Here is an 84,773-nt window from a genome sequence, read left to right on the forward strand (position 1 = left end):
AAAAATATCTGTATAATCTAATTCGTTAAGACGCAATAAATTGCGTCTCTACGGAAGACTATGCTAATCAGAATTTATCTTAGCTAGAACCTATATAGAGACGCAATTTATATTTCAACTCTTTAGCTAGGTAAAAAGTATTCACTTTACTTTTTACCTTTTACTTTTTTCTTTAATTAAACGTATATCTCACGGTAATTCCCGTACGTATGGTTGTCATAGGGAAAGAGGTAGAGATCGCGTACTTAGAGAAGGAATAATCAAAATAGAAGATTCCCGATAGGTTCTTGGAGAACGAGTAATCTGCCGTGAAACGACCGAGCCAAGAGGTCTGTCCATTGGTTACTTGGTTGTCATTGAGCTCCATATTTCGGATTACGGTAAAGTCGCTACGTAGGGCTATATCTGCCTTAAGGTTTAGGTCGCTCTTGATGATCACATCACGCCCATTGAAGCGGGAAGCGAAACTGATATCCTTGATACGATAACCCAAGCCTAATCGATATTCACGGCGCATAAGCTCAGTCAAATAATTATTGTCCAAACTGATAGAAATTGTCCTATCGCGGCGTATTTCCCCCATCACACTCAGAGAGTTCTGCAACTCTGCATCTATACGAATTAGCGGAGAGAACTGCTCTACAAGGTTCACATTGGTGAAGAGCTTTTCGTTGCGGAAATTACCCCCTTGGTCTAACTGATCTGGGTTTTTGCTATATTCCAAATTGGTACGGAAATCACTCAGCGCATAGCTAGCACGGTAACCATGAGTAAGGGAGAAGCGGCGGAAAGCATTCTTGAAGCTATCTAGGCGCATCAGTCCCGAATAACGCACTGTCCAAGCAGGGATAGGAATAGTACGGAAAGCCCCTAAGGATACGCCTTCGGCATCACGACCTGTATAAGCCGCATAGAAAGCTGGCATCATCACCGCTTGGTTGTTCTTACCATACCCTTTAGGGAAGCCATCAGCATCAAGGTTGTTAGGGTCAGAGAGGTTAATACCTCTCTGTGCCGCCAAACGTCTTGCGATGGTAAGCCTATTGTCCTTGAATTTCTGGAATGCCTTAGAACTATACTCATCCGATGCCATGAAAGAGGTCAATATCATATTATCAGAAATCATAAAGTTCCCTGTGGTATTGCCTATCAGCGGATTATAATATCCTGCTATGGCATTGAAGGTCTCTTCAAAGTTATCTATATACTCCCGATCGGCCTTGAGGTCTATCTGGAGATCGTTGGCAGGCTGTAAGCTAGCCGTTAGGTTAAGCGTCTTGTTAGTTGAGCGTATAAACTGCTCATTGAAATCTGCAAAATCTGTAAGCCAACCACGTCGGCCTGCTTCATAGCGAATATCATCTTGCCAACCGAAAACAAACGGCAACGATGGCTTGGAGGTACCAAAGAAACCTATCTGAGGCAAGTAACCAGGAAGCATAGAGCCGTTGGTCTCCGTATAGCTCACTCCAATACGCTTGATCATAGTAGCAAAGCGCAATAGGTGATCCTTAGCTGTCGATTTTTGACCTAGACCTTTGTTCTTCACTCCCAAAGAGGAGTAGAAACGGTCAAAAGTCATATTGGCAGTGAAATTGTGAGTATTGGCATTCTGTACTTTATTGATTTGCTGATTCGCCACTTGGGTAAGTGCTTCGGAACCACGTTGCCAATCAAAATCACCTGTATAAGAATAAGAAGCCTTAACAAAGGACAAGAAAGGCAATTTGTCCAAAGGCAACTCATAATTGAGCTTGAAGGCCGACATGAAGTGATTAGGAGTTCCTTGATTCCAGAAATCATGCCATAGGGTAAGCTCCTTATTCAGCTCTCGCTCACCTATATTATTATAACGGTAATAGTTACGTATAATATTGCTATTGGTCACATCATAGCTTACCTTAAGTGATTTGGTCAATGAATAGTTGATACCATATTGCCAATCAAAGAGGTAGTTACGTTGTTGTAACTCAGGAAGTGGCACTTGGGAACTAGGATTTACTCCAAGCGGATACACCTCACGGAAGCGTTGGCGTGCAAAGGCGCGCGTAATGGTAGGCCCTATATAGATGTTATTTGGCAAGATATTGAAATTCACCTCCGAAAGCCACTTGAGGTACTTACTAGCGCTCACCTGCTGGTTATTCTTGAACGGAGTCCATTTCTTTTGTTCAAAGGCATGCGCATAGAGTGCCCCTGTACGTACATTCTGTTCCCTCTGGCTTTCTATTTCAAAATCATGGTGATCCATCTGGTTGTAGGCATAGTTCAGCGTAAAGTTCTCTATGGAATAAACTTTGGCTTTCTCGCCCTCACCAAGATTCTTCTTCACCCCAATAAGGCTGATACCTCGTCTAAGGGTATAGTCTTCTGCTTGTTCCTTGATAAGGTCTTTCTGTGCCTGTGTCTGTGCCGCAGCGATACGATCCTTCAGCTTGATATCCTCATACTGAGGGTCATACTCAGGAGTTGCTACCGTAGAAGAACGATTCAGACCTATAGGCATTTGTACATTCCACTTCTTAGGGAAGAGCTTACCTGCGTTGATATTCATCATGGCATCGAGCTGTTTTACTTCCTCTCGGCTACGCTCATTGGGTTTCTGCTCTACCGTACCGAAGCCTACTGTACTGATTTTTCCTGTAACAGACATATCCATGAAGTCTGCCGCATTGAGATCCACAGCCGCAATACCTGCCCAGCCTCCTTTGTTTTCCAATTCGGCCATACGTAATTCATTGAACCATACTTCCCCACAGAGGTGATTGCTTGTTACGTTCTTAACCCCTACCATAATAATTTGTATATCGGCAAGTGATGGATTTCCCTTAATTGCATAGCGGTTTTGCCCTACTACATGTGGAGTAGTAGCAGGTGAGGCTATATGGTTCAGCGCGGCATCATAATAGGTAAGGTTTGCCAAGTTGCCACTATTGATACCCTTGGCTTTGATTTGGGTAAGGGCTTCCATAGGGATATCAAAACTATTTTGTGAAGGCCAAATACCTTCAGCCAAGTAGGCTCCTGCTGGAGTTACTCGCAAAGGCAATTCTACCTGATAGAAGTTTTCCGATAGGTCAGACCCTAAGCGAATGAAAGCTACCAACTCACCATCGGAAAGGGATTGGTTCTTATGCCGCTCTGCATGGACAAACATCTTGATACGCTTGTATTGACGCAAGTCTGCATTGAGATTCTTATATACCCCACGAGCATCACGTGGTGCCAAGTCGCATACAGTATAGGAAAGGGATTGTTCGTTTTGGCTGACGATAGTATTATTTTGGTTGATTTGCTCACGATATACCCCAGGAGGCATACGATAAGGAATAGGCTGGCGGGTACCATTCTCTATAAGGTTCACTGAACCTATCTCGGTACTAGTTCCTGCATCAGGAGCAGAAAGGTCATCCTTGAGGGATTTGGTATAGTGTCGCCAATCACCACGCACCAAGTCCAAGGTACCAAAGCGAAGTACCACCTCAGAAGCAAAACCTGTGAGGTACATACGTATATGAGTTACAGAGCGAAGGTCGCCCCCTCCTCCATACTCGCGCCTATTGGCATCTTTGATAGGGATTTTATACTGTATCCAGCGGGCAAAAACAGGCTGACCATCAGGGGTTTCGGAATATACTTCCTTGATATCGCTCACATAGCGGTCAGTGCGCTGTACATTACCATGAATAGGTACACGGTACTCATAGTAGCTATTAACGGTACTCATGGTATTATCCCTATTCACATCCTCCGTATCAGGGTTAAGCGTGGAGGCTTGGTTACTACCTGACACAGGTGAGTTGCCCTGAGTACCATTATAATTATAGTATCGGCTGAGTATACCTCCTGAACGGGAAAGGTAATACTCATAGTTATCCATAGCAGGGTCATTAGGTGAATCCACAAGGTTGTTGGCATAGATAGCGCGCTCCTGCTCATCGGTGAGCCCGTCCAAACCTATATCCTGCAAGGCTCGATTCTCTGTATTGGCATCGAAGGCATAGAGCAATGACTGAGATACAGGTGTTTTACCCCAAGCAGTAGTATGCGTAGGCGACTGTATGGACAAACCTGGCAAGCCGTTTTCATACTGCTTACGGCCGTCTTTGAGAATATCCTCAGAGATATTACCCAAGTCAAACACCAATTCTCCTGTTGCTGAAGGATTAAATTCACCTGAGGTATAAGGATCTAATACCCAGAATTGTATGTATTCTATATTGTTTTCTTCAAAGTTGGTAGCCGAGATACCACGCATGATACCTCCCCACTTATCAGTAGCTGAGAGGCTAGACATCGCCTGTGGGTTGTTGTTATAGGAACCTTTCACATTAGGATAATAAGCCAAATCCAAGGTGTTCTGTACCAACAAATCTCCTTGAGCCAATTCTCTTTCTGGGAAAATCTCTTTTACATAGATACGGCGAGTACTATTCTTGGAAATCTCCGAAGCACTTACATCACCAGGCTTGTTATTACCATAGAAGACAGGGTCAATGCTATACCAAGCCAACTTAGCACGTCCATAGCCATTCTTAAGGTTGTCCGCATCTTCAGGGGCATTTCCATAGAGGGTCTGGTTGGGGTAGCTTCCTTGACCGAACCTTAGTGGCGTACTAGCCAATGACCACGAACGCATACCACGAATATCCACAGTAGTTTGAGCAGCCTCAAAGTCATCTAAGTAAGCCGTTGCCTCTCCATCAAAATCGGAACTGCTAGGACTACTAGGACGCAAGAAAGCCATCTCTCCACGTACCGATAGGTTGGAAGCCACATCACTCTGCAAGGATGGCACCTTATTGAGCAAGCGAGTAAGGAAAGGAAGCTCCGTAGAGTAGCTACCTCCAAAACCGAAGATGGTATTATTCACAGGCTCTTGTCCATAATTAGCTTTCTGTGTATAAGGACGCTCACGCATGTTGATCAGCGAGGTACCCACTACAAACTTGTCACTGAACTTATGTTCTACATTCACTCCTATGAAGCGACGACTCTGTCCTCCGAAAATAAGGTTATTCTCCACAGATACCTGTATAGGCAAGTTGGAGTTTTCTATGGTTGGGTCTATGATCTGTACGGTACCTTGTTGGTAATTAACGGTATAGTCTATTCCTTCTTGTAGGATACGTCCGCCCACTGTTACACGTACGGAACCACGGGGCACATTGTAGGCTCCCAAGGAAATGCCTCGTCCTCCCTTGGACTTATAACGCCCTTTGAGGGTGAATTTGTTCCTTTCGGCATCTTCCAACGCCTTGGCTTTAATATCAGTATAGAGCGATCGGAATACATATTTTTTCTGGTTGGCATTCCAAGCGGTAGAACTAGGCTGGTAGGCGTTAGGGTCATTGTATTGGCTACCTCCTCCAAGCTTGTCATAGAGGTACTTCCCAAAAGGCTCTACCTTGGTGAAAATAATCTTCCCATATTCAGGGTCTATGGTGATACCATCGACAAAGTCAAAGAAACCATCCCCTCCGTTTTCAGGATCATTGTAAGCGTTGAGCCTATCAAAATTAAACAACTGAAGAAGTATCTTGCGCGTAAGTTCTCTATTCCATGTAGCCTCATCCACAGGCACTATGTAATTCACTGGAGAAGGATCATTATAGAAGATATTCATGCGGAAGTTTTCAGGATTGATCTGTACCGCATTAAGGGAATATACGTTTTTCATCATCAGGTTCCAGATAGGATCCCCTGTAACCAAACGATTACTCTTAAGCATCTTCAGCACCAAACAGTTGTTGGTGATCTTGTTCTGCCCTGCTATATAGGTATTGGTAGTGGCTGAGATACCATCGTTGGCAAACTCCCCTACCTGATATACATTCCCTTCGTAGGTATATTGGTAGGCAACGGCCAATATTTCATCATTATTAAGTCGCTGACTGAGAGAGATATAACCTAACTGTTTATTCACCTTAAAGTCACGACCCTCTTCCAACTTTTGTGCGTTCTCTAGTACTGCATAGTCAAAGCCTTCATTGACCAATGACGACATAGAGCCAAAGCCTGAACGAACAGTAGCCACATCACGGATTTCCTTGGTAAGCACTGATTGGGAGGAACCTATATGGGTAGGGTCATACTTATTGGCCTCATTGGTAGGCCTATCCCCTATGGAACCACGGAAGAAACCTGCAGGAGCATTACCCGCTATACGAGTATTCTGTGACTTGGCTTCTCCTAAGTCCTGCAAGGCTACAATGTTACGAATATTGGAAGTACGATTGGAACGATTAGTCGCCCATACTTCTACACGTACAATTTGTACTTTGCTACGTATATAAGGATAGTTCTCCAAAGCCCGATCATATTGGTCTCTGAAGAACTGAGATAGAAAATAGTTACGGTTTTCATCATAGTCAAGCGCACGGATTTCGAAATCCTGCATAGTACCTCCCCCTTGAGCGGTAACTGTTTGGGACTGCGAACGCTGTTCAGAAAAAACTCCTGTTATGGTAGTGCGACCAAATTGGAGTTCTGTCTTAAGTCCGAAAAGGCTCTGAGCACCTGTGATAAGGGAGCTATTCAGTGGCAAGCTCACATTACCCAACTCTACCTTGCGTACTATATCGTCCTCATTGGGCGAATATTCGAGCTTGAATACATTCTGAAAGTCAAAAGTCGCTTGGGTATCATACATTGCATTGATAGAGAGACGAGTACCTACTTTTCCTTGTATCCCCAAGCTGATACGTTGGTCAAAGTCAATCCCATAGGAACTGCGGTATTCGGGACTTATAGAAGGGTTGTCATTCTTAGTATAACGCATACCCAAGTCAAAGGCAACATTCCCTTGAGGAATAATATCTATATTATTCCCTCCAAAGATAGACTCGAAAAGCTCCGATTTTACATAGAACTCTGGGAGCAAATCCCTTTGAGCATTGTTGGGTGTTTGTCCTTGAGCTGTCGGCTGCATAGCCTTGGATTTCTCTCTGAAATACAAGCCCATACGCTCACGAATAACAAGGTTCTCGTACTCTTGGGGAGTAAGGAAAATAGGGGTAGAGATATCGTACTCTCCTACCTTTTCGCTATACACATATTTGTCCAAGGTCGCATTATACTTGTATTTGCGTGAGATTCTGTCAGAATCTTTCAATAACAAACGGCGCAAGGAACGACTGGTCTTAATCGTATCCTTCGCCTTTTCTTGTGCGGTATCCTTTTCTTGTGCAAAGCCCTCAAAAGCATGAAGTATGAAGAAAAAGAAAAATAACTTTATAAATAATTTCCCGTTCATCTTGATTACAATTGTTTTAAGGCTTGTTTGATAAGCTGTTCTACGGAAAGTTCTTCTGTGGATTTTGAGAGGATTTTTCCTACTACTCCCTCAGCAGTTTTTCTAGGATAACCCAGTACTTCCAAGGCAGCCAAGGCCTCTTCCTTATAGGGTTGTCCTTGTGGCAGTGTAGGTAAGGTAGGATCTTCAGAGAGTTTGAGTACCTTCTCCCTAAGATCTAGTATAATACGTTGTGCTGTCTTAGCTCCTATTCCCTTAGCTGACTGTATAGTACGTACTTCATTGTTGATAATAGCACTACGTAGTTGCGCAGGAGAAAGAGAGGAGAGCATCACTCGTGCTGTACTTGCACCCACCCCCGATACGGAGATAAGCAGCGTAAAAAGTTCCCTTTCCTGCTTGTCAAAGAAGCCAAAAAGAGTATGCGCATCTTCCTTCACTTGCAAATAGGTATACACTTTTATTTGTTCATTATCAGGAAGTTGCGAAAATGTATTCAAAGAAATATTCACCCAGTAGCCTACGCCATTACAGTCTATAACTAAGTAAGTAGGCGTTTTCTCCACCAAGCGACCTTGCAGGTGTGTTATCATAGTTTTTTGCGTTGTTTATTCTTCTGCGTTTAGCAAGCAATATTCGTAATTTTTCTTGAGACTAGAAACACCTTTAGGAAAAAAATAACAGACCAAAAATAGTTAATAGCGAATAGTGAATAACTAATAAAGCGAATCGATAGTTAAAATATCATTCAATAACTGTCTAAGATGCAATAAATTGCATCTCTACTCATACGCTGGCTAAGACAAATACTGATAAGCACAGTCTTCCGTAGAGACGCAATTTATTGCGTCTTAACGAATTGGACTATACAATTGTTTTTCTATCCCTTCACTGGCGCGAGCTTGCAGCTCGTGCCTTAATCACCAAAGCTACTTTTCATTCTTCACCCACATACCCAGCTCCAAGTATTCGCTGGCTTTGCTTCTCACTCTTGATGTAGGAATGCTTTCTTCTGCAAGAGTTCTTCTTCGGTTTCTTTATGGTTTTCATCAGGAATACAGCAATCTACAGGGCATACAGCTGCGCACTGTGGTTCCTCGTGAAAGCCCAAGCATTCAGTACATTTGTCAGGTACTATATAATAATAGTCATCACTAATAGGTTTCTGCACCTCATCGGCATTGACATGTTTTCCATTAGGTAGGACAACATTTCCTCTAAGTTTTGTCCCATCACTGTAACGCCAATCATCAGCGCCCTCATATATTGCATTGTTAGGGCATTCAGGTTCGCAAGCCCCACAATTGATACAATCATCTGTAATAATAATAGCCATTTTTTTATTTTTTAGTAATAAATTAATGTTCAATTCTCCGTAGGGGTAGTAGGGGCAAACTGCCATTTGTCCTTCTCAAAAGGTACTCCCCTTCATTTGCCCTTACCTTAATTCTGGGGCAAAGATACGACTTTTCTATGAGTTTTCATTTGAGATATGAAGAATTAATAGGAATATAGAATTTCAGACAGATCAGCCACTAGTCATTGGCAAATCGGCAAATCAACAAATTGACAAATCAACAAATCGGCAAATCGGCAAATCGACAAATCGACAAATTGGCAAATTGACAAATTGACAAATCGACAAATTGTCTCATTAAAAAAGGGTTACAAGATTCAGATAAACCCTATAACCCTCTATTTGTATAAATTTCTATTTCTATAAATCAATCATCTTAATAGCGGTAATAGCAGCTTCTATACCTTTATTACCATGTTTGCCCCCACTCCTATCTATAGACTGTTGCAAAGTATTATCCGTAAGCAAACAGAAAATCACAGGAATGGACTGGGTAGCATTCAAGTAGGCAATCCCTTGGGTAACTCCTTGACAGACAAAGTCAAAGTGCTTTGTTTCCCCTTGTATTACACAACCTATTACAATAATAGCATCTACCTTGCGCTCAAGCATACGCTTAGCACCATTGACAAGCTCAAAGGCACCTGGCACACTCCACTGAAGGATATTCTCTGGGAGTACCCCACAATCCAAGAGTGTTTCCACCGCTCCTTTGCGCATATTTTCGGTAATCATTCCATTCCATTGGGAGGTGATAATACCGACAGACTTACCCTTCACCTGAGGAAGAGTTGCCTTATCATAGGTAGAGAGGTTCTTATTCTCGGTAGCCATATTATAAGTTCATAAGTGCTTGTACTTGACTGATCTGTACATCCACAGAAGCTGCCTCTTCGGATTTAGGATAATCGGATTTGATGCGTTCCAAATAAGTCAAGGCTTCCTTGTAGTTCTTTTGATCTTGAGCTACTTGTGCCGCTTTATTTAGGTAAATAGGAGCAGTGAGTGCGTTATCACTCTTATCTATTGCCTTTTTGTAGTAATCCAGCGCATCATTAGGCTGGTTAAGGGCTACGAAAGCATCTCCTATATTCCCCAAAGCCAAAGCGCTAAGAATAGGATCTGAAGAGGAGAACTTATCCAAATGAGTTACCGCTTCCTTGTATTTGTTCAGTTGCAAATAAGCCATACCGGCAGAGTAGTAAGCTACATTCCCTGCTTTGCTAGAGCCATAATCCTTGATAATCTTCAAAAAGCCAGCATGGGTCTTATCCCCATTAAGGGAAAGAGTGAAGAGGGAGTCTCTAGCAGCAGTTGTATTAGCATCAAGAGCTTCATTGAATACATTTTGAGCAAAGGAAAGATGCTCTGAGATTTCCTTCTCACGAGGTTCGCTTACAAACTGCTTGTAAAACATATAACCTAACCCCACTACCACTACTGCAACAATCGCAAGGAGAATAGTACGCTGATGTTTTATTACCCATTCCTCGGTCTTATTTGCCTTTTCATCTAAGGTTTGGAAAACCTCTGCGGTAGTACTTTCATGTGACAATTGCTCGCTACTAACCTCATTAGTAGCTTCTTCTTGTTGTCTTTCTTTCTTTGTCTGTCGGCTTGGACGATAGTTATTCTTCTTGTAAACTGACATAAATTTTTTGCTTTAAAAAGATTTTGCAAAAATAAAATTTTTATTTGTAATAGAGGGTGTTTTTCTCAAGAATTTTTAATAATTTGCACGAGTTTTTGTAAGCCCCTTTTTTGATGTACCTAAAACAACTTTATATACTGAATTTCAAAAACTTAGAAAATAAAGAATTCTCTTTTTCCCCTCAACTGAATTGCTTTGTTGGCGACAATGGGATAGGAAAGACCAATTCCTTGGACGCTATTTACCACTTAGGAATGACCAAAAGCTACTTTTCCTCGAGTGCTTTGCACAATATTCGCCTAGGAGAAGACTTCTATTTGATAGAGGGTACTTTCCTCAAGGATAGCCGAGAGGAGCAAGTGGTCTGTAGTGTAAAAAAGGGACAAAAAAAGGTCATCAAGCGTAATGGCAAGCTCTATGACAAACTCTCCGAACATATCGGTGCCTTCCCCATTGTGATTGTCTCCCCTGCCGACCGAGACCTCATCCATGAGGGAAGCGAGGCACGCCGTAAGTTCTTGGACGGCATGCTCTCACAAGTGCGACCTCACTATTTGCAGGCACTGCTCAGGTACAACCAAGCACTCACCCAACGCAATAGCTTGCTCAAGCTCATGCATGAACGAGCCTATTTTGACCCTGATACCATTGCCATCTATGATGAGCAACTTGCCCTATATGGCAAGCAATTGTTTGAAGAGCGCAAGACCTTTTTGGAGGAATTCCTCCCTATCTTCCAAAAACAATACGAGGTTATCTCTCAAGGAAAAGAACAGGTAAGCATACGCTATCTTAGCTCTCTTGAAGGACAGAATTTCAAGCAGTTACTCGCCCAGAGCCTCCCTCAGGACAGAGTAGCTCAATACACTACCATAGGAATACACAAGGATGATTTGGCCTTTACCATAAGTGAACAACCCGTCAAGAAGTTTGCTAGCCAAGGTCAGCAAAAATCCTTCCTTATTGCCTTGAAGTTAGCCCAATTTTACAGCATCTATGCGCATGCCAAAGTAGCTCCCATACTCCTATTGGACGACATCTTTGACAAGCTCGATAGCAAGCGTGTGGGACAGCTCCTCCAGATCGTTACTCAGCCCCCCTTCTCACAGGTATTCCTAAGTGATACCGACAAGGAACGCACCGAACAGATTGTCAAGGAGATTACCCCCGAATATCAGATTTTTACACTCTAAAAATTTATTCCTCAAATATTTTTGTGTAATTAAAAAAATTCCTATATTTGCACCCTCAAACTGCATATAAGAATGAAAGAAAAAAAACGCGACTTAAAAGCGTATGATATTCACTTTGCAGGACTAAAAGATGGAGAACATCTCTTTGAATATCAGATAAATAACCACTTTTTTGAGTTGTTTGATTATCATGAATTCAATGAGGTTTCCCAGCGGGTAAGTGTCCGCTTACAGAAGAAAAGTACCCTCATGGAACTACACTTCCTAAGCCAAGGCACTGTCAATGTCAATTGTGATATTACTGATGAGCCTTTTGACCTCCCCACTGAATCCTCCTTAAACTTAGTGGTGAAATTCGGGGAGACCTATAATGATGATAACGACGAGTTGCTTATCCTCCCTCAAGGTGAACACACCCTTTCAGTAGCACAGTACATTTATGAAATGATTGTACTCTCTGTACCTGCCAAACGTATCAATACGCAGGCTACAAACCTTTCTGAGGTGTTAGACACTATTGATTCTTTTAGCCCCAAAGAGCTTGAAGTTGCAGCTGATGATTCCCAGACAGATCCGCGCTGGGACGAATTAAGAAAATTGTTGAACAAATAAAAAAATAGAAAAATGGCACATCCCAAACGAAGACAATCCTCTACCAGAAGAGACAAAAGAAGAACTCATGACACTGCTGTAGTTCCTCAAATAGCTAAAGACCCAACTACTGGAGAACTACACCTTTACCACAGAGCACACTGGTTCGAAGGCAAACTATACTATCGTGGCCAAGTCCTCATTGATGCTACTGCTGGCAATGAAACCGCTGCAAGCTAAAAAGAACAATACATTATATAAATAAAAGGTAAAAAGTAAAGCAATACTTTTTACCTTTTTTATTTTTTAAAATGAGTGGATACTACCAATACCACAATATATCTCCCCACATTAAGAAAATGACACTTCTCTACATTAATACGTAATACATCTACCTACATTAAGACGCAATAAATTGCGTCTCTACACAAGCGCCAGCCAATACAAATCCTTGTTTAGCATAGTCTTCCGTAGAGACGCAATTTATTGCATCTTATCATTTGTCACTAGTCACTATTTATAAAGTACCTTCTTCACTGCTTTGATTACATCTTGAGCGTTAGGCAACCATTCTTGCAAAAGAGCAGGTGAATAAGGCGCAGGAGTATCTGCTGTAGTGATACGTTGGATAGGAGCATCCAAGTAATCAAAAATATGTTCTTGTACTTGGTAAGTAATTTCAGAAGATACACTACCAAATGGCCATGCTTCTTCAAGAATTACCAAGCGGTTAGTTTTCTTCACAGAAGTAAAGATAGCTTCCCAGTCCATAGGACGAATGGTACGGATATCTATAACCTCACACTCGATACCTTCTTTGGCAAGGGTTTCAGCAGCTGCAAGAGCTTCTTTGATAATCTTTCCAAAAGAAACGATAGTTACATCCTTTCCTGCACGCTTGATATCGGCCACTCCTAGTGGAATAGTGTATTCTTCTTCTGGTACTTCTCCCTTGTCTCCGTACATTTGTTCAGATTCCATGAAGATAACAGGATCATTATCACGAATAGCGGATTTGAGCAATCCCTTAGCATCGTAAGGAGTAGAAGGTACTACCACCTTAAGACCTGGGCAGTTAGCAAACCAATTCTCAAAAGCCTGTGAGTGCGTAGCTCCTAATTGTCCAGCAGAGGCAGTAGGCCCACGGAATACAATAGGAATATTGATCTGTCCACCTGACATTTGGCGCATCTTAGCCGCATTGGAGATGATTTGGTCCATGGCTACCAAAGAGAAGTTAAAGGTCATAAACTCAATGATGGGGCGGCAACCATTCATAGCTGAACCTACACCAATACCTGAAAATCCACTCTCTGCAATAGGAGTATCTATAATACGCTTAGGGCCAAATTCGTCCAACATTCCTTTGGAAGCTTTGTAGGCACCGTTATACTCAGCTACCTCTTCTCCCATCAAATAAATAGAAGGATCACGACGCATCTCTTCACTCATTGCCTCGCAAATAGCTTCTCTGAATTGTATTGTTCTCATTATTTTTATTTTTAGTTTTTTACTATCAGTGATTAGTGATTAGCAGTTAGTCTCTATTCACTTTTCATTATTGATTTTTTTCTTGTTAGGTGCAAAATTACATATTTTTTTACTTTATACAAAATCAACAATCAATTTTGTGATAAAATTTATTTGCTCCTCATCCAATTCCGTGTGCATAGGCAGCGAAAGCACTTCCTGTACCAGCTGATTGGTAACAGGAAAGTCAGCTTCTTTATATCTAATGTCTGTATATGCTTTTTGCTGATGCAATGGTATAGGGTAGTAAATTCCGAAAGGCACTCCCTGTGCTGAGAGATGTTCCGCCAAGGCATCACGCTTACCATTGGTGATACGTATGGTGTATTGGTGAAACACATGAGCTGTATCTCCTTCAGGAATCTCAGGAGTAATGATATTCGGGTTGGCTTGCAACCTTTCTGAATACATACGGGCAAAGCTACGACGCTTCTTGTTATAGGTATCCAAGTGAGGTAGTTTTGCACGCAATACACATGCTTGTAAGGAATCCAAACGTGAATTGACTCCTACCACATCATGGTGATAACGTACATACATACCATGATTTACAATACCACGTAGTGTATGTGCCAGCGCATCATCGTTAGTGAAAATAGCTCCTCCATCTCCATAACAACCTAAGTTCTTGGAGGGGAAGAAACTCGTCGCCCCTACCTGTCCTATGGTGCCAAGTTTCTGCTTGTGACCATCACTCCAAGTATAGTCAGCCCCTATTGCCTGTGCATTATCCTCTATCACAAAAAGGTTGTGCTCTTTGGCTATCTGCATAATTGCTTCCATATTGGCAGGACGACCATATAGGTGAACAGGAACGATTGCTTTAGTCTTAGGCGTAATCGCTTTCTTAATCACCTCTACATCTATATTGAAGGTATTAGGCTCCACATCTACCAGTACAGGGGTAAGCCCCAAGAGAGCTATTACCTCCACAGTAGCAGCAAAGGTAAAATCGGCGGTGATTACCTCATCACCCGCCTTTAGGCCTAAGCCCATCATGGCTATCTGGAGCGCATCGGTACCATTGGCACAAGGAATCACATGTTTTACCTGTAAGTATTGTTCCAATTCCTTTTGTAGTGCGTGTACTTGTGGACCATTGATAAAGGCTGCACTGGACAATACCTCCTCAAAAGATTGCTCTATTTGTGCTTTCAAGGGCGCATATTGCCCTTGCAAATCCACCATTTGAATTTTCTTCATGGTATTGGTTATTTATCGCCTGCAAAGGTACAAAATAATGATTAATGATTAATGATTAATGATTATTTTTTTTGTATTAAGGGTTATAGGGATTTGGTACAATTTTCGTGCTCAAGTATGAAGAATAATTTGTACCTTTGTACTCAAAATAAGAATCTTATGGCTTACATAATCACAATAGACAGTAACAGCAACATCGCGAAAAATCTTATACAGTATATAAAAACATTTGATTTTGTTACTGTTACAGACGAATCTACTAAGAAAGCCCCTACCAAAACAAAAGCTAAAACAGGACTTAAAAAAACTACTTTTTCCCAAGAGGTTTTGGAAGCTGCTGAAAAACTCAAAATGACCCCAGCTGAAATTGCAGAAGCTGCTAAAAAATATCGTATGACTCCTGATGATTATGCACTTAGCATGGTACTTTCTGATGAAATCAATGGTAATATATCACAGCGTTTGAGAGAAAAATTTAACCTTTAATTCTCCATTCAGAAGAAGAAATGATTGCCAATACCTACAAGAAAAAACCTAAGAAATAACATACTCCCTCATTTAGAGAGATAAGAATTATAGAGTTTTAGCTGAATTTCTTTATTGCTTTAACTCTTTATTTCTTAAACTCTACAATCTTTCGTTCTTACAATCCTAAACTATTGTTAATCATTGATTATTAAGGAATTATATTTTATACTTTTGCGCCATATATGAATTTGTAATACTTAATGATCATGAAAAAATTTATCTTTTCAACGCTCATTACCTCTGTTTTACTCTTCTGTGCTTGCTCCAAAGACGAGGACAAAAGTAGTGGAGGTACAGGTTCTCTAGGCGTTACAGGAAGTACGCTTTACTTTGCTTTTGGCGGTGAGTATAATGCCTATAACCTTCAGCAGTCCCGCTATATAGAGCGTTTTGGTACTACTGACGCTTTAGGAAAAATAGACATCTCATGGGATAACAAACGTATCTTAGCTGGCTACGAACGCCTTTCCTTCAGTGATTATGGAGGACATTGGCTCACTTTTTCTTACCGCCCGCTCCCTTCTTTGAGCAAAGAGGTACTCGCTACCCGCGAAGAAGTTACTCAACAGAATATCTCCACTTGCCACTATAACTATACTGAAATTGCACAAGGAAGAAGAGCTGGATGCTTCCTCTCTCCTAATGAAAAATACATTGCGATTGACTCCAAATCAGTAACAGGTGCCACTGACCACCCTGTAACGATCATCAACCGTGAGACAGGAGCGGAAGTGGATAGCTTTGCTATTGAAAACTACCGCCCTAGTGAGGTCTTTATCATCGGGTGGACTGCCGATAATTCCTTAGTGATGGGCGTAGAAAACATCATCTTTAAAGTTAGTGAGGCAAAGAATTGGGCTATTGAGGAGCTAACACGCCTTCCTTTTAATTTTTTCCATATAACCATAAATCCCCAAGGAACACAACTGGCTTTTCGTCGTGAAGACAAACATATTTGGGTATATGACCTCGTCCAAAAGAAAGCATCCCAAGTAACCACCAGCGATGTAGAGATGACCACCGCCCCCAGTGCCCTCTATTCGGGAGGAGAATCTAACCCTACCTTTTCGCCTGACGGCAAGTATATAGCCCTTTTAGGACAAGCACGCGCTTCATTCACACCCAACTGGATGCGACTTGGTGGTACTCTTAGCCTATCCGATATACTGATTCTTGTTAGCAACGATGGTACCCTCCACAACTTAGACAAGGAAAACGATGGCAAGACTTTTTATCCTAAGGACGGAGATACGCCTATCTTCTCCAGTGGAAGTGTCATTTGGAGATAACTTTGTTAAACCTTAATTCCTTTTTATCATGAAGAAACTTATTTTTTCGGCTCTTGTAGCCACTGTAGTATGTATTTCCTCTTGCTCCAAAGAAGGTGATGGAGGAGGTAGTAGCAATGGACTCCCTGGTACACTCTATGTGGATTTCGCTACTGATGGTATTCAGTCCTATAACTTCTCTAATGGAAAGCTCAGCAAGGTTATCAAGACCATGAATGGAGCAGGTATCACAGGGTGCGATATCACCTATGGAAGTAGCGAAATAGCGATTTCAGTAGGTATTGTTCCTTTGTCGGTAGGAGTAGTACAAGATACACAGACCTTCCTACTCCGGCCTTGGGACGGCAAAAATGCACAATTTTCCTATAAAGAAGTGCCACAAACGGGCAATATCTTTTCTTTCACTTGGACTCACCCTACCAAAGAGTTCTACAGAGAATGTATTATCCGACTTTCTCCTAACAAAAAATATATAGCTGTGGACAGCAACTATTGGGAAGAACGCGGTGTGCTTTTGTTTAATACCCAAACTGGTAAGCTCATAGCCGACTTCACCAAGGGGCTTACCCGCGACGATTTGAGCTACCAAAGCACCCCTGTATGGACAGAAAACAACGAGATGTACAGCGCTATCAAGGGTGTCCTCTATCGCTGGAAGGAGGCATACGGAGACCGTGTAGAAGAAGTACTTACGCTCAACGAAGGCAAAGGTGCCAGCTATGTAACCGTAAATCCACAGGGTACTCGTGTGGCTTTTCGTTATAAAAAACATCTTTGGGTACAGAATATAGACGGCAGCGACCTACACCAAGTAACGACTTCTGAAATAAAAGATTTTAAATACGAAGGTGAATACCACCCTGTATTCTCCCCCGATGGCAAGTATATTGCCCTGGTAGGATCGGCCAGAATTGGAGGTAGCTGGACTGACTATGACCCTCTACAACCCCGATTTGGAGGTACTGTGGTAGTAGGCAATGGCTACGGCTATGTATTTGTAATTCGTGATGACGGCAAACTCTATGATCTTGAAAACGACAAAAGTGGCTTTATCGTACTACGTAAGGAGGGAGAAAAAAGTGGCGTTCCCTCTTACTTCAGCGGTATGATGTGGCGGTAATGGTCAATGATTAATGTTTAATGACTAATTCTATGAAAAAACTGATTCTTTCGGCTTTTATAGCCACAGCATTATTCATTTCCTCTTGTTCCAAAGATGGAGATGGTGGAGGCGGCAATAACAGTGGACTCCCTGGTACGCTCTATGTAGATTTTGCCACTGATGGTATCCAATCTTACAACTTCTCTAATGGCAAGCTCAGCAAGGTTACCAAAACAATGAATGGCCCTGGTATTACAGGTTGCGATATTACCTATGGTAGCAAGGAAATAGCACTGGCTATCAGTACCGACCCCTCACGAGGCATTCAAGATACCCAAACTTTCTTGTTGCGACCTTTGGATGGTGACTATGTATGGTTTGCCTATGATAAACTGCCAAAAACAGGCAATACCTTCTCATTTAGCTTTACCTATGAGCCTCAGGAATTCTACAAGAGATGTATCATTCGCCTCTCTCCTAATAAGAAATTCATTGCGGTTGATTCCTATCACTGGGACGAGCGTGGGGTGCTCTTACTCAATACTGAGACAGGTAAGCTCATAGCTGACTTTACTGAGGGGCTCACCCGCGATGATTTGAGCTACCAAAGCACCCCTGTATGGACACTGAATAATGAGATGTATAGTGCCATCAAGGGGGTATTATACCGCTGGAAGGAGGCATACGGAAACCGTGTAGAAAAAGTACTTACACTCAACGAAGGCAAAGGCGCCAGCTATGTAACTGTAAATCCACAAGGTACTCGTGTAGCTTTTCGCTATAACAAACATCTTTGGGTACAGAACATAGATGGTAGCAACTTGCACCAAATAACCACTTCTCAGCTCACAGGGTCTGATAAGGCGGATGGTGAATATCACCCTGTATTCTCCCCCGATGGAAAGTATATTGCTTTTGTAGGGGCTCCAAGCGTTGGTCGTGGTTGGACAGACTATGATCCCTTGCAACCCAGCTACGGAGGGGTGCATGTAACAGGTGGTTCCTATGGCTATGTGTTTGTCATTCGTGATGATGGCAAACTCTATGACCTCGAAAACGACAAAAGTGGCTTTATCGTCCTACGCCAAGGAGGAGGCATACATGGGGTACCCTCTTACTTCAGCGGGATGATGTGGAGGTAATTATAAAGAAATTAAGGTAATAAGGTAAAAAGTAAAGACCTAATAGGTGCTTTTACTTTTTACCTTTTACTTTTTATTTTAGGTAAAGGAATCCTTTCTTTAGTTGTTTTTCTCCATGTTGGGTATAGTTCATTATATAGAAATAAGTTCCTGAAGGAAGACGTTGACCTCTTCCCACTACACCACTTACATTAGCATAGCCTAGGAATAGCTCTCCATTGTTCTGATAATGAGCACTCTCATAGACTACTAAGCCCATTTCGTTAAAGATAAGCAACTCTATAGGAGTATTAGGATCCGTATTTTCTACTTTAAAATAGTTTTCACCTCCCCCCTCTACAGAAACACCATTATATACCACTACCTCTAATTGTGGCACAGCATCTGGGGTAGGCTCGGGTGTTGGCACTGGCTTTGGCTCAGGTGTGGGCGCTGGCTTGGGTTCCGGTGTAGGCGCTGGCTTTGGCTCCGGAGTAGGCGTTGGCTTGGGTTCCGGTGTAGGCGCTGGCTTTGGCTCGGGTGTGGGTGCTGGCTTGGGTTCCGGTATGGGCGCTGGCTTGGGCTCAGGTGTGGGCGCTGGCTTGGGTTCCGGAGTCGGCGCTGGCTTAGGTTCCGGTGTGGGTGCTGGCTTTGGTTCCGGTGTAGGCGCTGGCTTTGGTTCCGGAGTAGGTGCTGGCTTTGGTTCCGGAGTAGGCGCTGGCTTGGGTTCCGGAGTCGGCATTGGCTTGGGTTCCGGAGTAGGCGCTGGCTTGGGTTCCGGAGTAGGCGCTGGCTTAGGCTCGGGTGTGGGTGCTGGCTTGGGTTCCGGAGTAGGCGTTGGCTTGGGTTCCGGAGTAGGCGCTGGCTTGGGTTCCGGTGTGGGCGCTGGCTTGGGTTCCGGTGTGGGTGCTGGCTTAGGTTCCGGTGTAGGCACTGGCTTAGGTTCCGGTGTAGGCACTGGCTTTGGCTCTGGAGTAGGCTCGGGTGTTGGCGCTGGCTTGGGTTCCGGAGTAGGTGCTGGCTTAGGTTCCGGAGTAGGCGCTGGCTTGGGTTCCGGTGTTGGCACTGGCTTTGGCTCCGGTGTGGGTGCTGGCTTAGGTTCCGGTGTAGGCACTGGCTTTGGCTCGGGTGTTGGCGTTGGTTTCTCGTCTGCTTTGGGGTCAATGGTAATAATCTGTTCATAACGATTTTCATTATGAGCAGCATCTTCAGCAAACCATACATTGCGTTCTCCTATCTTTTTACCTTGTTTGTCATAGATAGGTTCAGAACTTGAGGAAACATCTACTCGAGAATCACAATTATCTGTAGCTGTAAGGGTAGGTTTGAAAGGTATTTCACTCTCATCCTTTACGGTTAGGTTGGGGGGATAGGATGAAAATTCGGGACGCTGGGTGTCTTTCAAGAAAATTTGCTGAACATGACGGATAGCGGGGGCATCAGTCGCATAAGCCGTCCATACTCGGGTGAGCTTGTAGGCTTCTTTATCGCCTTCGGTCATTTCTTCCTCGTATTCTATCTCAACTGAATCACTGCCTTCTGCTTGCAACGTAGCTTTAGGAGGAATCTCCCCTCGGCATTGTACATGTATATCTTGGGGAAGATCTCCTACAAAATGTAGGGTCTTGGTAGGTATTTCCTTTTCAAAATAGATATATTGGACAAAAGTAGCTTTGTTTTTACATTTATCGGTAGCTACCCAACGGCGCAGTATATAGTCGGGATGTGTTTCTTCTGAAAAAGAAACCTCTGCTTTTTTGTTCCTACATTCACCATGATCAGATTTGGCTGTTACCTCTGCTCTTTCAGGTATTTCCGTCCTTTTTACGGTAATGATAGGTTTAGGCAAATTATAGAAGATGATACTCGAACTCAACATATCCAGCGTATAGGGCTTATCTGGATAGACTGCATAAGCTATATGATCCAGTACTTCTATCTTGAAGGTACCTCCCACAAAACCAGCATACTTGCCCTTTGCTTTTGCTTGAGGGAAAATCACGGTTGCCTGGCCACTATTGGGGACTCCTTCTGCTAAGACATAGTCATAGGTCTTTCCCTCGTTATCTGAGAAAAGAATACGTACCTTACTATCGGGAGCAAATAGCTTCTTATCTACATTCCAGTGCAGGGTAACATTCTCTCCTCGCTTATATCTAACTGATCTGCTTTCTCCTATAATACTTGTAATCCTAAAAGGCGTTCCTTCTGTTATTTGTACTTTGGTCTGATACACATCATAGAGAGGCGTATGAGGCTTGCCCGCTTTATAAGCTCCTATGGAACCATCACATACCCCTAACCAAAAAGTAAAGTCCCCTGTTTCGTATTCATTAGTGAATTTGTAAGGAACTTCTTTCCATTCATTTGTACTTTTATCCTTAGTATATGGACGATAGAAAGCAATTTTATTATTCGTAGTAGGACGGTCAGAAGGGAAACGTGCCTTACCAAACACTTTAAAATCAGCCTGATGCGCCATATAAAATAAGGGGTCTCCATCGGGATCACTCGCTTCTATGGTAAATTGGAAATAAGTATTAGGAGGCAAGGTATAGCTTTTTTTGAGTTTGCTACGGTCAATCATCGGTGCCTTGTTATCAGAGGGTTCCCCATAAGGGATATTGGGCTGAGGAAGACCCACGAGCTGGGTACGTGCCTTATCGGCATAATAGGCATCATGCAGATTGGTACGATTATGAATGGTATAGATAGAAGGCAAGGAAAAATAAGTGCCATAAGGGTCATTGATATAACTCATAATAGAGTTACCCCTATCGGGTTCGGTAAAGGAAGAGGCAGTAGCTCCTCCTATGGTAAAGGTATGTGCGGAACCCAATAGGTGTCCAAGTTCATGGAGAATGATATAAAACTCCTCATTGGCCACACAACCTCCCTTGAGCTTACCTGTAATCTCTCCCAGATGTGCCAATCCTCGATTGTCCTTATATACAGAAAAGACAATACCTGCATCGTAATTCTCCTCTCCTATAAGTTTATTAAACGCATCTGTAGCCGTATTTACAACGGTACGTACCAGCGGCTTATCGGGATAGACTTCTTTTTCCTTAGTATCTCGGATGAGGCGTGCATCATCTACTAATTCAAATTGGTAACCCAACTCCCGTCCACATACCTCATTAAGTTTAGTTTGTACATCGGTCATAAAGGCCTTGACCAGTTCCATACGTCCCCGACAGTGCCCTTTGTAAAAGCTATAATCTATCAGCATGGCCAAACGGAAAGTCCTCAGTACATGCACATTATACAGTACTCGTTTGTCCTCAGAAGGAAGCGATTCTTCCGCCAAGATAGTACCAGGAGCCAGACGCATAGGCAGCATTGCCCGCTGAGAGGTTGCTCCATTGGCACAAGCCTCACAGGAGGTATGCAACTCTTGTGGGCTTACCTTAAGCTGCCCCTTGTCATCTGAGAGGGAATAAGTATGTCCGTTCTGCCATACCTCTCCCGATAAAGTAGTGTCATTCATAGAGATACTACCAGAAAACACCCCTTCATGATAGGCTACAAAACTGCGATACCCCTCAGAGGAAAGTGTATTGTGTCGTTCCACCCACTCCAAAGGAAGACTTCCCTGAGGGGTGGGTACTGCCCACTGCAAATGAGTGGCTTTGGAGAAATGTGCTATGACAGCACTCGTTTTCTCTTGACCATAGAGCGCTGAAAAACAATACCCTATAAGCAACCAAAAACTAAAACTATGAACTGTTTTCACAACAAATATTTTTGTTAATAATGAATTATCAATGTAAATCAATAGTTAAAACATTATTAGCTAACTATCTAAGAAGCAATTTATTGCGTCTTGATGAATTGGACTATACAAATTGTTTTTCTACTATTGATTTGCGTTATCAATAATGAATGTTCAGAGATATAAATCACTTTACTTTTTACCCATATACTCAAGCTCTAAGTATTCGCTTGGCTTTACTTTTTACCTTTTACTCACATACCCAAGCCCCATGTATTCGTTTTGCTTTACTTTTTACCTTTTATCTTTTATTTTAGGTAAAGGTATCCCTTTCTTGTCTCCTGTTTTCCGTTATGAGTATAGGAAAGTATATAGAAATAAGTACCTGAGGGGAGGCTCTGACCGCTGGTGATAACACCTTTTACATTGGCATAGCCTCGGAATATGTCTCCATTTTGTTGATAATCCGCATTTTCATAAACTATCAAGCCCATTTCGTTAAAAATAATCACCTTTATAGGTGTATTGGGATCGGTATTTTCTACTTTAAAATAGTTTTCACCTCCACTTTCTATAGAAACCGCATTATATATTATAATTTCTTGAGAATCAGGTGTCGGCGCAGGTTTAGGTGATGGCTCGGGAGTCGGTGCAGGGTTGGGTGCTGGCTCGGGAGTCGGTACAGGTTTAGGCGTTGGCTCGGGTGTCGGTGCTGGCTTGGGTGCTGGCTTGGGAGTCGGTACGGGGTTAGGCGTTGGCTCAGGAGTCGGTGCGGGGTTAGGCGTTGGCTCGGGAGTCGGTGCGGGGTTAGGCGTTGGCTCGGGAGTCGGTGCAGGTTTAGGAGTTGGTGCGGGCTTGGGCGTTGGCTCAGGGGTTGGTGCGGGCTTGGGCGTTGGCTCAGGGGTTGGTGCTGGCTTGGGCGTTGGCTCTGGAGTCGGTGCAGGTTTGGGCGATGGCTCGGGTGTCGGCGCAGGTTTGGGTGCTGGCTCGGGTGTCGGTGCGGGTTTAGGAGTCGGTACAGGTTTAGGTGCTGGCTCGGGAGTCGGCGCAGGTTTGGGTGCTGGCTCGGGAACTGGCGCAGGGTTAGGCGTTGGCTCGGGAGTCGGTGCAGGTTTAGGTGATGGCTCGGGTGTTGGTGCGGGTTCTTGTTTTTTAGGATTGATAGTAATCACTTGAGTATGGATAGCCTGATTGCCACAAGAGTCAGTAGCAAGCCATTGATAAGTGATTTTTGTGAGTTTGCCCTCATTTCTTTCCTCCGTTACTGAAGGGGTTACTGTAGGAATACTACAAGGACCTACCGCTCTAAGTGTAGCTTGAGTAGGAAGGGGCTGCCCCTCCTCTATGGTTATATCCTGAGGTAAAGGAGTCACAAAGGCAAGTGGCAAGTCGTCCTCTTTTTCGAGGATAAATCCACCTCCTACTTTAGGGTTCTCATCGGTAACGGCAAAGGCTATATGGTCTATCACCTCTATCTTAATCACTCCTGCACCTACCTCAAGCCCTGAAGTACCATAGGACTTCTTTCCTATAGGAATATTAGGCAGGGTAACCTCATAACTACCTGTATTCTCCACTTCATCAGCTAGAAGATAAGGATAGGTCTGTCCATGGTCATCGGAGAGCAAGATACGCACCTTAGTCCCTTCAAAAATAGGTTTGTCCACCGACCAAGTAAGGGTAAGTTTGCTACCTCCCCTATAAGTCTTATTAGCAGTAGAGGTTGTCATTTTAAAAGGTGTTCCTTCTGTGACAGCTACTTGGGTTTCTGCCAAATCGTATTGGGTAATATAATCCGTGCCACTATGCGGCTGGGCATCACTTACGCCTAACCAAAAGGTAAAAGTACTCGTTTGCTGCTGATGAATCCAACTATTGGCTACCTCACTACCTGTGTGCTTATGGTACTGTCGCTTAAAGGCTACCGAAGGTATGGTAGTAGGTTGGGGAATGGTATATTGTGCTACGGAAGTCTCCTCGCCTAAGCGTACATCATGTTGCTCTGCCATATAATAAAGTTGCTGGCTATCGGGGTCAGTAGCAGGTATGGCAAAAGAGAAATAGGTGTCCTTCGGAAGGGTATAGCGCGGTTTTATTTGAGCCTTATCTATACGAGGCGGGGCGGAAGCAAAGGAAATATCTTTGGTACGATGTCCCGCCTGCTCACTGAGGTATCGACGAATCAACTCAATACTGGAGAGAGAAAAGAAATCCCTTGGGTTACCCGAACTCATGACTGATTGGCCTTTGTCGTATTCCGTTTTTTCACTCGCATAGTCAAAATTCATTCCACTAAAAGTATGACGTGCTCCAAATAGGTGCCCTATTTCATGAGCAATCACCTCTTTGGTAGGTACTGCTACTGCGGCCCCCTTATGCTCATTGTGATATACACCTCCAATATGGGAAAGTCCTCGCAGTACCATGCTTTTCCTATTATTTGTAAAATAGGTTACACAGATACCTATATCATAGTTCTCACTACCTATAAGGTTATTGATCGCCTCTGTAGCCAGTCCTATAATATAGCTGGCATTGTGTTGGCGCCTAAAGACTTCTTTCTCAGGATCAGTTATAATGAGTCGTTCATCCTTTACCAACTCAAAACGTACCCCAATATCTCGCATATACATTTGGTTAAGAAAGTGTTCTGTTTCTTGCCAAAACTGTTTTACCTTCTCGGTATCCTTTTCAAAAAGCCAACTGCTATACGTATTATAGGGTATATTGATTGCTAAGCGATAAACTCTTAGGGTTTGCGTATTGGCAATAGTTGGTTGTGCACTTAGCCGAGCAATCCCTAATAATAAAACACAAATAAAAAATCTCATTTTTTAGTTATTATTCAAAAACTACTTAGGTTTGTTCATACTTATCATTCCAAAGCCTAACATAGGAATATCTTTTAAGATAAAGAAATCGGTAACAGGAACTCCTTCTATATAGTAATAGGTTTTAGCAGAAGTAAAAAGAAAACTCAAAGTAATAAGAAAAGTAATCATACAACCTACAAAGGCTAATTTACGTACTATCGGAGAGAATATCCCTATTATCAGTGCTACTGCTATGGCTATCTCTATTACGCCTATGAAGTTGGAAACTCCTTGCAAACTTAAAATTTTATAAAGCCATGAGAGCAGGAAGCTATGTTCTACCAAAGGCTTAATTCCCTCTGTTTCAGTGTGTGTAAACTTGAATACACCTATCCAAAGTAGAATAGTTGCCACTCCAAAAAGACTGATGTAATACCCTATTTTGTAACATAGGGCGGTACTGCTATTTTTCATTTCTTGCGATTTATTACATATTGCAAAGTTACGATTTTTTAAGTAAAAAATAAATAGTAAATAGTGAAAAAAATTATTAACCCAAAATTCAAAACTTAAAATCCAAAACTATTCCTGCCATTTTGTCAGCCTCATGAGTACGGCATTATCTTTGCTAAGAAGGAAAGAAAAAAAACGAACATCTATGAAAGGACAAATAAATGTTTCTGTGGAAAATATCTTTCCACTTATCAAAAAATTTCTATATAGTGACCATGAGATTTTCCTCCGTGAGCTGATCTCCAACGCCACCGATGCCACTCTTAAGCTCAAACACCTCTGCCAAATTGGTGAAGCTAAAGTACCTTATGGCAATCCCCTTATTGAGGTAAAGGTGGATAAGGAAGGGAAAAAGATACATATCATAGACCAAGGTATTGGAATGACCGAGGAAGAGGTCGAAAAATATATCAACCAAATCGCTTTCTCTGGAGCAGAAGAGTTCCTTAACAAATACAAAGACTCTGCCAAAGATACAGGGATCATTGGGCATTTTGGTTTAGGTTTCTATTCGGCTTTTATGGTAGCTGATAAGGTAGAAATCTTGACCCGCTCTTACCAAGAAGGAGCGCAAGCCGTACGTTGGGAGTGCGATGGTTCTCCAGCTTACAGTATAGAACCTATCCAGAAAGAAGGACATGGTACCGAAATCATCCTGCATATAGCTGAAGACTCCACTGAGTTCTTGGAAGAGAGCAAAATACGCCAACTTCTTATAAAATATAACAAGTTCATGCCTATTCCTATCAAGCTAGGCATGCGCAAGGAAGCCCTCCCCCGCCCTGAAAACGCTCCTGAGGACTACAAAACAGAATATAAGGAGGTAGATAATATCATCAACAACCCTAATCCCGCTTGGACTAAACAGCCTTCAGAGCTTACCGATGAGGATTACAAGGCCTTCTACCATGAACTCTACCCTACGCAGTACGAAGATCCTATGTTCAGCATCCATCTGAATGTAGATTATCCTTTCCACCTTACAGGGATACTCTATTTCCCTAAGCTAAGCAATGACATGCAGTTGCAAAAGGATAGAATCCAACTTTATCAAAACCAAGTCTTTGTAACTGACAATGTGGAAGGTATTGTCCCTGAGTTCTTGACCCTCTTACGTGGGGTGATAGACTCCCCTGATATTCCACTAAATGTATCTCGTTCCTACCTCCAATCCGATGGAAATGTAAAGAAAATCTCTAGCTATGTAACTCGTAAGGTAGCCGATAAACTGCAATCTCTTTTCAAGGAAAATCGCGAAGATTTCGAAAAGAAATGGAACGATATCAAAATCGTGATAGAATATGGTATGCTCTCCGAAGAAAAATTCTTTGAGAAGGCTCAGAAATTTGCGCTATACCCTACTGTAAATGACAAATACTATACCTTCGAAGAGCTTTTAGAAAAGATAAAACCATTACAAACCAATAAGGACGAGCAAACTATCATCCTCTATGCCAACAACAAGGAAGCCCAACACAGCTACATCGCGGAAGCAGAGGCTAAAGGTTATGAGGTACTCCTCTTGGACTCTCCACTGGTATCTCACCTAATTCAGAAATTGGAGACTACTCAAGAGAAAATCTCCTTCGCCCGTGTAGATGCAGATTCCATAGAGAACCTCATCAAGAAAGAGGATACACAAATCTCCAAACTTTCTGAGGAGGAAACCGAAAAGCTCAAGGACTTTGTAACCACTGCTATAGAGAATACCGCCTATACGGTACAACCAGAAGCCTTGGATAGCGAAGCAACTCCTTTCCGTATCACCCAACCCGAATTCATACGTCGTATGAAAGAGATGCAAGTCGTAGGCGGGGGTATGGGCTTCGGAGGCTTCCCAGAGATGTACAATTTGGTAGTGAATACCAATAGCCCCTTAGCCAGTCAAATCCTCTCCACTACTGATGAGGCTGCTCGTAAGGCACTTATCAGTCAATCCTTTGACTTAGCGCGCCTATCTCAAGGTTTGCTCAAGGGAGAAGCACTAACCGCCTTTGTTAAGCGTAGCTTTAACTTAATGACAAGTGACAAATAATAAAGATCAATAACAAGTGATTAATGACCAATGACGAATAAACTATTTGTCATTGGTCATTATCTTTAGGTGCTTACGCAACTGTCCATCCTATGGTTAGTTTTACTTTTTACCTTTTCTCCTTTACCTTAAATAGAGGAATCCTTTTTTTGTTTCCTGCCTTCCACTATGGGTATAGGAAAGTATATAGAAATAAGTACCTGAAGAAAGACGCTGTCCGCTAGCAACGACCCCTTTTACATTAGCATAACCTGTAAATAGATCTCCTTGGTCTTGGTAATGAGTACTTTTATATACAATAAGTCCCATTTCATTGAAGATCACCACCTCAATAGGCGTATTAGGGTCTGTATTCTCTACTCTAAAGTAGTTTTCAGTAGATACACCATTATATACCTCTATCTGTTTGATTTCTTCTACTCTATCAGGAATAGGTTGTGGATCAAGGCTAGGCACTGGCTTAGGTTTGGGTTCCGGAGTCGGTGCTGGCTCAGGTTTGGGTTCCGGAGTAGGCACTGGCTCAGGTTTGGGTTCCGGAGTTGGTGCTGGTTTAGGATCAGGTTCCGGAGTTGGCGCTGGATCGGGTTTGGGTTTAGGGACTAGAGTGATGGTCTGGGTATGGGTTGTCTTGTTACCACAGGCATCAGTGGCTATCCATTGGTATAACACTTTGGTAGGAGTGCCTGCTACTTCTGTTTTTTGGAACACAACGGTTGCCTCGCCACAATCATCGGTTGCGGTAAGGGTTTGCTCATCAGGCAGAGGGCTGCCTTCCTCTATACTCCTATCTTGTGGAAGCGTACCTACAAAGACAGGAGGAGTATTATCCACCACCTTTATCAATTGCGTATAGTGTATGGCTACACCACAACGATCTGTTGCCGTATATATACGCATAATAGCATAGGAGTGAGGGCAAGAACCAGGTTGTTTTATATCCTCATAAGTGAGGGTTATAGGAGGGCATCCCCCTTCAGTAGGCAATATTATTGCTTCGGGAAGTGTCTCCGTACAAGATAATTCTATATCCTTGGGAAGGTTTGCTGTCAAAAAACTAAGAGGTGCTCTGGGGGTAATGGTAATAACCTGTGTATGAGTGGTTCTATTATTACAATTATCCTCAGCCACCCATTGGTAAATCACCTTAGCGAGCCTTCCTCCTTTAAGTTGTTGTTGCTGATAAGTAGTTACTCTTACCCCTTGACAATTATCGGTAGCCGTAAGGTTCGCCTGTAGTGGTATAGGTGTTCCCTCCTCTATGGTTAAGTCTTTAGGCAAAGGTTCCACAAAGACTGGAGGCTGTTCGTCCTTAATCATAATTATCTGTTCAAAAGTAAGATCGGCCTGGCACTCATCTGTAAAGATATAAGTTCGCTTGATAGCATAACAAGCCTCAGTTGTTGCTACTGGCTGCTGTTGCATAGTTTCAGTAATGACTCCACACCCCCCTTGTAGGGCTAGAGTGGCAGGAGCAGGAACAGCCTCCCTACAAGAAACCGTAAGCTGCTGTGAAGGGAGTGAACCACTCACAAAGGCCAAAGGTTCTGTCTTAGGCTTGGGTTGGGGCTTGGGCGCAGGTGTTTCTCCCCCTTCAGGCTTAGAAGTAGGGAAACTTATCTTGTTCTCCCCAATGAGTATCAATTGGGTATGAGTGATATAGTTACCACAACTATCCTCCGCCCTGAAAGTACGTTCTATCGCTGTATTGGGCGCATAGCCAGTCGTATTGCGGTGATCTTGGTAGCTTACCACAGGGGTTGTACAGCCGCCTGTGGCAGTAGGTAACTGCACCGCAGGAACATCTGTCTCTGTTCCTACTGAAACATCCTTAGGCAAGGAAGCTGCGACAAATTGTAGGGGGGCTGGCGACTGATTGTCTTTCTCTAGGATAAACCCTCCGTCCTTATAAGGAGATTTTGTAGAAAGGGCATAAGCTAAACCATCGATTACTTCTACCTTGATGACTCCCTGCCCTTTGGGATTACCAAAATACCCATGAGTGGTACCAATGGATACATTGGGAAGCGTTATCTCACAACTACCATTATTGGGGGCTTCCCCTACAAGGACATACTTATAGGTCTTCCCTGAATCATCAGAGAGGAGAATACGCACTTTGCTCTCTGGAAAAAAAATATCTGTATCCACCTGCCAATGAAGCGTAAGGCGATCGCCTGCATGATACACCTTATTGGGCTTGTACTTGGCTCCATTATCAAACCCTTGTATCTCAAAGGGTTTCCCTTTTACTATCTTGACTTTGGTTTCCACTACATCATATTGGGGAACATGATGAGGATTGTCCTTATTATGGTCAGCCACACCCAACCAAAAAGTAAATGTACCAGGATGATAGGAGACTGTACCCTTGGCCACGGCAAAGGTATTACGTTCCACCTCCAACCATTCCTCTTGGAAACGGATATGATTGTTTGCTGAGCCTTTATAAGTGAGAAACTGCGCATTGGATCGGGAAGAATGAAAGCGCCTATCAGCAGGATGTGCCATATAGGTAAGCGCATCCCCTTCGGGATCAGTAGCTGTGAGGTAGAACTGGAAGTAGGTGTCTTGAGGTATTACATATTCCTGCTTAAGGCGTGCCCGCTCCAAGGAAGGTGGCCTATTTTGTGTCTTAACCCCGTATACTAGGTTACTTCCGGTACCCTCTACCCTCTTTCCCTTTTCTTGGGTATAGGCTTTATCGGCATAGTACGCCATGGAATTGCCTAAGAAAGCACGAATAATCTGAACACTAATGAGAGAGAAGAAATCGCGGGGGTACTCATGGCCATAGCTCATGATAGACTGTCCACTATCGGTTTCTGTCTTTTCAGAATATTGTCCTCCGTTGGAGAAAGTATGGTCGGCACCAAACATGTGTCCTATCTCATGTGCTATGGTAGAGGGGCCAACGGGACGAGCGGCAGCGCACGCTTTCTGGTGCTCCTGATAGGCTGCATATACCGCTGCTAAACCATTGTAACGCTCCCTAAAGTTGGTTAGAATAACCGCCAAATCATATTTCTTAGGGTCGTATTTTTTGTTAAAGACAATAGTACCATTATTAACCACTTCATTTCCTCCCTGTATATTAGGGAAAAGTGCTTCTTCTGGGGAAGTAAAGATCAGTTGATCATCATCTATCAGTTCAAAATGAACCCCTATATCGTTGCCATAGAGTTCATTAAGAAAAGTCTCAGTAGCATACCAAAAAGCCCTTATCTTAGCCTTATCCCTATTGAAAGGTTTCTTCATAACGTAATAGCTATAATCCACAGGCATAGCCAAACGATACTCACGCCATACTCCATCGGTATGAATTAAGCTATTGGGGTAAAGCAAGTTATATGGCTTGGGCTGGGTGATAGGAGGGTCATTTTTGTCCTCATCACTTTCGGGAAACATATTACGAAAACCCACGCCACGGTTGGCTTTAGGAGCATTTTTCTTCTGAATAGTTGTTGCCCCACAACGTGTTTTCCGCTCTTGGGTGAGTTCTAGAACTCCTTTATCAGAAACGGTCAATACATAGTCCTTCCCTCCGTAGAGGATTTCCCCAAAGAGCGTTTGCTCACTAAGGGAAAGGGTACCTACAAAGGTCTCCTAATAGTAGCCTACAAAGGAACGATACCCTTTGTTGTTGAATTTCCCTTGGCGTTCTTGCCAATGGATAGGAAGCGCCTCCTTTGTATGAGGAAGTGTAAGAGACCATACTACGGAAGAGGGGGCAAAGTGTGCATATATCGCTTGCAGATTGTCCTGTGCCTGAGCTATTTGTATTCCTATCAGTAGAAATAAACAGCGTAAGATTGCTTTCATCTCAAAAGAAGATTATCAAGACGCTAATTTACGATTTTTCCCTAAACAAACCTAATAACTTCTAATTTTTTATTTTTAATTTACATCAAAAGCAAAAACTCAAAGCATTTTATTAACGTAAGTTCGAGATAACAAAAAACTATCCTCAGATTTTTACAGTTTTTTATAAGACATAGACACGAACTACCAAACAAACACCAGCAAATAGAAATTAGTCACTTGTCATTAGTCACTAAATTATGGTTTATATACCAAAGGAATGGTAAGTACACTTTCGTTGCCCACTTTGTCGGAAACGGTAAGTTCAAAGGTATAGTCCTCGTCGGAGGTGAAATAGCGGTCGGCTAGGGTGAATGTGAGTGTCTTATCCTTATGCTCGTACTCCATAAGTACCCATTTGCCATTGATTGTAGCGGAGAATTTGCCTATACCACTGAAATCATCAGTAACGTTCACCTTGAGTTTGTCGAGCTTAGCAATATTATTCTTTACCTTAGAAAAGTTTAGTGGCTTTATCACAGGTGCTTTTGTATCAGTTGCCAACACAAAACGCCCTAAAGTCTTCACCTTTGCCGAAACAATATTGTCCTTATGATAGGTGTATTGGTAATATTTCTTAGAATTTTTACCCTTTACAGAGGCAACACACACATAAGGGAGTTGTGCTTCGGTATATTTGGAAGCGTCAAATACGACATTGTATTGATTTTTGAGAGGTTGGGTAGGAGCCACAACCGAAAGAGTATCCCCTTTTTGTTTTACCTCAATAAAAGTATCTTGGAAAAAGGTATCTTCGGGGATATATACGGTCATATTTTCCGTTTTATACATATTATCACGCTTGGCAACAAGAGGTGTACCTTTGCTTTCAGGTCTTAATCCTGTGATAGGTTCTTTTTTACCGTCTATGGTAAGGTTGAGAGTGGTGATATTCTTATTGAAGTCCTCTATCTTAACCTCTACAAGGTAAGTCATACCGTCCTCCACTTGGATAATTCCATCACTTTCCTGTGGAGTTGTGTAGATAGAGAGCTTATTTTGAGGTTCTCTATATAAGCGCTGTACCCTCGTTCCTGTTTTCACATAAAGAGGGAAGTCAATAAGCGTATTCAGATAAGGATCTTCACCCTTAACAAGTTCATCAAAGGTATAAGAGAGTTTCTCACTGCCATTGACCCATAGGGAGATCTTATACACCCCATAGGAGTTGCGCGTGCCCGTCATCTTGTCCAAGGTATATACGCCCAAGCCTATACGCCCTTGGGCAGTAATCTTGGAAGTGAGGTATTCATCCGTATTCTTATCCTTGCCCAAGAGTACATTGCGCTCCTCCTGTATACCCTCAATAGCGGACTCCTCCCCTATGGGGTAGGCCACGAGCTTATATACCAAGGGAGCTATATCGTCCTCGGAGGGATAACCAAAGAGCAAAGGGTTATAGGCATTGGTGGTTTGTGTATCACGTATTTCATAGTGCAGGTGAGGGCCTGCGCTGCCGCCAGTATTCCCACTAAGGGCTACCCAATCCCCTTTTTTGACAGGAAAATCAGTAGGCTTGAACTCTATTTCCACATCGTATTTTTCCAACAGATATTGGCGTTCCTTGACAAATTTCTCTATCTCAGGGGCAAACTTCTGCAAGTGTGCATATACAGTGGTATAGCCATTGGGGTGGTCTATATACATCACCTTGCCATAGCCATAGGTACTCACCTTAATACAAGAAACAAAGCCCTCTGCAGCAGCATATACCTTGAGCCCTTCCTTACCATCGGTTTTGATATCTAAGCCTCCATGAAAGTGGTTGGGGCGCAATTCGCAGAAATTCCCTGCATAAGAAAGCGGAATATCCAAGGGTGAACCAAAATAATCCTTGGGGAATTCCCTTTGTGGGGCTGCCTTCTGCTGGGCATACAATAGAGAAAAAGAAAAAAATGCAATAAGAAAACGCAACATAGTCGTTAGTTGTTAGTTGTCAATTGTTTAAGAGAGTCTATATATTTTTCAAGAGTTTTACTATTATAGAAGTCTATACACTTCATGATAATAAGATAGGTTTTTGCTGTATCTCCTTCTAAGGGTTTAGCTTTATATGGTTTTTGATGCCACTTCTCTACAAGCCCAGTCAGTGCTGGAATTTCTTTTGTAAGACTACTATCCAAAGCACTACTATAAGCGGCTATGCTATTATCAAAAGCCAAATGATATTGGTCAGGTGCTTGCTGGCTGATTTGTTCTGCTTCATACTCCATGCAATCACAAAAGGCTATATTTTTAAGCAGCAACCATTTGTCTTCTACTGTTTTATGTTTTTTCTGTAAGAGAGGTTTCTTGTAATAAGGAGCAGGCGCTGTTTTTGTATCAGGAGCTATATACTGCTGATTGTCTGCATATCGCTCTTTTAGCTCTTTGCTGGCCGAATCCAAATACTCCTTTAGTCCCTCACTATTGTAGAAATCCAAGCACTTCATATAAGTAGGATATGCTTTTTGTGGCGCATTTCTTTGATACATATTGTAATAAGGCTTGTCTAACCATTGGCTTACGAGCCTATCGAGGGTAGGATTTGCAACAATCCACTCCAAATCTAAATTACTACACTGTACATATCCTCCTAAAGTGCCATCTGGTATCCATGTATAGGCATGAGGGTTTTGCTTTCCTATACGTGTGTGTTCTTGTCCTAAGCACTTGCAGAAAGCCACATTTTTAAGCATCAGGATATCATCCTCTAAGGTTTTGTAAGGTTTCATAGTAAGCACCTCCTGTTGTTCATCTGTATTTTTAGGCTGAGTAAAACTCTCTTGAGGAGGCGTTTTTTGAATCCTCTGCTCATTATTCTTTCTATTAGAACAACTCAACAAGCCTATAAAGAATAATATAAACAAACTGTGTTTCATACATTGTAACTCATAGTTCAAATTTTTGGGCAAAGGTACTAAATATTTCTCAGAACCGATAAAATCACTATCAAAAAAATCTATATAATTATGAGCTACAATTCCTTTTTTTGTAGTAAATTTGCTCACAAAAAAAGACACCTATGAAATTTACTTGGGGTACAGGCATTCTTCTTGCTATCTTGGCCTTTGCAGGCTTTATTACATACTTCTTTGTCATTACTTTAGTGGATAAAAAGTATGATCATGAGCTAGTTACCGAGAACTATTACGCTCAAGAGTTAGATTTTCAAAAAAATATAGATGCCGAAAAACAGACCTTAGAGGCGCATATGCAAGTGGATATGGCTTATACGCCAGGCGCCAAAGAGGGTATTCGCCTTGATTTCCCTACTGCCGTAATAGGTAAAGAGGTGATTGGTGTGATCTTCTGCTATCGCCCATCGGATAGCAAATTGGACTTCACCCTACCTATCACCGCCCTTGATGGTTGTTCGCTAATGATTCCCGACAACCTACTCAAGGAAGGACGTTGGAATATTCGTGTGGAATACGGCTTTGAGGGAAAGAATTACTTAAGCTTGTTTGACAAAGTCAATTATTAGATGTTCATCCTTGCTTTCTCTTTGGGACTCATTGGCAGTCTGCACTGTGTAGGCATGTGTGGTCCTATTGCCCTTTTACTGCCCTTACAAAGACAGCGAAAGGTCTTCCGCTGGATACAGTTAGGGGCTTATTTCTTGGGAAAAACCCTCGCCTATACCCTTATAGGACTGCTCTTTGGCATAGTGGGAGAAGGGCTTTTTATAGCTGAATACCAACAAGAATTTTCTATCTTGGCAGGTCTTGTCATGATAGGTATGGGACTTTTTTCGCTCTTACATATTTCACTAAAGGGCATACAGAATCCCTTACTCAAAGGCTTTGCCTTGCTGAAAAATGCCTTAGGGCGACAACTAACAAAAAAGACCCTATCAAGTTCGCTCTTCATAGGTTTTCTCAATGGGTTTCTACCTTGTGGATTGGTATATACGGCACTATTTGGCGCCTTGGCTATGGGAAACTTGAGGGATAGTATGGGCTATATGACTGCCTTTGGGCTAGGTACCATTCCGCTGATGTTACTGCTAGTCGTCTTAGGAGATTTCCTGCCTGTGGGCTTGCGTCGCCAGCTGAACCAGTGGCTCCCCATGGTAGTCATTGTCGTTGGAATACTCTTTGTACTACGTGGCTTGGGGCTAGGAATTCCTTACCTCTCCCCTGCCGATACCCACTTATTACTGCACCCCAAGGGGGATTGTTAAGCTCAAAACACTATGAAACCTCATTACCTCCTACTCCTACTGCTGAGCTCATGCGGACTACTTCACAAAAGCATCACTCCTCCCGATGTTTCCTCCTATCCCGCACAAATACCCGTGGTAGAGAACATTAAGGATTCTTTATACTACTTTGAGGATAACTACCTTATTAGAAACCAACAAGGTATATGGGAACTATACCTTTCGGGCAACCCTCTGCAACTGGGGCTCAACTCAGGGGCACTCACCCAAAGACTTTATTACAGACAAGACAGCTTGTTATTCAGCAAACTAAAAGATTTTGTCCCCTCCGAGCGGAAACAACACTTTCTCTACAAATTTCTCAAATGGTTCAATCGGGATATTGATAAGTATATACTCCCTAGCTATAGAGCAGAACTTTACGGACAATCCCGCTATTCGGATAGCCTTTTTGATTACATTGCCCCCAAGTACGAACGCAGTCTGTACCTGCATTCGGCACACGATATAGGTCATGCCCTACAAGACTTGATGTTGGTAGGCTGTTCCTCCTTGGCCGCTTGGGGCTCACACACTCAAGGGGAGCAACTCCTTATCGGACGTAATTTTGACTTTTACCTCTCCGACGATTTCGCTACTGAAAAGCTCGTCCGTTTTGTTCGGCCTACCGAGGGTTATCCTTTTATGTCCTATGCGTGGGGAGGTATGATCGGAGTCATGTCGGGTATGAATACCGAAGGACTTACAGTAACGATCAATGCAGGTAAGTCGAATATACCACTGAAGGCACGTACACCTATTTCGCTCCTATGTAGAGAAATATTACAATTCGCCTCCACCACAAAGAAAGCTATTACTATTGCCAAAAAACGAAAAGTATTTGTCTCCGAGGCGATTATGGTAGGTAGTGCCAAAGAAAGAAAAGCGGTTATTATAGAAGTCTCTCCCAAGAAATTCGGCGTATATGAAGTAACTAATGGGCTGCTACTCTGTACCAATCACTTCCAAAGTACCCCCTATGCCAAGGACAAAAAGAACCGCAAACAAATCCAACAAACCCATACCGCCTATCGCTATAAAAAGCTCCAAGAACTTACCCAAGGTAAGAGACTTACCCCTACCCATATAGCCGCAATCTTGCGTAATACTGACGGACTAAAGGGCAAAGCTATTGGCTATGGGAATGAAAAGGCACTCAATCAACTCTTGGCCTATCATAGTGTGATCTTCTCACCCGAGGAGCGTATCGCTTGGGTATCCACCGCTCCCTATCAGCTGGGGGAATACATAGCCTATGACCTCAAGGAGATTTTCAAAGGAGAAACATTTGCTCCTCATACAGTATATCCACAGACCCAGCGGAATATCCCTGCTGATCCTTTTGTGCAAACCCAAGCCTATAAGAATTATGAGCAATACCGACAGCTAGAACAGCAACTCACTGAACAACTGCGAGAGAAAGCACCTGTACAACCCACTGATTATCTTTTTCTTACGAGCCTAAACCCTGATTATTGGAAAGCTTATTACCTATTGGGGGAAGCCTATTGGGCAAATGGGCAGTACAAAGAGGCTAAAGAACAATATAAAATAGCACTCACCAAGGAGATTCCTTATACTGTAGAGCGGGAACAAATAGAAAAAAAGCTTAAGGATTAGTCTTAAATATATAGTTAATTAAATTATAAAATTTATTCTTGTATTGAAAAAAAATATAATTTTGCTCCCAAATAAATTCTACTCTTATGAAAAAACAAAAGTAAATTTTTGGATTATAGTTGCTCTATTATCCATTATAGCTTGTAACAAGCATGAAAATTTAGATGAGGAAAATACATCTAATCAATCTGAAACTATCCTTTCCATGTATGAAGAAAGAGGTGAAGAGTTAATCTTAGGAGCCAAATTAAAAAATCCATATTCTTTTGAGAATATGAAAAGAACACTAAGTATTATAGCTCAATCTAAGAACAAAACTACCCTTTCAAAAATACGAACTCTTGATGGAAAGAGTATCTTAGAAAATATAGATAATCTTACTCCCACTCATTATTATGTGGTGTTTTTGCCGGAGAATGATGATCATTTAGATATTTTAAATGAAATCATCTCCAGTAGGAAATTTGTATGTCGTGAGTTCCCTATGGACTATGAAATAAAACAATATGGAAATATCTATATAGATAAAAGGACAAAAAATCCTGACTACCCTGTTCTTTATGCGTCTATTCCTGCATCAGAGCCTATGCCTAATGTTCCTTATGAGAAGTTAGAAGATCTTTTTCTCATAGAAGAGGATGATCTTGATGAAACCATAGAAATAGTATCTAATTATCTTGTTACTGATGAAGGAATAGAGAAGTTCCCAATGATAGACATAAGACATATTCAGGCTTCAGATAAACATAGTATACAAGCAGAAAGTATAAGTTTTTCAACAAAAGAACTCTCTACTGATGATGTTTTAAAAAATAGTCAATCTCTATTTGGTATTTTCAATAAACGTTATTACCCTGAAGGTAATGTAAGAGTGCAAAATGCGGAAACAGGAATCTACGAACCTTTACGTAATGCTGAAATAGAGATCTATAATTGGTTTTTTAATGCTTATTGTTATACTGATAATAATGGTTATTTCCGCTGTAGAGAACGTTTCAGACGAGAAATGGGAGTTTATATCACCTTTAGGGGTGCTAATGCTACTATTAGAAGTAGTTGGAATGAACTCTTAGGCATCAGAGTAAGTGATAAAATAGGAAATATTAGAAGGAGTAACAATGGAAGAACCTTTAATATAGATTATAGTGATAAACATATATGGCGTAAGGCTATTGCTCATAATTCCTTACAATACTTTAATGAATATATGGTTGCTCAAGGAATAGGACAAAGAGCTAACAGACTCAATATTTGGGTGTTTGGAGGTGATAAGAACAATGGAATGACTCCTATGCTACAAGTAAATGGATACTCTCCCTATATCTATAGAAATCTTTTCTCAGGTTGGTTTCGTTTTTTAACTCCTCTAACTATTCCTATTGCAAAAACTCTTGCTATTCGTAAAAGTTTACTTCCTGATGTTATCTTTACTTTCAATAATGATGGACAGAAGAAACTAGAAAAACTTGTCTTCCATGAACTAGCTCATTCCATTCATGCTCGACAAACAGGTAGTTATTTTTGGAATTATTTTACCCATAAAACAACTGAGAATATTGTAGATTCAGGTTTTAAAGATCCCTATAGGAATGGTACCTACCCTTACCCTAAAGATGCAATGCTTATTGCCTTATGTGAAGGATGGGGTAATTTTATAGAAAATAAATCCATCTATGATAGATATTCAGACGCTAATTACTCTTGTGAAAATTTTGAGATGTACACTACTCCTACAGAGGAAAAAAACACAAGATTGAAAGGTTGGTTTTTACATGGATTAATGTGGGATTTGACAGACGGGGTAACAGATAGTGTTTTCTTAAAAAAAGGTACTGACCCTAATTTCTTAATCTCTAGAGGGACTGATAATGTACAAATTAGTATAAAAGACCTATTTAATGCTTTGCAGAAAGATGTTTATACAGGTTATGATCTTAAACACTTACTAAAACGAAATCATCCTTCTCAAAGTCAAGATATAGAATTATTGTTTAACGCTTATGGATATTAATTATGAAATTTTTTATTATACCTGTTTTTAGTATATTTTTGACTGGGCTTTGTGGAAATAATCATGATCATAATCATTATGAATCAAAAGACTTTAGATTTATTCCTCAAAAAGAAACCTATCATGTAGGAGACACTATTCAAATTGATTTTTCCCTTCCTGTTAAAACTTTTGATAACATTTTCTTAGTAAATGAATTAGGACATATACCCCCACTATTAAAAACATATATATACGTAAATAGCCCTTGTAAAGAAAGTACCACTCTTTTAGAAAATGACAGAAAAAAAGATGCTATTGAAGTCATTCTTGAATATAATGAAATAAGAAAAATTTATTTGCTTAAAAATAAAATTTCGTTCATCGTAAATCAACCTAATGATAAATATTTTTTTAAATATTGTGCTCCTATGAATCGTTTCATTGAATTAAATTCATCTAATTATATGGTAATTAATGTTCCTAATACTACCTTTAAAGTAATTGAAAGGTAATAGTTTTGCAAACTATGTAACTTGATATTCAATAACTTTTCAAAAATAGAGTTGTTACAAGGTTCTATAATACAAATCAATAGTTAAAATACTATTTGCTAACTTTTTAAGAAACAATAAATTGCGTCTCTATCCCAAGACTATTCCTTGTTTAGTATAGTCTTCCATAAAGACGCAATTTATTGATTTTCAAATTCAGTCACTAAAGAAAGTCTCCTAGAGATTTTTTTCTAAAAATCCCCAGAATTCTTCAAAAGGAACTTCACCAAAGTCTTTGGTAGAGAGTTGAAGTTCTTTTTTCCCATCTTGGTAAGTGATCATTCCTAAACGATGCAGTAAGACCTTGTCTCCCTCTACCTGAAAGGTAATATAATAGTCTTTGTTATTATCACTGTCCTCTTCTGAATACTTGACGTGTTGTTCTATGGTGAAGTATTTCCCTTTGGTTACTAGATTAAACTGGCTGTTATACATAAGTGTATAGGGGTAATAACAGTGCTCATAAAGCAACTGGTAGCTATCCTTCCCATCACTTAGAAGCAGAGCGAACAATGTAGTACTTACTTCGCTGTCTTTGGGGGTGAAGATATACACATAATCCTGCCTACCATCCCCATTAAGGTCTGCGTCAGCTGATCTGCCCTTGGTTAAGAGATAATGTACCGACTCCATACGCTTAACAAAAAGGGAAGTAACTGTAATTGGCAGTCTATCTTTATAGGGGCTGATAAGCTGTTCCGTCTCTTGATTTATCTTGTCTTGGTACTTTCCCCATGTGTCATTGGAGATTTCTAAGGGTGCCCCCTTAGTCCATTTGCTATCCTTAAGGCTATAGGTAATGATCTCTGCAGGGTCTGTTGTCTCAGCCGTAGCGGACGATTTTAGGTATTTCTTATCTATAACCACAAGGAGGGCATTGAAGTTTTGGGCAATTTGCACAGGCGACATATCCTTGATAGGATTAAAGACCACATCGACCCATTCCTGTTCATAATCACCATACATAGCCGCCTGCACCACCTTGAGATCAAACTGTTCATTCTTAGGATAAAGATACAAATCCACCTTTCCGAAAGGATTCTCCTCTATAGGGCAAGCGTTATGAGTGTAGTAATAGCCACACTTAACAAATTTTGCTCGCTCATCTAAGTTAAAACGTGCACAACTAATGATCTTATAGAGCGCTTGCTCTACTTGATCCGTTAGCGGTACCTCATTAATAGTGGGTGTGTGCTTAGGGCAACCCCACAAAAGAAGTGCTAAAAAAACAAGGAGGATTCTATACATATTATAATTTTATTTTATAAGGTACAACAAATAGAGATATCATAAATATCTACAAATAAAGACGCAATAAACTCACGTCTCTACCTTGTTTACGCAATTTTGCCCCTACACCTGCTCATATCATTTTTTCACAACCCGCTTCCAATTGTCTATAACTTTTCACCCACATACCCAGCTCCAAGTATTCGCTGGCTTTACTTTTCACTCTTCATTTTTCACTTTTCACTGAAAAGTATTCTATCTGTCGTTCAATAATAGTCATAGGTTTACCGTCTTGATATTCAAAGCGTCCAATCCAGTTCCCTTTTTTATCATATTTGTACTCAAAACTCTTCTTCTGAGCAAAATTCTTATTCAACAGCGAGATAATCCTATCACAATCCCCATGGCTATTGTAGCGATATTTAGCCTTATTGAGAATATTCTCCCCCTTATCCACTATATGTTGTTCCTGTTCTAAGAGGCGCCCCTTATGGTCATAGGTAGAATTGAACTTGGCAGAGAAATCATCGCGTAGGAAGTTACTTTCGGTTTCTCTTCCTGCCTGATCATAGACGAAAAAGGCGGAATACTGTAACGTCCCCTCTTGGTCATAAGTCTCCTCTTTAGTTACATTGCCCCTTCCATCACAATTGAACACGGTAATACCTACTTTTTCCCTTTTAGGATCCAAGTGTATTTTGTATTTTTTTACTTTCTGCTTGCTATAAGTGTATTCATAGCGTAGTGTTTCGGCATTGCGCTCATCGAAGAATATTTCCTTGACAAGATTACCCTGTGCATCAAAGGTCTTTTCTATGTTCATCTCGGCGATAAGCGGCCCCTTTTGAGCTACTGTGCCATTTTCCTTGACATGGTAACCCCTGATACGAAGTGTTTTCACGCCCTTGTGCAGATATTCACGCTCCCAATCTGTCCTTTCTTGAGCATAGGAGAGACAGACGAAGGCGAAGAGGTTAAGTATATGTAACCAATTGCGTGTATTCATCTCATTTACAAATCGTTTTGAGTATTTAACTTGCGCTGATGTGCCGCTTTTATACGCTTAAGGCGAATCATCACCTCGTCTCGGTGCAAGGCATCTTTGGCAACCTTACCCACGGTAAGTCCCTGTACTAAAATGGAGAAAAGCACCACGATATAAGTAATTTGTAAGAGGGTTTCCTTCATTGTCCCTTGATCTTGAGGAATAGAAAGTACCAAGGCGATAGAAACGCCTCCTCGTACCCCTCCCCATACCATGGTAATAAGGGAACCTCGTGAATAAGAACTCACCTTGCGCAGAATCGTCTGGGCTGGAATATAGATAGCCAAGGCACGCCCCAAAAGACATACCGCAATGGCAATACCCCCCAAGAGGAACTGCTTGTCTAAATTATCTATCAAAAGCATCTCAAACCCGATAAAAAGGAAGAGAATAGCATTCATGATTTCATCGACAATCGCCCAAAACTTACTCAGGTAATCCCTGTTCTCCTCACTGCTGGCCTTCTTACCTACATTCCCTACAAAAAGTCCCGCAATCACCATAGCCAAAGGTGATGATACATGGGAAGCCTTAGCTATCAAGAAACCGCCCATTACCACCGCAAGGGTTACCAATACGCTCACGTGGTAGTCATCCGCCTTCTTCATCATCTCGGAGGCGATCCAACCCAAGATAGCCCCTAAGAATATCCCTCCCCCTGCTTCCAAGAGAAAGAGCTTAGTGATAGTATTGAACGAAGGTTCGAAAGTAGCATCGGTAGCCAGCTTAAGTACTACGGCAAACATCACTACCGCTACCCCATCATTGAAAAGGGATTCACCTGTGATCTTTGTCTCAATACGCTTAGGCACATTGGCCTGCTTGAGTACGCCCAAAACCACAATGGGATCAGTGGGTGAGATGAGTGTTCCAAAAAGCAAGCAATATACATAAGGAATATCAATGCCAACCCAATGGGCAATATAGTAAAGCAATCCTGAGATGATAAAAGCTGAGAGCACTACACTTACCGTTGCGTAAGTAAGGATCGGAAGTTTGTATTCTTTTAGGTCGGAGACATTGATATGCAAAGCCGCTGCAAAAAGTAAGAAGTTAAGCATGGCACTCATTAGGATTTCTGTGAAGTTAAACCCTTGTAAGAAAGCCTCTAACTTATGCGCGAGATCCGAGAAGACAGCACCCCCGAAAAGGCGTATCCCTACCGACACCATCATGGCAATAACCATAATTCCGATAGTCATAGGGAGCTTTACATATCTAACATTTACATAAGAAAACAAAGCGGCCAATACAATAATCACCGAAAAAGCGTAATATAATTCCATATTATTTTTTATTTGCGCAAAAATACAAAAATAATGATAAATGACAAACGACTAAAGACAATTTTATTCCCTATAATATTCTATTTCGTATCTAGATAATTCTACGGGGGAATCACTTATAATAAGCCTTTCTACAAGATTGTGATATGTATCCTCTTGATAATAGTGTTGCTTTCTATAAGTTTCTCCTTCTTGACTAACATAAACCTCTTCTACAAGATGCTGACACGCATCATAACATTCACGCCAACGAAGTTTCCCATCTCCAAAATTAGACTTACATAATAGATTACCTTCTAAATCATACGCATAATAAGTATGTCCATGAGTGGCACCTTGAGCTAGTATACTATCACTAAGATATTGATCCATTATCTCAAAGAGTTTACCATTGGTATTATATTTATAATATCTTATAGCATTATTATATATAAGTGTTCCTTCTTTATATTGCGTTGCGCTCAATTCATAAATATATTCTTCAATAATTCTCCCTAAATTATCATATTTCTATGTATTCTTTTTTATTTCATCTTTATATCCATTAGTTACATATATTTTTTTATAACTTATTTGTCTACTTTCATTATCATAATTATATATTTCTTTATAGAAATAGTTATTTTTATCAGTAAATAAAATTTTTTATATAATATTACCATATTCGTCATAAGTATATATAGCTTTTTCTCCTTTGAGTAAATCCGAATCACATTTTTCTTCCTCCATTAACCTATTTTTATCATCGTAAATATAATTCGTATAATATATATACTTATATTGGTTATTATATGTTTGAAGAAAATCTCCTTCTTTGAATATTTTTTGCATCAATTTTCCTTTCTCATTATACAAATATTTACTCTCGGATATATAATACAAAGAATCCGTTTGCTCTTTCACTTGCTGATATTCCTTTACTATATTTCCTTTAGAATCAAAGAAGTATTCTATCTCAAAGTAAGGTGTCTCACTCCATCGGGAAAAAATAGAATCCTTTTGAGATAGTTTTTGGAAGATGGGGGTATAACTCCGCTCCTTATAACGCTTTACCTGCCCTTTGAGTGAGGGCTCATTAGGAATTTTTGTGATGACCTCTTCTTGGTGCGATAAGACCTCTTTTTTGTGGGAAGTCGCTATCTGTCGGGAAGCACAACCCAAAAGGGAAAGATAAATCACTATAAAGGCAGCTTTTTTCATAATTGCTTTTTTGGGCAAAGATAATAAAAAAACAAGCTCTAGTTTCAGAAATTATCCAACTTATATAACCTCCTATACAGAAGAGGCAGGTGACGCACTTCTAGACTTAGTCATCTTGCCTAATTTGGCTTGTATCTTTTTCGTTTTTTCTTCAAGTAGCAGTCTTTCAAGCAATTCCTTTTGAGCAAGCCACTCCTCATAAGTTCCTTTGCGATAAGTTCTAGGCTTGGTTTCGTCTTGGGGAGTATCCATATTTCCAGAAGTATCCACTGCTTTAGTAGGAATTATTGCTGGCTTTTGAGGAGTATCCGCTATCTTTTTAGAAGTATCTACTGGTTTTTGAGAGGTCTCCACTGTTTTAGAAGAAGTAATTGTCTCATTCTGAGGTGTAACTATTTCCTCTTGAGGTATTTCTACAAACTCAACTGTAGGTGTCTCTGTCATGGGAGCGGCTTCCATAGGAGGCATTTCCTCCCAATCATCTAAGGAGATAAGCATCTTGATAGCGTTGAGTTGTTCTCGGATAGCAGGATAGACTGTTTTCTCTCCCTGCACTTGAGGGTTGCCATTGGCGATAGCCCAAAGGGCTTGAATGATTTGCTTTTTCATTTGTTTAGAATTATAGTTTAAGAAAGGAAGTAGTAACATTAGAAGGATTCAGCGCTATAACTGGGTTTTTCTATATCCTAAATCCTTAAATCTTTCATATCCCTACCCCCTATTTTTCAAACGCAAAATTACAACATTTTAGTTATAAAATCAACAATTAAAACTAATAAAAAGAAGTTAATTAACATTATATAGTAGTTAACTATTAGTGGTTAGTTGTTAGGGTGCAAATTAACTGCTAATAGCTAAAACTAACCCCTGAAGTATTTGTCTTATATGATTATATTTCGTATTTTTGCCCTCTGAAAATATTCAGAAAATGCTTAAAAAACTCACGCAATTCCTTATTTCTACACGCCTAATGGCAGTGCTTTTCTTAGCCTATGGGGCTGCTCTTGCCTTAGGTACTTTTGTGGAAACCTGGTATAACACCGATACAGCCAAAATCTGGATCTACAATGCTTGGTGGTTTGAACTCATCATGGCGCTTTTTGTCATCAACTTTATTGGAAATATTGGCCGCTATCGCCTCTTGAAGCGCGAGAATTGGGCTGTTTTTGTCCTACATGCCTCATGGATATTTATCATCGTAGGGGCGGGCGTAACCCGCTACATCAGCGATGAGGGCAAGCTTGCCCTCCGTGAGGGGGAAGAAGCGGACTTCTATACCTCCGAGCTAACCTATATCACCGCTCAAGTAGATGGCACCTATGAGGGACAACCCTTGCGCAAAGCCAAACAAACGGAAGTACTCTTCTCCGAATTCACCTCCAATTCCTATAAGTGGGCTTCGGATTTCAAGGGAAAAGACTTCCGTATAGAATTGAAACAATTCATTGCCAATGCTGAAGAATCCTTTGTGGAGGATGCCAATGGCGAAGACTATCTTAAGATAGTAGAAAGTTCAGGCGGAGAAGGGCATGAACACTACCTCAAGGCAGGGAGTATCGAGAATTTCCATGGACTACCTATTACTCTAAACAATCCTACGAAAGGGGCTATCAATCTTCAGATTACCCCTGAGGGAAGCTATATCACCAGCCCCTATATGGGAAGTTATATGACCATGGGGGATCAAAAAATATTTGATGTAGTCAAAGACAGCATACAACCCCTCCAATACCGCTGCCTTTACAATATAGGAGGTATGCGATTCGTATTGCCTGAACCTCTAAAGAAAGGAAAGATGATCATGGCTCCTATCCCCAAAAACAAGCGAACTGCCTCCGACCAAAGTGCTCTTATTATGACCATTACCGCAGCAGGAGAAACCAAAGAGGTAGAGGTACCTGGCAGACGCGATGTTATCAACCCTCCCACTTCCGTGGAAGTAGGCGGACTTACCTTCCATCTCAATTATGGTTCGGTGCGTATGCCCCTACCTTTCAAAGTAAAATTGGACGATTTTATTGCCGACAAATACCCTGGTACGGAGCGTAGCTACTCCTCTTTTAAGAGTAAAGTTACTGTAACCTCCCCAGAGGAGACCTTCAAATACGACATCTACATGAACAACATCCTCAACTATAAGGGATACCGCTTCTTCCAAGCTAACTTCTTCCCCGATGAAAAAGGTAGTATCCTCTCCGTTAATCACGATTTTTGGGGCACCTTGCTCACTTATATTGGCTATACCCTACTCTATATAGGTCTTATTGCTAGCATGTTTTTCGGAAAGACACGCTTTGTCCAACTTAGCCAAAGACTCAAAAAGTTGTATAACAAGCGCCGAGGCGTCCTCACCCTCTTGGTACTGTTTTTCTCAGTAGGTGCTTATGCCCAACACGAGTCTTTTGAACTAACTCCCTCACAGATAGACTCCCTTATCAAAGCTACTACGGTGAAAAAGGAACATGCCGACCGCTTTGCCCACTTGGTGATCCAAGACGAAGACGGTCGTATGAAGCCTATCAATACCTTCGCCTCAGAACTACTAAGAAAAGTAAGCAAGGCGGATACTTTCCGTGGTCTTGATGCCAATCAGGTATTCCTCTCCATGCTGCTCAATCGCCAACTATGGTACAATGTGGATTTTTTCTATATCAAAAAAGACAACGACAGTCTGCATAAGATCTTAGGCGTAGAAAAAGGCCTTAAGCGCGTACGTGCTTTGGACTTCTTGGATAAGGAATATAACAACAAACTCAATCCCTACCTAGTAGAGGCTTATTCTACCTCCAACCCCAACCAATTCCAAAAGGAGTTCAAGGAAGTAGATACTAAGATGCACCTTTTGGAACGTGCCCTTTCAGGGAGTATTTTACGCATTTTCCCACTAAAGGATAATCCTAATAACAAATGGATTTCTCCAATGGATATGTATGAAAATCCTAGCTATACTCAGGATACCTTGGAGGCTGGCTTTATCAAGCACTCCTTCCGCTGGTACCTCTCCTCGGTAAAGAGAGCCACAGAAACAGGTGATTACAGCGAAGCAGAAAAAATCCTAAGCCTACTTAAAGATAACCAACGGGCAGTAGGTAAGGCGGTAATTCCTTCAGAAAGACAAATCAATGCAGAGATACTTTACAACAAGTATGATGTTTTCAAGAGTCTCTTTAGCTGGTATTTATACGTAGGAACACTCATGTTTATCGTGCTTATTGCTCGTATTTTCAAAGAGCGAAAGGCACTGCGTATCATCACTCAAGTATGTACAGGACTACTCTTTTTACTCTTTGCGCTACATACCGCAGGGCTTGCTTTCCGTTGGTATATCTCGGGTCATGCTCCGTGGAGTGATGCTTATGAGAGTATGATCTATGTGGCATGGGCTACTATGGGTATTGGGCTTTGCTTTGCACGTCGCTCCCCACTGAGCCTAGCCTCTACTGCCTTTGTGACCTCCATGATCCTGATGATTGCCCACTGGAACTGGCTTGACCCTTCCATAGGCAACTTACAACCTGTACTGAATAGCTACTGGCTGATGCTCCACGTAGCGGTAATTGTAGGTAGTTACGGACCTTTTGCTTTGGGTATGATTCTGGGAGTAATCAATCTATTCCTCATTATTATAGCCAATAAAAAGAACCTAGAAAAGGTAAAGAGCGTAATGGAAGAACTTACCATTGTCAATGAGTTAGCACTTACCGTAGGACTTATCATGCTTACCATAGGAAACTTCTTAGGCGCCCAATGGGCTAATGAAAGCTGGGGTCGCTATTGGGGCTGGGATCCTAAGGAAACATGGGCTTTGGTGAGTATCATGGTATATGCCTTTGTGATCCATATGCGCATTGTTCCTCCTTTGCGTGGTATATGGGGGTTCAACTTTGCTAGCGTAGTGGCTTTTGCTAGCATCCTAATGACCTATTTTGGGGTTAATTTCTACCTCTCTGGCCTGCATAGTTACGCCAGCGGAGAAAAAGTGATTACTCCTAACTTTGTCTATTATGCAGCCATCTTTGTCATTGTTTTAGGTGTAGTGTCCTTCATAAGAAGAAAAAATCTAAAAGAGTAGTTGCTCCATGAAACCTATTCTCCTATTACCATTCTGCTTACTGCTCTTTGCCCACTGCGAGAAAACGAATTCTGAAGCAACAACTTCTGCTGCTACAGATTATAGTCAAATGCAGATGAAACAGTATACCGAAAGCCAAGCAGCTATCCTTAATCCTGAACGAGGGTTCTATACGCATCGCGGCTTTTCGGCAAATAAGAACGAAACACTCTCGGCTGGTGATATCCAGAAATATCGTGAGGAAGGTATCTCACTTGTGTTCACTATATACTATCTGAAGGAGTTCCGTAACAAACCTATATCTGAGGCTTTTCTTGAGCGAATCCGACACAATATGCAGGTGCTACGTGAAGGAGGGAATAAGGCTATTGTGCGCTTTGCTTATACTTCTTCCAGAGAAGAAAGACCTTGGGATGCCCCTTGGGAGATTACCCAAAGACATATAGCTCAACTCAAACCCATCCTCCAAGAATATGCAGACGTAATTTGCCTGATGGAGGCAGGTTTTGTAGGGGTATGGGGAGAATGGTACTATACGGATAATTATGTATACAAACCTAAAGAGGGAGCGTATGCTCCCAGAGCTCGTGTTCTTGTAGCTCTTTTGGATGCGCTCCCCTCTGATAGAATGATTGCTGTACGCACCCCTCAGGCCAAACTCCTTACCCAAGGTATCACGCCAAAGGATACTCTCAGCCTTTCGACAGCCTTCAAGGGGACACCTCTGGCTCGTATTGCCGCCCATAATGACTGTTTTTTAGCTGACGAAGATGATAGAGGTACCTTTGCTAATAACCTTGCTTATAGAAAGTATTGGGAGGCAGAAAGCAAATATACTGCGATGGGAGGAGAGACTTGTGCGCTTTCTTCCTTAGTGGCATGTAACCATGCTTTAGCTCAATTCTCTCAATATCATTGGTCTTACCTCAATCGGGACTATCACGAAGATGTTTTCAGACAATGGAAAGGAGAAAAATGCCTTAATGAAATTCAGAAACGATTGGGTTATCGTTTTTCCCTAGTCAAGGGTTACTTCTCCAAAACTCCCAAAATAGGAAGTCCCTATCAGATAGAATTACAACTAAAAAATACAGGGTGGGCATCTCCTTTCAACCCTCGTAGCGTGGAGTTATTGTTCATATCTCAAGAGAATCCTGATGAAAAATACAAAATCACCTTAGCCGATGACCCTTGTTACTGGTTTGCAGGAAAAACAAGTATACTAAAGACTACTTTCTTGCTACCACATGGTATGAGCAAAGGGAAATATACGATCTACCTAAACCTACCCGATCCGCGAGAGCCCCTTTCCAAAAGAAAAGAATATAGTATACAATTAGCAAATAAAGATATTTGGAACTCTCAAAAGGGATATAACAAGATACAAGAGGTAACACTCTCTGAAATAGGAGAAAATGACCTAAGAGGTATCCCCTCTTTAGAAAAATTCACAGAGTAAAAACAATGCTATTTTATTTGGAATAAGGCGTTACTTACTGAAAAACACAGTCTTACAAGTCCTAGCCAATTTAGGAAATCTCTTCCCCTTAAAAGCAAGATTGGCTATCAAAATTTCATTAAAAAACCATTATTTCTCCAATAAAAATTGTATTTTTGCACCAATAACACAAGTGTGATTATTCTAATGAAATATACACAAAAAAAACCAGCAATTGTCCTCTTGGAGGACGGCACTGTTTTCTATGGGAAAGCTGTAGGAAAAGAAGGAAGTGCCTTTGGAGAAATCTGTTTTAATACAGGAATGACTGGCTATCAAGAAATCTTTACCGACCCTTCCTACTTTGGGCAAATCATGGTAGCCGCTACCGTTCATATAGGTAATTACGGAGCTTTCTCCGAGGAAAACGAATCCGATGGGGTGAAGATTGCAGGTCTGGTATGTCGCAACTTTAGTGAGTTCGGCTCCCGTCCTATCAGTGAGGAATCCTTGGGAGCTTTCCTTGAAAAATATGGTCTTTTTGTAGTAAGTGAAGTAGATACCCGTGCCTTAGTATCTTACATACGTGATCATGGGAGTATGAATGCGGTACTCTCCACTGAAGTGGATAACATAGAAGGACTCAAAGCACAACTCAAGGCACAACCTTCCATGAAGGGCTTGGCGTTGGCTCCTGAGGTATCCACCAAGGAGGCTTATTTCGTAGGAGATGAAAACGCCCCTTATCGTGTGGCTGCCTTGGATTTGGGTATCAAACGCAATATATTGCGCAACTTAGCCGCTCGCGGTGCCTATATCAAGGTATTCCCGCATACAGCTACCTTTGAAGAGCTCAATGCTTTTGCCCCTGATGGCTTCTTCCTCTCCAATGGCCCTGGAGACCCTGAACCACTAACCGAGGCTATTACGCTTACTCAACAGATTATTGAGAGTGGCAAACCTATATTTGGTATTTGCTTAGGTCACCAGCTTATCGCTCTCTCCCAAGGAGTGCCTACCTATAAGATGCGCAATGGTCACAGAGGCATCAACCACCCTGTAAAGAACCTCCTTACTGGCAAGAGTGAGATTACCTCTCAGAATCATGGTTTTGCAGTAAATAAGGAATTAGCAGAAAAGAACCCGAATATAGAAATCACCCACTTACATCTCAATGACGGCACCGTAGCGGGTATTCGCCTCAAGAATCGCCCCGTATTCAGCGTACAATACCACCCTGAAGCCGCCCCAGGCCCTCATGATGCGAGCTATCTCTTTGATCAATTCATTGAGCTTATGAAAAATAACAAGTAACACAATAACTAATAAAACAACACGCCTTGTATAATCTACAAGGCGTGTTGCTATTTTATACTTGTAACACCTGTCCATAAAACAGAGTTGATGAAAGGGTTTTCTTTGTCAACTTTTGATACTGATAGACAAATTCTTCAAAGGTAATCTCCTCTCCTGCTTTCAAGATATAGAGTATTTCCTTATCTGTATGGTCAAAAACAATCCTCAATTCCTTGTCCTCTAAAAGAAAGATATCCTCTTCATATCCTACTTTTTCATAGAAAACCAATCTGCTGATTATTTGATTTTTAAGCACATATACCTTTTTTGTAAATTCTCTTGCTTAACTACACTACCCATTTCTGTAAAAATCTCTGTATCAGCAGTTATCTCTACCAAAGGAAGTCCTAACGCTTCCCTGTAACTGTTTTTTAAGACTGAAGTAAGGGAAACTGCTGTTCCTTTCTTACTTGGTGTAAGTTTCCCTTTAAGAAAATTCTTTCTTTTCCTCCACCAATATATAAGTCCCAATAAAGGAAGAATAAGCCAAATATAGGCATATACAAACTGTAATACAACCGATATCCAAAAATCCTTCGTGAATCCCTCCATACCTCTATTATTTCTCCAAGAGTTGTCTTTGCATATCCATCGTAAGGCGATAGCTTTCCTCGATAGGAACTACCTTTCGACTGACAGCCTCTATCTGTTGTCCTTCTTTTGTCCAGAGGAAAGGAAAGAATGAAAACACTTGATTTCCATTGAGCTTAGCGACTTCTTCCTGCCAGCCTTCCCAATAGTAAGGTTCATAGAACAGATCTATATCCCCCTCCAGTGTCCAGCAGACAAATTCAGAATAGCCACAGTTCATAGGTTCCCAAGAAAGTGTATCAGGGGCTAAGTAGTATATCTGTCCTAGGTCATCTTGTCCGAAAGCACCTCCATTGATGGCGAAAAATCCTCCCAAGATATCATCCGCTACCAAGAGGAATGCAGGGGGCTGACCATAATCCTCAAAAGTTTTCCCCTTATTCCACTGGAACATTCCTCTGTCCAATCTTTCACTGCCCGAACCTAAGAGACGTATCCAACCGCCATTTATAAGGATACCTCCTGTCTCATAGAGGATAGCTCCCATGGGCGAACGGGTAGTTATCTGTGCATTCAGCAGTTCTGTTTCTGCTCGCTTGGCATCACGGGGTAGTACTTCATAAGTATTGATAGCCTCTTGTAACCATTCCTGTATCAAGTCCCATGCGGGCTCTTCCTTATTAATCAGTTCTTCTAATGTTCTCATATTTCTCTTTATTTAAAAAATATTGCCCCACACAAGTGTAGGGCAGTATTATCAATAATATTAAATTAAAAACTATTTCACGATATATTTTTTCGCTATCTCTTTGGCTACGCTTTCCAAAACAGAAGTAATCTCATCATTGATCTTTCCTGCTTTAATTTCCAAAAGAGTATCCTCATGAGAAGCACGTAGGTTTTCCAAGTATTCTTTTTCAAACTCACGTACACTTTCCACTGGGATTTGGCGCAATAGGTTCTTAGAACCTACATAGATAATCGCTACTTGATCTTCTACCTTATAAGGGGTATTGGATGGTTGTTTAAGGATTTCCACATTGCGCTTTCCTTTCTCAATCACGTTGCTGGTAGCTGCATCAAGGTCTGAACCGAACTTAGCAAAAGCTGCCAACTCACGGAACTGTGCTTGGTCAAGCTTGAGGGTACCTGCTACCTTCTTCATAGACTTGATCTGAGCGGAACCTCCTACACGAGATACAGAGATACCCACGTTGATCGCTGGACGTACCCCAGAGTTGAATAGGTCAGACTCAAGGAATATCTGTCCGTCGGTGATAGAAATCACGTTGGTTGGGATATAAGCGGAAACGTCCCCTGCTTGAGTTTCTATCACTGGAAGTGCGGTAAGAGAACCTCCACCCTTTACAAGGTGTTTGATAGAATCAGGAAGGTCATTCATATTGCGGGCTACATTGTCATCCTTAATCACCTTAGCGGCACGTTCCAAAAGGCGAGAGTGCAAGTAGAACACGTCCCCAGGGTATGCCTCACGTCCAGGTGGGCGACGAAGCAAGAGAGATACCTCACGGTAAGCCATCGCTTGCTTAGAAAGGTCATCATAGATAATGAGTGCCGGGCGACCTGTATCACGGAAGTATTCCCCAATCGCTACCCCTGCAAAAGGTGCATATACCTGCATAGGTGCTGGATCAGAAGCATTGGCTGCTACGATAGTGGTATAGGCGAGTGCTCCTGCATCTTCCAAGGTTTTGGCAATTCCTGCTACAGTAGAGGCTTTTTGACCAATGGCTACATAGATACAATATACAGGATTACCTGCATCGTAGAACTCTTTTTGGTTAAGGATGGTATCAATACATACCGTAGTTTTACCTGTTTGTCTGTCCCCGATCACAAGCTCACGCTGACCGCGTCCGATAGGAATCATAGCGTCAATAGCCTTGATTCCTGTTTGCAAAGGTTCATTTACGGGTTGGCGATAGATTACCCCTGGCGCCTTACGCTCGAAAGGCATTTCGTAAAGCTCACCTAAGATAGGGCCTTTACCGTCAATAGGTTCACCTAAGGTATTGATTACACGTCCTACGATTCCCTCCCCTACTTTGATAGAGGCAATGGTTTTAGTACGTTTTACTGTATCCCCTTCTTTTATTTGGGTAGAAGACCCAAGGAGTACCACCCCCACATGATCTTCTTCAAGGTTAAGCACCATTCCTTCTTGTCCTGATTCGAAACGGACAAGCTCTCCATTTTCCACTTTGGAGAGACCGAAAATGCGAGCAATCCCATCTCCTACTTCTAATACCGTCCCTACCTCTTCTAAGGATACAGACGCATCGAAGTTTGCTAATTGTTTCTTAAGAATCGCTGAAACTTCAGCCGCCTTTATTTGTGCCATTATTTTTATGTATGAATATATTCCTTTTTATCTTTTTATAAAAGCTACCTATTTGGTACTTCTATAAATTTTCGTGCAAAGATACAAAAAAAATTCAAATCTACTAGCACGTAAATATCTTTTTTTAATGACCAAGAACTAGTAACTAATGACTAGTGACTTGTCACTTATCATTTGTCATTATTTCCTATTTTCTTATCGTACTTCACATAGAGGAAGGAAGCGATCATAAGCAATACTCCAAGTACGACCAATACCACCACCCTAGAAATAGTACTTAGGTGAGCGATGTCGTAGAAAAAGAGCTTGACAAGAGTAAAGAGAATCAAAGAGATACTAGCTATTCGCATATAGCTTTTGCCCTGATGTATTCCCTTCACAAGCATGAATACGCCATAAGACACCCATAAGATGCTCAGACCCAATTTGTAATTGGAAGTAGCTCCTAAAAGCTCTGTCCAGTGTAGCCACTCGCTACTTACGACCCATAGGACAACTCCATAAAGCACCAAATCACGTACCTTTTTGTTTTTAAAGTTGATAGCTTCTGCATCGAGCAACTTGTACGTTTGCCATAACAACAGAGCAAAAGCGGATAGTGCTATATAACGAATGGCAATATACATCATATTAGGCATATAGGTTAGGTATAAGCCCCTGAGTTCACTGAGCAAATACAACCCTTGGGTCAACATGATAATTGCTATAACAAGATTGAATGCTAAGTTATTGAACAAGATTTTTTCCTTGCGAATATAGGGTGTATCTATCCATGTAAAGAGGGCAAAGTAAGTTACCGTATAGACAATGAGCCACATTTGCTTAAAGTAATGCAAACTATCATAGAGTTTCATTTCTGTATCCGCTTCTACTGCATATTGGTTTATCCTTATTACCCAATAATTATATATCTCTATATAAAAAGTGGCATATAACACTATAAACAGGAGGACATTGATCACATAATCAAACGTTTCAGAGGCTTTTTCCCTATAACGGCTATTGACATAGGAGATACCCGCTACTATACCTACATAAAGCAATGAGTTAAGGAAGGTGGTATTGAGAAAAGCTGTTACTTTCTCAGGAGTTGAGGCAACGAGTTCCTGCACTTCTAACCAATTGCTCCAAAGGCTAGAAGTTGCTAAAGGGAGGAGTATATAGGAAATCACCTCGTACATACGGATTTTTTGGCTACGTCCTACCCAGAAAAGACCACCTGCCTCCATTGTCCAGAAGAGAGTAATCCAAACCCCTTTAAAATAGATAGGTATGGCAATGGTTATAAAAGATATAGCCAAGATGAGACTTAGGTACTTCAACTCCTTGGAAGCCCCCCTACTACGGGTATAGAAATACACCAAGAAGTGGAAGAGCGCATTGGCCAAGGTGAATACGGTCAGATAATCACGTGTCTGAGCAAATACATTTTCAAAGGTAAAGGTTAGCCCAAATGAATAGAATAACAAGGTGTTAGAGAGCAAAATAAGTATATCCCCTATTGTAAAAGTATCCTTAGCCCATAACTTGCGTACAATGAATGCAAAATGGAAGATAAGGTAATAAATCAACAAGAAAGAGAAATAAAGTCCTTGGTTATCCTCGTATTTGAACACATGGAGGGTTAGGTAGAGTGCCCAAGTAAAGACAAAGGCAGAATGATAAAGCCAGCGCCATTGCTTATAAAAGGAAATGACCAATATACCCACATTGATAAAAGCTACATAGGAGAGGAGTACCCATACATGTCCGCCACCATTACTAAGCAAGAAAGGCACCGCATAGCCCCCTACCATACCAATGAGCGCAATAATTTGCTGGTTGTAGTTTAGGGCAAACCAAATAGTAGCGACTGTAACAAAGAACATCAGCGCGAAAGCCACCCCTATAGGGTACATTTGGTAAAAGTCATAAGCCACATAGGTTAGGAAATAGAATATCGCCATCGCTCCACTGACAAGTACCGCACTGAATTTTTCATATTTAGGCTTGAGATAATAGCCTACCCCAAAGAGAGCTGCCCCCACGAGATAACCCAAGATGACACGCATAGTAGGGCTAATAAGATCGTGTTCAATAGAGTACTTCACTCCAATAAACACCCCTATGAGGATAATGGCAATCCCTATCTTGTTAAAGAGATTTCCTCCAATAAAGCGTTCCCAATCCTCTTTTTTAATCAGTTTAGGCCACTCTATCACAGGTTCGTTTTTGTCCTTGGAAGCAGAAGCTTCCACCTTAGAAGGGGTAATAGGTGTCTCGATAGCTACCTTTTGAATAGGTTTTTCTTCGTGGGCAACCTTTTCTGCTGCTACTTTTTCTTCTACTGGAGCAACTTTCTCTACAGAGATAGGTTTTTCCTCTACCTCCTTTTGGGGTGTCTCCTGCTCCACTTTTGGCACTTCGATTTTTTCTTCTTTGAGTATTTCCACCTTTTCTTCCTTTGGAATTTCTGTATTCTTATTTACAGGGGGGATTACTTCTTCCTCTGTCACAGGTTGAAATACCTCTTTAGGTTTGGGCGCACTGCCCTTAGCTGGAGTAGGAGTTGTGAGCTGCTCCAACTGTCTCTGTATTAGTAAGACTTTTTGGGTGATATAAGATTGGTTGCGGAGAATACCGTCCAATTTCCCATCCAACAAAGCCCATTTATCCTCTGAACTCATAATAATATGATTTTGCTAGGGACAAATGTACAAAAAAAATTTCAATTTGACAATTGGTCAATTTGCTAATCGTCTCATTGTCTAATTAGCTAATTGTCTAATCGGCTAATTATACTGTTTGTATCCTGCTTTAAGGCGTGCTTTAACCTGCTGGGCTAAGGAGGCGGGAGCGAGTACCTTTAGCGAATCACTAAAGGAGCAGAGCCGCATTACCAAGTCGTAAGGAGCCTCCCCTTGGGGAAAAGCAAGGGTCAGTTGTACACGTATCTCTTTATCATCCTCAAAAACAATCTCTTGTGTGGGATGCAACTTGAGTGTTTTCACATATTGTCCTTGCTCATAGTTAAAAGAAAGGAGTATTTGTTGACGAGGGTCATTCTCAGCCATAGAGATCCCATAGAAATAGTTAAAGAATGTCTCCATATCCAGTTTTGGGCGTTCCACCTCTACTTCTAATACCTTTAGGTTACTCATCCTATCGAAAGCAAAAGCCTTGAGTTTGAAAGACTGTTTGTCGTCCGTAGCGATAAGGTACCAACGTCCCTGGTATTCCTTTACTGCATAGGCTAGTGCCTCTCTTTCGGTGGTCTCCTCCGAGTAAAAAGCTTTGTAGTGGAAAGAGATCAAGAGGTCTTGGGTAATAGCTGTAAGAATAGGGTTGAGCATCTCCAAGCCCCTTTCGGGTTGGGGTTCCACAAGGAGGACATGCTGATCTTTTGCCCTTCGGTAGGCTTCCATAAGCAGAAGGTGGTCTAAGAGGAGCTGTTGATCTGAAAGCGTTTCAGGGTCTATTCTCCATATTTTTTCCTTATTATCAAAGATAATCTCTATACCAAAAGCATTTTCTATATCATTGAAGTCTCTTCTTATGGTTCTATCACTGTAGATTATACCCGCTTCCTTCAACTTCTCACTGATTTTTTGTGCTGACAAGCCCTTTTTATTGGCTGTAAGCAAACTTACTATACGTACTAAACGTTCTATTTGGATTGTTTTTGCCATGTTTTTAGGGATTAGGAGTTATTTTCACCATTTACTTCTATATACCGTCCCCACTCAAATCCTTCATTTTCTTCACGCATCACATAACCGAGTTGGTTGGTGGTCAGTATAGTCTTTCCAATCCTAAAATCAGGTTGGTTGAAGTGGTGATGCCCATAGATCCAATAGTCAATGGCACTCTTTTCAATAAAATCGGTAAGGCCAAGGACAAAGGCATCGTTCAGTACACTGCCCAAGTACGTTTGTGGGTAGTACTTAAGGGTGGGGACATAGTGGGTAGCCACTACAATATGCTCTATTTCACCTGCTTTTTTGGCTTGGGTGGCCTTTTTGACGGCTGTTTTGAGAAACTTAACTGCTGTTTTGTTGAAAGCGTTGAAGTCTGTCACTTGTAGGGAGTCTATTTCCTCTCCTTTTTCAGGGTTTTGCACGGTGATATAGTGGAAGTCACTCATACCATATTTGATTTTAGCGGCATTCTTCTTGCCGATATGGCTCCACATGGTACAGAGAATCAACTGGGTACGACCAATACGCTCGGTATAGTTGTCCACCAAAAAGAGATTACGGATTTCCTTCATTGGCTGCTCATAGCGGGTAGCGGCGTAGTGGTGAGTAAAGACATAGTACTCATGATTGCCTGGGATCCAGAACACTTTTTTGTAGCCCTTGCATAGGTCGGCTATCTCACTCTTATACATCACACGAGAGAGATTAACGAAAGGACACAAGTCACCTGCAATAATAAGGATATCGCCTACACGCTCTATGGCGTTGTTGTCAATCCAGCTGAGATTGTCTTGAAACTCAAGATGTAAATCGGAAAAATATTGTATTTTCATCAATAATGGTTAATAGTTAATGATGTTGAGCAACAATTAGAAAGCATTTTAACCTTATAAGACGCAATAAATTGCGTCTCTACATAGGTGGTGGCTAAGACAATTTCTAATAAAAGAAAGAAGTGATCTTATAAATTATTCTTCTTGTTTATAAAAATCTAAAAGAGCTTCCATTTCTTTTTGATGTTGTTTAATTTCTTGTGTATTCCATTCATTTCCTAAAAATGTCTCAAACATCATAAGCCTCTTAAGACTTGTATTATTATAAAATGATTCCTTTTTGTACTCAGGGTGCTCCTTGCCCGCTGAGGAATTCTCAGAGCTACTGATTAAACAAAGATTACCAAAGCAATGGAGTATTTTCTTTCGTTCTTCTTGTTGCTTTTCAGGAGTTAGACTTTGATCTACTATGATAGTAGAAATTTTATTCTGTGGCAATAAGTGCTCTTTAGAAGACAATTGTCTAAAATAAAAACGACTAAAAGAGTCTTTTTTATCATTTTTCATTTTATTTATAAGTAAGCTTATTGTTTTTGGGCTAATTACTTTATCTACTCCCATCACATAGTCATAATAGACCTCCCAAAGCATATATTCAAAATAATAAAATATCTTAGTTGAAGCTAAATCAAAACACATCTTATCCAATGAAATACCTTTAATTTCCTTCTTTAATTCCTTCTTCAAAACACTATATAAGTCTTTCTTTTTTACATTTCCTTCTAATAATCTTAAGAGCCATTCCTTTTTGTCGTTAGAAACAGTCGCATAATAGAACATCGTTTGTAACATTTCTATTTTTCTCTCTTCATCAGCAATTTCATTTGTTTCTATTTCTTCTTTATCAAATTCATATCCGCTTATCCTCCAATTGCTTTCCTTTTCATTTAATAATGGACTATTTTTAATAACATACTTGTCAAAATAGATTCTATATTTGAGTAAGGCAACAATAAAAGTTTTTGCATTTTTATAGTCTTTAAATGTCTCTAAAAGTTTTTTATCATCAAATGAAATCTCTTTATCAGGATTTATAAGATGATATATATAAAGTAAAAAAGTAGGAAACTCTAATACAGAACGATAATCATACGTTTTGCTTTCTTCTCCCTGCTTAAATCCTTTAGGAAGTGTTTCTACACCCTTTTCTAAAAGTGCTGCTATTGTTTGAGACTGATTATTTTCATTACTCTCATCTTTTCCAAGTGAAGAAACAATATCATCAAAGGAGAGCTCCTCTTTCTCTAATAATTCTTTAGGAATCCCTTTATTCCAAATATAGTCTCCCATAAAAGAACAAGCCTCCCACACTTGAGCAAAAACTTCTTTATGAGAATCATCTATTTGATTCATCAGTTGTGCTTTGAGTATCTCGTGTTTCTCCAACTGCTCGCCACGATTGTTCATTATTTCAAAATAATGATTTAGCTCAGTCTCTTTGGGTAACTCTGTCCTAAAAATATAAGTTCGTTCAAAAAACTTCTTCCTAAATATTTCTTTATCCTTGTCAGTAGATAAAATGTCATTAAGAACACTTTCAATAATCTCAATACCTTGTTTTAAGTTTTGTGTTTTAGGAATTTGAGGTAAGCCTTTTGTAGCCTCAGAAAGCTCCCTAAAAAACTGGTCACACTCAGATCGTGCTTGAAATTTGAGATTAAAGGAAGTTTTTTTATCTAAAACAGCTTTGATAAGATTTAAGGTAGTATGGCGTTGTTGCCCATCTACAAGTTCATAGCTACCATCATTCCTCTTGAAAGTAACTAAAGTACCCAAATAATACCGTTCGTTCTCTCCTATACTATTAATATCCCTAATAAGACGCTCTATTTGAGGTTGTTCCCATTCGTAATTTCGTTGATAAATAGGGATAATGTAAGTATCATTACTTAAAACTTCTTTTATTGTTATAGCTTCTTTTATTTCTTTATTATTCTTCATCGTTTTATAAATTAAAATAAATCAAAACACCTTCTTCTACTCCCTTTGCATAGCCTCTTTCATGAGGAATGTAGTTACAAAATAAATCTATTTTTAGTTCCTCAGGTGAATAACTATTAGGAATAGACCTAAAGAAGCGAAGGGCTTGATCGTGCTTTAATATACTGTTTTCCGAGATTGCCTTTTTCTCCAATCTCAATAGATACACATTTTTATAAAATCCATCATAATAAGCTTCTTCTAAAAAAGAAAGCCCAAATCTGTCTACAAAAAGTAAACAAATATTCTCAAAAAGGTTTCTTACCTTTATATCACCTACTCTTTCTGCCCCCCTATAGTTAAGACATCTTTTTTTATAGAATGCTATAAATTTATCATTTCTTTCAAACAGTTGTTTATTTAGTTCAATATAATAGAATACATAGTCAAAGAAATTTCTCCCATTGATAATACTCATTCCTATCTGAAATGGATAACTTTGGGCAATACCAAAGTTACGAAATAAAATTTCTTTTTGGGTATTCTCTATGATACCCTCTAAAATCCTTAGAGAGAGTTCATAATTATATTCTACTCCCTTATAAAGACTTATACCCTTAAATTCATTTAGATCTGTTTTTGTAAATGAATATTTATCCTCTCCTTTTATCCATTTCCGAATTCTATAGAGATGATTATTGAGAATATCAGGCAAAGGATTATCTTTATCAAGGAGATAATCTTCCCATTTGATGACATATTGTTCTATTTCTTTATCTGTATACCCATCTTTATCCATTTCTCTTAGATGAAATGCTTTTAATAGATCATGTGGAGATAGTTCTTTCCCTCTTGAGTTTTGGGTGTCAAATAACTGAAAAGCTTCATCCTGACGATATACTGTGATCACTACAAATTCGCACTTATTTTCTAATTCATTTAAAAACTTTTCTTTATCTTTTTCTAATTTCTTTGCTCTAAACCATTGTTTGATTTGGTTATAATTATAGATGAGATTATTTTTAGAAATCTCATTGGTATATTCTTGATTTTGAAGTAGCTTATCTTTTTTACCCAAATAATATAAGATAAGTGAAAGGGTCGTTAGGCGTTGTTGTCCATCTACAATATTATGAATACCTTCTTTATCTTGATGGACAATAAGAGTTCCTACTCGGTAGGTTCTTTTGCCAATATAAATATTTTCATACAAGTCATCAAGTAGCTGAATAACATGAGATTTATGCCACTTATAGGGACGTTGATAAGGAGGAATAACAAAAGTATTATAAAGCTCCTTTAGTATTTTTTCTTCTAACTGAGGTTGTTCCATCTGCTTTTTGGTTTAAAATTCATGACAAATATACGATTTTTAATCATAGATTAACTAGTATAAACGTTATTTTTTAACTCAAAATTTCTAAAGTTATCCAATAATCGTTCTATATTTTCCTTACCTACAGGGTTTTGGCTATGTACTTGATAGTTGGGCAGGGGAAGCTGGTGCGCTAAGCAGTATTCCACTAAGTATTTAGCACAATCATAGCCCGATAGATCTTCCCCTAAGTCATGGTCAAAGGAAATAAAATCAGGTAGTCCCTTTCTCTCAAGATAGTCCACAAACTCCCTATAACTATATACACGATCAAAACCCTCAGGAGTAGGGCGCAAGTCATCTAAATACAATAGCATAATTATTAATGGTTAATTCTTCCTTCCACGCCGCAAAGATAGACTTGCTGCTGGACAAACTGTGTTAGGGTAATTGTTAATTATTTATAATTAGTGGTTAGTGGTTAGCAGTTAGACCTATGAACAACTGATATTCAAGTTGTTGAAAAAAAGTAATTAAAAATCAGTGGTTTTACTTTTTTTCTTGCTAAAAATTAGTTATATTTGCAGAGTGTTAGAACCATAATCAATGAAAGAAGAAATAACAATGGATCCGAATTACTTATTTGAAATTAGCTGGGAAGTATGCAACAAGATTGGGGGCATACATACCGTATTGGCGACACGAGCTAACCTGCTCCGAGACAAGTTTGCCGACAAGTATATCACCATAGGTCCTGACCTATGGCAACACAAGGAAAACCCCGAATTTGTACAAGATGACACACTTTTTCCTTCATGGCTTGCCCGTACTAAGGAGGAAGGCCTACGAGTGAGAACAGGGTATTGGAATATAAAAGGAAAACCTATTGCTATTTTAGTGGATTTTTCCCATTATATCAGTGAGAAAAACGAAATTCTCACCTATTATTGGAACACTCAACAGCTTGATTCACTCAATGCTTCTTGGGATTTTACCGAGTCAGTTCTCTTTGGCTATGCAGTAGGAAAGGTCTTGGATAGTTTTATTCACTTCCAAGTAGGGGTACGTGAGCGTGCCATTGCCCATTTCCATGAGTGGATGAGTGGTACTGCGCTCCTATATGTGAAGAAAGAGCTTCCCCAAGTAGGAACCATTTTCACTACTCATGCTACTGTCTTAGGTCGTAGCATAGCCGGTAATGGGTGGGCACTCTACAACTATTTGGAAGAGTATAAACCCTCTGAATTGGCTTATCGCTTCTCTGTACAGCACAAGCATTTCTTAGAAGCGAAGGCTGCTTGTGAGGCTGATGTATTTACCACTGTGAGCGATATTACTGCTCGTGAAGCGGCTCACTTCTTAGGTCGTATCCCTGAGGTGGTTACTCCTAATGGCTTTGACGAAAGCCTCATAAGTGATCGTACCAGCTTCCTTCAAAAAAACAAAAGAGCCGCTGCTAAACTGCAAGAAGTAGCCCAAAAGGTTACAGGAACTACCTTTGAGAAAAAACCTTTCTTTGTAGCTATCAGCGGACGCAATGAGTTCAGAAACAAAGGAATAGATGTTTTTATTGATGCACTTCAGCAAATCAACAAAGACGCAACCTTTGACCAAGAAGTCGTAGCGTTCATTCTTATCCCTTCTGAATATGATGGAGTTAACACTGTCGGACAAGCTTATACAACGCACCTTGTAAGAGACGAATACCAAAGTACCATTCTTTCCAAAGTGAAAGAGGCACAACTCTTTAACCAAAAGCAGGACAAGGTAAAGGTTGTCTATTGTCCAAGCTATCTTTTGGGTAATGATGGGGTATTTGACCTTTCTTACTATGACCTCCTCTGTGGAATAGACCTTACTGTATTCCCTTCTTACTATGAGCCTTGGGGCTATACTCCTTTCGAAAGCCTATGCTTCGGAGTGCCTACCATAACCACTACCTTGGCAGGCTTTGGTACTTGGGCATTGTCTCATTTCCCTAACGAGAACTTGGCTCTGAAAGTTATTCGTCGTAACGACAGTAATTACCAAGAAGTAGTAACAGGGGTAGTAAGCCAAATAGAAAAAATCGCACGTCTCTCCCCTACTGCTTATGAAGCTTTATGGGAAGATGCACAACAAATAGGCGAAACAGCCCTCTGGGATAAGTTCTTTGTTTTTTATCAAAAAGCTTATGAACTTACCCTCAACAAATTACAACCTCGCTTAGCCAATCTTCCTGTGGCGGATGCCGATGCGGAGGTATGGGAGCAGTCCAAAGTAGTCAATACTCCTTTCTGGCGTAGTGTGATCGTACACCGTGCTACCCCTGAAAAATTCAAAGCTCTTGAAGAATTGGCTAAAAACCTCTGGTGGTGCTGGAACGAAGAAGCAGAACAGCTCTTCAAGAGTATAGACCCTGAGGAATGGCGCAGAGTTCATAAGAACCCTATCCTATTGCTCGACTCTATTTCAGTAAGCCAGTTCAAGGCCTTGGAAAATGACTCTCAATTTATGAATCGTTTGGATAAGGTATATGCTGACTTCCTTGCCTATATGGAAAAGAAGAAAGAGATGGTAAGCCCTTCGATAGCGTACTTTAGTATGGAATTCGGATTGCACTCCTCTTTGAAGATTTATTCAGGCGGGTTAGGTATCTTGGCTGGGGACTATCTGAAAGAAGCCAGTGACAAGGCTACCAAAATCACAGGGGTAGGATTGCTCTATCGTTATGGTTATTTCACTCAAAAGATATCCGCCTTTGGAAATCAAGAATCTGAATATGAGGCTCAGGACTTTACCAAAATTCCTGTTTCCCCAGTGTTCGACAAGGATGGCAAATGGCTTAAGGTAACCTTAGACCTACCAGGTCGTACCCTTTATGCACGTGTATGGCGTGTGGATGTAGGTCGTATTGAGCTTTACCTATTGGATACTGATTATGAAGATAATAACGAGGAAGACCGTACTATCACCCATCACCTATATGGAGGAAACTGGGAGAACCGACTCAAACAAGAGATGCTCTTGGGCTTGGGTGGTATCAAGGTGCTTCGCAGCTTAGGTCATTCCTATGACATCTATCATTGCAATGAAGGACACGCCGCCTTAATTGGCTTGGAACGTCTTAATAAGTTCATTAACGAGTATCATCTCTCCTTCTCCGAAGCAGTAGAAGTGGTACGTGCCTCTTCCCTCTTTACAACGCACACTCCTGTACCCGCAGGACATGATGCCTTCGAGGAAACTATGCTTCGTGCTTTCATAGGTGACTATGCTGAAAAGCTCCATGTGGATTGGCAACAAATCCTTGCCCTTGGTAAGATCAATGTAAGTGACCCACATGAGAAATTTTCTATGAGTTTCTTGGCTGCCAACCTCTCTCAAGAAGTCAATGGGGTGAGTATGCTCCATGGCGAGGTAAGCCGTGATATCTTCAAAGATATGTGGAAAGGTTACCTCCCTGAAGAACTCCATATCAGCTATGTAACCAATGGGGTACACCGTCCTACTTGGACCTCTCCGCTATGGAAGGAAGTAGAAGAAAAGTACTTTAAGAAGGAAGCAGGTACCTATACTGCTGCCTCATTTGAAGGTATCTACAATGTACCCGATGAGAAAATAGCACAGATCAAGCAAGAGCTCCGCTCCAAGCTCGTTCGCCGTATCAAGCACAACCTAACCGATGGTCAGAACATCACTTATTTCACTCCTCGTGAAATTGTAGAAGTGTTCGATACGCTTCGTGATGATGTACTTACTATAGGTTTTGCTCGTCGTTTTGCCACTTATAAGCGTGCCCATCTGCTCTTTACCAACTTGGATAGGCTAGATGCTATTATCAATAACCCTGAACGTCCCGTACAGTTTATCTTTGCTGGGAAAGCACACCCTGCGGACAAGGCTGGACAAGACCTTATCAAGCACATAGTGGAAATATCCAAGCAACCACGCTTCTTAGGAAAGATCATCTTCCTATCCAACTATGACATGGACTTGGCTCGTACCCTTATCCAAGGGGTCGATGTGTGGATGAATACACCTACACGTCCGCTCGAAGCCTCTGGTACCAGTGGGGAAAAGGCCGCTATGAATGGAGTAATGCACTTCAGCGTACTCGATGGCTGGTGGGTAGAAGGTTACCGTGAAGATGCGGGCTGGATGCTCCCTCAAAAACGTACTTACGAGAACCAAAAGTACCAAGATGAGCTAGATGCTGAGCTTATCTACAATATCATAGAAGACCAAATCGCACCTACTTTCTATAATAAGGATAAGGACGGTAAGGGTATTTCCATAGAATGGTGTAACTTTATCAAGAATACCATAGGCAAGGTAGCTCCACAGTTTACCACCTATCGTATGCTTACCGACTATGAAAAACAGTATTATTATCCACAACAAAAACGCTCTAACCTCCTTAGAGCCAACAATTTTGATAAAGCCATCGCTCTTTCTCAATGGAAGAAGAAGGTAAGTCAAGAGTGGGCACATATACGTGTAGAGAAAGTGGTTGCTCCTAGGCGAGATAGCGAACTTATCTCCTTGGGTAAGAAATATGAAGCAACAATAGACCTCTACTTGAGCGAACTCACTCCAGAGGATATAGGCTTGGAACTTGTCGTTACTTCTAAGAAAGAGAATCAACTAAAAGTAAACCAACTCATTCAGGCAGAACTAGTTTCTTTCTCAGGTCGTGTAGCTTCCTATAAGATCTCTGCCGCTACGGAGGATGCGGGCTTGTTCATGATTGCTTTACGACTTTATCCTAAGCATGAGTTACTACCTCACCGTCAGGATTTCCCATTGGTAAAATGGCTCTAGATAGTGACTAGTGATTAGTGACTAGTGATGTCTTGAAACTAAAAATTCAGAACTAAAAACTAAGCACTAAAAAGGCTGCCCTTCAGGGCAGCCTTTTTGTAAGTTATCAACAAAATAAAAAGTTATAACCAACTTTGTCGGAGATAGCATAAAAAATTGTATTTTAGCCCCTTGAAAAAATGCACCCTATATAGTAGATAACAAATTGACCATCAGACATCTACTACACTTAATTACTTAATAAAGACAATGTACTCAAAGAATGATGAACGCTGGGAGGTGATTTCTCGCTATGAAAGCCTACTTAGCGAACATAAGGTAGGCTTTTTTGACAGCTATCAGTATGAGGATATTATCCTTTACTATTTTGAGAATGCCAAGTATGCCAAAGCCAAACAAGCGATAGAAACCGCCCTTAGCCAATTCCCCTTTGTAGCTGCTCTTAGGCTCTTACAAGCCGAGATGCTCATATATGAAGACAACCTCCAACAGGCTGGCGATATATTGGACGAGGTAATCCATGAGGAGCCTTACAATGCGGAGATATATGTACAGCGTGCCCACCTTTATTCCAAAAAGAACAACCATACCAAGGCTATCGAACTGCTTCAGTATGCGCTTTCTTTCAGTGAAGATCCATCGGATATTGATTCGCTCATCGCTATGGAATATATGTATATGGAGGAATATGCTTTGGCTAAGAAATACTTCAAAAGATGCTTGGCACATGATCCAGAAGACTATTTTTCCCTACAACAACTCCTCCACTGCTTTGATTTTCTAGGCGAAAATGAGCAGGCTATACAATTTCTTACCACTTTCCTTGACAACAACCCCTACTGTGAGGTAGCTTGGCATAGCTTAGGTAGGCAATATATGGTACAGAATAATTACCAAGAAGCGCTCAAGGCATTTGATTTTGCTATTATCAGTGATGACACTTTCACTGGCGCCTATTTTGAAAAGGGAAAAGTATTGGAGCGGCTTAAGGAATATAAGTTGGCGATAGAAAACTATAAGATTACCCTTTCCCTAGATGACCCTTCCTCTTTTGCTTATCTGCGTATTGGCAATTGTTACGAAAAGTTGGGTGATAGAGTAATGGCAGAGCAATATTATTTCAAAGCTGTGCATGAAGACCCTCAGTCCAGTAAGGCTTGGTTGGCCTTAGTGGATCATTATGCAAGAGAAAATGACTATGAAAAGGCTGAAAAATATGTAAATCAGGTACTGCTTAATGAGGGAGACAATCCTTCTTTCTTGCGCCGATGTGCTGAGATATATGAACGTGTAGGCCGCACTGAAGAAGCTAAGCAGATATACTCCCAAGCGATGGAGTTAGGTAATTTTTCCCAAGAGCCTCACACTGAAGACTGATTAACGAACACTAAATAAGAAATATATGGAACACTTCCAAAGTTGGAGCGATCTTGTAAATCCAGAGTTTTACATCAAGTTAGGCGGATATTGGCTTGTATTGTTCATTATCTTTGCTGAGACAGGTTTGTTTGTAGGCTTTTTCCTCCCTGGGGATAGTCTCCTATTTATCTCTGGCATCTATGCTGTACCTATGGTAAGGGACACCTTTGGTATTACAGGTAGCGACCTATTGGACACCACTATCATTGCTTCCTCCATAGCCTTAGCAGCTATCATAGGTAATATGGTCAGCTATTGGTTTGGTAGGCGTAGTGGTCATGGTCTCTATGAACGTAAAGACTCTTTCTTTTTCAAGCGTAAATACCTACTCAAGGCACAAGTTTTCTACGAAAAACATGGAGCCGTAGCGGTAATTGCTGCGCGTTTTCTCCCCATTGTACGTACTTTCGCCCCTATTGTAGCGGGTATTGTGGGTATGCGCCGTGGCAAATTCATGGTATATAATATTATAGGTGCTGTAGCATGGTCCTTCTCTCTTGTCTTCATGGGACACTATTTGGATAAGCTCTTTATAGAACAATTTGGTATAGACCTCAAAAAGCACTTAGAGCTAATCGTTCTCTTTATTGTGCTCATTACTACCGCTCCTGTGCTTATCAAATTAATTAAAAGATAGGACTATAGTGACTAATGACAAGTGACTAATGACTAATACCACAATAGGATCAGCCATTAGTCACTTTTCATTTTTTACCCTTTACTCACATACCCAGCTCCAAGTATTCGCTGGCTTTACCTTTTACTTGTAGAAAGGTGATAGTGTCTGAGTTTGTGTTCTTTCTGTCGAGCAGTGCTAAAGCAGGACACACGCTTGAGGTAGCCTATCACTCGCGTAGCATGGTCCACATTCTCACTATGGCAATGAGGGCACTCAAAGAGGGTTCGCTTATCTATATGATTACAATCATTACAGATAGTAATACGGATATTGAAACAGAAATAATTACAACCCGCCAAGGCGGTAGCATTGAGCAGCCTTAAGAAGCCTTCTTTGTTGGGTGTCTCCTCTAGATTCAAGTGCAAGGCAGAACCTCCATCCAAATACTCAATAAACTCCTTACCATGGAGGATAATCTTATCCAAGACATTTATATGATCGTCTTCTACCGCATAGAAATAGGAATTATAGCACTCACGTGGAGAAAACAAGCCTGATTTCTTATCCCAAAGTGCATTCTTCACCCCCAAGTTTTCTGCAGGAACAAATTCAGTATTGAACATATAACCATATAGCTCGCGTGCCTTGCGATTTTCATCATAAATAATCTTGAGGTGATGGCGAACAAACTCCTTATACTGCTCATTGTTGGTAGGGGCAATATCCAAGTATTCGGCGGCCTCCACCATACCATTAATACCAATTGTCAAGAACTGCTTGTCAAGGGAGATAAAGCCCGCATCATAGACCGGTAGCAGTCCTGCATTTTTGTACTCCTCTATAAGTTTGCGAAAAGCCACTTGATACTTATGTATCTTGCGTACCTCTTCAGCAAGATTGCGTTTTTGCTGAATAAGGCGGTTCATATTTAGCGTAATCACATTGATAGATCCTGTGGCCACTCCCCCTGCTCCCAAGGAATAACTGAAAGTATGGTCGGAAATCTCGTTGCGCAAGCGACAGCAGGAAGCCAAACTATCGGCACTCTCGGACTGATAAACAAAGAAAGAGTTCCCCTCGCTGAGTTCCTCGGCACACATATTGGCAAAATCTTGATCCACAGGCTTACCCTTAGCTGTAAGCATAGCGGCAGTTACCACAGGGAAAGTGAGGATGGCTTTAAGGCGTTCGGCATTGAACCACTTAAGGAAAAAGTGTTGCAACTTGAACAAACGATCATAGCTAGGGCGGCTCATATCTGGAAAGACAAATTCTCCAAACATACTATTGAAATAAGGCTCATCATAAAGGGAGATATTCCAAAAAACAGACTGGTAGCCCCTTGCTGCTGCTGGTTGATTAATCGCATACACTACATGCTGGAGATGGTTCTCTATTACTTTGGTATGCGTTTCCAAATAATCTTCCCCATAGTCTTTGGTGGCAAAGTGGTCAAAATAGAGGAGAAACTCCACTGTAGCCAAAGCACCTGCAAACTGGGAACTGATAGCAAAGACCAAATTAACAAACTCTCCACAGAAACTCTCTAAGTGCTTAGGGGCACGGCTCTCCCCGCCGAGCTTCATCAGCCCATCCAAAAGGAAAGGATACATACTGATAGATACGCAATAGGGCTTCAGAGAAGTCTCATCATGCACATAGATCTCATGTGCCTCTATCTGGCGAATGTATTCCCCAGCGAGTTCTTCCCCGAAAAGTTCCGCTATCTTACGACGTACCAGCTCACGGTTGATTTGGATATTGATATCCTTGTTAATTTCGGCCTCCATTGTAGCAATGTTCTTGCTTGTAACATTCGCATTGGCATCTACTTGAGAGGCAGTAGCGGCATTTTCCGCATGCAGATATTGATTTATAAACTCAATTTTCTGCTGGATTTGATTTTGTGTAAGTCGAATCATAGGATTTGATTTATAAATTGTTAGTAGTTAGTGGTCAGTGGTTAGTTGTCAGACTGACTACTGATTACTGATGATGAAACATTTCATTGAGTATTCTCCCAGTGCTTACCTCTATAAAGCGCTGGTTAGTAGTAGGAGCAGAGAGACCGCCTAAGACCTCTATCCAAGGACCTGCCTTAAGCCAAGTTAGTTCCTCTTTGATAGCCTTGGATACCTCCTCTTCTGTAAGTCCTGTATAGAGGCAGGTATATAGTCCATAGGCACGGGCTATTTGTAGTTTGTGAATAAGATCCTCTTCTTCCCATTCGCCTCCCATAAAGAGCACACAAGAAATCATATTCTTATAGCGCTCAAGGCTAGTGACGAATAGCTCGTCGGTCAGAGGAGTACCCGTACCTTTTTTCCACAAAAAGGGAGAATGACACCCCTTACAGCGCAACGGACACCCAGTTACACTCACACATAAGCTAATCTGTCCAGGCACTTCTTGTAGAACTATTTGTAGGTCAGAATAATAAATCATTTACATATCTTTTTTTGTGGTAGGACAAAGTTAAGGAGAAATGAGGGGGAGTTTTCCACAGTACTTGATAAGTTATTAACCGAGTTTTCAACAAGAGGATCATGTTGCCTATACCTATGATTATTTTTATCATCTATCTTATTTTAAAAAACAAGAGAAAAACCTCCTTATTTCCATTAAAAAATAAAAGAAGTTGATTTTACGCCCCGTAGAACCAAAAAAGTAAATTTAACACAAAAAAAGCGAAAAAACACGCTGTTTTTTCTTGCTAGTCCAGAAAAAAAGACGTACCTTTGGGCCACTAATTAAAATTCATAATAGAGATATGAACTTAAAAAAATTATTCTTATTGTGTTCCCTTGTCTTTACGACAATGGCTTTTGCACAACAAACCGTAACAGGTAGTGTAAAGGACAGTAAAGGGAAACCCGTGGCGGGTGCTGCCGTAATTGTAGTAGGCACTAGCCGTGCTGCCACCACTAACTCCGACGGAGGTTATTCCATTGAAGCTGTGGCTGAGGAAAACCTACAATTCTCCGCTCAGGGGTATCAAAATGTACAAAGGAAAGTAGGATTGGAAACTACTATTGATGTAGTACTTCCTCTTACTTCCGAAGATGCTAAAACAGTAGGAGCTCTCGGTATTGAGCGTGATGCTAACGCTACGGGGTACTCCGAAACTACCTTAGAGGGGGGCGACAACCTCAAAGGAAAAACTGCAGGACTTGCTGCCGCAGGAAGTGGTATGGGACAAACTAAGATGACCCTTCGTGGTACAGGTTCTGTAACAGGAAGTAGCCAACCGCTCATCGTGATCGATGGGGTTCCTATGGCTGAAATGGGAGATGGCTATGGAAACTCTGCTTCTGAAATTAACAAAGATGATATCGAGTCCGTAACCGTTCTTACTGGTGGAGCCGCTACTGCTCTCTATGGTAGCCGTGGTGGTAATGGGGTTATCCTCTATACTACCAAATCAGGTAAGGGAGGAAAGACCAATATTGATGTCAACTCTTCTGTAACATTTGAAAATGCTTATATAGCACCTAAATTACAAAATGAGTATGGTGGTGGATCTTCTCAAAGTTTCACTAAGCAAACAATAGAAGGACGTGAATACAATATAGCAGATTATGGCCCTGATGAAAGCTGGGGTCCTAAATATGATGGTACTCCTTACCTACCTTGGTATGCTTTTGATAAAAGATTTCTTGCTGACCACTATCTAAAACCTGTTCCTTGGCAAGCTCCTAAGAATGACGTAGACAAATTCTTCCGTACAGGGGTTACTACTAACAACTCTATTTCTATCACACGTTCTCTTTCAGGTACCAACCTACGCTTCTCTGTAGGAAATAGTGAAACAACAGGAATTGTACCTACTACCAAAATGGAGAAATCAAATGTGGCTTTTAGCTTTACTTCCGACCTATCAAGCAAGCTCAAAGCAGAAGGAGGTTTTAACTATTCTATCACTACCCGCCATAACCCTGGTTATACTTATGCAGACGCTTATTCCAATGGTGGACTTCCTATCCTCTTATATGGATATACACAACGTCAGTTAGATTATAGAAATCTTGAAAGATTCTACAAATCAGAAGATATTAATAATCCTCAACGTACTTGGAACAGAAATGCTTGGAATGATCCATCTGCTCGTTTTAGCAATAACGTCTATTGGCTTCTTAATGAGGTTACCTCTGATGATAAAAACCATCGTATATTTGGTAACATTGGTTTCACCTACAACTTCACAGATAATTTCTTTTGGGTAGGTAAGATTTATGGGGATATCTATGCTCTTAAAACAGAAGGAAGAACAGCTAAAGGTACTTATCAGAACACACCTGACTATAACAAATATACTTATATCAATTCAGGATTTAACTACGAAACTCGTTTGCACTATACACCTAACTTAGGAGAGAATTTTTCCTTGACAGGATTCATTGGAGCTGCTCGTTCAGAAAACAGATATGATAAAACAGGTGCTGCTACCCAAGGAGGCTTGATCGTACCTAATTACTATTCTATCGAAAACAGTTTACAGAAACCAACAGCTACTACTTATGCTTCATGGACTCGTACTAATAGTGTTTTCGGAATGGCTTCTTTAGGTTATAAGAGCACTTTATTCGTAGAGGTTACAGGACGTCAAGACTGGTTCTCTACTGTATCTAAACCTATTTTCTACCCTTCTGTAACGGCTTCTTATGTGTTTTCTAATTCCTTCAAGAATCTTCCTTCATGGTTCTCTTATGGTAAAATCCGTGCAGGTTTAGCTCAAGTAGGTAATGATGCTTCTGCTTATGTACTTAAGACTTACCCTGTGATAAATAATCTCTTCCATGGAACACCAAACTATGGAGTGCCTGACACACAAAACAATCCTGACTTACTTCCTGAAATCAAGGAAACTAAAGAAGCTGGTATCGACCTTCAGTTCTTTAACAGCCGTCTCTCTTTAGGATTCTCTGTATATGACATTCTCTCCAAAGACCTTATCCTTTCTCTTCCTGTAGATGCAGCAAATGGATATACTTACAAAAACATTAATAGTGGAGAAATGTCTAACAAAGGTTTTGAAATCACCCTTTCTGCCACTCCTGTACAAACAGATAAGTTTGGTTGGTATATTGATTGGAACTTTTCAAAAAATATCAATAAGCTAACCAAGTTATACCCAGGTCTAGGACGTTATAGAGTAACAGGAGACTATTATGGTACTGTAAACCTTTATGCAATAGAAGGACGTCCTTTTGGAGAAATCTATGGAGCCGGATACGAATATGATGACCAAGGAAATCGTTTGGTAGATGAAAGAGGACACTATGTTCGCTCTAACCAAAAATCATTAGGAAACATCAACCCAGACTTTACTACTGGACTTACCAACACCCTTACTTATGGCAACTTTAGCCTTTCCTTCACTTTTGACTACCAACATGGAGGTAGCTATTTTGCAGGTGCTTATATGTTGGGTATGATCGCAGGTACCGCTCGTGAAACAATTGCTAATGGTATGCGTGAGAAAGATCCCAATGGTCCTGAAGGTCAAAAAGGGATCGTCCTACCAGGGGTATTCAAATCAGGCCCTAAAGCAGGAAAACCTAATGACATAGCTATCAGTCCAAAAGAATATGGTACTACATTTATGTTTGATTTGGATGAACAAAGTGTATTTGATGCTACCTATCTAAAATTACGTAGTGTATCCCTTTCTTATGATGTGCCACTACCTGAAACCAAGCATATCAAAGGCTTGAACTTTACCCTTTCAGGATATAACCTATGGACTGGAGCTTTGGCTTGGGATGGTATGGATCCAGAAACAGCTGCTTACAACTATGGTATGGGTAACTCTTCCTTGCCAACTACTAGAAGCTTTAGTCTCGCAGTAGGCTTAAAATTATAAAATTAACAATTAATAAACAGATTACAGAGAATATGAAACGAATCATAATATCCTTATTGTCTGTCGGACTGCTTTTTAGTAGTTGCGAAAAAGATTTTGAAGAGATTAATAAGAACCCTAATCAGCCAGAGGACTACCTAACGGCAGCACTCTTTGGTAACGCCTCTTTTGGATTTATGTATAACTTGCGCAAAAATTCGAACTCTGCTTCTTTGATGCGTACTTGGATGCAATATACTTCAGAGACTACCTATACCAAAGAAAGTCGTTACCAGTATAAAGAAGGAGCTGGAAATGATCTTTGGAAACAAATCTACAAGCGTGCTGAGGTTCTCAATAAGATTATAAAACTCAATACTGACCCTGAAACTAAAGGGGAAGCAGCTATCTTTGGAAGTAATCTAGGTCAAATATGTGCTGCTCGTACTATGATGGCCTACTACTTTAGTATATTGACAGAGACCTTTGGAGATGTTCCTTACTATTCCTATGGAGGTAGAGGAAATCAAAAATTCCAAGCCCTACAATTGGATAAATATATTACTCCTGAATATGCTGATGAAAAAGATATCTACTTAGATATCCTTAAAGAATTAGGTGAAGTAAGTAATGATCTTAGCACCCTAAACGAAGATGACGAAGTCTTCTCTCAAGGTGATTTCATCTTCGGTTCTATAGGTAAGCTAAAACGTTTTACTAACTCTTTGCGCTTACGTATTGCTAACCATGTTAAAAACGTTAGTGATGCAGAACTTAAGGCAGCTGCAGAGGCGATAATTAATCATTACGCAAGTAGTAATGAAAATGAACTTCTCAAAGAAGGAGAGAATGTGACCCTCCTTTTCGAAGATAACTATGATTATTGTGCACCTATCTATAATGATTATTTTATAGACCAACGTATGGACTATGTGCCTTCTAATACGTTTGTAAAATTCCTTATAGGAACCAATAAGCATGCCCAAGATAGAGGTTTATCTTTTGGAGTAGACCCTCGTGTACAGAAATATTTTGCCCCTGTGGGAACTGGAAAACAAGATGCTCTTAAAGGAGTGTATGATGAACCAACCACTATAGATACAACCCAATATAAGGGAATGCCTTATGGTATGGCTGAAGGTACCACTGAAAGCCAATTCGGTGGAGGAACTAAAATTTCTATTTTCAGTTCAACCATACTCAAGGCTGATTATAAAGAAGTCATTATGGATTATTCTGAAGTATGCTTCATCCTTTCTGAGATTAGAGGTTGGGACAATAACTGGTACAAAGCTGGAGTAAAGGCGTCTATGGACAAATGGAATGTAGACACAGCAAAAGCTACAGCCTTTATCAATAGTCTCCCTGCCGCTACTGCTGAAACTGTAATGACTCAAAAGTATGTAGCTCTGTATATGAATCCTAACGAAGGATGGACAGAGTATCGCCGTACAGGTTATCCTAAATTCTTAATCAAAGTAGGAGAAAGAGTAAAAACAAATTACCTCCTTGATGAAGATGGATCTGCTACAGATATCAGTAACAATAGTTACAAATTTGAATCTATGTATGAAGGCAATACAGGAGTCCCTGAAAGAGTGAACTATCCTTTGGAGTACAAAGGACTTAATCAGGCTAATTATGACAAAGCTAGAGCAAAAACCAATGGAGACTCTATGATGCACCGACTCATTTTTGCAGAGAACAGGCCCTAATAGGTAGAAATACTTTTTAATCCTTTTTGGAGAGCAGTCATAATGACTGCTCTCTTTTTTGTTTAAAACAACTATAAAAGATATAAAAATCTTTTTTAATCGAATTTTAGGAATATTAGTTTATAAAAACGGCTTCATATATGATTTTTTTATTTTTTAAATAGGACATATTGCTGTTTGAAGAAAAAGTTGTATCTTTGGATAATTAATCTAACTTTTATTAGAGATATGGGACTTAAGAATCTAATCTTATGGGTATTCCTCCTTACCTCTGCGCTTACCTTTGCACAACAGACAGTTACAGGGAGCGTAAAGGATAGTGCTGGAAAACCTGTGGTAGGTGCTACTGTACTTGTAGTAGGCACCAGCCGTAATGCAACAACGAACTCCGAGGGGATGTATGCCATTGAGGCACAAGGGGAAGAAACCCTACAATTCACCGCTCATGGGTATCAGAACGCAGAGAGGAAAGTAGGCCTCGAAACGACTATTGACGTAATCCTAGCTCTGAATTCCGAAGATGCTAAGAAAGTAGGAGCCCTTGGGGTAGAGCGTGATGCCAATGCTACTGGCTATACCGATACTACTCTGGAAGGAGGAGAAGACCTCAAAGGAAAAACTGCCGGACTTACTGCTGCCTCCGCAGGAGGAATGCAAGGATCCAAAATGGAACTCCGTGGTAAGGGTAGTGTTACAGGAAGTAGCCAACCACTCATCGTAATCGATGGGGTTCCTATGGTAGATATAGGTAGCAAATATGGTGATGTTTCTTCCGAAATCAACAAGGACGATATAGAATCCGTAACAGTACTTACAGGAGGGGCTGCTACCGCCCTCTATGGAAGCCGTGGAGGAAATGGGGTGATTCTCTATACTACCAAATCGGGTAAAGGAGGAAAAACCAATATTGATATCAACTCTTCGGTGAGTTTTGACAATGCCTATATTGCTCCAAAATTGCAGAACGAATATGGTGGAGGTTCCAGTTTGGACTTTGTCAGACAGAATATCAATGGTACTACCTATAACCTCCCCCAATACGATATTGATGAAAGCTGGGGGCCTAAGTATGATGGTACTCCTTACCTACCTTGGTATGCTTTTGATAAAAAATATCTCAATGAGTACTACTTAAAACCTGTACCTTGGCAAGCTCCTAAGCATGACATAGATCAGTTCTTCCGTACAGGGGTTACTACTAATAACTCTTTCTCTGTTACACGCTCTGTATCGGGAACCAACTTACGTTTCTCCTTGGGGAACACCTCTACCTCAGGAATCGTACCTACTACCCAGCTTGATCGTAGTAACTTAGCCTTTAGCTTTACTTCTGATCTATCAAGCAAACTCAAAGCAGAAGGAGGTTTGAACTATTCTATCACTACTCGTCATAATCCTAACTATACCTATGCCGATGCCAATGATAATGGTGGATTCTCAATCGTACTCTACGGATATACCCAGCGCCAATTGGATATGAGAAACTTAGAACGCTTCTATAAGGCTCCTGATGGCTCCCAACGCACTTGGAATAGAATTAGTTGGGAAGATCCTAAGCCTAACTTCGCTGATAACCTCTATTGGATGCTCAACGAAATCACCCAAAACGATAAGCGTCATCGCTTTTTCGGTAATATTGGGCTTACTTACAACTTCACCGACAACCTTTTCTTGGTAGGAAAGATGTATGGTGATATCTACTCTCTTATGACTGAATCAAGAACAGCTGTAGGCTCTCACAATACTTCTCAATACCAAAGATATATGTATGAGAATGCCGCTTTCAACTATGAAACACGTCTGCACTATAATCCAAATCTTGGAGAAAACTTTTCTTTGACAGGATTTATAGGTCTTTCACGCGCCCAAAACAAATATGCCTATGCTGGAGCTGCTACTCAGGGAGGGCTTATTGTTCCTGACTTTTATTCTGTTGACAACAGTAAGGAAAGACCAAGAGGATATACTTATTCCTCATGGACACGTACCAATAGTGTATATGGTATGGCTTCTTTCGGCTACAAAGGCACTGCTTTCGTAGAAGTTACAGGCCGTAATGACTGGTTCTCTACCGTATCAGTACCTATCTTCTACCCTTCTGTAACTTTCTCTTATGTATTCACCAATTCTTTCAAGAACTTACCTTCTTGGTTTAACTATGGTAAGCTCAGAGCTGGCTGGGCACAAGTAGGAAACGATGCGTCTGCCTATGTCCTTAAGACCTATCCAGATGTTTATCAGTCTTTTAGAGGATCTCAGTATTATTTAGTTCCTACCGAAAAGAATAGTCCAGATCTCCGTCCTGAAATTAAGGAAACCAAAGAAGCAGGTATTGACCTTCAGTTCTTTAACAGCCGTCTCTCTTTAGGCTTCTCTTACTATGACATTCTCTCCAAAGACCTTATCCTCTCCATGCCTGTGGATGCCTCCAACGGATATACTTACAAGAAGGTAAACAGCGGGGAAATGTCCAATAAGGGATTTGAAGTTACCCTTTCTGCAACTCCTATACAAACTGACAAATTTGCTTGGTATTTGGATTGGAATATCTCAAGAAACAGAAACAAACTCATCAAGTTAGCCCCAGGTTTGAGCCGTTACAAAGTTACTTGGGAATACTATGGAAACGTAGAGTTATACGCCATAGAAGGTCGTCCTTTCGGTGAAATGTATGGTGGTAATTATGTATATGATGATGCAGGAAACCGCTTGGTTGATGAGAATGGATTCTATCTTCGTTCAAAAGACAAAGAAGTTTTGGGCAACATCAATCCCGAATTCACCACAGGTCTTACCAACACTTTTACTTATGGAAACTTAAGCCTTTCCTTTACCTTTGACTACCAACACGGAGGAAGCTACTATGCAGGAGCTTATGCCTTGGGTATGTACGCAGGTACTATACGAGAAACTGTGGCCAATGGTATGAGAGAGCGTGATGCCAATGGACCTAATGGACAAAAAGGGGTAGTGCTTGACGGAGTTGTTGCTCGTGTAGAAAGTGACGGCACTATCACATCTACAGGAGTAAAGAATACCAAAGCGATTAGTCCTAAGGAATATGGTAGTACTTTCTACAAAGGAATAGACGCGCAAGCTATATTCGATGCTACTTTCCTAAAACTTCGTAGTGTATCTCTCTCTTATGAAGTACCACTACCTGAAACCAAACATATCAAAGGCTTGAACTTTACCCTTTCAGGTTACAACCTCTGGACAGGCGCCTTGGCATGGGATGGAATGGATCCTGAAAGTGCCATCTATAACCAAGGTATGGGGAACTCTTCCTTGCCTACTACTAGAAGTTTTGCCCTTAGTGTAGGATTGAAATTATAAACAAATTAAATTAGCCTAACAATGAAAAAAAATATAATAACTGCCATATTAGGTACGACTCTGCTACTAGGAAGTTGTACCAAGGATTTTGGGGAGATTAACAAGAATCCGAATGTGCCAGAAGATTATCTTACCTATGCCTTGTTCAATGGTAATAATCAAGCACTTATGTATAATCTCAGAGGATATGACAATATTGGAAAACAATCCCTTACTTGGATGCAATATACCTCCCAGCCTATCTATACCAAGGAAAGCCGTTACCTACTTGACCCTGATGGAGGAAGTACCATTTACTACCAAATGTATGGACGTGGTATAGGGTACAAAGAGATTATCAACCTCAATACCAACCCTGAAACAAAAAATTTGGTTTCCATCTATGGAAAGAACAACAACCAAATAGCAGCAGCCCGTATTATGCTCGCTTATGTCTTTAGCCTTGGAGTACAAGCTTTTGGGGATATACCTTATTATTCCTATGGAGATCAGGACAATCCTAAGTTCCAAGCCTTACAAACAGATAAGTACGTAACCCCTGTATTTGCCCCACAAAAGGATGTCTATTTAGACATTCTCAAGGAACTAGAAGCGGCTACTGCACAGATAGAAAATGATTCCTATGTATTCTCTTCAGGAGATGTGATTTTTGGCACCCCTACCAACTTAAAAAAGTTTGCTAACTCCTTACGTTTGCGTATTGCCAATCACCTCAAAGGAGCTACAGACGCTGTCTTGGGCGCTCCTTTGGCTGAAAAAGTAAAAGCTATTATCACTTACTATAAACAAGGACATGACGATGAACTCTTAGATACTTCTTTCAAGAGTGCAGAATTAATTTCTGAGAACAATTACACCTATCCTGCCCCTATGTATTACGATTATTTCGTAGGAAACCGTGTAGATTACCTGCCATCGGCTAACTTTATAAAGCTCCTTGCAGGGAATAACAAGAAAGCAAGAGACAGAGGTCTCAATTTTGGAGTAGATCCTCGTATGGAAAAATACTTTGCTACCAAAGGAACCGACAAATGGACTATAAATAGTGGCTATACTATTGATGAATCAAGAGCGATTGATACCCTTGCCTATGTAGGGATGCCTTATGGTATGCAAGAAGGTAGCGAAGCTGCCAACCAATATAAAGCTGGAGAAGCGGTTTCTCTTTTCTCCCAAGAGGTACTAAAAGCTACAGCTCCTATTGTACTAATGGATTACTCAGAAGTATACTTTATTCTCTCTGAAATCAGGGATTGGGATAATGATATGTATAAGAAAGCGGTAGAAGCCTCTTTCGACAGATGGGGAGTAAGCTCCTCTAGAAAAGCAGGTTACACTATTGCTGATATTAGTAGCCTTTCTGAGGAAAATAAGAAGGAGCGAGTACTTACCCAAAAGTATATCTCCCTATATATGAACCCCGATGAGGCATGGGCTGAATATCGTCGTACAGGTTATCCTAAGACGCTAATAAATGTAGGAGAACGAGTAAGAGCCAATCTACCTGCTTCCAATCCTTCTTTCTATACCTTCTTAAAAGACCCTTCAGCAACCGATGTTTCTGGTATTCCTGAAAGACTTAACTATCCTAACACCTATAAGGGACTTAACCTAAATTATATTGAAGCTCTTAAGAACATGGGTGCTTCAGGAGATACCAGAGGAAAACGACTCATATTTGCTACTCGCCGTTAGAACTCAAGGAATCTTAACTTAACACAAGAGGCTGTCCGAGATGGACAGCCTCTTTGACTTAAAAAATAGAAGATAAAGTTTTGCTTATAAGACTAAAAAATGTAACTTTGCATCACCTCTCTAAGTATCGAGAGCTAAAATAAAATTAGCTAATTGGCAAGTCGGCTCATCAGCATTATGGACCTTATCACTAAAATATCTATTCCTTCGGTAGCAGAAGATGATCAACTCTCCTATACAACCCCTGTGGTGAGTATGGGATCGTGTTTTGCGGCACATCTACAAGAAAAGTTTGACTATTACAAACTGCCGTCTTTTGCACATCCTTTTGGCACCCTCTTTCACCCCATAGCTATTGAGCGTAGCCTTGAACGAGTATGCCTAAGGCAACCCTTTACCGAAGCTGATTTTTTCCTACAAGATGACCTATGGCTTTCTTTTGACTTGCATTCACAATGGGCAAACACCTCTCTCACTACGCTATTGAATACACTGAACCATAATATTTTGACCCTACAGGAGGCACTTACCAAAACATCCTTTTTAGTAATTACCTTGGGAACGGCTTGGGTATATGAACACTTATCTACAGGGAATATAGTAGCCAATTGTCACAAACAGCCCCAAACACTTTTCAAAAAACAGTTACTCTCTTTGTCTCAAATAAAGGCTTCTTTGGAACATATTGTAGCATTAGTACAAAGACAACAGCCTCATATCAAAATGATTTTCACTGTATCCCCAGTGAGACATCTCAAGGATGGAGCCCAAGAGAATCTGCTGAGTAAGTCCTTACTTATCTGTGCTATACACGAGCTTTTAGGAACAGCCGTCCAAGAGAAGCGAAACAACCTCTTCTACTTCCCTTCCTATGAGATTCTTATGGATGAACTTCGGGATTATCGTTTCTACAAGGAGGATATGCTACACCCCACAGAACAGGCGATACAGTATGTATGGGAACGCTTCACAGAGACATTCTTTACTCCCTCCGCTCAGTCTCTCATGCAGGAAGTAGCCGGTATTCAGCGAGCTTTGTCACACCGCCCTTTTAACCCTGAGGGGGAAAAACACCAAAAGTTTCTCACTAACCTAGAAGAAAAAATAAAAGCTCTCCAAAGAAAATACCCCTTTCTAACCATTAATCACCTATAAATGACAAAAAATGAGTGACCAATGACAAATCCTGCCAACTCATATATTGGCACATTTTTTGTGGTCACTTCAATCAAAAAAGAAATATCCTAATCTTTCTTCTTATATTTTTTACTCCAAAAAGAAACAAGAGAACTTGTATATTTACAAATTTATTATTATTTTTGTTTCACTAAATAGAGGAGTCTTATGGATAAAGACAAAAAGATAGAAGATACTCAGAGTGATGAACTTAGAAGATTAGGAGAGGAACTGCTATATTATCTGAACAATTACAACGAACTTACCAAAACAAGACCTCATTATAAAAAGATAGTAGATAAAGAAATAAAAGTAATTATCAACGCTATGAAAGCTCTTAGTAGATAAGTCTTTCCCTAATATGAAAAATTATGTTTGAAAAGATAAAAGCCCTTAGAGATCAATTCCGAGATGCCAAAACGGATGAGGAAAGGAATCATATACAACAAGAGACTGACAAGCTCCGCGAACAAGATCCTGATGCTTGGGCGGAGGCTATGCTTGCTTGTATCAAAGATACTAGCAAGCGAGCCTCAGAACTTCTCATACGAGAAAAGACGGAGAAAATACCCAATAATGAGAACTTAGCTTTTAATACTCCTCACCCCATAGCTCTCTAACCGATTATAACTCATGAAAAAACTACTATTAGGCTTGGTGATAGGCATTATTGCTGTATTTGTGCTACAATATTTCTTTAAAAAAGAAAAGGACGAGAGTGTACTTACCGAAAATAGCGCCCTCATAGCTCAAGAAATCAAGAATGTAGGCAAATTGGTGGTTACCGAAGGCTATTTTTCGGAAATCATGACCTACAAGGATGCCAAAAAATACTTCAATAACTGGGTGTCTTTTGATAAAAAAGTACTCGTGGTGGTCAATGCAGAAGCGACTATCTCCTATGACTTGCGTGACCTTCGTTATGAGATTGATCAAGCGAATAAAGTAGTACGCTTACTGAAAATTCCAGAGGAAGAGCTCAAGATATACCCTAAGGTACAATACTATAATATAGAGGAAAGTTCTTTCAATCCTTTCACTGCGGAAGACCACAACAAAATTCAAAAACGCGCTTCAGACCTTATTGCTAAAAAAATAGACCACTCCTCTTTCCGTAACAACGCCCAGAACCGACTCCTTACAGAACTTTCTAAAATATTTATTCTTACTAATTCTATGGGTTGGAGGCTTGAATACACTGATACTCCCATAGAAAAAGAAAGCGATTTGTTGCTCCCTTTGAAAAAATAATTATTAAAATTGCGCTGTGTTCTAATTATTTTTTCTACCTTTGCACTCTATTCTATAAAATATTTTCATAATGTCTTTAGAACCAAAAAAAGCAAACGGTATAGCGCTTTTACCTCTGATTGTTTTTGTAGCTATTTTCTTATGGAGCGGTGTGCAATATGGGAGTTTTTATGAGTTTCCTGCTCCTATTGCCGTGTTGATAGGAATTGTCACAGCTTTCTTGATCTTCCATCGCAATGGTATCAATGAAAATGTAAGTGGTTTTATTAAGGGATGCGGTAATCCAAGCATACTGATGATGTGTCTCATCGCTCTATTTTCAGGCGCTTTCAGCGTGGTTACCAAGAATATAGGTGCCACAGATACTTTTGTCGAAATCACCAAAAACTATCTTTCTTTACAATACTTATATGCGGGTGTCTTTGTCATCGCCTCATTCCTTTCTTTTGCTTCGGGCACTTCAGTAGGAGCAGTGGTGAGCTTGGCTCCTATTGCAGCGGGCTTTGTAAGTTTGCCCAATGTGAATGTGGAGCTTATTGCAGGTTCACTTT

At 40.8% G+C, this 84,773-nt stretch carries 58 protein-coding genes and 1 pseudogene; 28 read left to right on the forward strand and 31 right to left on the reverse strand.

Annotation, left to right across the window (positions count from 1 at the left end; genetic code table 11):
- Positions 1 to 172: 172 nt before the first annotated feature.
- From sprA to Q0625_RS01965, 5 genes are all read right to left on the reverse strand, one after another.
- The gene (gene sprA / locus Q0625_RS01945) at positions 173 to 7,255 is read right to left on the reverse strand and encodes a cell surface protein SprA (protein WP_298823212.1); all 7,083 of its coding nucleotides are present in this window, start codon (positions 7,253 to 7,255) and stop codon (positions 173 to 175) included.
- A 5-nt stretch (positions 7,256 to 7,260) separates the two neighbouring features.
- Positions 7,261 to 7,848 (reverse strand): Holliday junction branch migration protein RuvA, encoded by a 588-nt coding sequence (gene ruvA / locus Q0625_RS01950; protein WP_298823213.1) that lies wholly within the window; start codon positions 7,846 to 7,848, stop codon positions 7,261 to 7,263.
- Between the two features lie 392 nt (positions 7,849 to 8,240).
- Positions 8,241 to 8,591: a 4Fe-4S dicluster domain-containing protein gene (locus Q0625_RS01955; RefSeq protein WP_298823214.1), complete on the reverse strand. Its 351-nt coding sequence runs from the start codon at positions 8,589 to 8,591 to the stop codon at positions 8,241 to 8,243.
- A 381-nt stretch (positions 8,592 to 8,972) separates the two neighbouring features.
- A complete protein-coding gene (gene ribH, locus Q0625_RS01960; protein ID WP_298823215.1) occupies positions 8,973 to 9,446 on the reverse strand; it encodes a 6,7-dimethyl-8-ribityllumazine synthase in 474 nt (157 codons plus the stop codon).
- A 1-nt stretch (position 9,447) separates the two neighbouring features.
- Positions 9,448 to 10,263: a tetratricopeptide repeat protein gene (locus tag Q0625_RS01965; protein WP_298823216.1), complete on the reverse strand. Its 816-nt coding sequence runs from the start codon at positions 10,261 to 10,263 to the stop codon at positions 9,448 to 9,450.
- 113 nt (positions 10,264 to 10,376) lie between these two features.
- Between Q0625_RS01965 and Q0625_RS01970 the strand changes: the two genes are divergently transcribed.
- From Q0625_RS01970 to rpmF, 3 genes are all read left to right on the forward strand, one after another.
- Positions 10,377 to 11,456: a DNA replication/repair protein RecF gene (locus Q0625_RS01970; protein WP_298823217.1), complete on the forward strand. Its 1,080-nt coding sequence runs from the start codon at positions 10,377 to 10,379 to the stop codon at positions 11,454 to 11,456.
- A 72-nt stretch (positions 11,457 to 11,528) separates the two neighbouring features.
- On the forward strand, positions 11,529 to 12,068 hold the full coding sequence (locus Q0625_RS01975) for a DUF177 domain-containing protein (RefSeq protein ID WP_298823218.1): 540 nt from the start codon (positions 11,529 to 11,531) through the stop codon (positions 12,066 to 12,068).
- Positions 12,069 to 12,080: 12 nt separating this feature from the next.
- The gene (rpmF, locus tag Q0625_RS01980; protein WP_298823219.1) at positions 12,081 to 12,287 is read left to right on the forward strand and encodes a 50S ribosomal protein L32; all 207 of its coding nucleotides are present in this window, start codon (positions 12,081 to 12,083) and stop codon (positions 12,285 to 12,287) included.
- Between the two features lie 273 nt (positions 12,288 to 12,560).
- On the opposite strand, the gene Q0625_RS01985 is transcribed toward rpmF, so the two are convergent.
- Both Q0625_RS01985 and Q0625_RS01990 read right to left on the reverse strand, forming a co-directional pair.
- Positions 12,561 to 13,538 carry a pyruvate dehydrogenase complex E1 component subunit beta gene (locus Q0625_RS01985; RefSeq protein ID WP_298823220.1) on the reverse strand — a complete coding sequence of 326 codons (978 nt, stop codon included), beginning with the start codon at positions 13,536 to 13,538 and terminating at the stop codon, positions 12,561 to 12,563.
- A gap of 114 nt (positions 13,539 to 13,652) precedes the next feature.
- Positions 13,653 to 14,780 carry a DegT/DnrJ/EryC1/StrS family aminotransferase gene (locus Q0625_RS01990; RefSeq protein ID WP_298823221.1) on the reverse strand — a complete coding sequence of 376 codons (1,128 nt, stop codon included), beginning with the start codon at positions 14,778 to 14,780 and terminating at the stop codon, positions 13,653 to 13,655.
- A 159-nt stretch (positions 14,781 to 14,939) separates the two neighbouring features.
- Between Q0625_RS01990 and Q0625_RS01995 the strand changes: the two genes are divergently transcribed.
- The 4 genes from Q0625_RS01995 to Q0625_RS02010 all read left to right on the forward strand — a co-directional run bounded on the left by Q0625_RS01995 (position 14,940) and on the right by Q0625_RS02010 (position 18,841).
- Positions 14,940 to 15,266 (forward strand): hypothetical protein, encoded by a 327-nt coding sequence (locus tag Q0625_RS01995; RefSeq protein ID WP_298823222.1) that lies wholly within the window; start codon positions 14,940 to 14,942, stop codon positions 15,264 to 15,266.
- A gap of 248 nt (positions 15,267 to 15,514) precedes the next feature.
- The gene (locus Q0625_RS02000) at positions 15,515 to 16,597 is read left to right on the forward strand and encodes a hypothetical protein (protein ID WP_298823223.1); all 1,083 of its coding nucleotides are present in this window, start codon (positions 15,515 to 15,517) and stop codon (positions 16,595 to 16,597) included.
- Between the two features lie 28 nt (positions 16,598 to 16,625).
- Positions 16,626 to 17,717 (forward strand): DPP IV N-terminal domain-containing protein, encoded by a 1,092-nt coding sequence (locus Q0625_RS02005; protein ID WP_298823224.1) that lies wholly within the window; start codon positions 16,626 to 16,628, stop codon positions 17,715 to 17,717.
- Positions 17,718 to 17,749: 32 nt separating this feature from the next.
- On the forward strand, positions 17,750 to 18,841 hold the full coding sequence (locus Q0625_RS02010; RefSeq protein ID WP_298823225.1) for a hypothetical protein: 1,092 nt from the start codon (positions 17,750 to 17,752) through the stop codon (positions 18,839 to 18,841).
- Between the two features lie 73 nt (positions 18,842 to 18,914).
- On the opposite strand, the gene Q0625_RS02015 is transcribed toward Q0625_RS02010, so the two are convergent.
- The 3 genes from Q0625_RS02015 to Q0625_RS02025 form a co-directional block, all read right to left on the reverse strand.
- Entirely contained in the window at positions 18,915 to 22,556 is a 3,642-nt protein-coding gene (locus Q0625_RS02015; protein ID WP_298823226.1) for a reprolysin-like metallopeptidase, read from the reverse strand.
- A 287-nt stretch (positions 22,557 to 22,843) separates the two neighbouring features.
- Positions 22,844 to 25,366 carry a reprolysin-like metallopeptidase gene (locus Q0625_RS02020; protein ID WP_298823227.1) on the reverse strand — a complete coding sequence of 841 codons (2,523 nt, stop codon included), beginning with the start codon at positions 25,364 to 25,366 and terminating at the stop codon, positions 22,844 to 22,846.
- Positions 25,367 to 25,387: 21 nt separating this feature from the next.
- Positions 25,388 to 25,822: a DUF417 family protein gene (locus Q0625_RS02025; RefSeq protein WP_298823228.1), complete on the reverse strand. Its 435-nt coding sequence runs from the start codon at positions 25,820 to 25,822 to the stop codon at positions 25,388 to 25,390.
- Positions 25,823 to 26,006: 184 nt separating this feature from the next.
- Between Q0625_RS02025 and htpG the strand changes: the two genes are divergently transcribed.
- Entirely contained in the window at positions 26,007 to 27,896 is a 1,890-nt protein-coding gene (gene htpG / locus Q0625_RS02030; protein ID WP_298823229.1) for a molecular chaperone HtpG, read from the forward strand.
- Positions 27,897 to 28,019: 123 nt separating this feature from the next.
- Here htpG and Q0625_RS02035 read toward each other — a convergent pair.
- The 3 genes and pseudogenes from Q0625_RS02035 to Q0625_RS02050 all read right to left on the reverse strand — a co-directional run bounded on the left by Q0625_RS02035 (position 28,020) and on the right by Q0625_RS02050 (position 34,615).
- Positions 28,020 to 31,715, reverse strand: a pseudogene (locus Q0625_RS02035) (reprolysin-like metallopeptidase).
- Between the two features lie 237 nt (positions 31,716 to 31,952).
- The gene (locus Q0625_RS02045; protein WP_298823232.1) at positions 31,953 to 33,671 is read right to left on the reverse strand and encodes a M23 family metallopeptidase; all 1,719 of its coding nucleotides are present in this window, start codon (positions 33,669 to 33,671) and stop codon (positions 31,953 to 31,955) included.
- Positions 33,672 to 33,676: 5 nt separating this feature from the next.
- The gene (locus Q0625_RS02050) at positions 33,677 to 34,615 is read right to left on the reverse strand and encodes a hypothetical protein (protein ID WP_298823233.1); all 939 of its coding nucleotides are present in this window, start codon (positions 34,613 to 34,615) and stop codon (positions 33,677 to 33,679) included.
- A 143-nt stretch (positions 34,616 to 34,758) separates the two neighbouring features.
- Here Q0625_RS02050 and Q0625_RS02055 point away from each other — a divergent pair, with 143 nt between their 5' ends.
- Genes Q0625_RS02055 through Q0625_RS02075 form a run of 5 tightly spaced genes read left to right on the forward strand, consistent with a single transcriptional unit; the run spans position 34,759 to position 40,062 of the window.
- Positions 34,759 to 35,220, forward strand: coding sequence for a FixH family protein (locus Q0625_RS02055; RefSeq protein WP_298823234.1), 462 nt, complete (start codon positions 34,759 to 34,761; stop codon positions 35,218 to 35,220).
- The gene (locus tag Q0625_RS02060; protein WP_298823235.1) at positions 35,221 to 35,919 is read left to right on the forward strand and encodes a sulfite exporter TauE/SafE family protein; all 699 of its coding nucleotides are present in this window, start codon (positions 35,221 to 35,223) and stop codon (positions 35,917 to 35,919) included.
- Positions 35,920 to 35,931: 12 nt separating this feature from the next.
- Positions 35,932 to 37,557 carry a C45 family autoproteolytic acyltransferase/hydolase gene (locus Q0625_RS02065; RefSeq protein ID WP_298823236.1) on the forward strand — a complete coding sequence of 542 codons (1,626 nt, stop codon included), beginning with the start codon at positions 35,932 to 35,934 and terminating at the stop codon, positions 37,555 to 37,557.
- A 43-nt stretch (positions 37,558 to 37,600) separates the two neighbouring features.
- Entirely contained in the window at positions 37,601 to 39,568 is a 1,968-nt protein-coding gene (locus tag Q0625_RS02070) for a hypothetical protein (protein WP_298823237.1), read from the forward strand.
- Positions 39,569 to 39,570: 2 nt separating this feature from the next.
- Positions 39,571 to 40,062 (forward strand): hypothetical protein, encoded by a 492-nt coding sequence (locus Q0625_RS02075; RefSeq protein WP_298823238.1) that lies wholly within the window; start codon positions 39,571 to 39,573, stop codon positions 40,060 to 40,062.
- 216 nt (positions 40,063 to 40,278) lie between these two features.
- Here the strand turns inward: Q0625_RS02075 and Q0625_RS02080 are convergent, their stop codons facing one another.
- The 6 genes from Q0625_RS02080 to Q0625_RS02105 form a co-directional block, all read right to left on the reverse strand.
- Entirely contained in the window at positions 40,279 to 41,349 is a 1,071-nt protein-coding gene (locus Q0625_RS02080; RefSeq protein ID WP_298823239.1) for a hypothetical protein, read from the reverse strand.
- A 208-nt stretch (positions 41,350 to 41,557) separates the two neighbouring features.
- Positions 41,558 to 42,337 (reverse strand): hypothetical protein, encoded by a 780-nt coding sequence (locus Q0625_RS02085; RefSeq protein ID WP_298823240.1) that lies wholly within the window; start codon positions 42,335 to 42,337, stop codon positions 41,558 to 41,560.
- A gap of 5 nt (positions 42,338 to 42,342) precedes the next feature.
- On the reverse strand, positions 42,343 to 43,662 hold the full coding sequence (locus Q0625_RS02090; protein WP_298823241.1) for a sodium:proton antiporter: 1,320 nt from the start codon (positions 43,660 to 43,662) through the stop codon (positions 42,343 to 42,345).
- A 63-nt stretch (positions 43,663 to 43,725) separates the two neighbouring features.
- Positions 43,726 to 44,127 (reverse strand): hypothetical protein, encoded by a 402-nt coding sequence (locus Q0625_RS02095; RefSeq protein ID WP_298823242.1) that lies wholly within the window; start codon positions 44,125 to 44,127, stop codon positions 43,726 to 43,728.
- A 180-nt stretch (positions 44,128 to 44,307) separates the two neighbouring features.
- The gene (locus Q0625_RS02100; protein WP_298823243.1) at positions 44,308 to 44,862 is read right to left on the reverse strand and encodes a hypothetical protein; all 555 of its coding nucleotides are present in this window, start codon (positions 44,860 to 44,862) and stop codon (positions 44,308 to 44,310) included.
- A 72-nt stretch (positions 44,863 to 44,934) separates the two neighbouring features.
- Positions 44,935 to 45,471, reverse strand: a complete 537-nt coding sequence (locus Q0625_RS02105; protein WP_298823244.1) for a hypothetical protein — start codon at positions 45,469 to 45,471, stop codon at positions 44,935 to 44,937.
- A 319-nt stretch (positions 45,472 to 45,790) separates the two neighbouring features.
- Between Q0625_RS02105 and ccsA the strand changes: the two genes are divergently transcribed.
- The 3 genes from ccsA (at position 45,791) to carA (ending at position 51,686) form a co-directional block, all read left to right on the forward strand.
- Positions 45,791 to 48,934: a cytochrome c biogenesis protein CcsA gene (gene ccsA / locus Q0625_RS02110; protein ID WP_298823245.1), complete on the forward strand. Its 3,144-nt coding sequence runs from the start codon at positions 45,791 to 45,793 to the stop codon at positions 48,932 to 48,934.
- 7 nt (positions 48,935 to 48,941) lie between these two features.
- Entirely contained in the window at positions 48,942 to 50,393 is a 1,452-nt protein-coding gene (locus tag Q0625_RS02115) for a DUF4832 domain-containing protein (RefSeq protein ID WP_298823246.1), read from the forward strand.
- A gap of 186 nt (positions 50,394 to 50,579) precedes the next feature.
- Positions 50,580 to 51,686: a glutamine-hydrolyzing carbamoyl-phosphate synthase small subunit gene (gene carA, locus Q0625_RS02120; RefSeq protein WP_298823247.1), complete on the forward strand. Its 1,107-nt coding sequence runs from the start codon at positions 50,580 to 50,582 to the stop codon at positions 51,684 to 51,686.
- A gap of 55 nt (positions 51,687 to 51,741) precedes the next feature.
- Here carA and Q0625_RS02125 read toward each other — a convergent pair whose 3' ends face one another.
- The 10 genes from Q0625_RS02125 to Q0625_RS02170 all read right to left on the reverse strand — a co-directional run bounded on the left by Q0625_RS02125 (position 51,742) and on the right by Q0625_RS02170 (position 62,743).
- Positions 51,742 to 51,984 (reverse strand): hypothetical protein, encoded by a 243-nt coding sequence (locus Q0625_RS02125; protein ID WP_298823248.1) that lies wholly within the window; start codon positions 51,982 to 51,984, stop codon positions 51,742 to 51,744.
- Positions 51,966 to 52,280 carry a hypothetical protein gene (locus Q0625_RS02130; protein ID WP_298823249.1) on the reverse strand — a complete coding sequence of 105 codons (315 nt, stop codon included), beginning with the start codon at positions 52,278 to 52,280 and terminating at the stop codon, positions 51,966 to 51,968. Before Q0625_RS02130 ends, Q0625_RS02125 begins: the two co-directional genes overlap by 19 nt.
- A 7-nt stretch (positions 52,281 to 52,287) precedes the next feature.
- On the reverse strand, positions 52,288 to 52,965 hold the full coding sequence (locus tag Q0625_RS02135; RefSeq protein ID WP_298823250.1) for a DUF2625 domain-containing protein: 678 nt from the start codon (positions 52,963 to 52,965) through the stop codon (positions 52,288 to 52,290).
- A 72-nt stretch (positions 52,966 to 53,037) separates the two neighbouring features.
- The gene (atpA, locus tag Q0625_RS02140) at positions 53,038 to 54,621 is read right to left on the reverse strand and encodes a F0F1 ATP synthase subunit alpha (RefSeq protein WP_298823251.1); all 1,584 of its coding nucleotides are present in this window, start codon (positions 54,619 to 54,621) and stop codon (positions 53,038 to 53,040) included.
- Positions 54,622 to 54,791: 170 nt separating this feature from the next.
- Positions 54,792 to 57,287: a DUF2339 domain-containing protein gene (locus tag Q0625_RS02145; RefSeq protein ID WP_298823252.1), complete on the reverse strand. Its 2,496-nt coding sequence runs from the start codon at positions 57,285 to 57,287 to the stop codon at positions 54,792 to 54,794.
- Between the two features lie 105 nt (positions 57,288 to 57,392).
- Positions 57,393 to 58,289 carry a WYL domain-containing transcriptional regulator gene (locus Q0625_RS02150; protein ID WP_298823253.1) on the reverse strand — a complete coding sequence of 299 codons (897 nt, stop codon included), beginning with the start codon at positions 58,287 to 58,289 and terminating at the stop codon, positions 57,393 to 57,395.
- A gap of 11 nt (positions 58,290 to 58,300) precedes the next feature.
- Complete coding sequence (locus Q0625_RS02155) at positions 58,301 to 59,131, reverse strand: metallophosphoesterase (protein ID WP_298823254.1); 831 nt, start codon at positions 59,129 to 59,131, stop codon at positions 58,301 to 58,303.
- A 135-nt stretch (positions 59,132 to 59,266) separates the two neighbouring features.
- Positions 59,267 to 61,072, reverse strand: a complete 1,806-nt coding sequence (locus Q0625_RS02160) for a DUF262 domain-containing protein (protein WP_298823255.1) — start codon at positions 61,070 to 61,072, stop codon at positions 59,267 to 59,269.
- Between the two features lie 4 nt (positions 61,073 to 61,076).
- A complete protein-coding gene (locus Q0625_RS02165) occupies positions 61,077 to 62,384 on the reverse strand; it encodes a DUF262 domain-containing protein (protein WP_298823256.1) in 1,308 nt (435 codons plus the stop codon).
- A gap of 50 nt (positions 62,385 to 62,434) precedes the next feature.
- Complete coding sequence (locus Q0625_RS02170; RefSeq protein WP_298823257.1) at positions 62,435 to 62,743, reverse strand: cyclic-phosphate processing receiver domain-containing protein; 309 nt, start codon at positions 62,741 to 62,743, stop codon at positions 62,435 to 62,437.
- A gap of 229 nt (positions 62,744 to 62,972) precedes the next feature.
- Here Q0625_RS02170 and glgP point away from each other — a divergent pair, with 229 nt between their 5' ends.
- From glgP to Q0625_RS02185, 3 genes are all read left to right on the forward strand, one after another.
- The gene (glgP, locus tag Q0625_RS02175) at positions 62,973 to 67,169 is read left to right on the forward strand and encodes an alpha-glucan family phosphorylase (RefSeq protein ID WP_298823258.1); all 4,197 of its coding nucleotides are present in this window, start codon (positions 62,973 to 62,975) and stop codon (positions 67,167 to 67,169) included.
- Positions 67,170 to 67,418: 249 nt separating this feature from the next.
- Entirely contained in the window at positions 67,419 to 68,546 is a 1,128-nt protein-coding gene (locus tag Q0625_RS02180; protein WP_298823259.1) for a tetratricopeptide repeat protein, read from the forward strand.
- Positions 68,547 to 68,571: 25 nt separating this feature from the next.
- On the forward strand, positions 68,572 to 69,225 hold the full coding sequence (locus Q0625_RS02185; RefSeq protein ID WP_298823260.1) for a VTT domain-containing protein: 654 nt from the start codon (positions 68,572 to 68,574) through the stop codon (positions 69,223 to 69,225).
- A gap of 116 nt (positions 69,226 to 69,341) precedes the next feature.
- On the opposite strand, the gene nrdD is transcribed toward Q0625_RS02185, so the two are convergent.
- On the reverse strand, positions 69,342 to 71,129 hold the full coding sequence (gene nrdD, locus Q0625_RS02190) for an anaerobic ribonucleoside-triphosphate reductase (protein WP_298823261.1): 1,788 nt from the start codon (positions 71,127 to 71,129) through the stop codon (positions 69,342 to 69,344).
- A 64-nt stretch (positions 71,130 to 71,193) separates the two neighbouring features.
- Positions 71,194 to 71,652, reverse strand: coding sequence for an anaerobic ribonucleoside-triphosphate reductase activating protein (gene nrdG / locus Q0625_RS02195; protein WP_298823262.1), 459 nt, complete (start codon positions 71,650 to 71,652; stop codon positions 71,194 to 71,196).
- Positions 71,653 to 71,977: 325 nt separating this feature from the next.
- On the opposite strand from nrdG, the gene Q0625_RS02200 reads away from it, so the two are divergent.
- From Q0625_RS02200 to Q0625_RS02240, 9 genes are all read left to right on the forward strand, one after another.
- The gene (locus Q0625_RS02200) at positions 71,978 to 75,070 is read left to right on the forward strand and encodes a SusC/RagA family TonB-linked outer membrane protein (RefSeq protein ID WP_298823263.1); all 3,093 of its coding nucleotides are present in this window, start codon (positions 71,978 to 71,980) and stop codon (positions 75,068 to 75,070) included.
- 32 nt (positions 75,071 to 75,102) lie between these two features.
- Complete coding sequence (locus Q0625_RS02205; protein ID WP_298823264.1) at positions 75,103 to 76,764, forward strand: SusD/RagB family nutrient-binding outer membrane lipoprotein; 1,662 nt, start codon at positions 75,103 to 75,105, stop codon at positions 76,762 to 76,764.
- A gap of 228 nt (positions 76,765 to 76,992) precedes the next feature.
- Positions 76,993 to 80,100: a SusC/RagA family TonB-linked outer membrane protein gene (locus tag Q0625_RS02210; protein ID WP_298823265.1), complete on the forward strand. Its 3,108-nt coding sequence runs from the start codon at positions 76,993 to 76,995 to the stop codon at positions 80,098 to 80,100.
- 21 nt (positions 80,101 to 80,121) lie between these two features.
- Positions 80,122 to 81,795 carry a SusD/RagB family nutrient-binding outer membrane lipoprotein gene (locus Q0625_RS02215; protein WP_298823266.1) on the forward strand — a complete coding sequence of 558 codons (1,674 nt, stop codon included), beginning with the start codon at positions 80,122 to 80,124 and terminating at the stop codon, positions 81,793 to 81,795.
- Positions 81,796 to 81,972: 177 nt separating this feature from the next.
- Positions 81,973 to 82,950, forward strand: a complete 978-nt coding sequence (locus tag Q0625_RS02220; RefSeq protein WP_298823271.1) for a GSCFA domain-containing protein — start codon at positions 81,973 to 81,975, stop codon at positions 82,948 to 82,950.
- A gap of 189 nt (positions 82,951 to 83,139) precedes the next feature.
- Positions 83,140 to 83,319: a hypothetical protein gene (locus Q0625_RS02225; protein ID WP_298823267.1), complete on the forward strand. Its 180-nt coding sequence runs from the start codon at positions 83,140 to 83,142 to the stop codon at positions 83,317 to 83,319.
- 23 nt (positions 83,320 to 83,342) lie between these two features.
- Complete coding sequence (locus Q0625_RS02230) at positions 83,343 to 83,591, forward strand: hypothetical protein (RefSeq protein ID WP_298823268.1); 249 nt, start codon at positions 83,343 to 83,345, stop codon at positions 83,589 to 83,591.
- A gap of 13 nt (positions 83,592 to 83,604) precedes the next feature.
- Positions 83,605 to 84,222 carry a DUF4230 domain-containing protein gene (locus tag Q0625_RS02235; RefSeq protein WP_298823269.1) on the forward strand — a complete coding sequence of 206 codons (618 nt, stop codon included), beginning with the start codon at positions 83,605 to 83,607 and terminating at the stop codon, positions 84,220 to 84,222.
- A gap of 70 nt (positions 84,223 to 84,292) precedes the next feature.
- On the forward strand, positions 84,293 to 84,773 hold a 481-nt coding region (locus Q0625_RS02240; protein ID WP_298823270.1), incomplete at its 3' end, for a Na+/H+ antiporter NhaC family protein.

It is taken from the genome of uncultured Capnocytophaga sp., from assembly GCF_938029845.1.
Classification (GTDB): domain Bacteria; phylum Bacteroidota; class Bacteroidia; order Flavobacteriales; family Flavobacteriaceae; genus Capnocytophaga.

Coding starts and splice junctions, on each gene's coding strand:
- sprA (WP_298823212.1), bottom strand. CDS start 7,255: ATGAACGGGAAATTATTTATAAAGTTATTTTTCTTTTTCTTCATACTT.
- ruvA (WP_298823213.1), bottom strand. CDS start 7,848: ATGATAACACACCTGCAAGGTCGCTTGGTGGAGAAAACGCCTACTTAC.
- Q0625_RS01955 (WP_298823214.1), bottom strand. CDS start 8,591: ATGGCTATTATTATTACAGATGATTGTATCAATTGTGGGGCTTGCGAA.
- ribH (WP_298823215.1), bottom strand. CDS start 9,446: ATGGCTACCGAGAATAAGAACCTCTCTACCTATGATAAGGCAACTCTT.
- Q0625_RS01965 (WP_298823216.1), bottom strand. CDS start 10,263: ATGTCAGTTTACAAGAAGAATAACTATCGTCCAAGCCGACAGACAAAG.
- Q0625_RS01970 (WP_298823217.1), top strand. CDS start 10,377: ATGTACCTAAAACAACTTTATATACTGAATTTCAAAAACTTAGAAAAT.
- Q0625_RS01975 (WP_298823218.1), top strand. CDS start 11,529: ATGAAAGAAAAAAAACGCGACTTAAAAGCGTATGATATTCACTTTGCA.
- rpmF (WP_298823219.1), top strand. CDS start 12,081: ATGGCACATCCCAAACGAAGACAATCCTCTACCAGAAGAGACAAAAGA.
- Q0625_RS01985 (WP_298823220.1), bottom strand. CDS start 13,538: ATGAGAACAATACAATTCAGAGAAGCTATTTGCGAGGCAATGAGTGAA.
- Q0625_RS01990 (WP_298823221.1), bottom strand. CDS start 14,780: ATGAAGAAAATTCAAATGGTGGATTTGCAAGGGCAATATGCGCCCTTG.
- Q0625_RS01995 (WP_298823222.1), top strand. CDS start 14,940: ATGGCTTACATAATCACAATAGACAGTAACAGCAACATCGCGAAAAAT.
- Q0625_RS02000 (WP_298823223.1), top strand. CDS start 15,515: ATGAAAAAATTTATCTTTTCAACGCTCATTACCTCTGTTTTACTCTTC.
- Q0625_RS02005 (WP_298823224.1), top strand. CDS start 16,626: ATGAAGAAACTTATTTTTTCGGCTCTTGTAGCCACTGTAGTATGTATT.
- Q0625_RS02010 (WP_298823225.1), top strand. CDS start 17,750: ATGAAAAAACTGATTCTTTCGGCTTTTATAGCCACAGCATTATTCATT.
- Q0625_RS02020 (WP_298823227.1), bottom strand. CDS start 25,366: ATGAGATTTTTTATTTGTGTTTTATTATTAGGGATTGCTCGGCTAAGT.
- Q0625_RS02025 (WP_298823228.1), bottom strand. CDS start 25,822: ATGAAAAATAGCAGTACCGCCCTATGTTACAAAATAGGGTATTACATC.
- htpG (WP_298823229.1), top strand. CDS start 26,007: ATGAAAGGACAAATAAATGTTTCTGTGGAAAATATCTTTCCACTTATC.
- Q0625_RS02045 (WP_298823232.1), bottom strand. CDS start 33,671: ATGTTGCGTTTTCTTATTGCATTTTTTTCTTTTTCTCTATTGTATGCC.
- Q0625_RS02050 (WP_298823233.1), bottom strand. CDS start 34,615: ATGAAACACAGTTTGTTTATATTATTCTTTATAGGCTTGTTGAGTTGT.
- Q0625_RS02055 (WP_298823234.1), top strand. CDS start 34,759: ATGAAATTTACTTGGGGTACAGGCATTCTTCTTGCTATCTTGGCCTTT.
- Q0625_RS02060 (WP_298823235.1), top strand. CDS start 35,221: ATGTTCATCCTTGCTTTCTCTTTGGGACTCATTGGCAGTCTGCACTGT.
- Q0625_RS02065 (WP_298823236.1), top strand. CDS start 35,932: ATGAAACCTCATTACCTCCTACTCCTACTGCTGAGCTCATGCGGACTA.
- Q0625_RS02075 (WP_298823238.1), top strand. CDS start 39,571: ATGAAATTTTTTATTATACCTGTTTTTAGTATATTTTTGACTGGGCTT.
- Q0625_RS02080 (WP_298823239.1), bottom strand. CDS start 41,349: ATGTATAGAATCCTCCTTGTTTTTTTAGCACTTCTTTTGTGGGGTTGC.
- Q0625_RS02085 (WP_298823240.1), bottom strand. CDS start 42,337: ATGAATACACGCAATTGGTTACATATACTTAACCTCTTCGCCTTCGTC.
- Q0625_RS02090 (WP_298823241.1), bottom strand. CDS start 43,662: ATGGAATTATATTACGCTTTTTCGGTGATTATTGTATTGGCCGCTTTG.
- Q0625_RS02100 (WP_298823243.1), bottom strand. CDS start 44,862: ATGAAAAAAGCTGCCTTTATAGTGATTTATCTTTCCCTTTTGGGTTGT.
- Q0625_RS02105 (WP_298823244.1), bottom strand. CDS start 45,471: ATGAAAAAGCAAATCATTCAAGCCCTTTGGGCTATCGCCAATGGCAAC.
- ccsA (WP_298823245.1), top strand. CDS start 45,791: ATGCTTAAAAAACTCACGCAATTCCTTATTTCTACACGCCTAATGGCA.
- Q0625_RS02115 (WP_298823246.1), top strand. CDS start 48,942: ATGAAACCTATTCTCCTATTACCATTCTGCTTACTGCTCTTTGCCCAC.
- carA (WP_298823247.1), top strand. CDS start 50,580: ATGAAATATACACAAAAAAAACCAGCAATTGTCCTCTTGGAGGACGGC.
- Q0625_RS02130 (WP_298823249.1), bottom strand. CDS start 52,280: ATGGAGGGATTCACGAAGGATTTTTGGATATCGGTTGTATTACAGTTT.
- Q0625_RS02135 (WP_298823250.1), bottom strand. CDS start 52,965: ATGAGAACATTAGAAGAACTGATTAATAAGGAAGAGCCCGCATGGGAC.
- atpA (WP_298823251.1), bottom strand. CDS start 54,621: ATGGCACAAATAAAGGCGGCTGAAGTTTCAGCGATTCTTAAGAAACAA.
- Q0625_RS02145 (WP_298823252.1), bottom strand. CDS start 57,287: ATGAGTTCAGAGGATAAATGGGCTTTGTTGGATGGGAAATTGGACGGT.
- Q0625_RS02150 (WP_298823253.1), bottom strand. CDS start 58,289: ATGGCAAAAACAATCCAAATAGAACGTTTAGTACGTATAGTAAGTTTG.
- Q0625_RS02155 (WP_298823254.1), bottom strand. CDS start 59,131: ATGAAAATACAATATTTTTCCGATTTACATCTTGAGTTTCAAGACAAT.
- Q0625_RS02160 (WP_298823255.1), bottom strand. CDS start 61,072: ATGAAGAATAATAAAGAAATAAAAGAAGCTATAACAATAAAAGAAGTT.
- Q0625_RS02165 (WP_298823256.1), bottom strand. CDS start 62,384: ATGGAACAACCTCAGTTAGAAGAAAAAATACTAAAGGAGCTTTATAAT.
- Q0625_RS02170 (WP_298823257.1), bottom strand. CDS start 62,743: ATGCTATTGTATTTAGATGACTTGCGCCCTACTCCTGAGGGTTTTGAT.
- glgP (WP_298823258.1), top strand. CDS start 62,973: ATGAAAGAAGAAATAACAATGGATCCGAATTACTTATTTGAAATTAGC.
- Q0625_RS02180 (WP_298823259.1), top strand. CDS start 67,419: ATGTACTCAAAGAATGATGAACGCTGGGAGGTGATTTCTCGCTATGAA.
- Q0625_RS02185 (WP_298823260.1), top strand. CDS start 68,572: ATGGAACACTTCCAAAGTTGGAGCGATCTTGTAAATCCAGAGTTTTAC.
- nrdD (WP_298823261.1), bottom strand. CDS start 71,129: ATGATTCGACTTACACAAAATCAAATCCAGCAGAAAATTGAGTTTATA.
- nrdG (WP_298823262.1), bottom strand. CDS start 71,652: ATGATTTATTATTCTGACCTACAAATAGTTCTACAAGAAGTGCCTGGA.
- Q0625_RS02200 (WP_298823263.1), top strand. CDS start 71,978: ATGAACTTAAAAAAATTATTCTTATTGTGTTCCCTTGTCTTTACGACA.
- Q0625_RS02205 (WP_298823264.1), top strand. CDS start 75,103: ATGAAACGAATCATAATATCCTTATTGTCTGTCGGACTGCTTTTTAGT.
- Q0625_RS02210 (WP_298823265.1), top strand. CDS start 76,993: ATGGGACTTAAGAATCTAATCTTATGGGTATTCCTCCTTACCTCTGCG.
- Q0625_RS02215 (WP_298823266.1), top strand. CDS start 80,122: ATGAAAAAAAATATAATAACTGCCATATTAGGTACGACTCTGCTACTA.
- Q0625_RS02220 (WP_298823271.1), top strand. CDS start 81,973: ATGGACCTTATCACTAAAATATCTATTCCTTCGGTAGCAGAAGATGAT.
- Q0625_RS02225 (WP_298823267.1), top strand. CDS start 83,140: ATGGATAAAGACAAAAAGATAGAAGATACTCAGAGTGATGAACTTAGA.
- Q0625_RS02230 (WP_298823268.1), top strand. CDS start 83,343: ATGTTTGAAAAGATAAAAGCCCTTAGAGATCAATTCCGAGATGCCAAA.
- Q0625_RS02235 (WP_298823269.1), top strand. CDS start 83,605: ATGAAAAAACTACTATTAGGCTTGGTGATAGGCATTATTGCTGTATTT.